Origin of the sequence: Klebsiella sp. HMSC16C06, from assembly GCF_001808325.1 — a bacterium.
Taxonomy (GTDB): Bacteria; Pseudomonadota; Gammaproteobacteria; order Enterobacterales; family Enterobacteriaceae; genus Klebsiella; species Klebsiella variicola.
Map to the genome: position 1 here is coordinate 135,354 of NZ_KV793029.1, position 97,991 is coordinate 233,344.

At 56.0% G+C, this 97,991-nt stretch carries 104 protein-coding genes; 38 read left to right on the top strand and 66 right to left on the bottom strand.

The window, feature by feature from the left end:
• Positions 1-1,363, bottom strand: a 1,363-nt coding sequence (locus tag HMPREF3142_RS30035) for a DNA translocase FtsK 4TM domain-containing protein (RefSeq protein ID WP_228706488.1), incomplete at its 3' end; no start/stop codon positions are given.
• A gap of 135 nt (positions 1,364-1,498) precedes the next feature.
• Positions 1,499-1,993, bottom strand: coding sequence for a leucine-responsive transcriptional regulator Lrp (gene lrp / locus HMPREF3142_RS26590; RefSeq protein ID WP_000228469.1), 495 nt, complete (start codon positions 1,991-1,993; stop codon positions 1,499-1,501).
• A 532-nt stretch (positions 1,994-2,525) separates the two neighbouring features.
• Here lrp and trxB point away from each other — a divergent pair.
• The 5 genes from trxB to infA all read left to right on the top strand — a co-directional run bounded on the left by trxB (position 2,526) and on the right by infA (position 8,411).
• Complete coding sequence (gene trxB, locus HMPREF3142_RS26595) at positions 2,526-3,494, top strand: thioredoxin-disulfide reductase (protein ID WP_012542328.1); 969 nt, start codon at positions 2,526-2,528, stop codon at positions 3,492-3,494.
• 114 nt (positions 3,495-3,608) lie between these two features.
• Positions 3,609-5,375, top strand: a complete 1,767-nt coding sequence (cydD, locus tag HMPREF3142_RS26600) for a heme ABC transporter permease/ATP-binding protein CydD (RefSeq protein WP_023297318.1) — start codon at positions 3,609-3,611, stop codon at positions 5,373-5,375.
• Positions 5,376-7,097 (top strand): heme ABC transporter ATP-binding protein/permease CydC, encoded by a 1,722-nt coding sequence (cydC, locus tag HMPREF3142_RS26605; protein ID WP_023322275.1) that lies wholly within the window; start codon positions 5,376-5,378, stop codon positions 7,095-7,097.
• Positions 7,098-7,136: 39 nt separating this feature from the next.
• Positions 7,137-7,841, top strand: coding sequence for a leucyl/phenylalanyl-tRNA--protein transferase (gene aat / locus HMPREF3142_RS26610; RefSeq protein WP_008805841.1), 705 nt, complete (start codon positions 7,137-7,139; stop codon positions 7,839-7,841).
• A 351-nt stretch (positions 7,842-8,192) separates the two neighbouring features.
• On the top strand, positions 8,193-8,411 hold the full coding sequence (infA, locus tag HMPREF3142_RS26615) for a translation initiation factor IF-1 (RefSeq protein ID WP_001040187.1): 219 nt from the start codon (positions 8,193-8,195) through the stop codon (positions 8,409-8,411).
• 118 nt (positions 8,412-8,529) lie between these two features.
• On the opposite strand, the gene clpA is transcribed toward infA, so the two are convergent.
• The gene (gene clpA / locus HMPREF3142_RS26620) at positions 8,530-10,809 is read right to left on the bottom strand and encodes an ATP-dependent Clp protease ATP-binding subunit ClpA (protein WP_012542332.1); all 2,280 of its coding nucleotides are present in this window, start codon (positions 10,807-10,809) and stop codon (positions 8,530-8,532) included.
• A 30-nt stretch (positions 10,810-10,839) separates the two neighbouring features.
• On the bottom strand, positions 10,840-11,157 hold the full coding sequence (clpS, locus tag HMPREF3142_RS26625; protein WP_002896520.1) for an ATP-dependent Clp protease adapter ClpS: 318 nt from the start codon (positions 11,155-11,157) through the stop codon (positions 10,840-10,842).
• Positions 11,158-11,482: 325 nt separating this feature from the next.
• On the opposite strand from clpS, the gene cspD reads away from it, so the two are divergent.
• Positions 11,483-11,704: a cold shock-like protein CspD gene (cspD, locus tag HMPREF3142_RS26630; RefSeq protein ID WP_002896516.1), complete on the top strand. Its 222-nt coding sequence runs from the start codon at positions 11,483-11,485 to the stop codon at positions 11,702-11,704.
• A 66-nt stretch (positions 11,705-11,770) separates the two neighbouring features.
• On the opposite strand, the gene macB is transcribed toward cspD, so the two are convergent.
• The 3 genes from macB to HMPREF3142_RS26645 form a co-directional block, all read right to left on the bottom strand.
• Positions 11,771-13,711: a macrolide ABC transporter ATP-binding protein/permease MacB gene (macB, locus tag HMPREF3142_RS26635; RefSeq protein WP_008805839.1), complete on the bottom strand. Its 1,941-nt coding sequence runs from the start codon at positions 13,709-13,711 to the stop codon at positions 11,771-11,773.
• A complete protein-coding gene (macA, locus tag HMPREF3142_RS26640) occupies positions 13,708-14,823 on the bottom strand; it encodes a macrolide transporter subunit MacA (protein ID WP_008805838.1) in 1,116 nt (371 codons plus the stop codon). Before macA ends, macB begins: the two co-directional genes overlap by 4 nt.
• A 137-nt stretch (positions 14,824-14,960) precedes the next feature.
• Entirely contained in the window at positions 14,961-16,619 is a 1,659-nt protein-coding gene (locus HMPREF3142_RS26645) for an ATP-dependent endonuclease (protein WP_008805837.1), read from the bottom strand.
• A gap of 419 nt (positions 16,620-17,038) precedes the next feature.
• On the opposite strand from HMPREF3142_RS26645, the gene aqpZ reads away from it, so the two are divergent.
• From aqpZ to hcr, 4 genes are all read left to right on the top strand, one after another.
• On the top strand, positions 17,039-17,734 hold the full coding sequence (aqpZ, locus tag HMPREF3142_RS26650) for an aquaporin Z (protein ID WP_002896434.1): 696 nt from the start codon (positions 17,039-17,041) through the stop codon (positions 17,732-17,734).
• A 115-nt stretch (positions 17,735-17,849) separates the two neighbouring features.
• A complete protein-coding gene (locus tag HMPREF3142_RS26655; protein ID WP_063106244.1) occupies positions 17,850-18,749 on the top strand; it encodes a LysO family transporter in 900 nt (299 codons plus the stop codon).
• A gap of 143 nt (positions 18,750-18,892) precedes the next feature.
• Entirely contained in the window at positions 18,893-20,545 is a 1,653-nt protein-coding gene (gene hcp, locus HMPREF3142_RS26660; protein WP_012542336.1) for a hydroxylamine reductase, read from the top strand.
• 10 nt (positions 20,546-20,555) lie between these two features.
• Entirely contained in the window at positions 20,556-21,524 is a 969-nt protein-coding gene (gene hcr / locus HMPREF3142_RS26665) for an NADH oxidoreductase (protein ID WP_049162167.1), read from the top strand.
• Between the two features lie 207 nt (positions 21,525-21,731).
• On the opposite strand, the gene HMPREF3142_RS26670 is transcribed toward hcr, so the two are convergent.
• Complete coding sequence (locus HMPREF3142_RS26670; protein ID WP_016160554.1) at positions 21,732-22,166, bottom strand: DoxX family protein; 435 nt, start codon at positions 22,164-22,166, stop codon at positions 21,732-21,734.
• 151 nt (positions 22,167-22,317) lie between these two features.
• Here HMPREF3142_RS26670 and poxB point away from each other — a divergent pair, with 151 nt between their 5' ends.
• The 4 genes from poxB (at position 22,318) to HMPREF3142_RS26690 (ending at position 27,630) form a co-directional block, all read left to right on the top strand.
• Positions 22,318-24,036 carry a ubiquinone-dependent pyruvate dehydrogenase gene (gene poxB, locus HMPREF3142_RS26675; RefSeq protein ID WP_008805831.1) on the top strand — a complete coding sequence of 573 codons (1,719 nt, stop codon included), beginning with the start codon at positions 22,318-22,320 and terminating at the stop codon, positions 24,034-24,036.
• A gap of 38 nt (positions 24,037-24,074) precedes the next feature.
• Positions 24,075-25,076 (top strand): low-specificity L-threonine aldolase, encoded by a 1,002-nt coding sequence (gene ltaE, locus HMPREF3142_RS26680; protein ID WP_023297312.1) that lies wholly within the window; start codon positions 24,075-24,077, stop codon positions 25,074-25,076.
• Positions 25,077-25,086: 10 nt separating this feature from the next.
• Complete coding sequence (locus HMPREF3142_RS26685; protein WP_049154873.1) at positions 25,087-26,529, top strand: SDR family oxidoreductase; 1,443 nt, start codon at positions 25,087-25,089, stop codon at positions 26,527-26,529.
• Positions 26,530-26,616: 87 nt separating this feature from the next.
• Positions 26,617-27,630: an NAD-dependent epimerase/dehydratase family protein gene (locus HMPREF3142_RS26690; protein ID WP_008805828.1), complete on the top strand. Its 1,014-nt coding sequence runs from the start codon at positions 26,617-26,619 to the stop codon at positions 27,628-27,630.
• On the opposite strand, the gene HMPREF3142_RS26695 is transcribed toward HMPREF3142_RS26690, so the two are convergent.
• Positions 27,627-28,457: an N-acetylmuramoyl-L-alanine amidase gene (locus HMPREF3142_RS26695; protein ID WP_070612922.1), complete on the bottom strand. Its 831-nt coding sequence runs from the start codon at positions 28,455-28,457 to the stop codon at positions 27,627-27,629. The genes HMPREF3142_RS26690 and HMPREF3142_RS26695 overlap by 4 nt on opposite strands.
• Before the next feature lie 31 nt (positions 28,458-28,488).
• The gene (locus tag HMPREF3142_RS26700; RefSeq protein ID WP_012968628.1) at positions 28,489-29,628 is read right to left on the bottom strand and encodes a GGDEF domain-containing protein; all 1,140 of its coding nucleotides are present in this window, start codon (positions 29,626-29,628) and stop codon (positions 28,489-28,491) included.
• 361 nt (positions 29,629-29,989) lie between these two features.
• Between HMPREF3142_RS26700 and yahO the strand changes: the two genes are divergently transcribed.
• The 7 genes from yahO to artJ all read left to right on the top strand — a co-directional run bounded on the left by yahO (position 29,990) and on the right by artJ (position 35,046).
• Positions 29,990-30,262 (top strand): DUF1471 family periplasmic protein YahO, encoded by a 273-nt coding sequence (gene yahO / locus HMPREF3142_RS26705; protein ID WP_008805825.1) that lies wholly within the window; start codon positions 29,990-29,992, stop codon positions 30,260-30,262.
• 254 nt (positions 30,263-30,516) lie between these two features.
• Complete coding sequence (locus tag HMPREF3142_RS26710; RefSeq protein WP_012968629.1) at positions 30,517-31,032, top strand: lipoprotein; 516 nt, start codon at positions 30,517-30,519, stop codon at positions 31,030-31,032.
• 226 nt (positions 31,033-31,258) lie between these two features.
• The gene (gene artP, locus HMPREF3142_RS26715) at positions 31,259-31,987 is read left to right on the top strand and encodes an arginine ABC transporter ATP-binding protein ArtP (RefSeq protein ID WP_012968630.1); all 729 of its coding nucleotides are present in this window, start codon (positions 31,259-31,261) and stop codon (positions 31,985-31,987) included.
• A 20-nt stretch (positions 31,988-32,007) separates the two neighbouring features.
• A complete protein-coding gene (artI, locus tag HMPREF3142_RS26720; RefSeq protein WP_002896390.1) occupies positions 32,008-32,739 on the top strand; it encodes an arginine ABC transporter substrate-binding protein ArtI in 732 nt (243 codons plus the stop codon).
• Positions 32,740-32,745: 6 nt separating this feature from the next.
• Positions 32,746-33,462, top strand: a complete 717-nt coding sequence (artQ, locus tag HMPREF3142_RS26725; protein WP_002896386.1) for an arginine ABC transporter permease ArtQ — start codon at positions 32,746-32,748, stop codon at positions 33,460-33,462.
• Positions 33,462-34,130, top strand: coding sequence for an arginine ABC transporter permease ArtM (gene artM / locus HMPREF3142_RS26730; protein ID WP_008805822.1), 669 nt, complete (start codon positions 33,462-33,464; stop codon positions 34,128-34,130). The genes artQ and artM overlap by 1 nt, the downstream gene beginning before the upstream one ends.
• Before the next feature lie 184 nt (positions 34,131-34,314).
• Entirely contained in the window at positions 34,315-35,046 is a 732-nt protein-coding gene (gene artJ / locus HMPREF3142_RS26735) for an arginine ABC transporter substrate-binding protein ArtJ (RefSeq protein WP_008805821.1), read from the top strand.
• Positions 35,047-35,129: 83 nt separating this feature from the next.
• Here the strand turns inward: artJ and HMPREF3142_RS26740 are convergent, their stop codons facing one another.
• From HMPREF3142_RS26740 to HMPREF3142_RS26795, 12 genes are all read right to left on the bottom strand, one after another.
• Entirely contained in the window at positions 35,130-36,602 is a 1,473-nt protein-coding gene (locus HMPREF3142_RS26740) for a sensor histidine kinase (protein ID WP_012542344.1), read from the bottom strand.
• On the bottom strand, positions 36,599-37,315 hold the full coding sequence (locus HMPREF3142_RS26745) for a response regulator transcription factor (protein ID WP_012542345.1): 717 nt from the start codon (positions 37,313-37,315) through the stop codon (positions 36,599-36,601). Before HMPREF3142_RS26745 ends, HMPREF3142_RS26740 begins: the two co-directional genes overlap by 4 nt.
• A gap of 78 nt (positions 37,316-37,393) precedes the next feature.
• Positions 37,394-38,521: a 23S rRNA (uracil(747)-C(5))-methyltransferase RlmC gene (gene rlmC / locus HMPREF3142_RS26750; RefSeq protein WP_012968632.1), complete on the bottom strand. Its 1,128-nt coding sequence runs from the start codon at positions 38,519-38,521 to the stop codon at positions 37,394-37,396.
• Between the two features lie 41 nt (positions 38,522-38,562).
• Entirely contained in the window at positions 38,563-39,051 is a 489-nt protein-coding gene (locus tag HMPREF3142_RS26755; protein ID WP_008805817.1) for a YbjO family protein, read from the bottom strand.
• A 57-nt stretch (positions 39,052-39,108) separates the two neighbouring features.
• Entirely contained in the window at positions 39,109-39,954 is an 846-nt protein-coding gene (potI, locus tag HMPREF3142_RS26760) for a putrescine ABC transporter permease PotI (protein ID WP_002896372.1), read from the bottom strand.
• Positions 39,951-40,904, bottom strand: coding sequence for a putrescine ABC transporter permease PotH (potH, locus tag HMPREF3142_RS26765; RefSeq protein WP_008805816.1), 954 nt, complete (start codon positions 40,902-40,904; stop codon positions 39,951-39,953). Before potH ends, potI begins: the two co-directional genes overlap by 4 nt.
• 10 nt (positions 40,905-40,914) lie before the next feature.
• The gene (gene potG, locus HMPREF3142_RS26770) at positions 40,915-42,048 is read right to left on the bottom strand and encodes a putrescine ABC transporter ATP-binding subunit PotG (protein WP_012542348.1); all 1,134 of its coding nucleotides are present in this window, start codon (positions 42,046-42,048) and stop codon (positions 40,915-40,917) included.
• Between the two features lie 163 nt (positions 42,049-42,211).
• Positions 42,212-43,324, bottom strand: a complete 1,113-nt coding sequence (gene potF, locus HMPREF3142_RS26775; RefSeq protein ID WP_002896368.1) for a spermidine/putrescine ABC transporter substrate-binding protein PotF — start codon at positions 43,322-43,324, stop codon at positions 42,212-42,214.
• 348 nt (positions 43,325-43,672) lie between these two features.
• Positions 43,673-44,152 carry a type III secretion system chaperone family protein gene (locus HMPREF3142_RS26780; RefSeq protein WP_002896365.1) on the bottom strand — a complete coding sequence of 160 codons (480 nt, stop codon included), beginning with the start codon at positions 44,150-44,152 and terminating at the stop codon, positions 43,673-43,675.
• Between the two features lie 88 nt (positions 44,153-44,240).
• Complete coding sequence (gene rimK / locus HMPREF3142_RS26785) at positions 44,241-45,143, bottom strand: 30S ribosomal protein S6--L-glutamate ligase (RefSeq protein WP_012542349.1); 903 nt, start codon at positions 45,141-45,143, stop codon at positions 44,241-44,243.
• Between the two features lie 114 nt (positions 45,144-45,257).
• Positions 45,258-45,980, bottom strand: coding sequence for a nitroreductase NfsA (gene nfsA / locus HMPREF3142_RS26790; protein ID WP_012968634.1), 723 nt, complete (start codon positions 45,978-45,980; stop codon positions 45,258-45,260).
• The gene (locus HMPREF3142_RS26795) at positions 45,964-46,251 is read right to left on the bottom strand and encodes a YbjC family protein (protein WP_008805812.1); all 288 of its coding nucleotides are present in this window, start codon (positions 46,249-46,251) and stop codon (positions 45,964-45,966) included. Before HMPREF3142_RS26795 ends, nfsA begins: the two co-directional genes overlap by 17 nt.
• A gap of 202 nt (positions 46,252-46,453) precedes the next feature.
• On the opposite strand from HMPREF3142_RS26795, the gene HMPREF3142_RS26800 reads away from it, so the two are divergent.
• Positions 46,454-46,717 (top strand): GrxA family glutaredoxin, encoded by a 264-nt coding sequence (locus HMPREF3142_RS26800; RefSeq protein WP_002896352.1) that lies wholly within the window; start codon positions 46,454-46,456, stop codon positions 46,715-46,717.
• A 6-nt stretch (positions 46,718-46,723) separates the two neighbouring features.
• Here the strand turns inward: HMPREF3142_RS26800 and ybjM are convergent, their stop codons facing one another.
• A complete protein-coding gene (gene ybjM, locus HMPREF3142_RS26805; RefSeq protein ID WP_008805811.1) occupies positions 46,724-47,107 on the bottom strand; it encodes an inner membrane protein YbjM in 384 nt (127 codons plus the stop codon).
• Positions 47,108-47,374: 267 nt separating this feature from the next.
• On the opposite strand from ybjM, the gene HMPREF3142_RS26810 reads away from it, so the two are divergent.
• Positions 47,375-49,060, top strand: coding sequence for an aspartate:alanine antiporter (locus HMPREF3142_RS26810; RefSeq protein WP_008805810.1), 1,686 nt, complete (start codon positions 47,375-47,377; stop codon positions 49,058-49,060).
• 220 nt (positions 49,061-49,280) lie between these two features.
• Here the strand turns inward: HMPREF3142_RS26810 and HMPREF3142_RS28775 are convergent, their stop codons facing one another.
• From HMPREF3142_RS28775 to HMPREF3142_RS26880, 15 genes are all read right to left on the bottom strand, one after another.
• A complete protein-coding gene (locus HMPREF3142_RS28775; protein ID WP_004223962.1) occupies positions 49,281-49,499 on the bottom strand; it encodes an ogr/Delta-like zinc finger family protein in 219 nt (72 codons plus the stop codon).
• 86 nt (positions 49,500-49,585) lie between these two features.
• On the bottom strand, positions 49,586-50,671 hold the full coding sequence (locus HMPREF3142_RS26815) for a phage late control D family protein (protein WP_263440768.1): 1,086 nt from the start codon (positions 50,669-50,671) through the stop codon (positions 49,586-49,588).
• 5 nt (positions 50,672-50,676) lie between these two features.
• Positions 50,677-51,162: a phage tail protein gene (locus HMPREF3142_RS26820; protein WP_070612925.1), complete on the bottom strand. Its 486-nt coding sequence runs from the start codon at positions 51,160-51,162 to the stop codon at positions 50,677-50,679.
• Positions 51,159-53,789, bottom strand: a complete 2,631-nt coding sequence (locus HMPREF3142_RS26825; protein WP_070612927.1) for a phage tail tape measure protein — start codon at positions 53,787-53,789, stop codon at positions 51,159-51,161. Before HMPREF3142_RS26825 ends, HMPREF3142_RS26820 begins: the two co-directional genes overlap by 4 nt.
• Positions 53,782-53,901, bottom strand: coding sequence for a GpE family phage tail protein (locus tag HMPREF3142_RS26830; protein ID WP_002896220.1), 120 nt, complete (start codon positions 53,899-53,901; stop codon positions 53,782-53,784). Before HMPREF3142_RS26830 ends, HMPREF3142_RS26825 begins: the two co-directional genes overlap by 8 nt.
• 14 nt (positions 53,902-53,915) lie before the next feature.
• Complete coding sequence (locus HMPREF3142_RS26835) at positions 53,916-54,215, bottom strand: phage tail assembly protein (RefSeq protein ID WP_032736256.1); 300 nt, start codon at positions 54,213-54,215, stop codon at positions 53,916-53,918.
• Between the two features lie 52 nt (positions 54,216-54,267).
• Positions 54,268-54,783 carry a phage major tail tube protein gene (locus HMPREF3142_RS26840; RefSeq protein WP_070612929.1) on the bottom strand — a complete coding sequence of 172 codons (516 nt, stop codon included), beginning with the start codon at positions 54,781-54,783 and terminating at the stop codon, positions 54,268-54,270.
• 9 nt (positions 54,784-54,792) lie between these two features.
• Entirely contained in the window at positions 54,793-55,965 is a 1,173-nt protein-coding gene (locus HMPREF3142_RS26845) for a phage tail sheath protein (protein WP_070612932.1), read from the bottom strand.
• Between the two features lie 148 nt (positions 55,966-56,113).
• Positions 56,114-57,193: a phage tail protein gene (locus tag HMPREF3142_RS26850; RefSeq protein WP_070612935.1), complete on the bottom strand. Its 1,080-nt coding sequence runs from the start codon at positions 57,191-57,193 to the stop codon at positions 56,114-56,116.
• Positions 57,194-57,244: 51 nt separating this feature from the next.
• Complete coding sequence (locus HMPREF3142_RS26855) at positions 57,245-58,363, bottom strand: hypothetical protein (RefSeq protein WP_070612938.1); 1,119 nt, start codon at positions 58,361-58,363, stop codon at positions 57,245-57,247.
• A gap of 9 nt (positions 58,364-58,372) precedes the next feature.
• Positions 58,373-60,322, bottom strand: coding sequence for a CotH kinase family protein (locus tag HMPREF3142_RS26860; RefSeq protein ID WP_070612941.1), 1,950 nt, complete (start codon positions 60,320-60,322; stop codon positions 58,373-58,375).
• 1 nt (position 60,323) lies between these two features.
• Positions 60,324-60,998 (bottom strand): phage tail protein I, encoded by a 675-nt coding sequence (locus tag HMPREF3142_RS26865; protein ID WP_224275228.1) that lies wholly within the window; start codon positions 60,996-60,998, stop codon positions 60,324-60,326.
• Entirely contained in the window at positions 60,988-61,896 is a 909-nt protein-coding gene (locus HMPREF3142_RS26870; protein ID WP_070612946.1) for a baseplate assembly protein, read from the bottom strand. Before HMPREF3142_RS26870 ends, HMPREF3142_RS26865 begins: the two co-directional genes overlap by 11 nt.
• Positions 61,883-62,245 (bottom strand): GPW/gp25 family protein, encoded by a 363-nt coding sequence (locus tag HMPREF3142_RS26875; RefSeq protein ID WP_070612949.1) that lies wholly within the window; start codon positions 62,243-62,245, stop codon positions 61,883-61,885. The genes HMPREF3142_RS26870 and HMPREF3142_RS26875 overlap by 14 nt, the downstream gene beginning before the upstream one ends.
• Positions 62,242-62,814, bottom strand: a complete 573-nt coding sequence (locus HMPREF3142_RS26880) for a phage baseplate assembly protein V (protein ID WP_070612952.1) — start codon at positions 62,812-62,814, stop codon at positions 62,242-62,244. The genes HMPREF3142_RS26875 and HMPREF3142_RS26880 overlap by 4 nt, the downstream gene beginning before the upstream one ends.
• 95 nt (positions 62,815-62,909) lie before the next feature.
• On the opposite strand from HMPREF3142_RS26880, the gene HMPREF3142_RS26885 reads away from it, so the two are divergent.
• Positions 62,910-63,608: a hypothetical protein gene (locus HMPREF3142_RS26885; protein ID WP_141751821.1), complete on the top strand. Its 699-nt coding sequence runs from the start codon at positions 62,910-62,912 to the stop codon at positions 63,606-63,608.
• A gap of 2 nt (positions 63,609-63,610) precedes the next feature.
• Here the strand turns inward: HMPREF3142_RS26885 and HMPREF3142_RS26890 are convergent, their stop codons facing one another.
• From HMPREF3142_RS26890 to HMPREF3142_RS26940, 12 genes are all read right to left on the bottom strand, one after another.
• The gene (locus HMPREF3142_RS26890) at positions 63,611-64,054 is read right to left on the bottom strand and encodes a phage virion morphogenesis protein (protein ID WP_070612958.1); all 444 of its coding nucleotides are present in this window, start codon (positions 64,052-64,054) and stop codon (positions 63,611-63,613) included.
• The gene (locus HMPREF3142_RS26895) at positions 64,047-64,478 is read right to left on the bottom strand and encodes a phage tail protein (RefSeq protein ID WP_070612961.1); all 432 of its coding nucleotides are present in this window, start codon (positions 64,476-64,478) and stop codon (positions 64,047-64,049) included. The genes HMPREF3142_RS26890 and HMPREF3142_RS26895 overlap by 8 nt, the downstream gene beginning before the upstream one ends.
• Entirely contained in the window at positions 64,441-64,686 is a 246-nt protein-coding gene (gene lysC / locus HMPREF3142_RS30045) for an Rz1-like lysis system protein LysC (protein ID WP_224275225.1), read from the bottom strand. The genes HMPREF3142_RS26895 and lysC overlap by 38 nt, the downstream gene beginning before the upstream one ends.
• Positions 64,574-65,002, bottom strand: coding sequence for an Rz-like lysis system protein LysB (gene lysB, locus HMPREF3142_RS26900; RefSeq protein ID WP_070612964.1), 429 nt, complete (start codon positions 65,000-65,002; stop codon positions 64,574-64,576). The genes lysC and lysB overlap by 113 nt, the downstream gene beginning before the upstream one ends.
• Positions 64,999-65,382 (bottom strand): DNZ54_00345 family protein, encoded by a 384-nt coding sequence (locus tag HMPREF3142_RS26905; RefSeq protein WP_070612967.1) that lies wholly within the window; start codon positions 65,380-65,382, stop codon positions 64,999-65,001. Before HMPREF3142_RS26905 ends, lysB begins: the two co-directional genes overlap by 4 nt.
• Positions 65,383-65,386: 4 nt before the next feature.
• Positions 65,387-65,896, bottom strand: coding sequence for a lysozyme (locus HMPREF3142_RS26910; RefSeq protein ID WP_070612970.1), 510 nt, complete (start codon positions 65,894-65,896; stop codon positions 65,387-65,389).
• Positions 65,877-66,092 (bottom strand): HP1 family phage holin, encoded by a 216-nt coding sequence (locus HMPREF3142_RS26915; RefSeq protein ID WP_004134639.1) that lies wholly within the window; start codon positions 66,090-66,092, stop codon positions 65,877-65,879. The genes HMPREF3142_RS26910 and HMPREF3142_RS26915 overlap by 20 nt, the downstream gene beginning before the upstream one ends.
• 3 nt (positions 66,093-66,095) lie before the next feature.
• Positions 66,096-66,299 carry a tail protein X gene (locus HMPREF3142_RS26920; RefSeq protein ID WP_064149446.1) on the bottom strand — a complete coding sequence of 68 codons (204 nt, stop codon included), beginning with the start codon at positions 66,297-66,299 and terminating at the stop codon, positions 66,096-66,098.
• Complete coding sequence (locus HMPREF3142_RS26925) at positions 66,299-66,763, bottom strand: head completion/stabilization protein (RefSeq protein WP_070612973.1); 465 nt, start codon at positions 66,761-66,763, stop codon at positions 66,299-66,301. The genes HMPREF3142_RS26920 and HMPREF3142_RS26925 overlap by 1 nt, the downstream gene beginning before the upstream one ends.
• Positions 66,764-66,858: 95 nt before the next feature.
• A complete protein-coding gene (gpM, locus tag HMPREF3142_RS26930) occupies positions 66,859-67,512 on the bottom strand; it encodes a phage terminase small subunit (protein WP_070612976.1) in 654 nt (217 codons plus the stop codon).
• 3 nt (positions 67,513-67,515) lie between these two features.
• The gene (locus HMPREF3142_RS26935) at positions 67,516-68,568 is read right to left on the bottom strand and encodes a phage major capsid protein, P2 family (RefSeq protein ID WP_070612979.1); all 1,053 of its coding nucleotides are present in this window, start codon (positions 68,566-68,568) and stop codon (positions 67,516-67,518) included.
• 16 nt (positions 68,569-68,584) lie between these two features.
• The gene (locus HMPREF3142_RS26940) at positions 68,585-69,418 is read right to left on the bottom strand and encodes a GPO family capsid scaffolding protein (RefSeq protein ID WP_070612982.1); all 834 of its coding nucleotides are present in this window, start codon (positions 69,416-69,418) and stop codon (positions 68,585-68,587) included.
• A gap of 140 nt (positions 69,419-69,558) precedes the next feature.
• On the opposite strand from HMPREF3142_RS26940, the gene HMPREF3142_RS26945 reads away from it, so the two are divergent.
• Both HMPREF3142_RS26945 and HMPREF3142_RS26950 read left to right on the top strand, forming a co-directional pair.
• Positions 69,559-71,322: a terminase ATPase subunit family protein gene (locus HMPREF3142_RS26945; RefSeq protein WP_070612986.1), complete on the top strand. Its 1,764-nt coding sequence runs from the start codon at positions 69,559-69,561 to the stop codon at positions 71,320-71,322.
• Positions 71,322-72,344, top strand: coding sequence for a phage portal protein (locus HMPREF3142_RS26950; protein WP_070612988.1), 1,023 nt, complete (start codon positions 71,322-71,324; stop codon positions 72,342-72,344). The genes HMPREF3142_RS26945 and HMPREF3142_RS26950 overlap by 1 nt, the downstream gene beginning before the upstream one ends.
• 49 nt (positions 72,345-72,393) lie before the next feature.
• Here the strand turns inward: HMPREF3142_RS26950 and HMPREF3142_RS29210 are convergent, their stop codons facing one another.
• From HMPREF3142_RS29210 to HMPREF3142_RS28785, 3 genes are read right to left on the bottom strand one after another with little or no spacing between them, the layout of a single operon-like run.
• Positions 72,394-72,696 carry a nucleotidyltransferase domain-containing protein gene (locus tag HMPREF3142_RS29210; protein WP_141751822.1) on the bottom strand — a complete coding sequence of 101 codons (303 nt, stop codon included), beginning with the start codon at positions 72,694-72,696 and terminating at the stop codon, positions 72,394-72,396.
• Entirely contained in the window at positions 72,693-73,346 is a 654-nt protein-coding gene (locus HMPREF3142_RS26955; RefSeq protein ID WP_070612990.1) for a hypothetical protein, read from the bottom strand. Before HMPREF3142_RS26955 ends, HMPREF3142_RS29210 begins: the two co-directional genes overlap by 4 nt.
• A 4-nt stretch (positions 73,347-73,350) precedes the next feature.
• On the bottom strand, positions 73,351-74,046 hold the full coding sequence (locus tag HMPREF3142_RS28785) for a hypothetical protein (protein WP_077270080.1): 696 nt from the start codon (positions 74,044-74,046) through the stop codon (positions 73,351-73,353).
• Between the two features lie 129 nt (positions 74,047-74,175).
• Between HMPREF3142_RS28785 and HMPREF3142_RS29630 the strand changes: the two genes are divergently transcribed.
• Both HMPREF3142_RS29630 and HMPREF3142_RS26960 read left to right on the top strand, forming a co-directional pair.
• Positions 74,176-74,460 (top strand): hypothetical protein, encoded by a 285-nt coding sequence (locus tag HMPREF3142_RS29630; protein WP_176747631.1) that lies wholly within the window; start codon positions 74,176-74,178, stop codon positions 74,458-74,460.
• Positions 74,447-75,250, top strand: a complete 804-nt coding sequence (locus HMPREF3142_RS26960; RefSeq protein ID WP_040230480.1) for a DUF3800 domain-containing protein — start codon at positions 74,447-74,449, stop codon at positions 75,248-75,250. The genes HMPREF3142_RS29630 and HMPREF3142_RS26960 overlap by 14 nt, the downstream gene beginning before the upstream one ends.
• A 512-nt stretch (positions 75,251-75,762) precedes the next feature.
• Here HMPREF3142_RS26960 and HMPREF3142_RS26965 read toward each other — a convergent pair.
• The 7 genes from HMPREF3142_RS26965 to HMPREF3142_RS26990 form a co-directional block, all read right to left on the bottom strand.
• On the bottom strand, positions 75,763-78,144 hold the full coding sequence (locus HMPREF3142_RS26965) for a replication endonuclease (protein WP_070612992.1): 2,382 nt from the start codon (positions 78,142-78,144) through the stop codon (positions 75,763-75,765).
• Between the two features lie 19 nt (positions 78,145-78,163).
• A complete protein-coding gene (locus HMPREF3142_RS26970; RefSeq protein ID WP_070612995.1) occupies positions 78,164-78,391 on the bottom strand; it encodes a TraR/DksA family transcriptional regulator in 228 nt (75 codons plus the stop codon).
• The gene (locus HMPREF3142_RS26975; protein WP_070612998.1) at positions 78,391-78,627 is read right to left on the bottom strand and encodes a DUF2732 family protein; all 237 of its coding nucleotides are present in this window, start codon (positions 78,625-78,627) and stop codon (positions 78,391-78,393) included. Before HMPREF3142_RS26975 ends, HMPREF3142_RS26970 begins: the two co-directional genes overlap by 1 nt.
• 67 nt (positions 78,628-78,694) lie before the next feature.
• A complete protein-coding gene (locus tag HMPREF3142_RS26980; RefSeq protein ID WP_070613001.1) occupies positions 78,695-79,036 on the bottom strand; it encodes a DUF5347 family protein in 342 nt (113 codons plus the stop codon).
• Positions 78,973-79,200: a phage filamentation protein Fil family protein gene (locus HMPREF3142_RS28800; RefSeq protein WP_077270082.1), complete on the bottom strand. Its 228-nt coding sequence runs from the start codon at positions 79,198-79,200 to the stop codon at positions 78,973-78,975. Before HMPREF3142_RS28800 ends, HMPREF3142_RS26980 begins: the two co-directional genes overlap by 64 nt.
• A 7-nt stretch (positions 79,201-79,207) precedes the next feature.
• On the bottom strand, positions 79,208-79,717 hold the full coding sequence (locus HMPREF3142_RS26985) for a phage regulatory CII family protein (RefSeq protein ID WP_070613004.1): 510 nt from the start codon (positions 79,715-79,717) through the stop codon (positions 79,208-79,210).
• Positions 79,718-79,772: 55 nt separating this feature from the next.
• Positions 79,773-79,976, bottom strand: coding sequence for a regulator (locus tag HMPREF3142_RS26990; RefSeq protein ID WP_070613007.1), 204 nt, complete (start codon positions 79,974-79,976; stop codon positions 79,773-79,775).
• Positions 79,977-80,121: 145 nt separating this feature from the next.
• Between HMPREF3142_RS26990 and HMPREF3142_RS26995 the strand changes: the two genes are divergently transcribed.
• The 3 genes from HMPREF3142_RS26995 (at position 80,122) to HMPREF3142_RS27005 (ending at position 83,398) form a co-directional block, all read left to right on the top strand.
• Positions 80,122-80,679, top strand: a complete 558-nt coding sequence (locus HMPREF3142_RS26995; protein ID WP_070613012.1) for a phage repressor protein CI — start codon at positions 80,122-80,124, stop codon at positions 80,677-80,679.
• A 13-nt stretch (positions 80,680-80,692) separates the two neighbouring features.
• On the top strand, positions 80,693-82,291 hold the full coding sequence (locus tag HMPREF3142_RS27000) for a hypothetical protein (RefSeq protein WP_141751823.1): 1,599 nt from the start codon (positions 80,693-80,695) through the stop codon (positions 82,289-82,291).
• A 78-nt stretch (positions 82,292-82,369) separates the two neighbouring features.
• Positions 82,370-83,398, top strand: a complete 1,029-nt coding sequence (locus tag HMPREF3142_RS27005) for a phage integrase (protein WP_070613021.1) — start codon at positions 82,370-82,372, stop codon at positions 83,396-83,398.
• Positions 83,399-84,210: 812 nt separating this feature from the next.
• On the opposite strand, the gene HMPREF3142_RS27010 is transcribed toward HMPREF3142_RS27005, so the two are convergent.
• A complete protein-coding gene (locus tag HMPREF3142_RS27010) occupies positions 84,211-84,774 on the bottom strand; it encodes a TetR/AcrR family transcriptional regulator (protein WP_032735116.1) in 564 nt (187 codons plus the stop codon).
• An 82-nt stretch (positions 84,775-84,856) separates the two neighbouring features.
• Here HMPREF3142_RS27010 and HMPREF3142_RS27015 point away from each other — a divergent pair, with 82 nt between their 5' ends.
• Entirely contained in the window at positions 84,857-86,059 is a 1,203-nt protein-coding gene (locus tag HMPREF3142_RS27015) for an MFS transporter (RefSeq protein ID WP_008805808.1), read from the top strand.
• Positions 86,059-86,871, top strand: coding sequence for a Cof-type HAD-IIB family hydrolase (locus tag HMPREF3142_RS27020; RefSeq protein WP_070613018.1), 813 nt, complete (start codon positions 86,059-86,061; stop codon positions 86,869-86,871). The genes HMPREF3142_RS27015 and HMPREF3142_RS27020 overlap by 1 nt, the downstream gene beginning before the upstream one ends.
• Positions 86,872-86,912: 41 nt before the next feature.
• Here HMPREF3142_RS27020 and kdeA read toward each other — a convergent pair whose 3' ends face one another.
• Complete coding sequence (gene kdeA / locus HMPREF3142_RS27025; RefSeq protein WP_008805806.1) at positions 86,913-88,145, bottom strand: multidrug efflux MFS transporter KdeA; 1,233 nt, start codon at positions 88,143-88,145, stop codon at positions 86,913-86,915.
• A gap of 326 nt (positions 88,146-88,471) precedes the next feature.
• Between kdeA and ybjG the strand changes: the two genes are divergently transcribed.
• Both ybjG and deoR read left to right on the top strand, forming a co-directional pair.
• Positions 88,472-89,065 carry an undecaprenyl-diphosphate phosphatase gene (gene ybjG / locus HMPREF3142_RS27030; RefSeq protein WP_012542354.1) on the top strand — a complete coding sequence of 198 codons (594 nt, stop codon included), beginning with the start codon at positions 88,472-88,474 and terminating at the stop codon, positions 89,063-89,065.
• 102 nt (positions 89,066-89,167) lie between these two features.
• Positions 89,168-89,926, top strand: coding sequence for a DNA-binding transcriptional repressor DeoR (gene deoR, locus HMPREF3142_RS27035; protein ID WP_004151717.1), 759 nt, complete (start codon positions 89,168-89,170; stop codon positions 89,924-89,926).
• A 39-nt stretch (positions 89,927-89,965) separates the two neighbouring features.
• Here deoR and dacC read toward each other — a convergent pair whose 3' ends face one another.
• Positions 89,966-91,168 carry a serine-type D-Ala-D-Ala carboxypeptidase gene (gene dacC, locus HMPREF3142_RS27040; protein WP_004201290.1) on the bottom strand — a complete coding sequence of 401 codons (1,203 nt, stop codon included), beginning with the start codon at positions 91,166-91,168 and terminating at the stop codon, positions 89,966-89,968.
• A 255-nt stretch (positions 91,169-91,423) separates the two neighbouring features.
• Here dacC and HMPREF3142_RS27045 point away from each other — a divergent pair, with 255 nt between their 5' ends.
• The gene (locus HMPREF3142_RS27045) at positions 91,424-92,050 is read left to right on the top strand and encodes a glutathione S-transferase family protein (RefSeq protein ID WP_008805804.1); all 627 of its coding nucleotides are present in this window, start codon (positions 91,424-91,426) and stop codon (positions 92,048-92,050) included.
• A gap of 2 nt (positions 92,051-92,052) precedes the next feature.
• Here HMPREF3142_RS27045 and HMPREF3142_RS27050 read toward each other — a convergent pair whose 3' ends face one another.
• On the bottom strand, positions 92,053-93,162 hold the full coding sequence (locus HMPREF3142_RS27050) for a PQQ-dependent sugar dehydrogenase (RefSeq protein WP_012968642.1): 1,110 nt from the start codon (positions 93,160-93,162) through the stop codon (positions 92,053-92,055).
• Between the two features lie 115 nt (positions 93,163-93,277).
• A complete protein-coding gene (gene bssR / locus HMPREF3142_RS27055; RefSeq protein WP_012968643.1) occupies positions 93,278-93,661 on the bottom strand; it encodes a biofilm formation regulator BssR in 384 nt (127 codons plus the stop codon).
• 378 nt (positions 93,662-94,039) lie between these two features.
• Between bssR and HMPREF3142_RS27060 the strand changes: the two genes are divergently transcribed.
• Positions 94,040-95,281 carry an oligosaccharide MFS transporter gene (locus HMPREF3142_RS27060; RefSeq protein ID WP_012968644.1) on the top strand — a complete coding sequence of 414 codons (1,242 nt, stop codon included), beginning with the start codon at positions 94,040-94,042 and terminating at the stop codon, positions 95,279-95,281.
• Between the two features lie 27 nt (positions 95,282-95,308).
• Here HMPREF3142_RS27060 and HMPREF3142_RS27065 read toward each other — a convergent pair whose 3' ends face one another.
• Positions 95,309-96,211 carry a Kdo hydroxylase family protein gene (locus tag HMPREF3142_RS27065; RefSeq protein ID WP_008805800.1) on the bottom strand — a complete coding sequence of 301 codons (903 nt, stop codon included), beginning with the start codon at positions 96,209-96,211 and terminating at the stop codon, positions 95,309-95,311.
• Between the two features lie 245 nt (positions 96,212-96,456).
• Here HMPREF3142_RS27065 and rimO point away from each other — a divergent pair, with 245 nt between their 5' ends.
• Complete coding sequence (gene rimO, locus HMPREF3142_RS27070) at positions 96,457-97,782, top strand: 30S ribosomal protein S12 methylthiotransferase RimO (RefSeq protein ID WP_008805799.1); 1,326 nt, start codon at positions 96,457-96,459, stop codon at positions 97,780-97,782.
• Positions 97,783-97,991: the final 209 nt, after the last annotated feature.

Consider the following 97,991-nt stretch of genomic DNA (forward strand, 5'->3'; position numbering starts at 1 on the left):
ACGGCGCCGGCTCTGGCTGATACGCCTGCGGCGCCGGCTGACCGGCATGCGGAGCATAAGCCGGCTGCTGATACGGCGCCGACTCTGGCTGATACGCCTGCGGCGCAGGCTGAGCAGCGTGCGGATCGTAAACCGGCTGCTGATACGGCGCCGGCTCTGGCTGGTACGCCTGCGGTGCCGGCTGACCAGCATGCGGATCGTAAACCGGCTGCTGATACGGTGCCGGCTCTGGCTGGTACGCCTGCGGAGGGTAACCCGCTTCCGGCTGATAAGCAGGCGCAGCGCCCTGATGGCCAGCCGCGGATTCAGCCCACGCCTGTGGCGCGGCAGTGGCCGCCGCCGCTGCGCCCACGGGCTCAGCGATACTATGACCATTCAGCAACGGATCGTAAGGGTCGAAATCTCCAGGGCGCGCGGCGCTGGCGCCGGAGAACAGCACATCATCCTCTGTGGGACGTGCCGCGCTGGCGCCGGAAAACAGGACATCGTCGGCGGCGACAGGCGCACCGCTGGCGCTGTATTGCACCGCCTCTTCACCGTCATCCATCCGTTTGCCGGAGAAAAGCGCCGCGTCGGTTTTACGCCCCATGGGGTTGGTAAACTTCTCGGCCAGACGCTTACGTCGCGCCAGCGCGCTGCGTAAAATACGGGCACGACGCGACTCCTGAGGGGTTGCCGCCTCTTCGTCGTCGTACTCTTCATCGTCGTCTTCGTATTCGCCTTCATCGACCCAGGTATCATCGCGACGGGTACGGTTGCTGGCAAAGGTGAGTACCGACAGGATCCCGCCGCCCAATTTTTCCGCAATGCTGACCCACGACCAACCGGTGAACAGCGTCAGGCCGGCCGCCCAGATGCATAACAGGGCGATGGTGCCGCCGCTGCTGTGCAGCAGCGGTTGCAGCGTGGTGCTCAGCAGGCTGCCGATCACTCCGCCCGAGGCAAAGTACCAGATATCATCGGCGTTAATGGCTGCCAGACCGCAGGAGGTCAGGATCAGGGCTAACGCGCCAATGAGGCGCAGGGAAACGGCGAAATAATCAATGTATTCGTCGTTTTCCTGATGCCGCCAGGCAAACCAGCATCCGCCAATAATGATGACCGGGATGGTGTAGGCCATGACGCCAAAAATGAAAAAGAGGGTATCGGCAAGCCACGCACCGGGGGCGCCGCCTAAATTATGAATAGGCTCATGCCACGCCGTCTGCGACCAGCTTGGATCCGAGGGGTTAAAGCTCAGTAGTGCCGCCATCAGCCAGATGGCGAAGAGGGAGCAAAGGATGAGCATCGCCTCAAGGAGTCGGCGCCCGCTGCTGAGTTTGGTTAGTTTGACTTCTTTGTCTTCGGTGTATTCCTGGCTCAAGAAAGGCTCTCCAGGTATCAGGCTGTTTCCTGCCTGCTGCTAAAACGGACAACAGCGCCGGGTCTCCCCGGCACTGTTGCTGTATGGATTAACAGGAGTGTAATCAAACTACGTCGATTTTGCACCTGTTCCGTGTTAGCGCGTCTTAATAACCAGACGATTACTTTGCTTGACTTCTTCCATCACCACGTAGGTACGGGTGTCGTTTACGCCCGGCAGGCGCAGCAAGGTCTCGCCCAGTAATTTACGATACGCTGACATATCCGGTACGCGGGTTTTCAACAGGTAGTCGAAATCACCGGAAACCAGATGACACTCTTGAATTTCTTCAAGTTTTTGCACTGCGGCGTTAAATTGCTCAAACACATCCGGTGCGCCACGATTCAGAGTAATCTCAACAAATACCAGAAGTGATGCATCCAGATAATGCGGGTTGAGCAGCGCCGTATAGCCCTGAATAAAACCCTGTCTTTCAAGACGACGCACGCGCTCAAGGCAAGGCGTCGGAGAAAGTCCCACCCGTTTAGAAAGCTCGACGTTAGAAATTCGCCCATCTTTTTGCAATTCATTCAGGATGTTACGATCAATGCGGTCGAGATCTTTGCCAGGGCGCTTCTTGCTATCTACCATTATTATTGTCTCTCTGTATTCCTTCCCTACTCCTGTTCCGGCTCTGTGCCTTCACTGCCAGAGCCCATCCTGTTATTACCCGTACGACAATGGGTAACCCAGGGGTACGTGAGAAGCCCGTTGCCTGACGGCAGTCACCGACATCACGCATGGCGTCTGTCCACACCATGCGTAGATTTCGTTAACCCGGATAAAAATGGCATTTGCGTGCATGAAAATTCGCCGCACGCTAAATACTGCTTTTCTTCTTCCATGAATGTTTTCGCAAAAGCACAGGGGATTGTCAAAGCAAAACATCGATTTTTAGTACAAGATGCCAGATATTCATCATCCCCCCTGGTTGATTCTCATTTTTTCGTCTTATAATTGTCCCGCTGACAGTAGAAATAGTTATATTCTTTGCCGGTAAAATCGCCAATTCATCGGTCGCTTCTATTGCACACATCGTTAACAAAATCGCTGTGCTCTTTTTTTACGACAACAAATTCCCTACAATCTCTGCCCAATGTATGCCAATTATTATGGGGATCTCATGGGCACAGCCAAACACAGTAAACTGCTTATCCTTGGTTCTGGACCTGCGGGATACACCGCGGCGGTCTATGCCGCACGCGCCAACCTGCAGCCGGTGCTGATCACCGGGATGGAAAAAGGCGGTCAGCTGACCACCACGACGGAAGTGGAAAACTGGCCGGGCGATCCTAACGATCTCACCGGCCCGCTGCTGATGGAGCGCATGCACGAGCATGCCGCGAAATTTGAAACGGAAATTATTTTCGACCACATCAGCCGCGTCGATCTGCAAAACCGTCCGTTCCGTCTGACAGGCGATAGCGGTGAGTACACCTGTGATGCGCTGATCATTGCCACCGGCGCATCGGCGCGCTACCTCGGTCTGCCATCGGAAGAGGCGTTTAAAGGCCGTGGCGTTTCAGCTTGCGCCACCTGTGACGGATTCTTCTATCGCAATCAGAAAGTGGCGGTGATCGGCGGCGGTAACACCGCGGTTGAAGAGGCTCTGTATCTGTCCAATATTGCCTCTGAGGTGCATCTGATCCACCGCCGCGACGCCTTCCGCGCGGAAAAAATCCTCATCAAACGTCTGATGGATAAAGTGGCGAGCGGCAACATCGTGCTGCATACCGACCGCACCCTCGAAGAGGTGACCGGCGACCAGATGGGCGTCAGCGGCCTGCGCCTGCGCGATACCAAAAACAGCGACAACGTCGAGTCTCTGGAAGTGGCAGGCTTGTTCGTCGCCATTGGCCACAGCCCGAACACCGCCATCTTTGAAGGTCAGCTGGAACTGGAAAACGGCTATATCAAAGTGCAGTCCGGGATCCACGGCAACGCCACGCAAACCAGTATCCCGGGCGTATTTGCCGCTGGCGATGTCATGGACCATATCTATCGTCAGGCGATCACCTCCGCTGGCACCGGCTGCATGGCGGCGCTGGACGCCGAGCGTTACCTGGACGGTTTGGCCGACGCTTGCAAATAATCTTTACAAGTCAGTAACAAAGGTAAAGAAGGCGACGAAAAGTCGCCTTTATTTTTGCCGCGATGTAACATTGCCGTGCCCAATATTCCCATAACGATACCTGCAAAGCGCGCAATGAATAAAACCCGTCAACAAGAGTTAACCCGCTGGTTAAAACAGCAAAGTATTATCTCCCGTCGCTGGTTGATGATTTCCCGCCTGCTTGGCGTGGCAAGCGGTCTGCTGATCGTCGCGCAGGCCTGGTTCCTGGCGCGGATCCTGCACCGGATGGTGATGGAAAATATTCCGGCAACCGCCCTGCTGCTGCCGCTGACGCTGCTGGTACTGGTCTTTGTGCTGCGCGCCTGGGTGGTCTGGCTGCGTGAGCGGGTTGGTTTTCAGGCCGGGCAGCATATCCGCTATGAAATTCGCCGTCAGGTTCTCGACCGCCTCCAGCAGGCGGGCCCCGCCTGGATCCAGGGCAAACCGGCCGGCAGTTGGGCAACGCTTATCCTTGAGCAGATCGATGATATGCACGATTATTATGCGCGCTACCTGCCCCAGATGACGCTGGCGGCCTGCGTGCCGCTGCTGATCGTTATCACTATTTTCCCGATTAACTGGGCCGCCGCATTGATCCTCCTCGGCACCGCCCCGCTGATCCCGCTTTTCATGGCGCTGGTCGGGATGGGCGCCGCCGATGCCAACCGGCGTAACTTCCAGGCGCTGGCCCGCCTGAGCGGCCATTTCCTCGACCGCCTGCGCGGCATGGAAACCCTGCGTATTTTTCACCGCGGTCAGGCAGAAATCGATAATATTCGCGACGCCTCGCAGGATTTTCGCCAACGCACCATGGAAGTCCTGCGTCTGGCCTTCCTCTCCTCCGGGGTGCTGGAGTTTTTCACCTCCCTCTCCATTGCGCTGGTGGCGGTCTATTTTGGCTTCTCTTACCTTGGCGAGCTGAACTTCGGCCACTATGGCGCGGGCGTCACGCTGATGGCAGGCTTCCTGACGCTGATCCTCGCTCCGGAATTTTTCCAGCCGTTACGTGACCTGGGCACCTTCTACCATGCCAAAGCTCAGGCCGTGGGCGCCGCAGACAGCCTGAAAACGTTTATGGAAACCCCATTGACTCAGGTGGAGCGCGGCGAGAAAACCTTAAACGATAACGATCTGATTGGCGTGGAAGCGCGCGATCTGGTGATCACCTCTCCGGAAGGTAAAGTCCTGGCCGGGCCGCTTAACTTTTCACTGCCTGCTGGCGCACGCGTTGTGCTGGTCGGTCAGAGCGGCTCCGGGAAAAGTTCACTGCTGAACACACTGCTTGGCTTCTTGCCCTACGAGGGCTCGCTGAAGGTCAACGGCGCGGAGCTGCGCGAACTGGACGCCGATCGCTGGCGCCGCCTGTTAAGTTGGGTGGGACAGAATCCTCAACTACCTGCCGCCACGCTGCGGGAGAATGTGCTGCTGGCGTGGCCGGAAGCCAGCGATGCCCAGCTTCGGCTGGCGCTGGATAAAGCCTGGGTCAGTGAGTTTATCGCCCTGTTGCCGGACGGGATCCATACCGCCGTGGGCGATCAGGCGGGTCGCCTGTCGGTAGGACAGGCGCAGCGTATCGCGGTTGCTCGCGCGCTGTTGGTGCCCTGCCGCCTGCTGTTGCTGGATGAACCCGCCGCCAGCCTCGACGCCCATAGCGAACAGCGGGTGATGCAGGCCCTGACCCATGCCTCCACCGAGCAAACCACGCTGCTGGTCACCCACCAGCTCGAGGGACTGGCTGACTGGGATGCCGTCTGGGTCATGAAGGACGGACAGATTATCGAACAAGGCGACTACGCCACGCTGGCCCGTGCCGGTGGGGTCTTCTCGGCGCTGCTGGCCCATCGTCAGGAGGAGATTTAAATGCGCGCACTTTTACCCTATCTGGCGCTCTATAAACGCCATAAATGGATGCTGCTGCTCGGCGTCGTGCTGGCCATCGTGACTCTGCTGGCCAGCATCGGCCTGCTGACGCTCTCCGGCTGGTTCCTCTCCGCCTCAGCGGTGGTGGGTGTCGCCGGGATCTACAGTTTTAACTATATGCTGCCTGCCGCGGGCGTCCGCGGCGCGGCGATTATCCGTACCGCCGGGCGCTACTTCGAGCGTCTGGTCAGTCATGACGCGACCTTCCGCGTGCTGCAGCACCTGCGCGTCTTCACCTTCAGCAAACTACTCCCCCTCTCTCCCGCGGGGCTGGCGCGCTTTCGCCAGGGTGAACTGCTCAACCGGGTGGTGGCCGATGTCGATACCCTGGATCATCTCTACCTGCGGGTGATTTCACCGCTGGTCGGCGCGCTGGTGGTGATTGTAGTGGTCACCTGCGGATTAAGCCTGCTCGACGTTACCCTTGCGCTGACGCTCGGCGGCATCATGCTGGTCACCCTGCTGGTTATGCCGCCGCTGTTCTATCGCGCAGGTAAACCAGCCGGCGAAAGTATGACGCAGTTGCGCGGCCAGTATCGCCAACAGCTCACTGCCTGGCTGCAGGGCCAGGCAGAGCTGATGGTGTTTAACGCCAGCGACCGCTACCGCGCGCAAATGGAAAAGACCGAGCTCAGCTGGCAGGACGCACAGCGCCGTCAGGCCGAGCTGACCGCGCTTTCGCAGGCAGTAATGCTATTAATCGGCGGCATCGCCGTGGTGGCCATGCTCTGGCTGGCGTCCGCCGGCATCGGGGGTAACAGCCAGCCAGGGGCGCTGATCGCGCTGTTTGTTTTCTGCGCCCTGGCGGCCTTCGAAGCCCTGGCGCCAGTCACTGGCGCTTTCCAGCATTTAGGTCAGGTGATCGCCTCCGCACGGCGGATCTCGCAGATCACCGACCAGCAGCCGGAGGTCACTTTCGTCGAGGGTGAAGCCAGCGTGCCTGCGCAGGTGGCCTTAACCTTCACCCAGGTTACCTTCCGCTACCCGCACCAACCCTCCCCCGCCCTGGAGAATATCTCCCTGCAGATTGCCGCCGGAGAGCACATCGCCATTCTTGGCCGGACCGGCTGCGGAAAGTCGACGCTGTTGCAACTCCTCACCCGGGCCTGGGATCCAACGCAGGGAGAGATTTTGCTCAACGACCAGCCGCTGTCCCAGCTCAGCGAAGCCACCCTGCGTCAGGCGATGAGCGTGGTGCCGCAGCGCGTGCACCTGTTCAGCGCTACGCTGCGCGACAACCTGCTGCTGGCGGCGCCAGACGCTGACGATACCGCGCTCTGCGCGACCCTCGAGAAAGTGGGGCTGGAAAAACTGCTGGAAGATGGCGGACTGAACAGCTGGCTGGGGGAAGGCGGGCGCCAGCTATCCGGCGGCGAACTGCGCCGGCTGGCGATTGCCCGCGCACTGCTCCACGATGCGCCGCTGATGCTGCTCGATGAGCCGACAGAAGGCCTGGATGCGGCCACCGAAAGCCAGATCCTGCATCTTCTGGCGGAAGTGATGCGCGAGAAAACCGTGCTGATGGTGACTCACCGCCTGCGGGGCCTGGCGCGTTTTAATCAGATAATAGTCATGGACAACGGCCAGATAATTGAGCAAGGTAGTCACGCGGATCTGCTCGCTAAACAGGGCCGGTACTTCCAGTTTAAACAGCGTCTGTAGGCTATTATCTAATTTTTGCTGATGCGTATTGAGGTTAAAATGCGTCTGGTTCAGCTCTCCCGGCATTCTATCGCCTTCCCTTCCCCGGAAGGCGCCCTCCGTGAACCTAACGGCCTGCTGGCGCTCGGCGGCGATCTGAGCCCGGCACGTCTGCTGATGGCCTATCAGCGCGGTATCTTTCCATGGTTTTCTCCGGGCGACCCGATCCTCTGGTGGTCGCCCGATCCCCGGGCGGTGCTCTGGCCGGAACAGTTTCATCTCAGCCGCAGCATGAAGCGTTTTCATCAGCGTTCGCCTTATCGCGTCACGCTGAATCATGCCTTTGGTGAGGTCATTGAAGGCTGCGCCAGCGATCGTGACGAAGGCACCTGGATAACCAGCAGTATCGTTCGCGCCTATCACCAACTCCATGAGCTGGGCCATGCCCATTCCATTGAAGTCTGGCAAGAGAATACGCTGGTAGGTGGAATGTACGGCGTGGCGCAGGGGGCGCTGTTTTGCGGCGAATCGATGTTCAGCCGGGCAGAAAATGCCTCCAAAACCGCGCTGCTGGTATTCTGTCAGGCTTTTACGCAGAGTGGTGGTAAATTAATCGACTGCCAGGTACTGAACAACCATACCGCCTCATTAGGCGCGGTGGATATTCCCCGCCGCGATTATCTTGACTACCTGTCAGTATTACGCGGCTACCGCCTGCCCGAGCTATTTTGGGTGCCGCGGGTGCTATTTCCGGGCGCGCAATAAAAATGTTTTCAGCACATTTTGCGTCAGGATGGTATAATTGCGCGGTAGAGTAGCTTCTGCCTGTTGCCCCGCCGCCGTTTGGGAATAATAAGAGTCAGATAACGCCCATCGTTCTGTCACTCCCCTTTACGTTTGCGCCTGTCACGCGGCATAGCCGTGTGTGTTCCGGGCAATGCGCCAAAACTACTTCGGCGATTCATACCCGTCATATATCCGTTGCCGGTGTGCTGACTGCGCACCTTGCGGCAAGGCGAATGATTCAGGGTAGATACGTAAAACTTTACTTACATGATGAACTTCGGCATTATCTTGCCGGTTCAAAACTACGGTAGTGATACCCCAGAGGACTAGATGGCCAAAGAAGACAATATTGAAATGCAGGGCACCGTACTTGAAACGTTGCCTAACACTATGTTCCGCGTAGAACTGGAAAACGGTCACGTGGTAACTGCGCATATTTCCGGTAAAATGCGTAAAAACTACATCCGCATTCTGACGGGCGACAAAGTGACTGTTGAGCTGACCCCGTACGACCTGAGCAAAGGCCGCATTGTCTTCCGTAGTCGCTGATTGTTTTCGCCCTTAAGGCGTCAGATGCTGAAGGCCGGGATAATTCCCGGTCTTTTCATATCTGCCGCCGGCAAAAAAAAACCGGCCCAGGGCCGGTTTTTACGTTGAAGACATCGCTTTAGTGGGCGGCTTCCGGTTTGTGCTTCTGCGCGCTCTGGAAATCGTAGGTCAGCGCATTCTTCGCGCTGTCCAGAGACACTGTCACCTGGCCACCATCGACCAGCGAGCCGAACAGCAGCTCGTTCGCCAGCGGCTTTTTCAGGTTGTCCTGAATGACGCGTCCCATTGGACGTGCCCCCATCGCCCGGTCGTAACCTTTCTCCGCCAGCCAGTCGCGCGCTTCCTGACTGACTTCCAGGGAGACGCCTTTCTGGTCCAGCTGGACCTGCAGCTCGACGATAAACTTGTCGACAACCTGATGGATCACCGTGGTAGAGAGATGATCGAACCAGATAATGTTGTCGAGGCGGTTACGGAACTCCGGCGTAAAGATCTTCTTAATCTCATCCATTGCATCCGGACTGTTGTCCTGCTGAATAAGGCCAATCGATTTACGCTCAGTTTCCCGCACCCCGGCGTTAGTGGTCATCACCAGCACCACGTTGCGGAAGTCCGCTTTACGCCCGTTGTTATCGGTCAGCGTACCGTTATCCATCACCTGCAGCAGCAGGTTAAACACATCTGGATGCGCTTTTTCGATCTCATCAAGCAGCAGCACTGCGTGCGGATGTTTAATCACCGCATCGGTCAGCAGCCCGCCCTGATCGAAGCCAACGTAGCCCGGAGGCGCCCCGATTAAACGGCTGACGGTATGACGTTCCATATATTCGGACATGTCAAAACGCAGCAGCTCAATACCCAGCGCCTTCGCCAGTTGCACGGTCACTTCGGTTTTCCCGACCCCGGTAGGCCCGGCGAACAGGAATGACCCAACCGGCTTGTGCTCATGGCCCAGCCCGGCGCGCGCCATTTTGATGGCTTCGGTCAGCGCCTCAATGGCTTTATCCTGACCGAAGACCAGCATTTTCAGACGGTCGCCAAGGTTTTTCAGCGTATCGCGATCGCTCTGGGAGACGCTCTTCTCAGGGATCCGCGCAATGCGCGCCACCACTGACTCGATATCCGCCACATTGACCGTTTTCTTACGCTTGCTGACCGGCATTAAGCGCGCCCGCGCGCCCGCTTCGTCAATGACGTCAATTGCCTTATCCGGCAGATGACGATCGTTAATGTATTTTACCGCCAGCTCAACCGCCGCACGCACCGCCTTAGCGGTATAACGCACGTCATGGTGCGCTTCGTACTTCGGCTTCAGGCCGTTGATAATCTGCACCGTCTCTTCCACCGACGGTTCGGTGATATCGATCTTCTGGAAACGACGGGCCAGCGCACGATCTTTCTCAAAGATGTTGCTGAACTCCTGGTAGGTGGTGGAGCCGATCACCCGGATCTTGCCGCTGGAAAGCAGCGGTTTAATCAGGTTAGCCGCATCGACCTGGCCGCCAGAAGCCGCCCCCGCACCGATAATGGTGTGGATTTCATCAATAAACAGGATGCTGTTGGTATCCTGCTCCAGCTGTTTAAGCAACGCTTTGAAGCGTTTTTCAAAATCGCCACGATATTTGGTCCCTGCCAGCAAAGAGCCAATGTCGAGCGAGTAGATGGTGCAGTCGGCCATCACTTCCGGCACATCGCCCTGCACAATGCGCCAGGCAAGGCCTTCGGCGATCGCAGTTTTACCGACGCCGGATTCACCCACCAGCAGTGGGTTATTTTTACGGCGACGGCACAGGACCTGAATCGCACGCTCCAGCTCTTTTTCACGGCCGATCAGGGGATCAATGCCGCCGACGCGAGCAAGCTGATTGAGGTTGGTGGTGAAGTTTTCCATACGTTCCTCCCCGCCGGCTTGCTCTTCATTGCCAGGCTGGCTTCCGCTGTTATCGGAAGACTGGCTCGGCTCGTCTTTGCGTGTACCATGAGAAATGAAGTTCACCACATCGAGTCGGCTGACTTCATGTTTACGCAGCAGGTAAGCGGCCTGCGACTCCTGCTCGCTGAAAATGGCCACCAGTACGTTGGCGCCGGTCACTTCGCTGCGGCCAGAAGATTGCACGTGGAAGACGGCGCGCTGCAGCACACGCTGGAAGCTCAGCGTCGGCTGGGTGTCGCGCTCTTCTTCCGTGGCTGGCAGGACGGGTGTGGTTTGTTCGATGAAGGCTTCAAGTTCCTGACGCAATGCCACCAGGTCCACTGAACACGCTTCCAGGGCCTCACGGGCCGAGGGGTTGCTTAGCAGAGCCAGCAGCAAGTGCTCGACGGTCATAAACTCATGACGGTGCTCGCGCGCTCTGGCGAAAGCCATATTTAAACTGAGTTCCAGTTCTTGATTGAGCATAGGCACCTCCCCCAATTTTCATGCCTGTATTCAGGCTTTTTCCAGCGTACACAGCAATGGATGCTCGTTCTCCCTCGCGTACTGATTCACCATAGCGACTTTGGTCTCCGCCACTTCCGCGGTAAACACGCCACAAATCGCCTTACCTTCATAGTGAACCGTGAGCATCAGTTGCGTTGCACGTTCAACATCATAAGAAAAGAATTTTTGTAACACGTCAATAACAAACTCCATTGGAGTGTAGTCATCATTGACCAATATCACTTTATACATAGATGGCGGTTTAATCGCATCACGAACTTCGTCGTCAACCAGGTGCTCGAAGTCCAGCCAATCTCTCTTACTCATCGTCAGTGTTCATCATCGGTTGCTGTTGCCAACAGGCGGAGGCCTGTCGATGACCAGAGGTTATGCTCATCACAAATCTACAACAGATCATAGATAACTATCATCTATCGCTTCTATCCGCGACGGCTGTCACATTCCCCGGCAATAGCGTTAACTGCTTCAAATTTTGACGCATTTTTCGCCGTTCCCCCTCCTCAATCGCTTGACGCGTTTTCGTATTTCTCTAAATTGTAGTGGCGAGAGTTGGCGAGCAATTGAACAACTCGTAACTCCACCACCGGTTCATTCCATCTTACTTATAAAGATTTACGAAGGATGTCGAAGTATGGAAATGGGTACTGTTAAGTGGTTCAACAATGCCAAAGGGTTCGGTTTTATCTGCCCTGAGGGCGGCGGCGAAGACATTTTCGCCCATTACTCCACCATCCAGATGGATGGTTACAGAACGCTAAAAGCCGGACAAGCCGTTCGGTTTGATGTTCACCAGGGGCCAAAAGGCAACCACGCCAGCGTGATCGTCCCTGTGGAAGCGGAAACGGCTGCATAACTCTTTTGCTTCATTGTGTACATCCTGCTAATAAAATGCCAGTCCTTCTGACTGGCATTTTTATTTCTATTCGCGTGCCAGCGCATCCACCGGATCGAGCCGTGCCGCGTTGCGCGCTGGCAGCCAACCAAACAGCACCCCGGTCAACGTCGAACAGAGAAAAGCCGTTAGCAGAGCCAGCGGGGAAAAACCGATCTCCCAGCCGGGCAGAAACAGCTGCAGAATAAATGCGATCATCAGCGATAACGTGACCCCCAGCGCGCCACCGACCAGGCAAACCAGCACCGCTTCGATGAGAAACTGCTGCAGTACATCGCTGGCCCGCGCGCCAACCGCCATGCGGATGCCGATTTCGCGCGTCCGTTCGGTCACCGACACCAGCATAATATTCATTACACCAATACCGCCAACCACCAGGGCAATCACCGCCACCAATGTCAGGAACAGCTGTAAGGTATGTGTGGTCCTTTCTGCGGTTTTCAAGATGCTGTCCATATTCCAGGTGAATACATCTTTTTTACCATGCCGCAGCTCCAGTAGACGCAGCAGCTGTTTCTCCGCGGTTTCACTGTCATAACCTTCATGAACGCGTACCGTAATGGAGTTCAGCCACGACTGGCCCATCACTCTTCCCGCCATGGTGGTGTAAGGCAACCAGACGCGGAGAATTTTACTGCTGCCAAACATTGACTGTTTTTCATCCGCGACGCCGATCACCGTGGCCGGCATATTGCCCACCAGAATCACCTCGCCCACCACTTTCGCTTTATTGGGAAACAGCTGGCGACGGGTATTGCTGTCGAGCACTACCACCTGCGCCCGACTGTTGAGCTGCAGTTCATTAAAGGTATTGCCTTCGCTGAAGGTCATGCCGTAAACATTAAAGTACTGCGGCCCGACCCCCTCCGCGCTGGCGGCAACGTCAATATTGTTGGCGCGCAGGCGCAGGCTTTTCGATACCGCCGGCGTGGCGGAACGCACCCATGGCTGTTTCTGGATCGCCAGCAAATCGTCATACTTCAGCGCCTGCTGATAACGCGGGTCGTCATCGCCAAAATCCTTTCCGGGATAGACATCGATGGTATTGGTGCCGATGGCGCGAATATCCGCCAGCACCATCTGTTTGGCGGCATCACCGACCACCACGATCGATACCACCGACGCAATGCCGATAATAATGCCGAGCATAGTCAGCAGGGTACGCATTTTATTCGCCGCCATCGCCCGCCACGCCATAACCAGCGCTTCGCGAAAGCCACTGGTAAACTGACGCCACGCCGAGGGTTCCGGCTGCTGACGGGCGCGCAGCCCACCGCCCTGGCGGCTGCCGGGCGGATTGCGGACGATCTCGCCATCGCGGATCTCAATGATCCGTTCCGCCTGGGCCGCGACCTGCGGATCGTGGGTGACAATGATGACCGTATGGCCCTGAGCTTTGAGCTGATGCAGGATCGCCATCACCTCTTCGCCGGAATGGCTGTCCAGCGCGCCGGTCGGTTCATCCGCCAGAATCACTTCCCCGCCGTTCATCAGCGCACGGGCGATACTCACCCGCTGCTGCTGGCCGCCGGACAGTTGCGACGGCTGATAGTCAGCCCGATCGCCAAGCCCCAGACGCACCAGCAGATCATGGGCGCGCGCCAGGCGTGCCCGTCGCTCGCTGCCGGCATACACCGCAGGCACTTCAACGTTCTGCGCGGCGGTAAGATGTGACAGCAAGTGGTAGCGTTGAAAGATAAAACCAAAGTGTTCCCGCCGCAGCCGAGCCAGCGCATCGCCATTCAACTGCGCGATATCGGTTCCCGCCACCCGGTAGGTGCCGCTGGTCGGTTTGTCGAGACAGCCGAGAATATTCATCAGCGTCGATTTGCCCGAGCCGGAGGCACCCACGATCGCCACCATCTCCCCCGCATTGATGCTGAGGGTGATCCCCTTCAGTACCTCAACGCTGCCGTCGCCGGAAGGGTAGCTGCGACGAATATCACGCAGCTCAAGCAGCGCCGTCATTTTGCCGCCCCGCTCGCGCTCTCGCCGACGATCACTTCATCTCCCTCATCCAGCCCCTGCACCACCGCGACGTCGGTATCGTTGCGGGCGCCAATGGCAACCTCACGCTCTTTTACCTCGCCGGTGCGCAACAACCGGACGTGATAGCGGTTATCACCCACCGCGTCACCCAGGGCGCTCAGCGGGATGGTAATCACGTTTTTCACCTCGGCCAGCTGGATATGCACCTGCGCGGTCATGTCGAGACGCAGGATGCCCTGCGGATTCGGCACCTCGAAGCGGGCATAGTAGAAGATGGCGTCATTGACTTTTTCCGGCGTCGGCAAAATGTCTTTCAGCGTGCCTTCATAGCGAGTCAGCGGATCCCCCAGCACGGTAAACCACGCCTTTTGCCCCGGTCTGAGGTGGATGACATCCGCTTCAGAGACCTGCGCTTTGACCAGCATGGTGCTGAGATCCGCCAGCGTCAGAATGTTCGGCGCCTGCTGGGCGGCGATCACCGTCTGTCCCTGCAGGGTGGTAATTTGCGTCACTTCGCCAGCCATCGGCGCCAGGATCCGCGTGTAGTCGAGGTTGGTCTTCGCGGTGTCGAGCGTTGCCTGGTTACGCTTGATTTGCGCTTCAATAGTGCCGATCTGCGCTTGTTTCACCGCCAGATCGGTGGCCGCGGTATCAAGGTCCTGTCGCGAGACCAGCTGGCGCTGCGCCAGCTGCTGCTGACGGGCCAGAGTCACCTGCGCCAGTTTGCTCTCCGCGCGCGCCTGATTGAGCTGGGCACGCAGTTCCATCAGCGTCGCTTCAACCTCTTTAATTTGGTTTTGCGCCTGCTCCGGATCGATAACCCCCAGCAACTGGTCCTTTTTGACCTTATCGCCGATATTGACGTGCAGCGTTTTCAGCTGTCCGCTGACCTGGGCGCCGACGTCAACTTTCCGCAGGGCATCCAGCTTACCGGTGGCCAGCACGCTCTGCTGGAGGTCACCTTTGCGCACCACCAGCGTCTGGTAGTTCGGCAGCGGCGCATTCAGGATCCGCCATCCCCAGACGGCCAGACCCAGCACAACGATCGCTAACAACCACCAGATTGTCCTGCGTTTTCCCTTCACTTTCATTATCCGATTCCTGCTGTTTCCCTGCCGCTCCAGACGGTGATTCTATCCAAACCCGTCGACAACAGAACACCCATTTTTAACGTTGCTTACGTTTTGTTTAGCTACCGGAGAGCTTTGCGCCAACCCTACGGCGCAGGTTAATCTGCACGACCACGAGCCAGCCACAGTACCCGCGAGAACATTTTCTTTAACAGCGTCGGCACCGCGTCCACCCCGCGTCGGCCGGCCTCCATCGCCACCTCAATCGCCAGGTCGGGCTTGGATGAACGATGGATGGCCTTGGTGATCACCCGCCGCATATTCATAGGGACATTATCCGGGATCTGCGCCACCCGGTGATAAACGTCATCAAATCCCTGGCGATACATAAAGTGCTCCATATCCATCGCTGGCAGGCTCGTCAAATGGTCACGCTCCAGCTCGCGATCGTTATTCAGCAGGCCGAGCACGGTGGCGGCATATTTTTTCCCCGCCTCATCGCCATCCACCAGCACGTGCCACTGGATCCCCATCCGGCGGGCAAATTTGATCAGTGGTTTAAGGCCTGACTGGGCGAACTCGATCACCTTCACGCCCTCGGCATCAAAATGATGGCCACACTGGCGGGCCAGTTCGTTGATAACCCAGGTCTCCGTCTCCCCTTCCACCAGCAGCCAACAGCGGGCGAAGAGCGATGAGGCGCGATTGAAGCGAATATGGAAGGCGATACGCCGGCTGTCTTCGGCATTCATTCCGCCGGGTCCCAGCCGCCATGCCGACACCCTCGACGACTCACGAACCAGTCGACAGACCTGCTCCACCGGCGTCAGGGACAACAGCTCCCCGGAGTTGGTGGTGGTCACGCGCTGCAGCGGCAATAAATTCAGCAGGTGCCAGGCGACAGAGAGCATAATCGGATGCAAACGCGTCTCCGGATCTTCAATCAGCAACAGCGGCCGCGCGTCGCGATCGAGGCGCACCGTCCCTTTTGCCTGCAGGAGGGTGGAAAACAGCCCCAGCAGAATCACCCGATGGCTGCGCCCGCCGGGTTTATCGATCATCCGGTTGATAATATCCAGATAGCGCCAGCTGCGCTGCTCATCATGGGAGCGCCGCCGCATCAGACGATGCCGCGTCTGGGCGCTGCTTTGCTCGGCAAAGTAATGCTCCAGCAGCTGCACCATGGCCGACAACCCCTCGCGGATCTGACCGTCCGATAAATTTTGCGGATGGCTGACCAGCTCCCGGGAGAGAAAATCGAGCTGGCGGGCGGTGATCTCTATCTGCGGCGAATGCGGTACCGTCCCGTTATGGATACGCCGCATAAAGCGCGCGTCGCGCAGGCGCAGCACCGGCATCAGACGCACCAGGTGTCTGGCCAGATCATCAATATCCTCAACCGCCAGCGCTTCGCCTTCGCCATCGATAAAGCTCCGCAGGGTCATCACGCTGTCGTCATCGGCGAGCTCGCCTTCCAGACGATAGAACACCCGATGATAACCATCGTCACAAGGTACCCAGCAGCGCTGAAGCGGACGAAAACGCCGGACCCGATGGCGCCCCGGTTCGGTTTCACGGAAGGTCAGGATAATATGCAAATGGTGCTCGCGCCCCTGGATGTCGCCCGGGGGAAACCAGAAGTCATCGCGTACAAAGTGATAAAGATCGAACTCAGGGGACAAAAGCAGGGTCAGCGCATCAAGCAGACTGGACTTCCCCCACGCGTTCTCCCCGATCAGGACGTTATTTTGCTCCAGCATCAACGACAAACGATTGATACCGCGAAAACCGACGATTTCTACGCGCTCAAGAAGCATATCCCCTCCGCTAAACCACCACTCTCCTTCAGTAATCAACAGTATAGCGAGGGCGACGGCAAGATGACACTCTGCTTAATCGCATCCGTGGCTCATATTCAGCGGATTAAATATATTCATAAAATTACTCACTTATCGCCTATTACCGGCTGTTGATTATTCATCAAACAAAATAGTTTTATTTCAGGCGTTATGATCTACACTATTGATAATCTTCCACGGATAAAGGAAAGACTACACTGGCAAACGGAATCCCTTCACCTTGCCCTAAATCAAATAATATCAATATATTTAACTGGCTCTGGGATGGCGATTATCTCTAGAATAACGCCGCTTTATTTTTATCGTCATCCCTTATCACGATAAATAAAGACCGGCACGGTCCGCTCGTGCGCGTATACAATTTAATTGAGGTGGTTATGTTCAGAAAATTAGCAGCAGAATGCTTCGGCACTTTCTGGCTTGTATTTGGTGGCTGCGGTAGCGCCGTGCTTGCCGCAGCCTTCCCTGAGCTCGGTATTGGTTTTGCCGGCGTCGCGCTGGCATTTGGCTTAACGGTATTAACCATGGCATTTGCGGTCGGCCATATTTCCGGGGGGCATTTCAACCCGGCGGTGACCCTGGGCCTGTGGGCCGGCGGCCGTTTCCCGGCGAAAGAAGTCATTGGCTATATTATCGCTCAGGTGGTCGGCGGCATTATTGCCGCGGCGGTGCTGTACGTGGTGGCCAGCGGTAAAGCCGGCTTTGATGCCGCCGCCAGCGGATTTGCCTCCAATGGCTATGGCGAACACTCCCCGGGCGGCTTCTCCATGCTGTCGGCTATCGTCATTGAAATTGTCCTGACCTGCGGCTTCCTGCTGGTTATTCATGGCGCGACCGATAAACATGCCCCGGCGGGCTTTGCCCCCATCGCTATCGGCCTGGCGCTGACCCTCATCCATTTGATCAGCATTCCGGTCACCAACACCTCGGTCAACCCGGCGCGCAGCACCGCGGTAGCCATTTTCCAGGGCGGCTGGGCGCTGCAGCAGCTGTGGCTGTTCTGGGTCATGCCGATCGTCGGCGGGATCCTCGGCGGCGTGCTGTATCGCACCCTGCTGGAAAAACGCGATTAATCCTTTGTAAAGCCCGGGTTTCCGGGCTTTTTCTTTCTGGTGACAGCTTTACTCGGCCCGGTGATTTGGGTAGTGTCATGGGCGCTATTCTCATTATGCAAGGGCTGCATCGTTCATGTTCTCGGGACTCTTCATCATTCTGTTGCCGCTGGTTGTCGGCTATCTGGTGCCACTTCGTCAATCCTCCGCGCTAAAACTGATTAACCGGATGCTCAGCTGGATTGTCTATGTCATCCTTTTCTTTATGGGGATCGGCCTGGCATTCCTCGACAATATGGCCAGCAACCTGCTGGCCATATTGCATTACGCTGCAGTGAGCGTGGTCATCATTTTACTGTGTAATATTGCCGCCCTGCTGTGGCTGGAAAGTAAAATGCCATGGCGCAGTCAGCATCGGCAGGAGAAATTACCTTCGCGCCTGGCCATGGCCCTGGAATCGCTGCAGCTGTGCGGCGTGGTGGTGCTCGGTTTTCTGCTCGGCCTGACCGGCCTGTCTTTTTTACAGCACGCGACCGAAGCCAGCGAATATACGCTGATCTTTCTCCTGTTCCTCGTCGGTATTCAATTACGCAATAATGGAATGAGTCTGCGACAAATAGTCCTTAACCGTCGGGGAATGATCGTCGCCGTGGTGGTTATGGCCAGTTCATTACTTGGCGGGATACTTAACGCCTTTATTCTCGGTCTGCCGTTAAAGACCGGTCTGGCGATGGCGAGCGGTTTCGGCTGGTATTCGCTCTCCGGTATTTTACTCACTGAATCCTTTGGCCCGGTGATCGGCAGCGCGGCGTTCTTTAACGATCTGTGTCGCGAGCTGCTGGCTATCATGTTAATTCCGGGCCTTGTTCGCCGCAGCCGCTCCACAGCGCTGGGGCTGTGCGGCGCCACTTCGATGGACTTCACCTTACCGGTACTCCAGCGTTCCGGCGGCGTCGAGATTGTTCCTGCCGCCATCGTGCACGGTTTTCTGCTTAGCCTGCTGGTCCCGATCCTGATCGCCTTTTTTACCGCCTGAATACCCGCTGGCGGCAGACTCCCTGCCGCCAAATTTGCGCTAAATCAATCTCCCTTTAAGTTGTATCAGAAATGCCTTTTCACCTTGTGCCATGCGGCATAACCTTAAACATGTATATTAAATATAACTTTAAAGGTGTGACCATGTTTTGTGTGCAATGTGAACAAACCATTCGTACCCCAGCCGGCAACGGCTGCTCTTACGCGCAGGGGATGTGCGGTAAAACAGCGGAAACCTCCGATCTGCAGGATCTGCTGATTGCGTCACTGCAAGGCCTGTCCGCCTGGGCGCTCAAGGCCCGCGAATATGGCATTATCGATCATGAGGTCGACAGTTTCGCCCCCCGCGCCTTCTTCTCCACCCTGACCAACGTCAACTTCGATTCTCCGCGTATCGTCGGCTACGCCCGCCAGGCGATTGCCCTGCGTGAGGCGCTGAAAGCGCAGTGCCAGAACCTCGACGCCAGCGCCGCGGTTGATAACCCGGTAGCCGATTTACACCTGGTCAGCGACGATCTGGGTGACCTGCAGCGTCAGGCGGCAGACTATGCCCCAAATAAAGATAAAGCCGCCATCGGCGAGAATATTCTCGGTCTGCGTCTGCTGTGCCTGTACGGCCTGAAAGGCGCGGCGGCCTATATGGAGCACGCCCACGTACTCGGCCAGTACGACAACGCGATTTATGCCCAGTACCATAAAATCATGGCATGGCTGGGAACCTGGCCGGCGGATATGAACGCGCTGCTGGAATGTTCGATGGAAATCGGCCAGATGAACTTCCAGGTGATGAGCATCCTTGACGCTGGTGAAACCACTAAATATGGCCACCCGACGCCGACTCAGGTGAACGTTAAAGCCACCGAAGGGAAGTGCATCCTGATCTCCGGCCATGATCTGAAAGATCTGTATAACCTGCTTGAGCAGACGGAAGGCACCGGCGTTAACGTCTATACCCACGGCGAAATGCTGCCGGCGCACGGCTATCCGGAGCTGCGTAAATTCAAACATCTGATCGGCAACTACGGCAGCGGCTGGCAAAACCAGCAAGTGGAATTCGCCCGCTTCCCGGGCCCTATCGTGATGACCTCGAACTGCATCATCGACCCCACCGTCGGCGCCTACGACGACCGCATCTGGACCCGCAGCATCGTCGGCTGGCCGGGCGTGAACCATCTGGAAGGTGAAGACTTCGCCCCGGTTATCACCCAGGCGCAGCAGATGGCGGGCTTCCCGTACAGCGAAATCCCGCATCTGATCACCGTCGGCTTTGGCCGTCAGACCCTGCTTGGCGCGGCGGATACGCTGATCGATCTGGTCAGCCGTGAAAAACTGCGCCATATCTTCCTCGTCGGCGGCTGCGACGGCGCCCGCGGGGAGCGTAACTACTTCACCGATTTCGCCACCAGCGTGCCGGATGACTGTCTGATCCTGACCCTGGCCTGCGGTAAATACCGCTTCAACAAGCTGGACTTCGGCGATATCGAAGGTCTGCCGCGTCTGGTCGACGCCGGGCAGTGCAACGATGCCTACTCGGCAATTATTCTCGCGGTTACGCTGGCGGAAAAACTGGGCTGCGGTGTTAACGACCTACCGCTGTCGCTGGTGCTCTCCTGGTTCGAACAGAAAGCGATCGTCATTCTGCTGACGCTGCTGTCGCTGGGGGTGAAAAACATCGTCACCGGCCCGACGGCGCCTGGCTTCTTCACCCCGGATCTGCTGGCGGTCCTCAATGAGAAGTTTGGTCTGCGTTCCGTGACCACCGTGGAACAAGATATGCAGCAGCTGCTGAGCGCTTAAGGAGTCCCTGATGACCATGCCAACCTCCCAGTGCCCGTGGCGGATGCAGGTTCACCACATTCACCAGGAAACCCCGGACGTGTGGACCCTTTCGCTGCTGTGCCACGATTACTATCCGTACCGCGCCGGCCAGTATGCCCTGGTCAGCGTGCGTCACTCGGCGGAAACGCTGCGCGCCTATACCCTTTCCTCCACGCCGGGGGTCAGCGAGTACATTACGCTGACCGTTCGCCGTATTGACGAGGGCGCGGGTTCGCAGTGGTTGACCCGCGAGGTCAAACGCGGCGATTACCTTTGGCTGTCCGATGCGATGGGCGAGTTTACCTGCGACGATAAAGCGGAAGATAAATTCCTGCTGCTGGCCGCCGGCTGCGGCGTAACGCCGATAATGTCGATGCGTCGCTGGCTGGCGAAGTATCGACCGCAGGCCGACGTGCAGGTGATCTATTGCGTGCGTTCGCCGGAGGATGTGATCTTTGCCGAGGAGTGGCGCCAGTATCCGGTCACCCTGGTGGCAGAGCACCATGCCACTCATGGCTTTGTCGCCGGCCGTCTGACCCGGGAGCTGCTGCAGAGCGTGCCGGATTTAGCCAGCCGCACCGTGATGACCTGCGGCCCGGCGCCTTATATGGAGAAGGTCGAGCAGGATGTTGCCGCCCTGGGCGTCACCCGCTTCTTTAAGGAGAAGTTCTTCACCCCGGTGGCGGAAGCCGCGACCAGTGGACTGAAATTTACCAAACTGCAGCCGGCGCGCGAGTTTTACGCGCCGGTGGGCACCACACTGCTTGATGCGCTAGAGAGCAATAAAGTGCCGGTGACCGTCGCCTGCCGCGCCGGCGTCTGCGGCTGCTGTAAAACCAAAGTGGTTTCCGGGAAGTACAGCGTCACCAGCACCATGACGTTAACCGACGCCGAAATCGCCGACGGCTATGTGCTGGCCTGCTCCTGCCATCCGCAGAGCGATCTGGTTCTCGCCTGAGGTCAAAATCCCCGGTGGCGCTACCGCTTACCGGGGCTACAGCGCTGTGCGATTGGGTAGCCCGGAGAAGGCGCAATGCGCCGCCTACGGGAAAATCCCGGGCGACAATAAACGCTCAGGCGACATGAGATAAACATTTTCTCAGACTGAAAAAGTTGCAAACCGGCAACAGTATCGACTTTACGCCCCAGGACGAATGAGGCATTTTTACCGCCAGGCCGACTGGCCGGCCAGCGAATAACGCCCTGCGCCGAGTAGCGCAATCGCCAGCGCGCCAACAAAGAAATAGACCAGGTTCTCGATCGCCCACGCCCCCACCGCATCAAGCGCAAACGTCTTGCCGAGACCGACCATCAGCCACGCCACCACCATGGTGAACGCCAGCACCAGCGCCGCCGGACGGGTCAGGACGCCGAGAATTAACAAGCAGGGAGCGACCACTTCCCCCACCAGCACACCGTAGGCGATAAACCCCGGCAACCCCTTCGCCACCAGCATGCCGCTGATCCCGCCCACGCCGTCCAGCAGCTTGTGCAGACCGTGAAACAGCATTAACCCGCCGACGGCGAGTCGTAACAAGAGTTTACCGGCGTCGTCATGCGACAGCGTTTTATTTACTGCGTTTAACATTCCCTTAACCATCTGATGTGCTTCCTGTTTTACACCCTGTGAGATCCCTGAGTATGCACAATTTTTCAGCAATAAAACCAGCAAAAAATAAGGGACAATCAGCAACGTAACCTGCAGTTTCATCTAAGCTTGAAGGCGTTATCACAAAAAGGAGATGGAGATCATGAAACAAACCGTGGCCGCATACATTGCCAAAACGCTGGAACAGGCCGGCGTGAAACGTATCTGGGGCGTCACCGGAGATTCCCTCAATGGATTGAGCGATAGTCTGAACCGCATGGGCACCATCGACTGGATGCCCACCCGGCACGAAGAGGTGGCTGCTTTCGCCGCTGGCGCCGAGGCGCAGCTGACCGGCGAACTGGCGGTCTGCGCCGGCTCCTGCGGGCCGGGCAACCTGCATCTGATTAACGGTCTGTTTGACTGTCATCGTAACCATGTGCCGGTGCTGGCCATTGCCGCCCACATCCCCTCCAGCGAAATCGGCAGCGGCTATTTTCAGGAGACCCATCCCCAGGAGCTGTTCCGCGAATGCAGCCACTACTGCGAGTTGGTCTCCACCCCGGAACAGATTCCGCAGGTGCTGGCCATCGCCATGCGTAAAGCGGTGATTAACCGCGGCGTCTCGGTAGTGGTGCTGCCCGGCGACGTGGCGCTGAAGGCTGCCCCGGAGAGCGCCAGCAGCCACTGGTATCATGCGCCGTTGCCGACGGTCACTCCGGCGGAAGAAGAACTGCGCAAGCTGGCGCAGCTTATTCGCTACTCCAGCAATATCGCGCTCATGTGCGGCAGCGGCTGCGCCGGCGCTCATCAGGAGCTGGTGGAGTTCGCGGCCAAAATTAAAGCCCCCATCGTCCACGCCCTGCGCGGCAAAGAGCACGTGGAGTACGACAATCCGTACGATGTCGGCATGACCGGGCTGATTGGCTTCTCCTCTGGCTTCCACACCATGATGAACGCCGATACCCTGATCCTGCTGGGCACCCAGTTCCCCTATCGCGCCTTCTATCCAACCGACGCCAAAATTATTCAGATCGACATTAACCCCGGCAGCATCGGCGCCCACAGTAAGGTCGATATGGCGCTGGTGGGCGATATTAAATCGACGCTAAAAGCGCTGCTGCCGCTCCTGGAAGAGAAAACCGATCGCCACTTCCTCGATAAGGCGCTGGAGCACTATCGCGACGCGCGAAAAGGGCTCGACGATCTGGCAAAACCCAGCGATAAGGCAATCCACCCGCAATATCTGGCGCAGCAGATCAGCCATTTTGCCGATGAAGACGCCATTTTCACCTGCGATGTCGGTACCCCAACCGTCTGGGCGGCACGCTACCTCAAAATGAACGGCAAACGCCGTCTGCTGGGCTCGTTCAACCACGGCTCAATGGCCAACGCCATGCCGCAGGCCATTGGCGCCCAGGCTACTGCCCCGGAGCGGCAGGTAGTGGCCATGTGCGGCGACGGCGGGTTCAGCATGCTGATGGGCGATTTTCTGTCGCTGGCGCAGATGAAGCTGCCGGTGAAAATTGTCATCTTTAACAACAGCGTGCTGGGCTTCGTGGCGATGGAGATGAAGGCCGGGGGCTATCTCACCGACGGTACGGAGCTCCACGATACCAACTTCGCCCGCATCGCCGAGGCCTGCGGTATCAAAGGTATACGCGTTGAAAAAGCCTCCGAGGTGGATGAAGCGCTGCAGACCGCCTTCCGCACCGACGGTCCGGTGCTGGTCGACGTCGTCGTCGCCAAAGAGGAGCTGGCTATCCCGCCGCAGATCAAGCTGGAGCAGGCGAAAGGCTTTAGCCTGTATATGCTGCGGGCGATCATCAGCGGGCGCGGCGATGAGGTCATCGAACTGGCGAAAACCAACTGGCTCAGGTAAAACAGAAGCAATACGTTGAACCAGACCAAGGAAAAGCCGTGATCGATTTACGCAGTGATACCGTTACCCGTCCCGGGCGCGCCATGCTGGAGGCCATGATGGCCGCCCCGGTCGGGGACGATGTGTATGGCGACGACCCTACCGTCAATGAACTGCAGCGCTATGCCGCCGACCTCGCGGGCAAAGAGGCGGCGCTGTTTCTGCCCACTGGCACCCAGGCCAACCTCGTTGGCCTGCTCAGCCACTGTCAGCGCGGCGAAGAGTATATCGTCGGCCAGGGGGCGCACAACTATCTGTACGAAGCCGGCGGCGCGGCAGTACTCGGCAGTATTCAGCCACAGCCGATTGACGCCGCAGCCGATGGTTCGCTGCCGCTGGATAAAGTGGCGGCGAAAATCAAACCCGACGATATCCATTTTGCCCCCACCCGCCTGCTGAGCCTGGAAAACACCCACAACGGTAAGGTGCTGCCGCGCGACTATCTGCAGGAAGCCTGGGCGTTTACCCGCCAGCGCGACCTGGCGCTGCACGTCGACGGCGCGCGCATCTTTAACGCCGTGGTGGCCTACGGCTGCGAACTGCGTGATATCGCTCAGTACTGCGACTCCTTCACCATCTGCCTGTCAAAGGGGCTTGGCACCCCGGTAGGCTCGCTATTGCTGGGCAGCGAGGCATACATTCGCCGTGCTATCCGCTGGCGGAAAATGGTTGGCGGCGGCATGCGCCAGGCGGGCATACTGGCCGCTGCCGGGCTGTACGCGCTGAAAAATAACGTACAGCGCCTGCAGGAGGATCATGACAACGCCGCGTGGATGGCGGAGCAGCTTCGCGCCATCGGCGCCGACGTCACCCGCCATGATACCAACATGCTGTTTGTGCGCGTTGGCGAAGCGCAGGCCCCGGCGCTCGGCGAGTTTATGCAGGCGCGCGGCGTGTTGATTAACGCCTCGCCTGTTGTCCGTCTGGTCACTCACCTGGATGTCAACCGTCAGCAGCTGAGCGAGGTGGTCGCTCACTGGCAGGCTTTTTTACAGCGCTAAGGAGTCAGGCGTGTCGCAATCGGTTCTGGTGCTCGGCGCCAGCGGCTATATTGGCCAGCATTTGGTGCGCGAGTTAAGCGCGCGGGGTTATCCAGTGCTGGCGGCGGCACGCCATATCGACCGACTGCAAAAGCTCGATTTGCCCGGCGTCACCTGTCGGTCAGTCGATCTTAATCAGCCGCAGGCTCTGCCTGCACTGCTCGCCGGCATCGATACCCTTTATTATCTGGTACACGGTATGGGCGAAGGCGGCGATTTTATCGCCCATGAACGCCGGGTGGCCACGCATGTGCGCGATGCCCTGCGTCAGTCGTCAGTGCGCCAGGTGATATTTCTCAGTTCGCTGCAGGCCCCGGCGCAGGAACAATCTGACCATCTGCGCGCCCGCCAGGTGACCGGTGAGGTCCTGCGTGAGTCGGGCGTGCCGGTGACCGAACTGCGGGCCGGGATTATCGTCGGCGCCGGCTCTGCCGCCTTCGAGGTGATGCGCGATATGGTTTATAACCTGCCCGTGCTGACCCCTCCGCGCTGGGTACGCTCGCGTACTACCCCTGTCGCGCTGGAAAACCTGCTCGTTGACCTGGTTGAGCTGCTGAATCATCCGTCCAACGCGCATCGCGTCTTCGAAGCCGCCGGTCCGGAGGTGTTAAGCTATCAGCAGCAGTTTATCCACTTTATGGCCGTCAGCGGTAAACATCGCCCGCTCATTCCCATTCCCCTGCCGACGCGCTGGATCTCAGTGTGGTTTCTTAACGTTATCACCTCGGTGCCGCCTACCATCGCCAGGGCGCTGATTCAGGGGCTGAAGCACGATCTGATCGCCGACGACCGGGCGCTGCGAGCGCTGATCCCGCAAACGCTGATCCCCTTCGATCAGGCGGTTCGCCGCACGCTGAAAGAAGAAGAGCAGCTGGTAAACTCCAGCGACTGGGGCTACGACGCCCAGGCTTTCGCCCGCTGGCGACCGGAGTACGGCTACTTTCCGAAACAGGCTGGCTGCACCGTCACCACCCAGGCGAGCCGCCAGGCCTTGTGGCAGGTCGTTAACCAAATCGGTGGTAAAGAGGGGTATTTTTTCGGCAATCTGCTGTGGAAAACCCGTGGTGCGATGGACCTGCTGGTCGGCCATCGGTTAGCCAAAGGACGGCCGCAGCGCGACTATCTGCAAACCGGCGATACGGTCGACAGCTGGAAGGTAATTATCGTGGAGGAAGAAAAACAGCTCACCCTGCTGTTCGGTATGAAAGCGCCGGGGCTGGGCCGGTTAAGCTTTACGATAAACGATAAAGGCGACCATCGCGAACTGGACGTGCGCGCCTGGTGGCACCCGCACGGTATGCCCGGACTGATCTACTGGCTGCTGATGATCCCGGCGCACCTGTTTATTTTCCGCGGTATGGCGCAACGCATCGCCCGGCTGGCCGAACAAATCTCAGGCAGAGACCAAGGATAAGCATTATTCTTTCATGATTCTCATTGCATAGTCGGGAGAATCACGGAAAAATGCGCACGAAATTCTTTTCTGGGACAGTAGAGTGATATGAAGGTACTGGTTACCGGTGCGACCAGCGGATTAGGCCGCAACGCAGTGGAATATCTGCGCAATAAGGGCATCAGCGTGAGAGCCACCGGGCGCAACGAAGCGATGGGTAAGCTTCTGAGCAAAATGGGGGCAGAATTCATCCCGGCCGATTTAACCGAGCTGGTCTCTTCGCAGGCTAAAGTGATGCTCGCCGGTATCGATACCCTGTGGCACTGCTCCAGCTTTACCTCGCCCTGGGGCACCCAGCAGGCTTTCGATCTCGCTAACGTCCGCGCCACCCGCCGTCTGGGCGAATGGTCTGTGGCATGGGGGGTGCGCAATTTCGTCCATATCTCTTCGCCATCGCTCTATTTCGATTATCACCACCATCGCGATATCCAGGAAGATTTCCGCCCGCATCGCTTCGCCAACGAGTTTGCCCGCAGCAAGGCGGCCAGCGAGGAGGTGATCAACCTGCTGGCGCAGGCCAACCCGCACACCCGTTTTACCATTCTGCGTCCGCAGAGCTTGTTCGGGCCGCACGATAAAGTCTTTATTCCCCGGCTGGCGCAAATGATGCAGCATTATGGCAGCGTCCTGTTGCCGCGGGGCGGCAGCGCGCTGGTCGACATGACCTATTATGAAAACGCCGTGCATGCGATGTGGCTGGCGAGCCAGTCGGCCTGCGATCATCTTCCTTCCGCCCGCGCGTGGAATATCAGCAACGGCGAACCGCGCACCTTGCGAAGCATCGTGCAGAAACTGATCGACGAGCTGGGCATCAAGTGCCGGATCCGCTCAGTTCCCTACCCGATGCTGGATATTATTGCCCGCAGCATGGAACGTTTTGGCGATAAAACAGCCAAAGAGCCCGCCTTTACCCACTACGGCGTTTCCAAACTTAACTTTGATTTTACGCTCGACATCACCCGCGCGCAGGATGAACTGGGCTATCAGCCGGTGGTGACGCTTGACGACGGCATTGTGCGTACCGCCGCCTGGCTACGCGACCACGGTAAACTTCACCGCTAACCCTGGCCATATTTTTCTAACAGCGCCTCGGCTATCGCTTCAGTTTGCGCATCCGCTACGCCATCCCAGCGCTGCGGACGGAAGTGCATCTGGAAGGCGATAATCACCCGCTTCTTCTGCGCGGGGGTCATCTCCGGCGTCACCTGATAGCCGTAGCGCGCCAGCAAATCCAGCACCACCTCTGGGTCAACGAGATCGCTGGCCGGCCGTCCGTTCAGATAAAAGGCCACTCGCTGCTCGTCAGGCCAGGCGCCGATCCCCTGCTGCGCCAGCTGTTGCCAGGGAAACAGCGGCCCCGGATCGTCTTTACGCTGCGGCGCGATATCGGCATGGGCCACCACGTTCTGCGGCGCGATGTGGTAGCGGGTGATAATATCGCGCGCCAGCGGGATCAGGGCCGCTATCTGTTCCGGATGGAAGGGGGTAAAGCTTTTGACGCCCGCCGTCTTCTGCCAGCCGCGGTTCTCCAGCTCAATGCCGATGGACGTATCATTGATACGCGTACTGCCGCGCCAGTAGCTCACCCCGGCGTGCCAGGCTAAATCCTCTTCCGGCACCAGCTGCCAGATCCGCGGTTTATGCTGATAACGCGGCGGCTGCTCGGGGATTAAATAGTGGGAGCTGACCTCTTTATCGGTCAACGTCGCCAGAGAAACATCAAAATTGTCTGCCGTATAGTGGATCACCAGCACTTTTATTCGCGGATAGGCCGCCTGCGCCGGATGGCGAGTGTCCAGCTGGTATCCATCGCGATCGATAATTCCCTTTTCCCCGGCACAGCCGGTTAACAGCAGCGCCAGCAGGGCGACCTGCGCAATCCGTTTCATCCCCTTTCCCTCGCCCGGCAGTGGAGCCGGGTTAATAAGACCATTGATTACGTCCTTTATTTTTAGCCTGGTACAACGCACTGTCCGCCCGGGCGATCAGCGTCTCCATCGGGACCGTGCCGTCGGAAGCCACCACGCCCATGCTGACGGTCACTACCGCCGCCACTGCAGAGGCTTCATGCGGCAAGGCCGCGTCGTGGATTTTCTGCTGAATGCGCTCGGCAATGACGGTGGCGTGCGCTAAGGAAACCCCCGGCAGCGACACGACAAACTCCTCGCCGCCGTAGCGGGCCACCAAATCGTCCTCAGCCCGCACCGCCATTTTAAGCACCTGCGCGACAGACGATAAGCAGTCATCGCCGGCCTGATGGCCGTAATGGTCGTTATAACGCTTAAAGTAATCGACATCGATCATGATCAGCGCTAACGGCGCTTTTTGCTCCCAGAGCTGCGCCAGAAAAGCATTCAGTGCCCGGCGATTGGCCGTTCCGGTTAAGGCATCCCGGTTAGCGATACTTTCCAGCCGCTGGATAAGCTGCATATTTTCCTGATGCGTATCCCAGGCTTCATCATACCAGCGCTGCAGAATACGCCGTCCATAAAGCAAAATCGCGGTGAAAATAGCCCATAAGGTCAAAAAACGAAATTCACCGTCATAGTGAATCTGCACCCCTGCCAGCAAGGCGGTCACCCACATTGGGAGCATAAAGGCGATAATACCGGGCCAGTGGTGATAGAGCGCGGTGAGGCCGGTGGTCATTAAAATCACCAGCAGCGGCCAGGCGAAGGGCAAGGTCCAGAAAAAGATAAAACAGTAATTACTCAGGGACCAGCACAGGCTGAGCGCCAGCAGCAGCCCGGTGATGATATTCAGCGTATATCGCCCCTGCGCCAGCCGCGGCGTGACGGCAATAATCACTAAAATGGCCGAAATAATAATAACCGCGATCAGCGCCACTTCGATATAAGGAATAACCGCCCGGTGCGTCAGTAACTTCTTATCAAAATAGGTAAAGATAAAATTGCGGAAGAAAATCATTAACGCAAAAGCGATATTGACAAAGGCCAGCCAGGGCATACTCATGGACAGCGCATGGCGCTGAACATTATCTTTAGTGGCCCACAACGCGGCTCGCTGCTGCCGGGCCCGCTCTCGCTTATTTGTTAACATCTTATCTCCCTGGTGACCTGCATGACCATGGGTGCAGCCCCTGCTGTTCTATATGATAAACCATGTTACCGGGAATGTCTGTCAGCGTCCCGGCCCCTTCTCCTGCGTGCGCCTCAGCTAATTTTCAGCTAACCACAGTAAAAAAAGGTCTTGCGTCGCCTCAATGTTCATTCCGCAAAAAAAAGCAAGCATTATCAATGAGAACCTCGTCATCTTTTCTTTAAAAAAGCGTTAACTAATCGTCATAAAATTGCAGTATTTTGCTTGAAAAAAAAGCGGCGTTAGTACAATCTGAAATCGCTCATTGGTGAGTTAAAACAAGAGCATGATGATAGCAAAATAAACAATGGAGTCTAAAAATATGAAATATGCAGCTTTAGTGGCAGGTGCAGCATTGTTTTTAACGGCGAACGCCTTCTCCGCTGAGATTTTAACGAAAGAAGCCTTTAATAAGGTCCATACGCAATATACCAAAATCGGCACCATTTCCTCTACCGGCCAGACTGCGCCGAGCGATGCCCGTGAAGAGCTGATTAAAAAGGCCGATGAAAAAGGCGCGGACGTTATCGTGCTCTCTTCCGGTAATACCGATAAAAAACTGCACGTCTCCGCTAACATCTATAAGAAGAAGTAATTAATCTTATATCTCAAGAAACATTATCCTATTGTCCGGGTAATGTTTCTTGTTTGCCCAAAAAGTCTGTTTATTTTTAAACGGCGCCTGGTTTTTCCTGCCTGAATATCATTCGGTGATGCGCATTGTCGACTTCCTGCCTTAAGGCCGTTGTCACATCAAGGTCTTAGCTCTTTGCGTCAAGTACAATCCGCACGCTATACGCTATGCTTTAACGGAAACTGAAAACGTAGTTCGCTTATAAGGAAATCATCATGCGCTACAAACTTCTTGCTGTACTTCTCCCTTGCGCGCTGGCGCTCAGCGCCTGTACGACCGTCACCCCGGCCTATAAAGATAATGGTACCCGCAGCGGCCCCTGTGTCGAAGGCGGCCCTGACGACGTAGCGCAAAAATTCTATGACACTCAGATCCAGAACCGCACTCAGGATCCGGCGGCGCTGCGCCCCTATCTGAGCGACGGACTGGCGCAGTTACTCAATGACGCCCGCCAGGATCCGGCCAACAGCAAACTGCTGCAGGCTAACCCGTTCTCCAGCAGCAGCACCCCAGCAGACAGCGCCGTGGTCGCCAGCGCCTCCACCATCCCGAACCGTGATGCGCGCAATATTCCGCTGCGCGTCGAACTGAAACAGGGCACCCAGAGCTGGAAAGATGAAGTGCTGATGATCCAGGAAGGTCAGTGCTGGGCTGTCGATGACGTCCGCTATCTCGGCAACAACAGCCATGCGCCAGCCGGGACGCTGCGACAGAGTCTGGAGAAACGCTGATTCCGGAGTTGAAGCCACCCCGCTGAAACGATAACCCCGGTAAAATGTCGGTATTCGCCCCAGGAATGCCGACATTTGCGCCCCCCTCACCCACCAGGCCATATTTTGTGCTAACTTTAAAGCTAAACGTGGTTTAGATTTAACTTTTAACGCATAAATATTGCATAACTATTCTGCCAAAGGTAGTATTTGCGGCCTCAATAGCTATTCGTATCAGACTGCCCAGATGAGTATTAAACTAAACGGCATTAATTGCTTCTACGGCGCACACCAGGCGCTGTTCGACATCACGCTGGATTGCCCGCAGGGGGAAACGCTGGTGCTGCTCGGCCCCAGCGGTGCCGGGAAGAGCTCGCTGCTGCGCGTACTCAACCTGCTGGAGATGCCGCGGTCCGGTTCGTTATCCATCGCCGGCAACCAATTCGACTTCACCAAAGCGCCGTCCGATAAAGCGATTCGCGAGCTGCGTCAGAACGTCGGCATGGTCTTCCAGCAATACAACCTGTGGCCGCACCTGACGGTACAGCAGAACCTGATCGAAGCCCCCTGCCGCGTACTGGGGTTAAGCAAGGATCAGGCGCTGGCTCGCGCAGAGAAACTGCTGGAGCGTCTGCGTCTGAAGCCTTACAGCGATCGCTACCCGCTGCATTTATCCGGCGGCCAGCAGCAGCGTGTGGCTATCGCCCGCGCGCTGATGATGGAGCCGCAGGTCCTGCTGTTCGATGAGCCTACCGCGGCGCTTGACCCGGAAATCACGGCTCAGATCGTCAGCATCATTCGCGAGCTGGCTGAAACCGGCATCACCCAGGTTATCGTCACCCACGAAGTTGAAGTGGCGCGCAAGACGGCCAGCCGGGTGGTGTATATGGAAAATGGCCATATCGTCGAGCAAGGGGATGCCTCCTGCTTCACGCATCCGCAAACTGACGCGTTTAAAAACTATCTTTCACATTGATGTTTTTCGGGGAAATGACGATGAAAAAAGTACTGATTGCCGCCCTGCTCGCAGGCATGAGCCTCTCCGCTTCCGCCGCGCAGACCATTCGTTTCGCCACCGAGGCCTCCTACCCTCCGTTTGAGCTGGTGGACGCCAACAACCAGATCGTCGGTTTCGATGTCGATCTGGCGAACGCGCTGTGTAAAGAGATCGATGCCACTTGTACCTTTACCAACCAGGCCTTTGACAGCCTGATCCCGGGACTGAAATTCCGCCGTTTCGACGCGGTCATGGCCGGGATGGACATCACGCCGGAGCGTGAAAAGCAGGTGCTGTTCTCTACCCCGTATTATGACAACTCGGCGCTGTTCGTCGGTCAGCAGGGTAAGTTCACCAGCATTGACCAGCTGAAGGGCAAAAAAGTGGGCGTGCAGAATGGCACCACCCACCAGAAATTCATCACCGATAAACATCCGGAAATTACTACCGTTCCTTACGACAGCTACCAGAATGCGAAGCTGGACCTGCAGAACGGTCGTATTGACGCGGTCTTTGGCGATACCGCCGTGGTCACCGAATGGCTGAAGAGCAATCCGAAGCTGGCGGCCGTGGGCGACAAAGTGACCGACAAAGCCTATTTCGGCACCGGGCTGGGCATTGCCGTGCGTCAGGGCAACACCGATCTGCAGCAGAAATTTAACGCTGCGCTGGAAAAAGTGAAGAAAGACGGCACTTACCAGACCATCTATAACAAATGGTTCCAGAAGTAAGACTGAATGAACGAAATTTTTCCATTAGCAAGCGCCGCCGGGATGACCGTCGGCCTTGCCGTTTGCGCGCTCGTCATCGGCCTGGTCCTGGCGATGCTCTTTGCGGTACTGGAGTCAGTGAAATGGCGCCCGGTAGCCTGGCTTGCAACCGGCATTGTGACCATCCTGCGCGGACTACCGGAAATTCTGGTGGTGCTGTTTATCTATTTCGGCTCTTCCCAGCTGCTGCTGACGCTCTCTGACGGTTTCACCATCCCGCTCGGGTTCACGCAGATCCCGGTGCAGATGCAGATTGAGAACTTTGACGTCAGTCCGTTCCTCTGCGGGGCGATCGCCCTGTCGCTGCTGTATGCCGCCTACGCCTCGCAAACGCTGCGCGGCGCGCTGAAAGCCGTTCCGCAGGGCCAGTGGGAGTCCGGCCAGGCGCTGGGGCTGTCGAAAGCGGCCATATTCTTCCGTCTGGTGATGCCGCAGATGTGGCGCCATGCTCTGCCTGGCCTCGGTAACCAGTGGCTGGTGCTGCTGAAGGACACCGCGCTGGTGAGCCTGATCAGCGTCAACGATCTGATGCTGCAGACCAAAAGCATCGCCACCCGCACTCAGGAACCCTTTAACTGGTATATCATTGCGGCGGCAATCTATCTCGTCATCACCCTGTTGAGTCAATACATCCTTAAGCGGATTGACCAGCGTGCGACGCGCTTCGAACGGAGACCAGGCTGATGCTCGACTACTTACCCGAACTGCTGAAAGGGCTTCATACCAGCCTGACGCTGACCGTGGCGTCGATTATCGTGGCGCTGATCCTGTCGCTGATTTTTACCATTATCCTGACGCTGAAGACGCCGGGGCTGGTGTGGATAGTCCGCGGCTATATCACCCTGTTTACCGGTACGCCGCTGCTGGTGCAGATCTTCCTGATTTACTACGGCCCCGGACAGTTTCCTTCGCTGCAGGATTATCCGTGGCTGTGGCATCTTATCTCTGAACCGTGGCTGTGCGCTCTGATCGCCCTGTCGCTCAACAGCGCCGCCTACACCACTCAGTTGTTTTATGGCGCCATCCGGGCGATCCCCGACGGGCAATGGCAGTCGTGCAGCGCGCTGGGGATGAGTAAAAAGGATACCCTGGCGATCCTGCTGCCGTATGCCTTTAAGCGTGCGCTGTCGTCCTATTCCAACGAAGTGGTGCTGGTTTTCAAGAGTACCTCTCTGGCCTACACCATCACCCTGATGGAAGTAATGGGCCACGGCCAGCTGCTGTACGGACGCACCTACGACGTGATGGTGTTCGGCGCCGCCGGGATTATCTATCTCATCGTCAACGGACTGCTGACGCTGCTGATGCGCCTGGTGGAACGTAAAGCGCTGGCCTTCGAGCGACGTAACTAGCGCCTGAGCCTTATTGCATAAAAAGCAGACAACAAGACGGACAAGTCTAACACCTGTCCGTCTTTTTTTATGCCATTAAAAATATTTAATCATATTTATTGCATATAAATTCATTTAATGGCATTGTCACTCTATGCCGCAGACACGGCGAATAATCATAAGATTGACAGACGGGAGTTCCACGATGAAAAAGTTAGTTCTGGCTGCACTGCTCACCACGTTCACCTTCGGCGCTGCCGCCGCAGAGAAAATCAGCTTCGGCGTGTCCGCAACCTATCCGCCGTTTGAATCGATGGATGCCAATAATCAGATTGTTGGTTTCGATCTCGACCTGGCCAAAGCGCTGTGCAAACAAATGCAGGCAGAATGTACCTTTACCAACCACGCTTTTGACAGCCTGATCCCGGCACTGAAGTTCAAGAAATATGATGCGGTGATTTCCGGAATGGATATTACGCCGGAACGCAGCAAGCAGGTGGCCTTCACCGACCCGTACTACGCCAACTCGGCGCTGGTGATCGCCAAAAAAGACGCGTTCCATTCCTTCGATGACCTGAAAGGCAAACGGATCGGCATGGAAAACGGCACCACCCACCAGAAATATCTGCAGGATAAACATCCTGAGGTGAAGACCGTCGCCTATGACAGCTACCAGAATGCGATTATCGATCTGAAAAATGGCCGTATCGACGGCGTGTTCGGCGATACCGCAGTGGTCAACGAGTGGCTGAAAACCAACCCGCAGTTGGGCGCAGCCACGCCGAAAGTGACGGATCCGCAATACTTCGGCACCGGACTCGGCATTGCCGTGCGCCCGGATAACAAGGCGCTGCTGGAGAAACTGAACGCCGCGCTGAAAGCGATTAAGGCCGACGGTACCTACCAGAAAATCAGCAACCAATGGTTCCCGGAGTAAATTTTTTGCCGGGTGGCACTGCGCTTACCCGGCCTACTCTTTCCCCGTAGCCGGGTAAGGCGTATCCGCCATCCGGCAATGTCTTAAAGTGGCACGAAGAACCTGAACCGCGCCCCGCTTACCGACTCCACCAGTCTGATACCGCCCCCGTGCAACTCCAGCATTCGTTTCACAATCAGTAGCCCTAACCCGCCGCGATCCTCCCGCGATGCCTGGGTAGACAACGCCGACGGCCGCTGGAACAGATCGTCGCGCAGCGCGGCATCGACGCCCGTTCCGTTGTCGGCCACTTCCACCTGGAGCTGTTGATCCTCCTGCCAGACCGCCAGACGGATCTCCCCGCCGACGGGTGTATGCCGCATCGCGTTATCGAGCAGGTTGGTCACCACCCTCTCAATCATCGACACATCGGCGTTAATCAGCGGCAGCGGTCCCGGCACATCAATACGCAGGTTCACCTCGCGCGTGCGGGCAGTTAATTCAAACTTCTGCGCGACATCGGAGATCAGCTCCCCCATCGCAAAACGCTCGCGCTGCGGCTTAATGCTCCCGTGCTCCAGTCGCGCCAGCTCAAACAGCTGCTGCGAGAGATGGCGCACTTTGTTGCCCTGACGCAGGGCGATGGTGAGATATTGCCTGCGCTCCTCGGCGGTCAGCCGTTCATCCTTCAGCGTCAGCGTTTCCAGATACCCCAGCAGCGAGGTGAGCGGCGTACGCAAATCATGGGAGATATTGGCCACAAATTCGCGGCGCTGGCGGTCGCTGTCGGCCAGCCGATCCCACTGGCCGGCTATCTGCTGCGCAAGGTCAATAAAGCGATTCTCGAGCACCGCCACCTCGTTACCAGGCAGGGGCTCCGGCGTGCGGGCCGCCAGAGTTTTGATGGCGCTGATGCTGTCCTGGCCGCTCGCCGCGACCTGGGCGGTGAGCTGGCGGACCGGCCGGGTGACCCAGAACCATGCCAGCCCCCCTGTCAGAAGGCCAAACAGGGCCACCAGCAGCAGCGTCCACAGAACAATGCTCCACAGCGTTTTTTGCCAGGCGTCGGCCGCCAGCTGATTAAAGGTCTCTCCCTGCAAAATGATATACAGGTAGCCGCGCAGCTGCCCGTCGACGCGCAGCGGAGCGGCGCTGAAGACTTTTCGTCCGTCGAGACTACGTGGATCGTCGCCATACACCGGCGACGCACTGCCGGTGAGAAAAGCCTGCACTGGCGCCATATCGATACGCTGGCGCTGGATATGTCCCGGCGGCGCCGCATCGGCCAGCAGGTCGCCATCCGGCGACAGCAGATAGAGCTCCACGCTGGGGTTAAAGGTCATCAGGCGGTCGAACAACGACTTCAGGGTTTGCCGGTTGACCCCGCCGTGGGCGTCCAGCAGCGGCTCGCGGGCGACAATCTGCTGAGCCAGCCCGGCGGAGAGGCGCTGCACCATGGCGTTGCCATACTGCGCGCTGCTGTGTAACTGAACGGCGCATACCGCCGCCGCGCACAGCATCAGCAGGGAGACCACCACCAGCGCCAGCCGCTGGCTGAGGCTCAGGCGGCGGATCACGGGGCGACCTCTTGCGACATCGGGGCGAATTTATAGCCTTTACCCCAGACGGTAAGAATAATGTCCGGCTCCGCCGGGTCACGTTCGATTTTGCTGCGCAGGCGGTTGATATGGGTATTAACCGTGTGCTCATAGCCCTCGTGCTGATATCCCCAGACCTGCTCCAGCAGCGCCAGCCGCGAAAACACCTCACCGGGATGGCGGGCGAAGTAATAGAGCAGATCGAATTCGCGCGGCGTCAGGTCCACCACCTCGCCGCGCAGCTTCACTTCGCGCGACAGCGGATCGATGCTCAGGCCATGGCAGGACAGGCGCCCGGCGTCCATCAGCAGGTTCTGCCCCATCGCCTCCTGGCGACGAAACAGCGCTTTGACGCGGGCGATAAGCTCCAGCAGTGAAAAGGGCTTCGCCAGATAATCATCGGCGCCCATCTCCAGGCCCAGCACGCGGTGCATTTCGCTGGTGCGAGCGCTGATGATAATTACTGGCAGGTAGCGGGTCATCTGACGGATACGCCGGCAGATCTCCAGGCCATCGACGCCAGGCAGCATCAAATCAAGGATCACCGCATCCCAGACCTGCTTTTCCAGCTGGACAAGGGCCTGGTCGCCGTCGGCTTCATGCACAATCTGATAGCCCTCATCCTGAAGATTGAGCCGCAGCAGCGTGGCAATATCCTCGTCATCTTCCACCAGCAGAATGGTTTTGGCCATTAGATTCCCCCCACCAATAACAAAACATGCAGCGCCAAGCTTACCTGATTTCAGCGACGCAAAGCCTTCACATTTTGTTTAAACTTCGCGGACCAGCAGGGTCAGCACTTCGTAGTGCGCGGTGTGAGGGAACATATCAAACAGCTGGACCCGCTCGACGCGATAGCCGCGAAGACGGGCAATATCGGTCGCCATGGTGCGAGCGTTACAGCTGGAATAGATGATATAGGGCGGCGCCATGCGGCTTAAATAGTCGCACAGTTCGGCGCCAATGCCGCGACGCGGCGGGTTGACCAACACCAGCTGCGGGATATCGTCTTCATGAGTGGCGAACTGCGTCGAGTCCAGCGCCTGAAAATGCAGATTGCTGAGCCCCAGCTGCGCGGCTGACTGTCTGGCGCAGGCGATCGCTTCCGGGGCAATCTCGATACCGGTCAGGCGCATCGCCGGCGTCGCGCAGTGCAGGCCAAATCCCCCGACGCCGCAAAACAGATCCCACATATGCTGGACCGGCAGCGCGCGCACCCAGTCGCGGGCGGTGGCATACAGCCGACTGGCTACCGCCGGGTTGGTCTGAAAGAAACTTTGCGGGCGGATCCACAGCGGCACCTCATTAAAGACCTCCCCCAGCGCCTGCTGTTCGGTGAAGAAGATCTCCTGCTCGCCTTCCATGATTGCCATATGCACCGGCTGGATATTCGCCGTGATCACCTTGAGCTGCGGGAGCTGCGCCTGCAGCCACGGCAGCGCAGCGCGCAGCTGGGCCAGCTTGGCCTCTGAGCGCAGCACGAAGCGCAGCATCATCTCCCCCTGCTGGCTGGCGGTTAGCAGCAGATATTTCAGCTCCCCGCGCTTGCGCGCGACGTTATAGGGGGTTAACCCGGCGCGGGCGATAAAGGGCTTCAGGACGGCAAACACCGGCGCAAACTCGGCGGGATAGAGCGGGCAGTCGGTGAGATCCACCGGGGTGCCATCGCGATGCAGCATCCCCAGCAGCGGACGCTCAACGCTGCCGCTGACCACCATCTTGGCCTTGTTACGAAAGGCCGTCTCTGGCCCGCTGACCGGCTCGCCCCAGGCAGCGACCGGGATCGCCGCCAGCAGTGTGCGCAGATCGGCCATTTTATCGGCGAGCTGTTGCGGGACCGGCCGCTCCAGCCATTGACAGGAGCGGCAGCGGCCGGCGTCGTAGAGTGCGCAATGCATAATTGACCTTCAAAAATCCAGGGGCGGGGATTGTATCACCGTTATTGCAGGCGGAAAAACCGACGGCAGTTCGCCGGCACAAACAGCAGCGTCAGAACCAGCAGATCCGGCAGTTTTTGCATCACCAGCGAGTGGAAGATCTCCCGTTTGGATTCGCCGGGAATGCTGAACAGTTCCGGATACCCATAGCCCAGCGACGCCGCCCACAGGTAGCCGGCGGCGATAATCTGCGTCAGCAGATAGACCCAGCGCGCCCAGTTGCGCCCTTTCACCAGCGAGAAGGCACACCAGATTTCGACAAATACCAGCGCCAGGCTGCCGAGGAAGACCAGCGTCAGGTTCCAGGTCTGGACGCTGCGGTGTATGAATTCGTTCAGCCCCTGCAGACCCAACAGATTGAGGATCATCAGCAGGTCCAGAGCGCGGATCAAAATAATAGCAAAGGCCGCCACCTGCACCAGCGCAGGGACGTTAAGGCGGGCATGCGATGAGCGAGTTTTCGTAAACAATCCCAACGTAATGTCTTCCATGAAAACGGCGCCACAGGGTGGCGCCGACCGGAGGCTGCTGTACCGATTTTAGGTGGTTCAGCCTTGTCTTGCACGCTGGATATCGCGCACTCGCTGCTTTTCTGCGCGGGCCATCAAATACCAGGCGATAAAACCAACAATACCGACCACGCCAAGGATGAGCGTCGCCAGGGCGTTAATCTCCGGGTTGACCCCCATGCGCACGCTGGAGAAGACCAGCATCGGTAACGTCGTGGCCCCGGGACCGGAGACAAAGCTGGCGATCACCAGGTCATCCAGCGACAGCGTGAACGCCAGCAGCCAGCCGGAGATCACCGCTGGCATAATCATCGGCAGCGTGATGACGAAAAAGACCTTCAGCGGCGCGGCGCCCAGATCCATCGCCGCCTCTTCAATCGAGTGGTCCAGCTCACGCAGCCGCGAGGAGATCACCACCGCCACGTAGGCGGTACAGAAGGTGACGTGCGCCAGCCAGATGGTCAACATCCCGCGATCCGACGGCCAGCCAATGGCATGTCCCAGCGCCACGAACAGCAGCAGCAGCGAGAGACCGGTGATCACGTCCGGCATAACCAGCGGCGCGGTGATCATAAATGCGAAGCCATTAGACCCGCGAAAGCGTCCAAAGCGCACCATCACCACCGCGGCGATGGTACCGAGGATCGCCGCCGCCGTCGCCGCGCAGGCGGCGATGGTCAGGCTCAACCCTACCGCGCTCATCATCGCATCATCGTGGAACAGTTCGCTATACCAGCGCGTCGACCACCCGGCCCAGACCGTTACCAGCTTCGAGCTGTTGAACGAGTAGATCACCAGCATCAGCATCGGGGCATAGAGGAAGGTGAACCCGAGCACGAGGATCAGAATGCGCCACGGCGAGCGTACTACCGGCAAGTCGTTCATCCCTGCTCTCCCATCTGTTTTTGCTGGTGCTTGTGGAACCACATGATCGGCACGATCAGCAGCAGCAGCATGACAATCGCCACCGCCGAGGCGACCGGCCAGTCGCGGTTGTTAAAGAACTCCTGCCACAGCACGCGGCCAATCATGATGCTGTCCGGCCCGCCCAGCAGTTCCGGGATCACGAACTCCCCCACCGCCGGGATAAACACCAGCATCGAACCGGCAATAATGCCGCCTTTGGTGAGCGGGACGATCACCTGGAAGAAGGTCTTCAGCGGCCGGGCGCCGAGATCCAGCGAGGCCTCCACCAGCGAATAGTCGATGCGGGTCAGCGCGGTGTAGATCGGCAGCACCATAAACGGCAGATAGGCATACACAATACCGATATACACCGCCAGGTTGGTGTGCAGGATCTCCAGCGGTTGATCGATAACCCCTAACCACAGCAGGAAGTTATTCAACACGCCGTTGCTTTTCAGCAGCCCCATCCAGGCATAAACGCGGATTAAGAATGACGTCCACGACGGCAGGATCACCAGCAGCAGCAGAATATTGCGCGTCGACGGCTTGCTGTGCGCCACCGCCCAGGCCAGCGGATAGCCCAGCAGCAGGCAGCAGATCGTCGATATGCCCGCCACCTGCAGCGACTGGAGATAAGCTTCGAAATAGAGCGGATCGTCAGTCAACTGCAGGAAGTTGGCAAAGTTGAGGGTCAGCGTCAGCTGGCCATCCGCCCACTCCATCAGCTCGGTGTAGGGAGGGATCGCCCGCGCCATCTCGGCAAGACTTATCTTGAACACGATCAGGAACGGCAGCATGAACAACAGGATCAGCCACAGATAGGGCAGCGCAATCACCAGCTTGCGGCCATGCGCCATCTGCAGGCGCGCCGCCCACAGCCCGAAGCCGCCCGGTTTTTTCGCCCCTGACGGGGATTCAACGGTACTCATCGCCCTCTCCTTACACCGTCAGCACTACGCAGCTATCCGCATCCCAGCATAAACGCACCTCGTCACCCCAGGTGGGCGTTCCTTTCCGATGGCGGTGTTCATTCTGCAACTGGGCGCTGATCATCTGCCCGCTTTGCAGGCGCACATGATAGATAGAGAGATCCCCGAGATAGGCGATATGAATCACCTCGCCGACGGCAAAATTGTAGCCGTCCGCCGGTGGTTCATCGCACAGCATGATCTTCTCCGGGCGCAGCGCCACCCAGACCGGCACGTTGTCCACCACCGACGCGTCGGGGTCGACCTTCAGCGGGTGCACCAGTCCTGGCGAACTCAACACCAGGCCATCCTCCAGACGCTCCTTCACCAGCCCTTCAAAGACGTTCACCGAGCCGATGAACTCGGCGCTATAGCGGGTGGTCGGGTGCTCGTAAATCTCTTCCGGTTCGCCAATCTGCACAAACTTGCCGCGGTTCATGATGGCGATACGGCCCGCCATGGTCATCGCCTCTTCCTGGTCGTGAGTCACCATCACGCAGGTCACGCCAACGCGTTCGAGAATATCCACTACCTCCAGCTGCATGCGATCGCGCAGCTTTTTGTCCAGCGCGCCCATCGGCTCATCGAGTAGCAGCAGCTTCGGCCGTTTCGCCAGGCTACGCGCCAGCGCGACGCGCTGGCGCTGGCCGCCAGAGAGCTGGTGCGGCTTGCGTTTGGCATATTCCTGCATATGCACCAGAGCCAGCATCTCCTGCACCCGGGCGGTGATTTCCGCCTTAGGCAGACGATCCTGCTTCAGACCGAAGGCGATATTCTGCTCAACGGTCATATGGGGAAACAGGGCGTAGGACTGGAACATCATATTGATAGGCCGCTGATAGGGCGGCACCCGCGCCAGATCCACGCCGTCGAGCATAATCTGCCCGGCGGTCGGTTGTTCAAAGCCCGCCAGCATACGCAGCAGGGTCGATTTCCCGCAGCCTGATGCGCCCAGCAGAGCAAAAATTTCGCCTTTATAGATAGTGAGACTGACGTCGTCGACCGCGTGCTGGCCATCGAACGACTTGGTTAAGTTACGGATTTCCAGTAGCGGGGTCAGCGCTTTGGGGGCTTTCGCCTGTGGGCGGGGCATTACGTCGTTCAATCGGGTGCTCTCCGGCAAAAAAACGATCACCATATGGTCCGGTGCCATACTTCGTGCTTAACAGTGCAATTGCACCATCCTGGTGCTTCTGCTCGCCGGGCGCGCTGCCATTTCCCGGCGAGTGCAGATCTGATTCGGCCCGTGTTCGACGGGCCGTCAGAGATTATTTGCCGCTCTTCACTTTGGTCCACGCGCGAGTGCGCACGCGGTCAATCTTCGGATCCTGCACCTTCAGCGTGAACAGTTTGGCGAACACATCCGCTGGCGGATAAATCGCCGGGTTGTTACGGATCGTCTCGCTGACCAGCGGTGTGGAGGCCTTGTTGCCGTTGGCGTAGAACACCTGGTCGCTGATTTTAGCGATCACATCCGGGCGCATCAGATAGTTAAGGAACTGATAGGCTTCATCTTTATTCTTGGCGTCGGCCGGCATGGCAAAGACATCAAAGAACGCCAGCGCGCCTTCTTTCGGAATAAAGTAGGAGACGTTAACGCCGTTCTTCGCCTCTTTCGCGCGGTTGGCCGCCTGCCAGACATCCCCTGCCCAGCCGATCGCCACGCAGATGTCGCCGTTGGCAAGGTCATTAATATATTGCGAAGAGTGGAAGTAGCGAATGTTCGGCCGCAGCTTCAGCAGCAGATCGGTCGCCGGGCCGGTGTAATCATCCGCTTTGCTGCTGTTCGGATCCTTGCCGAGGTAGTTCAGCACGGTGGCGAAAATCTCTTCCGGCGCGTCGAGGAAGGAGACGCCGCAGCTTTTCAGTTTTTCAAGGTTCTCCGGCTTCAGCACCAGATCCCAGCTGTCCACCGGCGCATCTTTACCGAGGACGGCTTTCACCTTATCCACGTTGTAGCCAATGCCCGTCGTCGCCCACAGGTAAGGCATGGCGTATTTATTCTCAGGGTCATGCTTGGCGACCAGCTTCAACACTTCGGGATCAAGGTTCTTCCAGTTGGGCAGCTTGCTCTTGTCCAGCGGCTGGAACACGCCCGCCGCCAGCTGGCGCTCAAGGAAGCTTGCCGACGGTACCACCAGGTCGAAACCGGTGCTGCCGGCCATTAATTTGCCTTCCAGTACTTCGTTGGAATCAAAAACGTCATACACGACTTTAATCCCGGTCTCTTTTTCAAAATTCGCTACCGTGTCCGGCGCAATATAATCAGACCAGTTATAAACATGCAGGGTTTTTTGTTCGGCGGCGAGCGAACCGGCAGAGACGGCCATCAGCGCACCCGTAACCAGACCTGTTAACCATTTTTTACCAAAGGCGGTCATATCTCTTATCCTTCTCAACGCCCGTTAATTTACGGGCTCAAATATACGCATTTCAACGCATGCAAGAATCATGCATATTTTTTCATTGCCTGAGAAAAGGAGAGCGGATCTCTCCCGGAGTGGTTGCTCGCAACTGGAAGCATCGCCAGAATAACTGTAGCCAGAATAAGAGGCTATAGCCCAGGTAAAAAAACGCCTTTTATCAAATTTTTATGCAATAACGGTCTACGTGATAAGCCAAAACGGCCTGAATGGCGGTGAATAATGCTTTAAGAGAAGGATAAACGCAGAATAAAAGCGGGTAATACGCAGCCGCTGCGGTAGTGGCTGCGCTAATTTTAGGCAGGTTTAGTGAAGAAAATGGTATTGCACGTTTTCCGCCGCGGGCTCTTCTTCTTCGCCTTTGTACAGCAGCTGGTTGGCGCCGGCTTCGAGGATCACCATTGAGATCTGCTCTTCGCTTTGGCGGAAGAACCAGGCGAACTGCTCCATGGTCACCCCCGGGCCGATAGACAACGACTGACAGACCACCAGCTTGGGCAAGTTATCGTCCTGAATATCGATAAACGCCTTCACAGTTAACGAACTGGCGTTGATAGCCGAGAGATCCGCCGACAGCGCCAGCAGAGCGGACGGCTTCACCTCCGCGAGGGCGGAAAAGAGCACCACGTTGTCTACCAGGTCAATTTTGGCATCAAAAATACCGTCGAAATTCTGCATATGCGGCAGATGCAATGCCTGGCAGGAATCGCACTCAAAAAAGCTGATGCCGATCTCATCCAGCCAGCGGCGTAGCGTATCCAGACCTGGAACGACCAGTGAATCCATAGTGCCTGTGACCCCTTACAATGAAAAAACGACGCCATAGCTTACGCAAAAAAAGCGCCGCATACCATGACAGACTTGCATCCAGCGGCTAGCCGCCTATTTTCAAACAGAATTCCGGCGTCGCCTGGCGCTCGATCCAGGCGATCATCCGGCTGGCGATGTCCACGCCGGTGGTGGTTTCCACCCCTTCCAGCCCCGGCGAGGCATTCACCTCCATCACCAGCGGCCCGCGGGTGGCGCGTAAAATATCGACACCGGCGACATCGAGCCCAAGGGTTTGCGTCGCCTTGATGGCAATCGCCCGCTCCTCGTCGCTAATCTGCGCCACCGTGGCCATGCCGCCGCGGTGCAGGTTAGAACGAAAGTCGCCCTCTTTAGCCCGCCGTTCGATCGCCGCCACCACCTCATTGCCGACCACCAGGCAGCGAATATCGCAGCCTTTCGCCTCGGCAATATATTCCTGCACCAGAATATGCGCATTCAGCCCGCGAAAGGCGTCGATCACGCTCTCCGCCGCCTGACGGGTCTCCGCCAGCACCACGCCGATCCCCTGGGTGCCTTCCACCAGCTTCACCACCAGCGGTGCCCCGCCCACCATGGCGATCAGGTCGCTGGTGTCATCGGGGGAGTGAGCGATGCCGGTCAGCGGCAAATCGATACCCTGGCGCGCCAGCAGCTGCAGCGAGCGCAGCTTATCGCGAGCGCGGGTGATGGCGACCGACTCATTCAGCGGATAGCTTCCCAATAGTTCAAACTGACGCAAAGCCGCGGTGCCATAGTAGGTGATCGCCGAGCCAATCCGCGGGATCACCGCATCAAAATGCGGTAGCTGACGCCCTTTGTAGTGGATGGACGACGCCACCGGACTGACATTCATATAGCAGGAAAGCGGATCGAGGATCTCGACCTGATGCCCGCGCTGTTGCGCCGCTTCGCGCAGGCGTCGACATGAATAAAGCGTTCCATCCCGGGATAATATGGCAATTTTCATCCTGCACCTCTGCAAAAAGACCCGCTCTGGCGGGCCTCAGCTATCGAACACACTTTCACCTTTCCTGCGGCCGGCGGCGGAGATCACCTGGCCGGAGCAGCAGTGTACACGTAATCAGCGTGTTGCCCACCCCTGCTTATGCAGATAGTCGAGAATAAACGGACGACTCTCTTTCACGATAGTGCGACGGATATGATCGCTCCAGGTATCGCGGCGGGCGTTGCTGCCGCGCGACAGATAATAGTGCGCCAGCTGGTCGTCATAGTCCGCCAGCAGCGCGTTATCCAGCGGCTGATAGCGGTTCTCATACACCAGCATGGCGGCCGGCATCCGCGGCTTGATGTCCGGGTTATCCGCCGGCCAGCCAAGGCAAAGACCGAACAGCGGCAGGACGTGCTGCGGCAGCGCCAGCAGCTCGGTCACCGCCTCGATGCTATTACGCAACCCGCCGATATAGACGCCGCCCAGCCCGAGGGACTCGGCGGCAATCAGCGCGTTTTGCGCCAGCAGCGCCGTATCGACGACGCCGATCAGCAGCTGTTCAGCCAGCCCCAGCTGCGCCTGTGGGCAAATCTGCAGGTGGCGGTTAAAGTCGGCGCAGAAAACCCAAAACTCCGCCGCCTGGGCGACGTGCTGCTGGCCGCCGGTCAGCGGGACCAGTTGCTCACGCAGCGCGGGGTCGGTAATACGGATGATGGAGGTGCACTGTAAAAAACTCGAGGTAGATGCCGCTTGCGCGCTGGCGATAATCTCTGCGCGCTGTTCGTCGCTCACGGGGGCATCGGTGAAGTGGCGGATGGAACGATGGCTGCGCAGCAGCTCAATGGTCGGCGTCATTACGTTTTTCTCTGTCAGACAAGGATTCAGGCTTTGGAGAGTGCGTTAACTGCGGGGCCACGATCTGCGCCATCCGCCACATAACGACGATGGCGGCGGGGATCATCAGCACGATCCCGGCAAAGAGCATCACCAGCGCCGCGGTCGGGCTGGCAATGGGCGCAGGCAGCTGGACATACTGGTTAAGCGAGAGCCAGGCGAGGGTTAACAGCCCCATCCCGAGGATCTCAACCAGCAGAATGCTTTTCGGCAACGGGGCAAATTTTCGCATCACGCCTCTCCGGTTGATAAGCGCGGCGCATCAGACAATCTCACTACGCCGCCGGGTCAGTATACGGGTTTTGATAGTACGACATTTATCAAACATAGCCGTAAACCATCGAAGCAAAAGGCAGAACCTTCTTTCCCTCACCGGTCAATGCAGGCATCATAAGCGCCATTCGCCATCCGGCTGAGGTTTAAGGAGAGAAGCAATGTTTACCGTTATTTTTGGTCGTCCAGGCTGCCCTTACTGCGTTCGCGCCAAAGAGCTGGCAGAAAAACTGACCAACGAGCGTGATGATTTTAACTACCGTTACGTGGATATTCACGCCGAAGGCATCAGCAAAGCTGACCTGGAAAAGACCGTCGGCAAACCGGTTGAAACCGTGCCGCAGATCTTCGTCGACCAGAAACACATCGGCGGTTGCACCGATTTCGAAGCCTGGGCGAAAGAGAACCTTGGCCTGTTTGCCTGAGTCAATTTATTTGCTCGATGAGTGACTGCGCCAGGTATCAAGCCAGGCGCAGATAAACAAAAAGCACAACGCCCCGAGTGCGCACCAGAACACCGCGCTCAGTACCCACGCCATCTCCTGCCAGAACGTTCTGTGCGTCACGAAGAACAGCCGCATCGTCACCATACAGACCGGCGCCGCCAGCATCGCACCCAGCAAAGGACGCAGTACCCGCTGTCCGGGAGAGAGGCAGCTCGCCGCCGCCCCTGGCAGCAAAAAGAAGAGCAGGCCCAGCTCCGGGTTGCCGCTGGCGCGAAAGGCCCCTTTCATATGTAATAGCAGCGATAAGCACACCACAATGAACAGAACGAAGCCGCAGATAATACCGGCCCAACTACGCTCAGACTTCACCGTATCCTCCTGATGTTGCCTCTAACTCACGTCCACGTCGCCCAGTCAGATAAAGCATTTCGGCAATCCATGCCAATAACTCCCCTACCAGCCTAAAAACGATTGTCACTAGCCGCCGCATCCAGGAAGGATTAAACTAGCGGGTATATTTTTGCTGGTTATAACAGGGTGCCAGAATAGGTTCGCCACAACGCGAACGCCTGAGCAACCTTAGACCAAATAACCATTTCCTTCAACAACTTACTAGTAAATGAGAAGTTGGCTTTCGTGAATATAAACGTCGCAGATTTGTTAAACGGGAATTACATCCTGTTATTATTCGTTGTACTTGCATTAGGACTATGCCTGGGAAAACTGCGTCTCGGCTCAGTACAACTTGGTAATTCCATTGGCGTTTTAGTCGTTTCTCTCTTATTAGGTCAGCAGCATTTCGCGATTAACACTGATGCCCTTAATCTCGGCTTTATGCTGTTTATTTTTTGCGTCGGCGTGGAAGCCGGGCCCAACTTTTTTTCCATTTTTTTCCGCGACGGCAAAAACTACCTGATGCTGGCGCTGGTGATGGTCGGCAGCGCGATGCTGATCGCCACCGTGCTGGGCAAAGTGTTCGGCTGGGATATTGGTCTTACCGCCGGTATGCTGGCGGGCGCCATGACCTCCACCCCGGTGCTGGTGGGCGCGGGCGACACCCTGCGCCATTTCGGCCTGCCCAGCGATCAGCTGGCGCAGTCGCTTGACCATCTGAGCCTCGGCTATGCCCTGACCTACCTGGTCGGCCTGGTGAGTCTGATCGTCGGCGCCCGCTATATGCCCAAGCTGCAGCATCAGGATCTGCAGACCAGCGCCCAACAAATCGCCCGTGAGCGCGGCCTCGATACCGATTCAAAACGTAAAGTGTACCTGCCGGTGATCCGCGCCTACCGCGTTGGCCCGGAGCTGGTGGCCTGGGCGGATGGCAAAAATCTGCGCGAGCTGGGTATTTATCGCCAGACCGGCTGCTATATCGAACGCATCCGCCGCAACGGCATTCTGGCCAACCCGGACGGCGACGCGGTGCTGCAGATGGGCGACGATATTGCGCTGGTGGGTTATCCGGACGCGCACGCTCGCCTCGACCCGAGCTTCCGTAACGGCAAAGAGGTATTCGACCGCGATCTGCTCGACATGCGCATCGTCACCGAAGAGATTGTGGTCAAAAACCACAACGCCGTCGGCCGCCGCCTGGCGCAGCTGAAGCTCACCGACCACGGCTGCTTCTTAAACCGGGTGATCCGCAGCCAGATTGAAATGCCTATCGACGATAACGTGGTGCTGAACAAAGGCGACGTGCTGCAGGTCAGCGGCGATGCCCGCCGCGTAAAAACCGTGGCCGACCGCATCGGCTTTATCTCCATTCACAGCCAGGTGACCGACCTGCTGGCCTTCTGCGCCTTCTTTATCGTCGGCCTGATGATCGGCATGATCACCTTCCAGTTCAGCTCTTTTAGCTTCGGCATCGGCAACGCCGCCGGCCTGTTGTTCGCCGGCATTATGCTTGGCTTCCTGCGCGCCAACCACCCAACCTTCGGCTATATCCCGCAGGGGGCGCTGAACATGGTGAAAGAGTTTGGCCTGATGGTGTTTATGGCCGGGGTCGGACTTAGCGCCGGGGCCGGGATCAATAATGGTCTGGGCGCCGTCGGCGGTCAGATGCTGGCGGCAGGGCTTATTGTCAGCCTGTTGCCGGTGGTGATCTGCTTCCTGTTCGGCGCCTATGTGCTGCGCATGAACCGGGCGATGCTGTTTGGCGCCATGATGGGCGCCCGCACCTGCGCCCCGGCAATGGAGATCATCAGCGATACCGCGCGCAGCAACATTCCGGCGCTCGGCTACGCAGGCACCTACGCCATCGCCAACGTGCTGCTTACCCTTGCCGGGACGCTCATCGTGATCATCTGGCCAGGGCTACAATAAATTTTTGAGAAAAAAGCCGTCACAGGCAGAACTTTTTCTCAGGGCATCAGTCATAAGTAATGCCACTGCTTTTCTTTGATGTCCCCATTTTGTGGAGCCCATCAACCCCGCCACTTCGGTTCAAGGTTGATGGGTTTTTTGTTGCCTGAATTTTACGGCCTTTAAAATCATTGAGTTACAAACCTTCTTTTTAAGTCATGGCGACAAAGTGGCGACAGCCTCAAAGAGCCAGCGCAGCCTGGCCTGAATTTGTGGGGTGAGGCTGCACAGGATGGGCCTCTTTAGGTGTAGAAATTGAGCGAACAAAAGTCTCATGCGTTACGAACGTATGGCTGCAGTTGATATTCTGGCACTGGTTGTAACGTTCTTTGGTCATTGAAGAGACCTGGAAACTGCTGCGAGTATGGGCTGCACTTCCACATAATGGGCAAATCATCATTTTACGTCCCCGCCATTTTTGCTGAAATCGCAATAATGATACAACATTATTTCATTTTGTGAACTTTAAGTTCTCTTTTGAAAACCTCAGTCCATTACTAAATCATCAATTTTCACTTCCAGCTCGATGCTGGTCGTAAATCCACTATCCGGGTTTACCGCGTGCGTTAACGTCGTGATGGTCCATTCCGCATCATCAATGGGTTGTTTAAAGCCGGTGACCTTCACGGGCATTTCCGTATAGAGATCCGCGCGGCCCTCTGCCAGCTGCAGGGAAAATGACGCCACGCCGCGCTGTAGCCGCTCCCAGTTCATTTTTGCTGCGCGTTCCGCATTACTGCGGTTCGCATAGGTCCTGTTCAGTACCAGCACGTTCTCATCCGTCCCGATCAGGTAATCCCCCTGCTTTGCTTCTGGCTCTTTTGGCTTTGTCGTCTTCCGGCGGCGCTTCACTTTGGTGGTTTCTTTTTTCTCCGGTTCGCGCGTATGCAACCAGTGAGCAATCACCCCAGTGTACGCTCCCCTGTCCGCCAGGCTGAATCGATGACTGTCACCGTCCCGGCGGGTAATAGTGATGACCGGCAGTGCTTTACCGCTGGCCGTTTTCCCCTGCCCCTGCCGGATAAACAGCAGGTTACTGTCCTTAACCGAAGCAATCGCGCCATACTGCCGCGCCAGCTTCATCAAAAAGCTGGCATCGCTTTCGTTGGTCTGGTCCAGGTGATCCAGCATCTGCTCCGCTACATCTTTGCCGATAGCAACCTTCAGGTTGTGTCGCGTAGCAATCTCCTTCACAACCTCGCCCACCGTCGTTTTGTGCCAGGACTTTTCACGCCGTACATTCAGCGTCTCCCTGAAATCAGCGCTGCGGGCACGGATTGTCAGTCGGTCCGGGCTGCCGCTATGTTCGATCTCATCAACGGTAAACTTCCCTTTTGAAAACAGCGGCGCGCCTTTCCATCCCAGCGCCAGAGAAATCACCGCGCCACGACGCGGCATAATTACCAGACCGTCCGCATCGTCCAGCTCCAGATCAAGCTGGTCAGCTTCGAATCCGCGGTTGTCGGTCAGCGTCATACCCAGCAGGCGCTTTTCCAGCGTCTGCGTGGCATCCTTACCCTCAATCACGATGCGAAAGGCCGGGGTCTTGCTGAGGTTGAGTAAATCAGTCATCTCGCTCACTGTAATAACCCTCCTACCGTGGTTCTGATATTCCCTACCGCTGCCGCTGCGGAGTCCTGCAGGCTGCTAAGCTGGTCACTCAGGCTGCCGAACATTTCGGACAGCGACTCATCAACACGTTTCAGCCCCAGCGAAAATTCTATTTTTCTCGCTTCACCGCTAGCGAAAAACTCTGTTTTCGTCTGGCTCAGGTTTTCAATCACGTACATACCGTAGATAGTCCCGCCGCCCTCGATTAGCGGCCAGGCCTTTCCCTGCTCCGCCATCAGCTCCAGCGCCAGCAACGACAACCTGCCGCCGGTCACTTCCGGAATGAGGACGCCGGAGAGCGTCAACTGATCGTTATCTGGCCCCAAAAACTGCGTTGTCGGACGGCGATTAACGCGGTTGTTGGTCACATGCCGCCAGTTCCGTTGATACTGCAGTTGCTGATAGGGAACCGTGCGCAGCTGAAACACAAACAAGCCCAGGACCATCATCATGAATCGTACCCCCCTTGATCGCTGAAGTTGCTTCGGGCCTTAGCCCTCATGCGGCGCTCACGCTCATCAAGCTGTCGCGCAACCTCCCGCGCAATATCCTGCGGACTCTGCCCTGGTTGCACTTGGATAATAATTTGTGCCTGGGTTTCAAACTGGAATACCGGCCGCGAGCCTGCCGGTTTTTCTGCTGCCGGGCGATAGGAGGCTGCCGACAGGCTCATTGGATGAAGCGGCGCGGCCTCTGCGGGCATAGCTCCCCCCATCATTCCGGCGACAACTGACGCCAGCGCTGCCGTCCTCCGGCGACTGGTCACATAGGCCGGACCGTTAATCAGCTCCGGGCCATTCTCGCCAGCAATGCCCACCTGCCCGCGTGGAATATAGCCGCCGCTGTCATACATCCCCGCGAAAAATCCGCCTGCGCCTTTTTGCTGGGGTGCGCCTGGCGTTTTGTCTCCGCCGGTCATCCAGTCCGGCAGGTAGCTTTTCACCGATGCCAGCTTGCTCTTGAGCGTTTCCCACTTCTCATTGATACCGCTCAGGATGCCGTCAATTATCGCGCCGCCCACCGCTTTAAACTTCGCAGGCAGCGCGGCAACATCACTCAGAATTTCATCCCATTTGCTGCTGATGGTCTGCTTAATCACAGCCCATACCCTGGATACCCCGGATGAGATGGCATCCCACATTGCTTTGAATTTTGGCCCCAGCGTTTCCCAGTTCTGCCAGATATAAATGGCCCCCATCGCAATCAGGCCAATTATCGCCAGAATGGGGTTAGCCATCATCAACCTGCCCAGCCACAGGACCGCCTGTCCTGCACCGCCGATGACTTGCTTAATCAGACCAAAAGCGGAGGCAAACTTAATCCCCAGCCCCCCAGCACTCACCCGCACTACCGCCATCGGCCCCAGAATAGATGCCAGCGCCAGCGACAACACGCCCGCAGCGGTAGCGACAACAGCAAACACCGCCGCAATTTTAAATAGCGCAGCCGTCAGTTGCGGGTGCCGCTTAACAAACCCATCCAGAGCGGACGCCAGATTACCCAGCCAGTCCGCAATGTTTTTCAGTACCGGCGCGACAGTTTCGCCGATGCTCGCCATGGCGTTGGTAAAGGAGCCGCCAGCGGCTTCCCATTTGTTGCCCAGGGTATTAAGAGACGCATCGACGCGCTCGCGCAGGGTTGCCTGGTTTTCCAGTTTTGCGACGGTTTCACGATAGCCCGCTATCCCTTTTGTGATCATGATGTTCAGTGCCTGCAGGGTTTCCGCGTCATCACCAAAAAGAGCTGCTTTGACAGCCTGTTTTTTTCCATCGTCAGTGATTTGATTCAGCTTATCCAGTTGCTTATACAGGTTTTCCAGCCCCGCAAACTGGCCTTTACTATTCTGAAAACTTAGCTTTATCCCCGTTCCAGCCAGCTCATCATTCGCCTTACTGATTTTTTTATTGTTCAGCGTGGCCTGGAAAATCTTGCGATAGGCGTTACCTGCAGACTCTCCCGTCATTGACGCCTGATCAGCCATAACCAGCAGCGGCGCGAATGTTTTTGCGGCATCCAGGCCTTGCTGCTTGATAATGTCCATCGCGGCGCTGATTTTTGAAAAACCCTGCAACATATTCCCCGGGTCAACGCCCGCGTAATAACCCCGCTGGATCACGTCCATCAGGCTCATCATGTCCTTTTCGGTGGTCTGCGTGGCGTCCTGCAGTTTCGCGGCAAATTCTGCCGCATCCGTCGGGGCCATTTGCAGTTGCACGCCGAGGTACGCCGCCGACTCACCCAGCCCGCCCAGGATGACCTGCGCAGACATGCCCTGGCGGCGTAACATGGTCATCATGTTTTGAAAGTCTGCCGTGGTGCCGGGCAGCCGGTCACCCAAGGCGATCGCCAGCTTGTTTAGCTTCGCAAACTCCGGCGCCACCTTTCCGCCCGGCCCCATCATAGAGCCTGCCAGCTGGTTAGCCGCGTTCTCTGATTCCGAGTAGGCGCGAATGGGCGCCAGCAACGTCGCGCCCGTTGTCACCCCGGCGGCCATCATCCCGGCCCCGTTCCCCGCCAGGCTGTTACGCACGTCGCGCATCTTGTCAGCTTTGGCCCTGACTGCATTCAGCTTACGCTGGCGCTCGCCCACGTCCCGCAGCCGTCGTTCCTGCTCTGCCAGCTGCTTGTTATAGCGGTCCGTTTCGCGGGTAATACGGGCTGTTTCACGGGCACCGCCGCCCGCAGATATGCCGAGGCGGTACAGCTCCGCCCTGGCCGCCGCCATCTGCCGCGTTTCCTGCCCCTGCTTTTGCTCCAGACGTGACACGGCCCGCCATTGCGTTTCAAGCGCCGCCGTCTGCTTTTTCGTGGGGGATTCCAGGGCTGACATTTCACGGGTCATCATCTGCGCACGCAGCCGCGCCTGGTCCAGTTCGTTACTGGTCCGGCTCAGGCTCTGTGACAGCTGATCGAAGGATTTTAACTGGCCCCCTGCATCGTTCAGCCGTTTAAGCTGTTCGCGGGTCTGCCGGACGGCGGAGGCCAGCTCCTTAGAGCCAGCCTGCGCAACTTTTAAAGGGCGGGTGAGTTTATCAACCGCATTCAGAACCACCTGCAGACGCAGGTTTTTATCACTCATCGCTGGCCCCGCTTCGCATTATCGCTCTGTGCCGCCACTCCAGCACTTCTGTAAGCGGCATAACGTCAGTGACGGACGGCGGCCAGTGAAAGATCGTGGCGATATCCGCCACCAGGTCATCTACCATCAGGCTGTCGGCAAATCGGCAAACGCCGACTTCGGCAACAAAAAAAGGACAACCTCGATCGACATCGCGGCCAGGTCTGCCGGGTCAAGGTCCGCCATTTCCTGCGGGGTCAGCGTCGGTGTGGAGATGCGGGGGATCACGGTCATCATAGAGGCCACGTCCATCTCCATCACCGCCTGCAGTCGCGTACCGCGCAGCGCGCCGGATTGCGGCTTACGCAGCACAATTTCCGTAATCGTGGTATCACCGCGCGTGATCGGGCTATCCAGCTTCACCGTTGCTTCTGTTTTCTCACTCATGTTCTTTTCCTGTTATGGGGTGGCTGGCGTGGCATCCCGCGCCAGTGCTGCATTAAAGGCCGATGGCGTTTCGGTGCTCTTCCATCAGGTCAACGCCGTCAACAATTTCAATCATGTTGATCACATCGACCTCATAGAGCACTTCGCCGTTAATGGTCAGCTTCGCGTAACTGTTAACGCTGCTGACTTTGGTGGTATTGCTCTCGCCGGTTTTCCACTCGCCGGAATCCACCTCTTTGTGGCGTCCGCGCACAACCAACTCAACGGCCTGCACCTCGCCGGTGTCATCGCGCTGGATAGAGCCGGTGAAGCGCATCTGCACCCCGTCAACCGTGGCCTTGCCCATCTGTTTAAAAAGCAGCGCCTCAGTGCCGCCGATGGTCATTTCCGTATCCAGTGCCCCATCATCCAGCCCCAGATCGATACCCGCGGAACCGGGCATGCCGCCGCCGCGATAGTTCTCCAACTTGCGGGAAAATTTCGGCAGGGTGACGGATTCGGCAATGCCCATCCAGCTGTTACCGGCGTTGAAGATGTTCAGGTGTTTTAGTTTGCGTGGTAAGGCCATGGGTCCCCCTTATGCGCTTACGCGGGTGGTGAAATCCACCAGGTAACGGTCAGTGATGCGCTGGCGCAGCATCAGATTTTCCAGCGGCGGCACTGGCGTATAGTCGTAGTCGATCCAGAGCTTCCCGGCTTTCAGACTGTCTTTGTCGTTAACGCTGTCATCAATCCAGCAATCACCGCCGATGAGGTAGCCCTGATTCACCAGGCTGCGCATTTTGGCGCGGATACCTTCGATAATGTCGCGGGCCAGCGACGGGTTAAGCGGCATATCCACCGCCCACATATGGCCCTCCGCCATGGTGTCAGCCAGTACCTGCGCGGTGCGGGTGTAGTTTTCAAACTGGAACAACGGATCATCACTGAGGCAGCGGGAACCCCAAAAGCGGAAACCATCCTTGCGGATCAACGTGGTGACGTCGTTTTGGTTCAGCAGCCCGGCATCGGTTGCCGGGTCCTGCAGGTCCCAGAACACATCCGCAGATAAGCCGGTTACGCCGTTGACGCCCACGTTAGACAGGGTTTTGTGCCAGCCGGTCTGCTCGTCGATTTTGGCGCGCAGGCCAAGGGCGCGGGCGGTGGCGTAGGCGGTCGCATCCGCCTGCAGCACCGTGTCAAAGTTGATGAAGTCAGGCCAGATAAGCATCCCTTCACGCTGGCTGAAGTTGTCGCGGTAGGCGATCGCATCCTCCACCGTCTTACAGCCGTATGCCGACATATAGGCAAAGGCCCGCAGACTCTGCGCCACGCTCAGCAGCTCAGTGGATACGGCCTGCGTATCATGTCCCGGCACGCCGAGAATGCGCGGCTTCACGCCCAGCTGCGACTGCGCCGAAAGTAACGCCTTCATGCCGGTTTTCTTGCCGTCCGCGGTCACGCCGCCGATGATGTTTGCGGATGTTTCCGCTTCGGTTTCGCCCTGGGCAACGCGCACCACTACGGTGACGGGTTTTGCCTGGTCTGCGATAGCGTCCAGTGAGCGGGCCAGCGTGCCGGACTCGCCCGCTTTACCGCTGGCAGTCAGTACATCGGTAAGCAATACCGGCTTATTGAGCGGGAACATGGAGGCATCGGCATCATCGCCGGTGCACACCATGCCCACGATCGCCGTGCTCACCGTCGTGATAGAGCGGGTGCCGTCGTTAACTTCTACAACGCGCACGCCGTGATGATAGTCTTGCGCCATGGAATGAATCTCCTGTTTAGGGGTTCACCCATGGTATGGAAATCATTCACCGCAAGCCGTTGATGCCAGTTGTACCGTGGTTGATACAACCGCAGGCAGAAAAAAAGCCCCGTTACGGGGCTGATTTGTTCGGGGTTTTACCTGTCCATCAGGAAACGCGGCTCCAGCACATCAGCAGAGTGTGAGCCTCCACCACGCTGAGCGATTTACTCTCGCCGAGGTTATCGGTTTTGCCGCTGACTGAGTGACCGTGACCCGGTACCGTGTATTCGTGGTCGTGCTCGCCCTCGTCAGAGGTATAGTTTCGCGTCCTGCGGCTGTCATTATCGGAGCCCACAATATAATTACTGTCCCAGGCCTCACCTGGCCCCGCCATCCCGCCTTTGTGCTTATGTCCGCCGCCTCTGCCGGTTCTCAGATTCTGCGCCTCCACCTCAGAGGCTGAGCCGGTTACATCAATCTGCACGGCGGGGAGATTAGCCCGCTGCAGGGTTACGGTATCGCTGCCGCCGTTGGCGCCGACGTTCGAACCGTCTGCTTTTGCCACGCGGATGGTTCTGTTCTCACCGGTATACGTCCACGTTGACCACGGGTAGCGTTCATTCGGGTCCACATGCTGGCTGTAAAACCGGACCGTGCCGACAGGGTTTTCCGCTTCCCAGAAATCACGAATGGCGGTGCTGACCGCTGATGCAATGGCCTCCCTTGTCTCATTCTCCAGGGTGGAAACAATGTCATCAGCATAATCTTTGGCGTTGTTCCCCGCCCGGCGGACTTCTTCCACCGTCGCCAGGATGACTGACGGGTCCGCAATCATCTGCACATCGGCAGTCTGGCTCACCATCAGCCAGATATTAATTACCTGAAAACGTCCCGACCCTTCCGCCAGAAGCGGCTTGTAGGATTCGGGCAGGTTCGCCACCGCCAGGCAGATGCCGGTCTCGTCAAAGAGTGCGGCTTCGCGTATCCAGAAGCCCCCGGCCTGCGGCGGCATTATCATTTCGGCGCGGATAACATTTGCCGCCTGGTCGGCGATAACCAGCCGGTTTAACGGTGCGCGGTACTGCTCGTTAATCAGGGCGGTCTGGTCCGGGGACGGCACCGGCAGGACGCCGCCCCCGTCACCGACGGCCATGTGAGTGATACCCAGGGGGATACCCTTCACCGCCGCAGCGGCCAGGCGTTCAGCCCCCTGCGCGGTCAGTATGGCGCTGAATTTTTTACTCATAAGGCAGTCCGTAATAGCGGGCTTCCCCGCCGGAGCGGGGAAGCCTCGTGATTAACTCAGGGGCGCGTAATACACCGGGCGCAGCCCCATCTCGGAATTCAGCACTTCGATATTGTTGGCAAAGCCAAACTGGAAAATATCGTTCTTACCGCGCACCGGATGCATGCAGCTTGTCGCGCCCGCGTTGTAGTTGACGGTCGACCCCGCCGGGACAATCGCCTTACCGGTCAGGGACGGCCACACGCCATACAGCTCCAGAAGATTTTTTACCGCTTCCGGCAGCGTGTTCTGCGGCTGCACGAAGGTCCCGCCCCAGGCAGGGTGATAAAACTCGTTGTCAGCCAGCCCGGTGGTCTTTGTCACCGCCCGCACGCTGTTGGGGGTGGTGGCCACATAGTCCGCCGTGGTGGTGTTCCCGGTATGTGTCGGGGTGATAAAGGCCCCGGTCACCGCATGGATGGCGTACCAGCCCGGCACATCAGCGCCGTGCGCACTGAACACTGCGGAGGAGGCGAGCGCGGCCTCATTGCCGGTCCCGTAGAGCTGGATTTCGCCGCCCACCACGCGCGCGCCGTAGGTGCGCTCCCAGACGTTTCCGGCAAGGTCGCTGATACCGTTGTATTTTTTGTCCTGGCGATAAGAGACCGGACCGGAGCCGGTATAAATGCGCGGAGACTGCGAGGACAAATCGCCCGCCTCTTTGCCGTCGATACGGCGCCCGGTCTGGGTCGCGTCCAGCGCGGACTTGCCGTACACATCAGCCCCCAGCGGACTGTAGCGGCTTTTCACCGCCATCGCCTGCATCAGCGCCCACTCGACCGACGTCATGCCGTGCCAGGTGCTGCCCATCGCTTTCAGTAACGGGAAAAGGGTGGCGCTGGTTGCGTTACAGGCATTCGCATCCACACTGGGCAGACTCAGGACCTCACCGTTCAGCACGCATCCCTGATAGGTTCCGACATACAGGTACGGGATTTCCCTGTCGCCCTGCTTAAAGGCCGGGTGTACGCCGGAAATCCCCAGCGCCGGGTTCAGGCTTTCGATACTGACCTTCGGGATAATATTCACAAAGGTCGGCTGTCCCTTCGGGGTATACAGCACCGTCTGTTTTCCGCCCGAAGCCGCCTCAACGGAGGCCCGCAGCGCATCTTTGACTAAAATCGTGGTCATGGTGGGTCCTTACTGTTGGTAGCTGAAAAAAGTGTCCAGGTATGCAATACGCTGTCGGGTCCAGTCCATCATCTGGTCCAGACTGGTGATGCTCAGGGAGGGCACATTCGGCCATTTTTCATATTCAGCCTGCATCAGTTCCGGGGTGTAACGCCCCAGCAGGTCGCGGGCCAGCTCCAGCACGCCGCGCTGTGAAAACAGACCGTTATCCCGCAGCTCCGCATAGCGGGCATTCATTTCCGCCTGGAAGGTGGTACGGACCTTCTTCCAGAAGGTGCGGTTGACCTGCATGGCGAGACCGTTATCAAACAGATTCAGGTCTGGCGGATAGGCAATCGACGTCCCGGCGTAATGCAGACCAAAGGTGGTATCCAGGTCATAGGGCATGAAAAACCATTTCATGCCGTCCCAGGTGATAAACGTGGTGTTCTTCTGTACGCAGTCCGGGGCGCAGATAAAGCTGAGGAAGACGTAGAAATCCACCACGTTGTTTTTATCCAGATGTGTACCGGCGGCGGCGGTAAACGCGTCCTGTGCGGACTGCGCGAAGTCCCGCCAGCGGTCGAGGCAGGCAGCCGTTTCCGCCGTGGGTTTCGAGGGTGAGTCCATCACCCAGGTGCCGTTATCCGTGAGCGCCGGGATGTTAATCGCCCCGTCCCAGATAATCATGATTTGCTCCGGGCTGTTTTTGGCGATGTTGTAATCCTTGCGCGACGAGTTGTAGAGAAAATCCCCTATCCCGTAAAACTCACCGTTGATATACAGCACGCAGGCGTACCCCTTCGGGCAGCCGATGGCACCGGTATCAATGGCGCTGGCCCCCAGTTTCCCCACGTAGCTGTTATCAATATCCCGGCGCGGCCAGCCGCTGCGGGTCGCCATCACCTTCTGCCACAGGTTGTAGCAGAGCACATTGCGCAGGTGGGTCGAGTCAATCCAGTTCGCCTTGAAAATCCATTTGTCCTTCGGCACCACATCGCCGATTTTCAGGCTGACGTTTTCGGTATGTGCCGCGTCGGCAAACAGCTCGAATTTCATGTTCTTTTTCGGATACCCCGCCGACGACGCCCCCTGAACCTTGAAGGACACGTATGCCGTAAACATCTCCCCGTCGACGTCCACCTTTAAGTTGCCGTTAACCGGGTTGTCCTTGCTGGTCGGCGCGCCGCTGTCGGAGGTCACGTCCAGGCGAATCAGACCGCGCGGCTCACCGAAGGCAAACACGCCCGGATATTTCGCCTGCGCCTCCCGGTTTCCCGTGCCGGTGCCTGCCGCTGAGGGGTCGAAACCGTCGAGCGGGAGCAGCTGACGGGCCAGCACCTGGAACGCATAGAGGTTACTCAGCTGATGACTTTCCACCTCTTCGGGGGTGGCCTCCACCAGAGCCAGCGCCCCCATACCGGACTGAAACGCCAGCATCAGCGCCTGAATCTGGTCTGACTGACTTTTTTGTGAGGCGGCCATGCTGGTCACCTGCGCGGCCATCTCATCGAGACCGAGCTGCATCAGGGCGGCCGTCAGCGACTGAAGACCGGACTGCAACGCGGTCAGGCCATCCAGCGCTGAGCCGGTGTCCTGCTCCAGCTGCTGGCGCAGGGACGTAATCGCCTGCTGGCTTGCCAGCGCATTCAGCCGGTTCGCCTGGCCGTTGTGCTTCTGGTAATAGATAAAGGCCAGCAGTTGCCCCTCGCTGTCAGGCACCACCACGCGAAAGAGTTTCCCTTCCGGCGTACCGGCAAGCCCCGCAAGGGTGCCGTCCGGGTCATTCGGGGTCATGAAGAAGGTGTAATCCCGGTAGTCCTGCAGCGACTCAACGGCGGTTTTTAAATAGCGGGTACGGTTCGCCAGTTGCCGGGCCTGTTTGTTTGACGGGCCATAAATCCCACCCTCCACCCGGTCTTCGCGCGCCAGCAGGTAAACCTCATCTTCCCATTTTGTCTGTTCGTTAATTGCACTCATGTTATTCTCCTGCGTAAACACCACGGCCATCGTGAAAGGTGCGACCGTCATAGCGATATGAGTCTTCCCCGCGCGGGTTTTCGGTATAGGTGACTGACCCGGAATGGAACCCGCCGCCGTCATAACGGGCAGCCTCATCCGGCGTATATTCCGGCGGATACACGCTGATAACCTCCCCGCCGCACGAGGCCGCGCCGGTATACACCGGTCCGGTGGTCCCCGCTGACAGTGACAGGCGGGCAATGTGGCGGCTGACCGGCCTCGCATCGCCAATAATCCGCTCCAGCTCCTTAATCATCGTTTCGGTAATACCGATATCATTCAGGTCAATCTCAAGGCGGAACGTCCCGGCGGGGTCGGCGACCTCCCACCACTCCTCAATGGTCATTGAGTAGCCCAACCCCTCGATCACTCGCTTAACCGCTGCCACGGTCCCCTTGCGCTGATGTATCCAGAACGCATCACTTACAGCCTGCCGCTTTGCGGTTTCCGTCCAGGTTTCCTCCCAGCGGTCCACAGAAAACGCCCAGGCCAGATACGGCAGGAATTTCACCGGACACTTCCATGGGTTCCAGAGATCACGCAACGGCACGCTTAAATCACTGATACCTGAACAGGCCTGCGCCAGCCTGCGCTCCAGCGACGACGATCCCGGCGGTAACAGGCTATTCATCAGAGCCACCAATTTCTGCTTTAAAATCGGTGCAATAGGACGCCTGCGTTTTATCTATCACCATGTCAGCCAGGGGCTGCATCAGCTCAACCCGCTGCACGCCCTGAACATGCAGAGCGGCATAAATCGCAGACAGCCGCACATCACGCCCCAGGCGACGCTGCTCATTGATGTATGCTGTGCCCTGCTCTTTCGCGGCAGCGAGGATGGGTTCCTTTGCCGGGCCGGGATAGACATACAGAACCGCGTCGATTTCATAGCGGACAATCTCAGCAGAGCGGACGCTCACCCGGTCCGCTACAGGCCGCACGGCCTCATCATTCAGTGCAACACCAACTACCTGCAACAAGTCATCCGGCGCAGTGCCATCACCGTCGCGGGCCAGAATCGTCACCACGACTTCCGCCGGTGCCGGGCTGAATGCTGATGCATCTGCCACACGGCCATCGGCGCTCAGCGCGTGAAATTCATACGCGCCAACCGGCCCGGCAACGCTCATCCCTTCAAATGCGGCAGGAATGCGCTGGCGATAATCCGCGTCCGATTCCATTTCCGCCTCAGTGGGTGGCGTGGTGGTATTGTCTGCTGAGGTGATCACCCGGCGCTGCACGTTATTGTTAGCGCCTAAATTATCCAGGTCATCATTGCCGGAATAGGCCACCATGACGGCCCGTGCCGCCTCGTTAATCCGCTGGCGCAGCAGCAGCTCCCGGTACACGTTTTCCTGCAGCGTTTTAACGATCGGCTCTGACTCAAGCGTTAGCGTTCGTGCCACGGCTTCCCGCTCTTCTGCCGGATAGAGTGCGACAAACTCCGCCTTACGCTCTGTCAGCAGGGTTTCAAAATCCGGCTCATCCACGATCTGCGGCGGCGGCAGCTGGGAAAGGTCAATAACGGCCATTAGTTGCTCCTGTCGATACGGACAGCGATACCGGCACACCGTCATTGCGCTGGCCTGCCAGCTCAATCACCATTGCGCCATCCATGCTGCTGCTGTTAATCGTGATGGTGTCGAGTTGCAGCCGCGGCTCCCAGCGCTGCAACGCGACGTATACCGCCGCCATGATCTGCAGGCGCAACGCCGAGTTTTGTGGCTGGTCAATCAGCACGGACAGCAGGGAACCATATTCCCGACGGGCAAGACGGCTACCCTGCGGCGTCAGTAAAATATCCCGCACGGACTGGCGCAGGTGGTCCGTTTCCGTAATGGCCTGGCCGGTATCGCGATTCATCCCGATATAGAGCGTCAAATTGGATCTCCCGTTGTTCCGCCGCTGTCGCCAGGGTGTTTATGCTTATCGGCCACAATGCCGTTTGACGTCATCGCTCCGCCGCCGTGGGTGACGTCGCCATTCAGGATCACGTTGCTGTTAATACGGGTCGTGTCAGCCTCGAGCACAAACTCCTCTGTTTTGCAGGAAACTAGCTGCGAGGATTCGATAAGCACGGCTTTAACGCCCCGGATAATCCAACGCCCGGTGGCCGGGTCGTATTCGAACCAGCCACCATCCTCGTACGCGGTCACGTCCGCGCTTTCAGAGTCTGACGGCGGAGGGCACGCGTCGGAGTAGATGGCCGGAAGCGCAAACGCTGTTTCCAGATTGCCGCCCAGGCTGAACAGCACCACCTGCTCCCCCGGTGACGGACACCACCAGGTGCGGGATTTACCTGCGCGGTAGGTCAGCCAGTTAATCCAGTTGGTTTCGAGGTCGCCTGTTTTCACCCGGCATAGCCAGTTGTCCCGGTCCACATTCGTGACAGTTCCTGTGCGGATCAGATTGGTGATAAGGCGCATGATTTCGGTTAATTGTGCATTCATAGGGAAATAATGCCATTTAAACGATTGAAATCTTCCTTGGATGGTTTGTATAGTTACTGACACAATTGATGGATAAAAATTTTGGGGAAGCTTTTATGTCAGTTCAACAAGAGACACCAGATACTCAAAAAAATCGTACACCTGAATATCAAGAAATATTAAAAGTATTAGAGAAAAGAGCAAGCAAATCCAGAATGACAGTTATCATTTTGATATATTCCATGATGATTGCAGCGTCGATTGTAGCGGGAGCCGCCTATTACATTAAAACAAACCAATCGCCGATTAGTGATCTTACAAACTACCTATATACTATTTCCGAAAAAGCAAAAACTGAAGCAGCACTAAAAGAATTTAAAGAATCCTTTCAAGCGCTATCTAAAATCAGCAATCTAACTTCTAATGAAATAAATCAACACAGTAATATTGCTGAATCACAGCTCAAAGCTTCAGTTCTCAATAGTCTTATCGCCAATAACAGCCCTTCAGAAAAAATCTCCGCATCAATTGCATCAGTTTTACTAAGTTTCTCGTTGATATTATTTATTGGTTTCGTAATGAAATCCATTTTAGTCTTTATAAGATATCACATGCAATTAGGTACTGACTTCGACAACCAAAAAATAGCTTTCATCCTTAGCAAAGGTGACCAAGCTCAATTCCAACAATATTTATCATCTTTGAGAGACCATAATGTCAGTTTCGAAAAAACCCCAACTTTGCCTCAAGAAAAAATAATCGCAAGTCTTATTGAAGCTTTAGGGAATGCCAAAAATAAATCAAAAGATGTTTAATATTAGGTAATCCAACGCGATAAAGTTTCGCGGGTGATAGATTCCACCTCATCATTCCCCCCCAAAAGACGACGGGCCGCGTATCGAACCTTCGGACCATTGTCACTGATACGGTCACGCAGACCGTAATGATGAACGCGGGCAATACGTTGCACTCTGCCCTCAAACTCGACACTGGCAGAGTCCGGGCTGGCGACGGCTTTCAGGTATTTTGCGGTGCGGAGTTTTGCAAACATCTGCCGCCGGATGCGGCCCTGCTTCGTTCGGGCTGTTACCCGCCGTGGTTCGTATGCTGTCCCGTCCGGGTTACGCTGCATCCGGATATTTTTCTGCTGGCTGCGGCGCAGCTGCTGCGCCAGCTCCCGCATCATGCGCTTACGTGCTGCTGGCTCCAGCCCCGCCAGCAGCGCATCTAACCAAGCGTCAACTTCCTGCAGCTCAGCCACGGCGCACCGCCCACATTTCGTCCGGTTCGTCCGGTTCCGGCACCGCTTCGACACTGGACACGTCACTATCAGCACTGACGATCACGCGCTCTGTCAGCTGCAGGTTCAGGCTGATATCGCAGATATCATTGCGCAAGATATCAACCTCAAACGTAAACAGTTTTTCGCGCAGCTCCGGGTTATGGATAGCATCGGGCTGATTCTCCATCAGCCAGGCCAGCACAGGAGCCATCAGTAATCCCTGATCATCGCTGAAATCCACGACCACCACGTTAAGGGTATAGCGATACTCCCAGGACAACGACGCTGCGCCGGTCGCCACCACCGATCCGTTATCCACGAATAAATGCAGCTTGTCCGGGTTGTCCCGGACATACGCCACGGCTTTATTCAGGGCGAGGCGTAAGGACTGAGGTTTGTTCACTGTTTCGCTCCTGGCAGGAAATTATCATGTCCACCTTGTCAGCACAGATCGACCAGGCCGCCTCCGCCTCATCCAGCGCAGCCAGCAAATCGCCGTTAGTGCTGGCCGCTGACTTTTCCAGGCGGCACTGCGTCACCCCGGGACAACCATTCACGGTAAGCTGCACCTCCGGCGAGGGCCGGACGTTCGCGCATCCTGATAATGTCAGGAGGCAAAGGAGTACCAGCCCAGCGGCGCAAATCCTCGTTTTCACGTTTTAGCTCCTCAATCCGGCGCTGACGGCTTCGCAGCAGCGCGTTTGTACTTTCTGCCGCCGCGTAAAGCCGCGTCTGCTCCCGGTTGTTGGTTTCGGACAGGATGGACAGGGCGATCAGCTGGCTGTTCGATTTTGCCAGTTTGTCGCCCGCCGTTTTCAGGTCCCCGCCTTGCTGATCGATGGTGTGGCTGGCCTCATTCAGTCGCCATGACTGCCAGCCCAGCGCTGCCAGTACGAGCGCCAGAATAACCGCCAGCGCGCGCGTCATACCGTCACCGGCTGCGCATCAACAACCTGCGCACGCGGGACCTTAATCGCGACCAGCGTCAGCAGATAAAATGCCAGGGTGACAACGTGCCCCGTAAAGGCGAGAAAAATCACAAGCAGTGAACGCCTGGCCCATCTGATCACCGGGTTTCCTGGCGTACTGAAAAAGCGGGTCAGCGCCTGCGTTGCCTCTTCCCGATGAATGCCACCCGCATACCACCCAGCCAGGCAAAGCAGCACCGCCACCCAGACCAACAAACAGGCGCCCCAGGTCAATGCGGTGACCAGCGCCGAGGCCATGCCGTTTGGGACAAAGAGACTTAAAATCATCAACGCCGCGTACAGCACCGAAAGCAACCCACTGATAAACGTCTTCTTCATTTCGTTATGCTCCTTTCAAGCACCAGGCCAGCTCCCGCCCGCGGCGGTTATCCAGACCCTGATTAAATATGCCTTTGACATATACCCAGCGCGGCAGCTGATAGCAGGCATCGCGCCAGCGCTTCTGATTGATAAACTTCACCATGGTTGAGCTGCAGGCATTGCCCGTGCCGACGTTGAACGCCAGCGACACCAGGGCGTCATAAACGTACTGCGGCACGCTCACCAGGACACACCGCGCCAGCGCGGTTTCTACCCGTAATACGTTAGTGATGAAGTTCCCCGCCGCCTGCCGCTCTGTGATGGTCTTTCCCGGCACCACGCCGGACGTGTTACCGATGCCGTCGGTCCACACGCCTGCGTCGCACTGGTACGGCTGCAGTCGGCACCCTTCGTAATCAGCAATCAGCTGCAGCCCCTCCACTGAGGTGTGGAGCTGCTGGAAATTGGGCAGCGTGGCAGCGATGGCCAGCACTGTACCCACCAGGCAGCGCTTAACGATTGAAGGATTCATATTCCCCCTGGGTTATCTTCCCGCCGCGTAGCAGCTGATAGGTTTTGTGTTTGTAGTACCAGTTGATCGCCAGCATCAGCAGACCAATCAGCACGCCGCCCACCGTAGAGGCGTCTTTCAGCGATAAATCGCCCATCCACGCCAGCAGTACAGCGATGCAGTACGTAATAAAGGCGCTGATCCGTTCAAGGGTCATAATTCAGTCCCATAACTGGACGGTCTGCACCGTGGTAGTGGTCGCAATATCCGGCAGCTCCACCTGCAGCCCGTGAGGTAAAAAAGGGCCATGCTCAGCCAGCCCCGGATTTGCCTGCAGTACCTGCTCCGTGACGCCTCGCGTGCGCCCGTAATGACGCCAGCAAAGCGCATCCACCGTGTCACCCTGGTACGCACGCACTTTCATCAGATCAGCTCCACCTTACAGTGGGGCGCATCCTGCACCCGGCTGATCGCCCAGCGGGCATCGCGCCACAGATCGCCGCTGGCCTCCGCCAGCTCATCGCCTCGTTTGACGCCGGATGCCGTGGCGTCGTAGTCCTGATAACGCTCATTCACCTGCGCACGCGCCCAGCAATACACGGCGTTGTGGTAGTGGTGGATGCGCTCGCTTTTGCCGTCCAGCTCTTCCGCCGGTACGTCTGCCAGGGTCTGAAACCCCAGCGCCTGCTGGCGCTTGCGGAATTCGTACAGCTCTGCGTTAACCTCCGACATCGCAGACCGGATAAGCTGCCCGAGACGCGGCGACGTCACCGTGCCATCCGTTCGCATCACACTGCGAAAATCCGACAAATCCACATCGGGCCAGAATGGGGTGTTTTTGATGACCTCCGCCTGTTCTGGCGCCTGTTCTGGCGCAACAAACTTCATGCGGGTTTTCTCCTGAAAAGGTGGGCGGTGAACGGGATTTTGATAAGGCGCTGCCTGTCGCCATCCCGTGCCGCCCGTGCGCGGGGCACGTTCCGTTAGTGGCTGTTACGCAAATGGCGCTCAAGCCGCTCTTTGTCTTTTTTCACGCCGCAGCGGGGATCGAGCTGCAGCGCAAACGTGTAGTGGTTCAGTGCTGCGGCAGGGCGGGACTCGCAGATCACAGCGGCAATGGCTTTATGCAGTCGGGCGCGGGACTGGTCCGGCATGTCCAGAGCATCCGTCAGCGAAAGCGCCTGCAGCAGCACGTCAGCAGGGAATTCAGCTTTCATGCGCTGCGCGGCCTCCGCCTGATCTGCCAGCTCTTCAGCAACAACGGTCTGCACATTTCGGCGGCCCAGCGCCTGCGGCAGCACCCAGCCATGCTTGATCGCGTGCGCCGCAATCTGCAGGCCACCGGCAAAATCACCGGCATCGATACGCCAGAGCATCAGAAACATCAGCACGTCATCCTGCTGCGCTCCACCGGCTGCCAGCACGCCATCCGCCCAGGCGGTATATTTGGGTAACAGCTCCACCTTGATTTGTGCCTTTTTCACGGTGGACTGCACACCCTTGAGGCGGCGGCGGTCTTCTGCCAGCTGCAGCAGCATCAGGTCATACCCCGACGCATGGCGAACACTGCCGCCCTGACGGGCGGCCTGTTCAGCCTGAACGCGCAGGCGGTGCTGCCGTGCGGGACTCAGGCTCATGCGTTACTCCCCTGCTCCGGCGCTGAAGTCGCCGATGGTGATGTTTTCCACCAGTGCCACGCAGCGGTAATCCTCCACCACATACGCCTCGTTGACGGATTCGAAGTTTTCGATGCGATCGCGTTTCGGGTTATCAATGACCGAACGGCGGCGGGTATCTTCCTGCCAGTAGATGGACAGGTTATCCAGACGGGTGATCAGCACGGCATTAGCCGGGAATGACGGGGCGCGGACAGCCTGCAGGCCACCCATGCGTTTCTGGCTGATAATCAGATCAGCAGCCAGCGCCTCCGTGTTTGCCTGGTCCTTATTGACCAGCGGGAAATACTTGTCGGACAGCAGCTCACGACCACAGATCACGACCAGTTCGGCGTCATCCTGGAAAATAGGGTCAATCAGCTCATTGACAGCATCCATCACCAGCGCATCCAGGTTGGCATATTTACCGCCCTTGCCTACCTTCACCGGGTCTGCGGTGGTAGTGCCATCTTCTGCCGTGGTGCTGCCCATCACGCAATCCGGGGCATCTTCGCGGACCTTCTGCAGCCAGCCTTTGCTAACGTCCTGCAGCAACGGATTGGCGGCACGGTCTGAGGTTTTGGCACGATTCACGCCATTAAATCCAATCATGATGCGGTCCAGCGCCTGACGTTTCACGATGGCGTTACGGATGCGTACCTGAAAATCCTGGAATTTCGCCCACATATCCAGTTTTGCGTAGGTCAGCACCGTATCAAAGTTGGTCTGTTCGCATTTGTACTCAACATCCACCATCTCAGTGGGATCGGTTGGCTCGCGCTCCTTCGTGGTCGTGTCAGTGGTCCCGGCAATGGTGCTGCCGACGCCCAGGCCCAGAAGCTGGCCTGACTGCTCCGCCACACCAATCACGTTAACCATGGTCAGAAATGCCGCGGACTGCTGGATCTGGTCTTCCAGCGTCTGCTGCACCGACGGCTCAACGGTGAATTTGCTGGAAAGTTCTTCCACTTCCACATTGTTCAGGCGTGCCAGTTGCTGCAGGTAGGCGTTAAAGGCAAAACGGGTTTTATTTTTCATTAGTTCTTATGCTCCATCAGCAATTGGTCAGGGTGCCTGCCGGTGCGTTACCGCCCGGCGCGCGCTGGCGATAATCTTTGCGGCTGTCTTCCTGTTGCAGTTGCTGCTCCAGTTCCGCAAAAGCGGTCTGCTGCTCCTGCAGGGAGGTTTCCAGCGCAGCAAGGCGCTTATCCTGCGCGGACAGGGATTGATCGGTGCGTTCGCTCAGGTTCTGCTGCTCGGTGGCGACCAGCTCAACGGCACGATGCACATCAGAAAAACGCGCATCATCGGTTTGCTCTTTTTTGGTAAACATCGCGGTGACGCGGGCAAAGAGGGAGGTTTTTTCGCCCTGGACCTCTTCCCACTCGATCAGCGTCTCTTCTGCGGCAGTAAAGAGGTTTTCCGGGCTCTGTTTGCGTCCTGCCAGCGGGTTGCTTTTGGCGCTGGCGCTAAACTGCAGCATTTCTGTACCCAGGCTTGCCGGGTCGTCAGTCGCTGCCAGGCCAACCAGGTACGCTTTGCCGGTATCAGCAAAACTGGTATTGACCTCCATGGAGGTGAACAGCTTTTGCAGCTTGCGGGTATACGCCACCAGATCAGCTGACGGGGTGATCCACGCATACAGGGCCATTTTCCCCTTCAGCGGGCCATCCGCAATTTCTTCAGCCTCCAGCTTATCCACGGTCCCGAAACGGCGGAATGGACTGTCCGGGGTGTAGCCCTTGATGTGTTCCAGATTAATCAGCGCGGTATAGACCTGCGGGTTATAGCTCGCCGCCATCTGCTCCAGCCAGGCACGCTCGATGGTGCGCCCGTCCGTTGTTGCCCCTTCCACACCAATGCGGAAGCGTTTTGCTTTAACTGCCATTTGAGCGACTCCATCAAATAACTCAGTGAGGCCTTATGGTTACTGTGATGGAGGGGGTGAAACAACGCGCAGACCTTGTGCGGTAAACCACACAAAAGCCAGCCGGGGAAAGGCTCAGGGTAAGCCCGTATGTTTGTCCCATGGAAACGATGACCCCCGCAGAGCTCGATCCCCGTCGGCAGGCACTACTGCTGTATTTTCAGGGATACCGCATAGCCCGCATTGCAGAAATGCTGGGCGAGAAAGCCGCAACCGTTCACAGCTGGAAAAAACGCGATAAGTGGGGCAGCTATGGTCCGCTTGACCAGATGCAGCTCACCACGGCCGCGCGGTACTGCCAGCTGATCATGAAGGAGCAAAAAGAAGGGAAGGATTTTAAGGAAATTGACCTGCTGGCGCGCCAGTCCGAGCGCCACGCTCGCATCGGAAAATTTAACAACGGCGGCAACGAGGCCGATTTAAACCCGAACGTGGAAAACCGCAACCGCGGCCCCCGCAAACCACCTGAAAAAAACCTGTTCAGCAACGAACAGATCGAAAAGCTGGAAGAGATTTTCCGCGCTGGCATGTTCGAATATCAGCGCCACTGGTGGGAAGCAGGGATAAAGCATCGTATCCGCAACGTGCTGAAGTCCCGCCAAATCGGGGCAACGTATTACTTTGCGCGTGAGGCACTGATCGATGCGCTGGTGACTGGCCGCAACCAAATTTTCCTGTCAGCAAGTAAAGCTCAGGCGCACGTGTTTAAGCAGTACATCATTGAGTTTGCCAAAGAGGTCGATGTAGAGCTTAAAGGCGATCCGATGGTCCTGCCGAACGGTGCCACACTCTATTTTCTGGGGACCAATGCCCGCACCGCGCAGAGCTACCACGGCAACCTGTACCTTGATGAATATTTCTGGATACCGAAATTCCAGGAGCTGCGAAAAGTCGCCTCGGGTATGGCGCTGCACAAAAAGTGGCGGCAAACCTATTTTTCCACCCCGTCCAGCCTGACGCACAGCGCCTATCCCTTCTGGTCTGGCGCGCTGTATAACCGTGGTCGCTCAAAAACGGACCGTGTGGATATCGACCTGACCCACTCGGCGCTGGCGGCTGGCCTGCTTTGTGCTGATGGTCAGTTCCGGCAGATTGTGACGGTGGAAGATGCCGTGCGCGGGGGCTGTAACCTGTTCGACCTCGACCAGCTGCGACTGGAATACAGCCCGGACGAATACCAGAACCTGCTGATGTGTGAATTTATTGACGATCTCGCGTCTGTGTTCCCGCTTTCAGACCTGCAGGCCTGCATGGTGGACAGCTGGGAGGTCTGGGAAGATTTTCATGCACTGGCGCTGCGTCCGTTTGGCTGGGGCGAGGTGTGGATCGGATATGACCCTGCGAAAGGCACCCAGAACGGTGACAGCGCCGGGTGCGTCGTTATCGCCCCACCATCCGTTCCCGGCGGCAAGTTCCGCATACTGGAGCGCCACCAGTGGCGGGGAATGGACTTCCGCGCCCAGGCAGAAGCCATCCGCCAGCTCACACTGCAATACAACGTGACCTATATCGGCATTGACTCCACCGGCGTCGGTCACGGCGTTTATGAGAACGTCAAAGGCTTTTTCCCTGCCGTCCGGGAGTTTGTCTATAACCCCAACGTCAAAAACGCCCTGGTGCTCAAAGCATACGACATCATCAGCCACCGCCGCATTGAGTTTGACGCCGGTCATACCGACATCGCGCAGTCATTCATGGCTATCCGCCGGGCCACCACCGCCAGCGGCAACCGTCCGACCTATGAAGCCAGCCGCAGCGAAGAAGCCAGCCACGCCGATCTGGCCTGGGCAACGATGCACGCTTTGTTTAACGAACCGCTGCAGGGCGAGGCAGCAAACACCATTAACATCGTGGAGATTTTTTAATGACTGAGAACACCGTACAGGACTTCATGCCGCCTGACGTACAAAACAATGATTCAGCATCTACCCAAGCGTTCAGCTTTGGCGATCCCATTCCTGTACTGGACCGCCGCGAACTACTGGATTATGTGGAATGCGTACAGATGGATCGCTGGTACGAACCGCCGATAAGCTTTGACGGACTGGCACGCACCTACCGCGCCGCGGTACATCACAGCTCACCGATTGCCGTTAAGCGCAACATCCTGACCAGCACGTTTATCCCTCACCGGCTTTTAAGTCAGCAGGCATTCAGCCGTTTTGTGCAGGATTATCTGGTATTTGGTAACGCTTATCTGGAAAAGCGCACCAACCGGCTTGGCGGCATTCTCTCGCTGGAGCCATCGCTGGCGAAATATACCCGGCGCGGAATTGACCTTGATACTTACTGGTTTGTGCAGTATGGCATGAGCACACAACCGTATGAGTTCACCAAAGGCAGCATCTTTCACCTGATGGAGCCGGACCTGAACCAGGAGATTTACGGCCTGCCGGAATACCTGTCCGCCATCCCCTCGGCCCTACTTAATGAGTCCGCCACACTGTTTCGCCGTAAGTATTACATCAATGGCAGTCACGCCGGGTTCATCATGTACATGACTGATGCGGCACAAAACCAAGAAGACGTGAACAACATCCGCCATGCGATGAAAAGTGCCAAAGGGCCGGGGAACTTCCGCAACCTGTTTATGTACTCCCCCAACGGAAAAAAAGACGGCATCCAGATCATCCCACTGTCAGAGGTCGCGGCAAAGGATGAATTTCTGAACATTAAGAACGTGAGCCGTGATGACATGATGGCAGCGCACCGCGTACCGCCGCAGATGATGGGGATTATGCCGAGTAATGTTGGGGGTTTTGGGGATGTGGAGAAAGCTAGCAGCGTTTTTGTTCGGAACGAGTTAGTCCCCTTGCAGAGAAGGTTGCAGGAAGTGAATAAATGGTTAAACGAAGAACCAATTCAATTTGAAACGTATACATTGTAAAAACGATTATCTTTTATTAAATATAAAAAAGAAGATGATTTTTAACATATCAATTACATAAATATTCAATAATGAATTGCAATGGTAATGCTCCAACACCTTTTATAAATTGCAATTCATTTTCTTCATCATGTGATAACACAACCAAGTGAATAGGAATAAACAAATCTAGTGTTTTAAACTCTCGTCTAAGCAATGTGCCATTAATATCCTTTCCAACAACGAGAACATCAATATCGTTAGCCTTACTGAAGTTAATTAAAGAAGAGCCAAAAATATAAACACTTACAATAGATGGATAATGTAAATGGACTATGTTATAGATCGAAGTTACGGCTCTTTGGAGGTTCATTTTTTAGCAATCCTAATTAACAAGTCCTTTAATTTATAAATTTCAAGCCCCATACTTTTCGCAGCTTCTTTAGATTGTGATGTCAGCCTTCCATTAGGATTGGATGAGAAGACGATATCGCAAGCCCCATGTATATCAATCGCATTTCTTACAGCTTCCGCTGTCATATCATAATCATTTACTACAACAATTAGCAGATCATCCAACCCATACCTTTCAAGTCGATATTTTTTATTTGTTTCTCGTCGCACTGCACTAACTTCTTGATGCTGCCTGAACACTCTATTTATGAACATGTGCTCTTTATCAAGTTGTTCATGCGGTCTATCATATTCCAATGATGCAGCAATACGACCAAAGGAATCAAAACCAATACTTTTACTATCAAGTAAATCCAAAGCATCACCGGTTATGAAATCAACACCACCTTGAATTGACAAAAGATCAACATCTTTATCTTCTAAATATTCGTATAAATCATGGTAATTTATACTTCCAGTGTTTACTCCACCAATACAGTACATGTTTCCTTTTGTGGTAATGACTTGCAATGTTCTATTTTCTTTAACTGTAACACTTGCAACATTATCATTTTCACTCAGAGCTTTCGCCATCCAAGAAATATAACCTGAACTCATGCTTATACTCATTCCATCATCCTTTAAAAAGTTCCTGCGCTTCTTCAGGGAAGACACTACCATTAACATCAGTCACACCCAAGTGTTTTGATTCAAAATCATCAATATGCAGGCATAATCTTGAAAAAACAACCTTTTCAGGCTCATTTAGTAAATGATAATTTTTTTCCACAAGACGTTGTATTTTTCTATTATTTGGCAATATATGAGATTGTATTTTTTTCAACCAAATCACTGCACTTGGCTCTTCTGGATTGATACTATTTTCTGGAGTTGGTCCATATGTTAAAAATATCATATAATTATCACTATAATATTTTTCTAACTCACTTCTAACAGCTTCTCGACTCTCGTATGTTTTAACATCAAAAGTTGCATTGATTTTATCTATATGCTCACTCTTCCAAGACCTAATCATTTCATCTGTAAAATGTTCTTCCGCCTTATCGATTGTTGTATGGCAATTAGCACATAAGAGAATGATATTATCGAAATGACCTCGTTCCTCGTCAGTAAGATCAACATTAGTTCTTGGACCATTATCAATAGCACTGAAAATATGAGCTAGCTCACCGATTGTTATATTTTTATCTCCAGCATCAACAAACAGTGGTTGTAGACATTGCGGATTTTGACAAAAACCCCCTGAACTAGCAAAAAGCCGCCTAACTGTGTTTGCATTTGGAGAAGCCTTTCCCCTCTTACAGGCCATAAAAACACCTTACATGTGCAGAAATCGTGATCCTAATTTATTACCGCGCGAAATATTATTCAAGTATCTCATAGGGCGAGCGCGCGCTCGTATCCCCGCCACGCCTGCCCGCTTTGTGTAGTGGTTCTCATGCAGATGCATGACGGGCCGAAAAGCGCGCCAGTTCTGATGGCTCCAACCCGTTACGAGCCTTTTTGGATCATGCGAATCCATGCGCATTTCGGCGATTTTGATGCACATAACATCCTTGAAGCCCGCCAGCCATCACGCAAAACCAAAGTGTCTAAACTTAGCGTTAAGCTGCCTTCTCGCATTCAAATTAAAACTGATCCTTATCAACCACTTAGCTATGTGGTTAAATCATACACACACATCTCAACTTCACTCATTAAGGAAAAACATGGAAGCGAATGATCCTGGCAAGCTGATATGGCATGTTGCCTGTGATGAATCAGGTATAGATGGCCAGCGGTTTTATGGATTTGGCAGCTTATGGATGAAGTATCAAAGGCGTGGCGATTTCGTGCGCATCATTCGAGAGCTTAGGGAAAAACATAGTTGTAGTGATGAGATCAAATGGCAAAAAGCGAGCTCAAAACGAAACGCAGCTTTTTACCATGAACTACTCGAAACGTTCTTCAAACATCAATGGTTGGCGTTCCATTGCATCGTTGTCGAGAAGTCGAAAGTAGAGAAATCGTTCCATGGTGGAGATTACGACCTTGCCATGCGAAAGCATTTTGGTAAGTTGATTGAAACAAAGATTGGAAACGTTATAAAGGCACATCCAAACAGAGAATGTGAGTTCCGTGTAGAGGTTGATCCACTACCCTCCCGGTACAAAAAAGCCGATGAGGCATTTGAAGTAATTACTAACCACACTCTGGCAAGGAAGTTCGGGCGTAAAAACATCATCAAAAGCGTCGTCACCAAGGATTCAAAATCCTCAGAACATATTCAAATTGCTGATTTCTTATTGGGTGCAGTCATGTGTGCCTATCAAGGTAAAGCTACCTCTGAGGCTAAACTTGCGGTCGCAAACAAAGTTGCATCGTATCTTGGATGGGATTCACTTATGCATGATACATGGCCATCAGAACGAAAATTTAATATTTGGTTTTTCTTTGATAGGTCGAAAGGCCCAAGAGACATTCTCACTCGCGATGTAAATCTGACGTATGAATTGCCTAAAGCTAAAAAGTAGAGCCGACCTCACAGCCGGCACGGTTGGAGTTCCAGTCAAGGGACGAAGTTACCAACTAGGCGGTATCAACTTTCGGGGGGCCGCCTCTAACTCCCCAAAACCTTAAATTCAATTTATAAAGCATAACGCTAAATTGTGTTAACTTCAACAAAATGTATAAAAATCATGCTATAACGCATGCTTTACAGGTTGATTTATTGAGGGAATTAGCTAATGCATGCTCTCATCTTTACTTACTCCACACTCATTCAGCCTGGTAACCAGATCGCTTGTTAGCTCCGAAAGCCATGAGATCGCAACCTCCTTATCGTCATCGCTACAATCTGAGCTGGCAACCAGCCGGGCCATAAGTTCTATCCGCTGCAGTGCAAGTGATTCCATGAACAAATCGTTCACAACCCCCTCCCAATATTACTGTTTATATATACAGTACATCATGTGTATTTAAAGCTGAAACATTTTTTTAGTCAGCTAACCCACTGATTAACAAATAGCCTTGATTCCTTACCATCTCAGTACCACTGCCGCCATTTATCATCTTCCTGCAGACGCTGGTTTCGGTAGAAAAGACGTTGACCTGCCCCCGATGGGATACTTCCGCCACGTAGCAGTAAATCAATCTCCTGCTCGTTACCGTCAAACCCTCTGGACTTCAACTCATGTTCAAGCTGCAGGCGCAGCTGATCGTTAATTTCCTGTTTGTAACCCTTCCGCCGCTTCGGTCTTACCTGTCGCAGCCTCGCATTTAGCTCCCGTAGCTCTTTTCGGCTCATGCTATTGAAGTCTGGCAGCGGTTCCGGCTTCTCTTCACTTGCTAAATCCGACTCAAAATAGTTCATTTTTTTCACAGGGGGACAGTTATTGCCACGAGTCCAAGGGGCACCAGCGCCCTGGTCGGCTGTCGCCTCCTGAACGTCAACGGCCTTACGGACCATTTTCCACTTCATCGCGTGCGTGCAAATCCGGCCCTCAACAATCGGGGACCAGATGCCATAAATACGGATGCCGTGATCGCCATAGGTAGATGGCTCGTCGTTAAGCTCATAGGCCGTGCGGACCAGGTGATGTTTACGCGGGACCAGCACGCCGCCCTGTTTCATGATGTAGGTGGCAAAACATCCAGCATCGGCGGCAGCCAGTACCGCATCCAGTCGCGGGTTATCCAGTACCGGCGCACCGGCTTTTTTATCTGCCTGCTGCCGCGCGGCCTGGCCTGCCAGCAGGCGCAGCTCGCGATAAGCCTGACGCCCTGGAATACCGAAGAAACGGAACTGCTGGACGCGGTGCAGGGATGCCCAGGCGCTGACGTGCTCGGCGCTGTCCCGTAGTGATTTGCCTGTTTCTTTGCTGATCTCTTTCGCCAGTCCGCGCCCGTCGATGTTCTTACTGATGTATTTGGCGATGTAGCTGGTCGGCGTGCCTTTGCGCGGGTTGATAAGTTCAGATTTGAATCGCGGGCCGGTATTGTTGCCCAGCTCGGCGCGGTCTTCACGAATGGCAAATTTACGCAGCAGTGTAGTGAGGGTGCGGCGGTCTTTCTTGCGCATGAAGCACAGCAGATGCCAGTGCACGGTGCCATCGTGATGCGGCTCGGCAACGCGCACGCCATACCAGCGCAGACCGGCTTTGTGCATGGCTTTGCGGAAAGCGGCGAAGGTATCGACCAGATAATCACTGCTCTGCCGGACCGTTTCGCTGGTCCACTTCGGATTAGGTCTGCCGTTGTTCAGGGTTGCGTGGAAGCGTGATGGGCAGGTGATGGTATAGAACACCGCGCAGTCGCCGCGCATTTCTGCGATCAGCTCCAGACCTTTTACGCAGGCCATCATTTCATTGCGGCGGTGCGCCGGATTACTGCTGCTGGCGTTAACCACGTCTTCCATATCCAGCGTGTCACCGTCGGCGTTCACCAGCTCATGCGACTGGAAAAACTCCAGTGATTTGCGGCGCTGCTCGCGTTTGTGGATCACGGCTTCATAGCTGACGTATGGGGACGCTTTCCTGTTAACCAGGCAAACAGCGCGCAGCTGTTCCTCACGCCATTCGCAGCGCATCTGCCACAGCTTGCGATACCACCAGTCTGCACACAGCATACGCGCCAGCGAACCCGGAATCAGGTCATAAGGCACCGGCTTACGACGGCGTTTCTTGCGGCGCAGCTGCTCAAAGGCGGGTGGAATCACATCAAGGCGCATAGCCTCAGCGGCCACCTTTTCCCATGACTGGCGGATTTGTTCCGGCTTGACGTCATCAGTCACAAACAGATCGCTGCAGGCGGCATCGAGACAGAGGCTCATGTGAGCCGCAACCAGTGTGGATAAACGCTTGACCTGCTCCTGATTCATTTCCGGTAGAACCAGCAGCCCTTCCAGCCCTTCATGACTCGCCATAAACCGGAACGAAGCAGACACCTGACTTTCACGCACACGCTCCACTCGCTCAAGACACGGCCTGATGGTTTCGCGCAGATAGCGGGAATATGCCTTCGGCCTTCCCAGTCCCTGGAAGAATTTAATCCTTTCCAGCAGAGGTTTGCTGACGTGGACGGGTTCGGCGTTGACGTTAGCCAGAATGACTAAATCGGGATTAAAGCGCTGCTGCTCACGAGCCATTCTGGCGCGGCTAATGAGCTGGTCCTGTTCCATTTCACACTGAACAGGATCACGGGATTCATTGAAGAAATAGCGATCCCAGACCTCATCACTCAGCGCCTCACGGCGCAGTTCTTCCTGCTCGTTGTCCGCAGCGTAGAGAGTGATCAGGTTTGAAAGCGTGGAAACCGGCGCAACATCCGGCGGGTCCAGATAGGGATTAACTGCTTTTTTCGGGGCATTCCATGAGAAAACCCCGGCGGCCTCAGTCGGGCCACCGTTGTCTTTTGTTAACTCAGGCATCACTGACAGACTCCAAAGCTCACAGCGCGCCTCGGGTGTAGTGCTTCCCTTTCAGTTCTGCGATTTCCTGGCACGTCACGCAGCACTGCACGCCCGGAATGGCTTGTCGGCGTGCTATTGGAATTGGCGCGTCGCAGTCGATGCAAAGAACGCGGGCAATGCCCGGCTTTCGTGTACGAGCGTTCTGGATATGGCGCTGCAGATTTTCTTCGACGCGCTGCTGTACGAGATCCATGGAATCTGCCATCAGTGCCACTCTCCGCGTGATTCGGCTTCATAACGGGCTACTTCACGGCGCAGCAGTTCTGCCGCCTCCACCCCGTTCATTCCCTCTTTCAGGATGTGGATAGCCAGTGCCTCCATACGCATGGAAACGGCAAAGGCGCAACTTTTACGCTCATCCAGGCGAGTCTCGTTAAACAGTTGGAACAAACCGGCATCATCTGGACCGGTTTTAGTGGTACTGGTTTCACTATTTCGCATAATCAATTCTCCTGAATTTGGGCAAAAGAATGCCCGGCGGGTTTACGCCATTAATTTCTGTTTTGGGTTAATTCGGCATGGTTAGCCGTTTGGGAAATAAGCTCACCACTGCACGAAAATGATTCATTGCTTTAATCAGCTCCCGCTTTTCGTCAGTCGTCAGCTCACTAATTTTGACGCCGTGACGCTCTGCCGGAATGTTAGCCATAAAAAATATGGCGGCTAATGCGCGCTTGTTCTGTTTATTATTTGCGTCCCGTGGGTCGCTCATTTCGTAAATAAACCTCTCAAGTTCTGACTCAATGTTAATTCCAAATACCTTTGCCCTTAATTCCGCTATGTGGTTCAACCCTTCATAGCGCTCACCTGGGCTGATCGTGCGAGTCGTTGCAGCACCTTCAATAGCCATGGTTTCCCCTGTTTGACGGTTGACAGGTCAGCCAGCAATTCAGTCTGCGAGTGACACGGATGCCAGCGCTTGCCATCTTTGCCTGCAATCCAGCCATGACCGAAGTGCATTCCTGGGTTTTTCTTAACGAGAAGCGACGCAAATGAGGGTTCATTGTTCAGCATAAACACCTCAGCTCAGACCAAACGAAGAGCCAAGACCTGTCATGGTATCGACGACACTTGCCATTGCAGGGTTAGCCTGTAAACGCGCCTGCAGTGAAATCGCGGTAAGTGCCATCAGCCGAGTAACGGAGTTGACGCTTTCGACCACCTGCCGGCGGGTGGTCGCATTCAGTTGAACACCAGAAACCGCACTGGCTGCGACACGGCCGATCTCAGCGGTGGCTTTCAGGACGTACTGCGGCATTTTCTCCCGTGCGACTTCATTGGTAGGTATGCATGGCAGGCAATGAATCTGCGCCAGAAACCCATCAACCAGTGTTGAGTCTTCGGTGAGGTCGGTCAGCAGCCATATGTCCGGAGCTGTGAGCTGGTGCGGTTGCTCTGGGTTGAGCTTATTGCGCAAGGTTTGAACGTTCATGCCTGCACGTTCTGCCAGCTTCGCCATATTGTGACGTAAAGCGAAAGTGCGACAAGCTTCATCAAAATGTTTTTGTTTGGAAACCCTATAATCAAACATAGTTCTCTCCATCGAACTTATCGCAAAATAGAACCATAAGACAGGTACAGGCTTTTCACGCCGAGAGTGCATCCACTGTCAATGCAGCCATGTTAATCATGACTTTTTCGCGCTTCTTATCTTTGCGGAGACGATGCCGCGGAAGACGCCCATCAGCTAACATGTCATTGATCGTATCAACCGGAAGGCCCGTAAGTTCGCTATAACGTTCAATTGTGACGTGCGGTGTATTCAGAGTGATTGAAATGTTTGGGATCATGGTGCAACATTCCTTTTTCAGTGCGGCTTGTGGCGAGCCGTTGTTTCTCGTGAGTAGTAGTGAAGGCTCCAAAAGAACACTTCGAGTTCAACTTTAAGATCGCTTTTGGAATCTGTCAACGTATTTAGATTGCTTTGGAGGTCTTGTGGATTTCAGTAGCGGCGGTAAGAAAGTCATCGAACGCTTGGTTGAGGCGTACGGGTTTACTACACGACAGGCACTTTGCGACCACCTGGGCGTATCAAAGAGCACCATGGCTACACGATATATGCGTGATATTTTTCCCTCAGACTGGGTCATCGCATGTGCGTTGGAGACTGAGGTATCGCTAAAATGGCTAGTTGATGGAAGCGGTGAAAAATATGAAGCAGGTAAAAGTGATATCGTCCCTTTACCAAGGCTTAAAATAAGCAATGAACAGCTATATAAAAATGGTACTGTGTATTTTGATAAAGAAATATTACCTCAAGATATGTCAGCACCTACAATAATTGAAGAACCCTCCGTAACATATATAGCTGAACTTGAGTTCAAGAACATTACTGATGGAAAATGGCTCGTAAGCATTGACAACACTTATAGTGTTAGAGACGTATCTAGAATCCCTAACAATCAGATTAGAGTAACTAAGGATAACATGTCCTTCGAATGTGCAGTCAATGATATCGAATTCGTGGCCAATATTGTAAAATCAATTGTATAATATAGAGGTTATTATGGATAAGGAAATATCATCAATAATCAATACGGCTATTACATCAATCAAAGAGGGATTATGGCCAATTTTTTGTATTACAGCGCTAGTGATCTTTAGACAACAATTGAGGTCCTTGTTTGATAAATTAGTTTTTTCTCAGAATTTAAAAGTAAATGCAGGGCCATTCGCTATTGAAGCCAGCGATATTAAGAGCCCGACTCAACCAATTATAGAAGCAACTGAGAACGATAAATCAGATGCTCCATCATCTCCTGAATCAAATGATTCACCTAGCATCTATTGGTATGAACCGGTAGTATCATTGCTTAACGATTCAAAGGTCGATGAAGCAGAGGCCTTATTCGAAAAATTTTTACGAGACAATAAATCATTAATAAACTATGAGCATGAACATGCTTTTTTTATGTATCTTCATTTCACAAATACACGCAATACTGATGTACTTGATAAGCTTATTATATTGATAGGACAATCCAAAAATTCCAACATAAAAAGTGAATATATCAATGCATATATATATTGTCTAGAGACAGTTAACGAATTTAATAAGGCTATCATTTTTTTAGAGCATGAATTAGCAGAAACACAAGAAATAAAAATAAAAACGAAGTATACAATATTATTGTCTAAAATGCATATTGCAAATCTTAATTTAGATGAAGCAAAAATTATTATGGTTAGATTAATTAATCTATTATCAAAAGATAAATCAGATGATTTCAGCAATGAACTACATAATGCTTACCTTCAATTAGGTGAGGTAGAGAACAAAAAAGAAAATCAAACAGATTACGCATTATGCCTGGACAAAGCATTGCAGTACCAGCCAGCCAATACAAAAACTCTCTTTTCCGCTGCATATGAAGCAAGTCAGACAAGCTTTTTGGAAACCCTATCATTATCAGACTACTCTCTGCTAATTGAATTAAATCCAGAAGATGCAGCCACCTTAAACAATCTTGGAGTGGTAGCGGGCAAGCTCAACTTAAAAATAACCTCATGTGATTATTATAGAGCAGCAAATAAATTAAATAATACTCTTGCCATGGCCAATATGGGATTTCAATTATTATCTGCCGGCTGCGCAAATGAAGCAGAGGAGTTAGCAACGTTTGCTATTTCACAAAAAGATCCAAACAAAAACAACCATGAACTTCTGGCTAAAATATATAAGGAAAGGGAAACTGAAGAAACAAAATGGACCAAAGCCAAAAAAACGTCTCTAGAAAAACAAAAGTTCCTTAGAGTATCTACCGAAATGAGATATAACCTTGACGTATCAATACCAAACCATAATGACTGGATAGATAATCAAAATAGGCCTGTAGCTATCACTATTGAGAGAGACTACATTAACATGACGTGGACAGATAGCACGAGGAAAATAAACTTCTATGGCAGCTATGAAAATGCAGCTTTGAGAGGAGTTTATATCTCCGCGCCCGATAAAGAGAAGCAATCTCTGACTCTACTAGCATCTTCAGATAAAACAGAGACCTATCAATGCACTGGCTATTTTGATCCCATTAAAGATTGTATTCAATTAATATCTTCAGATATTGAAAAAGATATCAAAATTACTCTTTCTAAGGCGTAATGTTTGGTAGTGCAAAATGCAAACATTGACACTATTTTTATATACAGTATAAATGTTCTCTATATGGAGGGCATTTTTATGGCAGTACGAAAACTCAACACCGGAAAATGGATTTGTGAATGTTACCCCGCCGGACGCAGCGGACGGCGTGTGCGTAAGCAGTTCGCCACCAAAGGCGAAGCATTGGCTTTTGAACGTCACACGATGGATGAAACAGAGGCGAAACCCTGGCTAGGTGAATCGGTAGACCGACGGACTCTGAAAGACGTGGTTGAACTCTGGTTCAAACTGCATGGCAAATCCCTGACCGCTGGCGAGCATGTTTACGACAAGCTGGTCCTGATGGTCCATGCACTCGGAAACCCTCTCGCTACAGATCTCAGTTCCAAATTGTTCGCACATTACCGTGATAAGCGTCTGACAGGTGAAATCTACTTTAGCGACAAATGGAAAAAAGGAGCCAGCCCAGTAACTATCAATCTTGAGCAAAGCTATCTTAGTGGAGTTTTTAGTGAACTGGCCCGACTAGGCGAATGGACTGCGCCGAACCCACTGGAGAACATGCGCAAGTTCACCATCGCAGAAAAGGAAATGGCCTGGCTTACACATGAGCAAATCACAGAGCTTCTATACGACTGCCAACGCCAAAGCGCCCTGCTCGCTCTGGTCGTTAAAATCTGCCTGAGCACCGGAGCTCGCTGGCGAGAAGCTGTGAACCTAACCCGTTCTCAGGTCACCAAATACCGGATCACCTTCGTCAGAACCAAAGGCAAAAAGAACCGCAGCATCCCGATCAGTAAAGAGCTGTACGAGGAAATAATTGTTCTTGACGGTTTCAGGTTCTTTACTGACTGCTACTTCCAGTTTATGTCGGTGATGGACAAAACCTCAATAGTGCTTCCTCGTGGGCAGCTTACCCACGTTCTGCGCCACACGTTTGCAGCACACTTTATGATGTCTGGCGGAAACATCCTTGCCCTCCAGAAAATCCTCGGCCATCACGACATAAAAATGACCATGCGCTATGCTCACCTGGCTCCTGACCATCTTGATACCGCTTTACGCTTCAATCCGTTGGCAACTCTGTCCACAAAACATCCTTATTAAATATTTGTGCATTATGAAAGTCTTTATGCGGACATATTGATATGTAACACACTTATGCGTATTGTAGATATATATTCCAATTCAATCTTAATGTAAAAATGATAAGTTATTATGCATTAGAATGACATTTAAAACCACTTACATACTAGTTTTAATTTAACCTGACCTTGAAAGGGCATCATTGAATGAAATCAAAATTCGGTTCATCCAAAAAAAATATTAGACGATTTCAATTCATTCTATTTATCATAGGTGTTTTTGCATCTTATTTCACGGGAGATGCATTTGCTCTTCTAATATTTATTACTTTTACCTTGGTTTTTTATTCGCTAATTTACATGTCAGTGAGGATAATAAAATCAGGAAATGTAAAACTTATCAAAGATTTTTCAAATGCAATATGGAATATCTCAACTGCAGTTAGCTTCACATATGCGGTTTATTTATTACTAAGATATAAAATAAAAAATATCACTATCGATGATGCATCAATAAATTATATAAACTTGCATCCTTACCTCTCATTTTCAATACTGACATTTTTAATCTTTACAGCCATACTACGCGCATCAGTAAGTATTGCTGAACTTGTAACGACGGACTATACCTAGCGGTGAGGCAGAGCAGTTAGTTGATTTACTTGCCAAGTGGCGACAAAGTGGCGACAGCGGTTGGCAATACCCCGTAATCGTCACTTCTCACCACCAAACTAACTTATTGATTACCCTACAAGTCTTTGTTTTTACTACCCCATTTACATAAATGGGTTTTTTGTTGCCTGAATTTATCCCTCACGCATGTCTCGCACCGCCTCAGCGCCCCTCTTCCTGCGCCCTCTCCCCCGCCAGCTGCCCAACCAGCAGCCGGATTGCCGCCTTCGACAGCGGCGCGCGGTCGGTGACAAAGTGCAAGGTCATTCCTTCAATAAAGGCGTCGAGGCCGCGGGCGGTATCAGCGGCGAACCATTGCTCCAGCGTCTGCTGGCTGCGCCGCATCCAGTTCTGCATCACCCCCTTTAGCGCCGGCTGACTGCTGCAGAACGCGTACAGCTGGTACATCAGCTCCATATTGCGCGCCGTGGTCACCTGGGCGCTGAAGATCAGCTCCGCGATGGCATCGCAGGCTTGTTCCCGGTTCGTTACCCCGGCAAAGCATTGCTGATACTGCGCCGACATCTCGGCGGTAAACAGGCTGAACGCCTCCTCAACCAGCGCCTCGATGCCGCTGAAATAATAGGTCAACGACCCCAGCGGCACATTCGCGCAGAGGGCGATTTTGCGGTGCGTCACCGCCTGGACGCCGTGCGCCGCGATGGTGTCCAGCGTCGCCTGCAGGATGCGCTCGCGGCGCTGCGGATCGTTCGGTCTACGGGCCATGATTTTCCTCTTCCGGTTTATGTACAAATGTACACATGCTTGCTACTGTTGTCTTCACTCTTCTCCTTTAAGGCGTTTACGGATGACGACGCAAACCTCACGCAGAGCGCTCCAGCTTCGGCTGTGGGCGCTGTTTATGTTCTTTTTCATCCCCGGCTTATTAATGGCCTCCTGGGCTACCCGCACGCCGGCGATCCGCGATCAGTTGATGCTTTCTACGGCAGAAATGGGCGTGGTGCTGTTTGGTCTGTCGGTGGGGTCGATGAGCGGTATTCTCTGCTCGGCGTGGCTGGTGAAGCGCTTTGGTACCCGCAAGGTCATCCGCACCACCATGTCCTTCGCCGTACTCGGCATGCTGGTGCTCAGCCTGGCCCTGTGGGTCTCTTCCGCCCCGCTGTTCGCCTTCGGCCTGGCCATCTTTGGCGCCAGCTTTGGCTCCGCCGAAGTCGCTATTAACGTCGAAGGCGCGGCCATCGAGCGAGAGATGAATAAAACGGTGCTGCCGATGATGCATGGCTTCTACAGCTTTGGCACCCTGTTCGGCGCCGGGGTGGGCATGGCAGTGACCGGATTCGGCCTGCCTGCCGCCCCGCATATCCTGGCGGCCGCGCTGGTGGCTATTCTGCCCATCGCCATTGCCATCCGCGCCATTCCCGATGGCACCGGTAAAAATGCCGCCGAAGCCGCCCACGGAGAGGCGAAAGGTCTGCCGGTATGGCGCGACGCGCAGCTACTGCTGATCGGGGTCATCGTCCTGGCGATGGCCTTTGCCGAAGGCTCGGCCAACGACTGGCTGCCGCTGCTGATGGTGGACGGCCACGGCTTTAGCCCCACCTCCGGCTCGCTGATCTATGCCGGCTTCACCCTCGGCATGACGCTGGGCCGCTTTACCGGCGGCTGGTTTATCGATCGCTACAGCCGGGTGACGGTGGTCCGCGGCAGCGCGGTGATGGGCGCCCTGGGTATTGGCCTGATCATCTTCGTCGATAACCCCTGGGTGGCGGGCATCTCGGTACTGCTGTGGGGCATCGGCGCCTCGCTCGGCTTCCCGCTGACCATCTCCGCCGCCAGCGATACCGGGCCGGACGCGCCCAAGCGCGTCAGCGTGGTGGCGATCACCGGTTATCTTGCTTTCCTCGTCGGGCCGCCGCTGCTGGGCTTCCTCGGCGAACACTTCGGCCTGCGCAGCGCCATGATGGTGGTGCTGGGTCTGGTCATGGTGGCGGCACTGGTCGCCCGCGCGGTGGCTAAGCCACAATCTGAACCCGTTATGGAGAACAGCTAATGAGCATCAAACTGATTGCGGTGGATATGGACGGCACCTTTTTAAGCGATGCCAAAACTTACAACCGGCCGCGCTTCCTCGCCCAGTACCAGCGAATGCGTGAACAGAATATTCGCTTCGTGGTCGCCAGCGGCAACCAGTATTATCAGCTGATCTCCTTTTTCCCGGAGATCGCCCATCAGATCGACTTTGTGGCGGAAAACGGCGGCTGGGTGGTGAGCGGCAATGAAGACGTCTTCAACTGCCAGCTGCCGCTCCACCATTTCAACGCCGTGGTCGATCATCTGCAGACCCTGCCGAATATCGAAATCATCGCCTGCGGGAAGCGCAGCGCCTACACTCTCAACCGCTATAACGACGCGCTGAAGACGGTGGCGGCGAAGTATTATCACCGCCTCGAACTGGTGGATGATTTTAACCACCTTGATGATGCGATCCTCAAATTTGGTCTCAACGTACCGGACAGCCTGATCCCGGAAATTCAGCCGAAGCTGCACGCGGCGCTGGGGGATATGGTCACCGCGGTGGCCACCGGCTACGGCAGTATTGACTTAATTATGCCTGGGGTGCACAAAGCCAACGGCTTGCGCATTTTGCAGCAGCGCTGGGGCATTGAGGATCATGAGGTGGTGGCGTTCGGCGATAGCGGCAATGATATCGAGATGCTGCAGCACGCCGGATTTGGCTTTGCCATGGCCAACGCCCGGGAAGACGTCAAAGCCGTCGCCAGCCATCACGCGCCGCACAACAATGAAGAAGGCGTGCTGCAGATTATTGATAAGGTGTTAAATCGCGAAGCGCCGTTCGCCTGATAAGACCCCGGATGCCTTTGTGCATCCGGGTTTGCCACCGGTTACGCCTGCTGCGAATTGCCGACGCTTTTATCTTTCAGGAAGTAGATCATCAGCCCCAGCCACAGTACTCCGCCCAGCAGGTTAAACAGGCTGAACAAGCCGTTGCCCCCCAGCTCATAAGCATGTTTGCTGAGCTCAATGCCGACGGTGAAGATCAGCATCTGCAGCATTCCCATCGCCGCCGAGACCGTGCCTTTGCTCATCTCGCTGGCGAACAGCGTTAAGCGCACGAGCCCGGCATTCGCGAGGCCAATTCCGAAGGCGTAAAAGCTCAGGCCGGCGGTCATCCACAGATAAGCGTGGGAAGAGACCACGGTCGCCGCCGCGGAGAGGATCAGACCAAACATGATCGGCCAGCCGCCCATGATAATCAGCGAGCGCACGGTACGGCGCGAAGTCAGGCGCGCCAGCACCAGGTTACCGGCAATCAGCGCGCCGAAAATCGGCACCTGCAGCATGCCATACTCATAGCTGGTGGCCTGTTCGCCGCTGATAATAATCACCGGCGACTGGGCAATCCACGCCAGCAACGGCAGGCTGACGAAGCCTGTCGCCAGCGCACCGGCGACGAAGCGCAGGTTTTTCAGCACCAGGCGATAATCGCGGCCCAGCTCTTTAACCGACAGCTTTTCGCCCAACCGCGTCGCGGTTTCCGGCATCGCCCGCTGCAGCCCGACGAATGAGATGGCCGCCAGCACGGCGAACAGGACGAACATCATCTCCCATGGCAGCACGTGCACCCAGGCGGCGCCCACCAGCGGCCCCAGCAGCGGGGCAATCAGCGCCACGTTGGCCATCAGGGCGGTGATTTTGATACACACCGCCTCCTCAAAGGACTCCTGGATCGCCGCATAGCCTACCGCGCCGATAAAGCACAGGCTGATCCCCTGCAGGAAGCGCAGCAGGGTAAACTGCTCAATGGTCTGCGCCAGCAGCGTCGCCAGGCAGGTGACGATAAACCATACCACCCCGGTCAACATCACCGGGCGGCGGCCAATACGGTCCGACAGCGGCCCCAGCAGCCACTGTAAAAACATGCCGCCGGCCAGATAGGCGGTCATCGAGGTAGGTACCCATTCGTTGCCCACCTGAAACTCCTGAACCACGGCCAGCATACCCGGCTGGATCATATCGTTGCCGATATAGGTGGAAAACTCGTACAGCACCAGACATAACGGGAACAGCAACGCCTGCCTTCCGAGGCGGCGGCCTGAAAGCGAATAATTTTGCATGAAATCTCTTATCTATCAAAAATCGCGCAAAGTGTAATGAAACTCCCGGCGCGGAGATAGTGAATTGTGGGTGACACCGCACAATATTGCGAATTGCGCGCCGCCGTCCGCACTCTCCCCCTGCTATTCAGCCTGCGTATATATTCCGTTTATGTTTCAGCAATGTGACAAACGATATACTGGCGCTTTTCAGGCGGTTAGCATTGAAATCCATTTGCAAGATTTCTTAACAACCTGATCTTTAAGACAATGCTGCTTTATCTCCACACCGCTTTTTTTTAGGGTAGGCGGCTTATTTGCTATCGGACCAACGAGCCTGGAAGTCTATGCTGGAAAATATTAACTACGCGCTGTTCGCCCTGATCAACGCGACGCCGGCCTCGCCGCAGTGGGCCATTGAGGTGGCGATCCTGATCGCCAAAGATCTGATTCTGATCGTGCCCTTGCTGGTAGTGACATTATGGCTGTGGGGGCCTGCCCAGCGGCAGATGGTGTTTAAGCTGATGCTGGCGCTGATGATTAGCCTGACCGTGTCGTGGGCGATCGGCCACCTCTATCCGCACGATCGGCCGTTTGTCGCCGGCGTAGGCTATAACTTCCTGCATCACGCGGCGGACGACTCCTTCCCCAGCGATCATGGCACCGTCAGCTTTACCTTTGCCCTGGCTTTTCTGTTCTGGCACCGCCTGTGGTCCGGCGCGCTGCTGATGGCCATCGCCGCCGCCATCGCCTGGTCCCGCGTCTATCTCGGCGTGCACTGGCCTCTGGATATGGTCGGCGGTCTGCTGGCCGGAATGTGCGGCTGCCTCGGCGCGGCGCTGATCTGGCATACGTTCGGACCGGCGCTGTATCGCCAGCTGCAGCGACTGTATCGTCTCTGCTTCTCCCTGCCGATCCGCAAAGGCTGGGTACGCGGCTAAACGCCAGCCGTCGCTGCGGCCACCGCGTGACTAACCCGTAAGCGACAGGTAAAATCCCGCTAACGCCCTGCCCCCGCAGGGCGATTTTAGCGCAGAGGGAATATGGAAACTCGCCGTGACGAACGTATCAGTCAGCTCATTCAGGCACTCAAACGCAGCGATAAGCTACATCTGAAAGAAGCCGCCTCCCTGCTTGGAGTGTCGGAAATGACCATTCGTCGCGACCTCAATGGCCACAGCGGCCCGGTTGTGCTGCTCGGCGGATACATTGTGCTGGAGCCGCGCAGCGCCACCCATTACCTGCTAAGCGATCAAAAAACCCGGCTGGTCGAGGAAAAGCGCCGCGCCGCTCGCCATGCGGCCGCGCTGCTGGAGGCCCATCAGATGGCTTTCTTCGACTGCGGGACCACCACGCCGTGGATCATTGACGCCATCGATGATGCCCTGCCCTTCACCGGCGTCTGTTACTCCCTGAATACCTTCCTGGCCCTGCAGGAGAAACCGCAGTGTCGCGCGGTCCTGTGCGGTGGGGAATTTCACGCCAGCAACGCGATTTTTATGCCGCTGAGCCTTGAGGACACCCTCAGCCATCTGAGCCCTGACATCGCCTTTTACTCGGCGGCAGGCATTGACTGCGAGCAGGGGGCGACCTGCTATAACCTGGAGGAGCTGCCGGTCAAGCACTGGGCGATGCGTCACGCGCGCTACCACGTGCTGGTGGTCGACCACAGCAAGTTTGGCAAAGTGCGTCCGGCGCGCATGGGGGCGTTAGCGAAATTTGACGTGATCGCCAGCGATATCTGCCCGGATGATGAGCTGGTCGCGCTGGCGAAGGCGCAGCAGATCTCCCTGCTGTATTGAGGCGTCACTGACCGCGCCCCGCCGGGCGCGGTCATGGCATCAGGAGAACCAGCTGCCGAACCAGCCGTGGAGTTTCATCAGTACGAAGTCGATCATCCGGCTGAAGAAACCGCCCTCTTTCACCGGCTCCATGACGATCAGCGGGCGCTGCTCGATGGTTTTATCATTCAGCTTAAAGTCGATAGTCCCGACCACCTGCCCCTTCTCCAGCGGCGCGGTAAGCTGCGGCTGATTTAAGGTGTAGCTGGCTTTCAGGTTTTTCAGCTGGCCCTTCGGCAGGGTGATAGAGCCCGCCTCGCCGGCTCCCAGTTTCGCTTCGCTGCTGTCGCCAAACCATACGCGCTGGGTAACGAAGGTGGCATCCGGTTTAATCGGCGTCACGGTTTCATAGAAGCGGAAGCCCCAGGTCAGCAGTTTTTCTGACTCGTTAAAGCGAATGCGGTCAGTTTTGGTCCCCAGTACCACGGCGATCAGACGCATATCACCCTGGGTGGCTGAGGAGACCAGGTTATAGCCGGCCCCGGCGGTGGTCCCGGTTTTCACACCATCGGCGTTGAGGTTGGTGCTCCACAGCAGACGGTTGCGGTTCGGCTGGCGAATTTTATTGAAGGTGAACTCTTTCTCTTTATGTACCGCGTACTCTTCCGGCACATCGTGGATCATCGCTTTGGTCAGCAGCGCCATATCGCGGGCGGTACTGAACTGACCCGGCGCATCAAGGCCGTGGACGGTCATAAAGGTGGTGTTGGTCAGCCCCATTTTTTTGGCATAGCCGTTCATCAGGCTGACGAATGCGTCCTGGCTGCCCGCCACGTAGTCGGCAATGGCAATGCTGGCGTCGTTACCGGACTGAATAATGACCCCTTTGTTCAGATCTTCCACCGAGACCTGCATGCCGGGCTTGAGGAACATCACCGATGAGCCGCGCAGCGCCGGGTTGCCGGTCGCCCAGGCATCACGTCCGACGGTCACCATATCGGTGAGCTTGATTTTTCCCGCTTTTATCGCCTGCCCCACCACGTAGCTGGTCATGATCTTCGTCAGACTGGCCGGGTCGAGTTTTTCATCGGCATTGCCTTCGCTGAGCACCTTCCCGCTGGCGTAGTCCATCAGGATCCAGGCGCGAGCGTCAATCGAAGGGGCGTCGGGGAGTTGTTCTGCAGCCTGCACCGCAGGTGCGACAAGAAATAACAGCGCGCAACCTGCAGCGAGGCCGCGAAGGGAAAAAGCGTCATGCATCATAAGAGCCACCCAAGTATCCTTTCCAAACAAAATATGCCGCACCACTCTGACCGCGCCGCAGCAACCGGTGAGTAAAGCGTACAAATGACCTTAAAGAAACAGCGAGTTGGTAAAGTTTTTAAAGTTTACGCAATAACGTGCCGCTGTGCTTTAATCAGAACAACTTTTTTGATCGTGATTGCCTAAATATTAACTTTATCCCAACATGATCGCCGATCGCGCTGCAACGGCAGTGAAACAAACTCAGGAGCGAAAATGATTACACTGTGGGGACGTAATAACTCGACCAACGTGAAGAAAGTACGCTGGGTGCTGGAGGAGTTGGATCTTCCTTATGAGCAGATCCTCGCCGGGCTGGAGTTTGGTCTCAATCATGACCCGGAATATCTGGCGATGAACCCGAACGGGCTGGTGCCGCTGTTAAAAGACGATGCTACCGGGGTGGTGTTGTGGGAATCAAATACCATTATTCGCTACCTTGCCGCCCAGTACGGCGTCGATCGCCTGTGGCTGGCCGCACCGGCGCAGCGCGCGCAAGGGGAAAAGTGGATGGACTGGTCCAACGGCACGCTCTCTCCCGCCCATCGCCCGGTGTTAATGGGCCTGGTCAGGACGCCGCCGGAGCAGCGCGATCCGGCGGTCATCGCCGCGGGGATCGGCGCCTGTGAATCGCTGTTTGCCATGCTTGATGACGAACTGGCGAAAACGCCATGGCTCTCTGGCGAGCACTTCGGCCTTGGCGATATTGCCGTTGCCCCCTTCGTCTACAATCTGCTGACGATCCTCGATACCTGGCAACCGCGACCCCATCTGCAGCGCTGGTATCAGCAGATTAGCCAGCGCCCCGCCTGGCACGCGGTCGTGAAGATCCCGGTCACCTGAGGTTAACCCTCCGGACTCAAGCGCAACAGTTCGCCGTTAGACTCGTCGGTTAATACGTACAGATAGCCGTCGGGTCCCACGCGGACGTCGCGGATACGCTTCCCGCGCGCCTCCAGTAACCTCCCCTCCTCGCGGACCTGATTACCGTCCACCGATAAGACGATAAGCGACGTCTCCTTCAGCGCGCCGATAAACAGCTTATGCTGCCACTGGGGAAAAGTCTGCGCCGCGTAAAAGGCCATCCCGCTCACCCCTGGGGAGACCGGCCAGACATACAGGGGAGGCTCGGTACCCGGGGCCGTCTTGCCCTTGGCCTCCGGGATCGGCAGGCCGCTGTAGTTAATGCCATGCGTCGCCAGCGGCCAGCCGTAGTTTTTCCCCGCCTGCGGGATGTTAATTTCATCCCCGCCGCGCGGGCCGTGCTCATTGAGCCACAGCGCGTCGCTCCATGGGTTCATCGCCATGCCCTGCGGATTGCGAATACCGTAGGCCCAGATCTCTGGCCTGGCGTCAGCCCGGCCGACAAAGGGATTATCCGGTGGAACGTCCCCGCTCTCCGTCAGGCGGACCACTTTCCCCTGCAGCTTGCTGAGCTCCTGGGCGGTGGCGCGCTGATTGTTCTCTCCCAGACCGATAAACAGATACCCTTTGCCGTCGAACACCAGCCGGCCACCGAAATGATTGCCCACGGAGAGCTTCGGCTGCTGGCGAAACACCACGGTAAAGTTCGACAGCTGCGTGGCATCCTCACTTAACCGCCCGTAGCCTACCGCAGTGCCCGCTTTGCCGCTGGTGTCGCTTTCCGCATAGCTCAGCCATACCCGTCGCGACTGCGCAAAATCCGGCGCCAGCGCTACATCCAGTAAGCCGCCCTGACCGTTGGCCCACACCTGCGGCACGCCGGATATCGGCGCCGACAGGCCTTTACCTGGCTGCCAGCGCTTGAGCTCGCCGCCGCGCAGGGTAATCAACATGCCCTGATCGTCGGGGAGAAACGCCAGACCCCACGGATGAGCCAGCCGGTTTTGCAATACCTCCACCCGCACCGCGGCCTGGCTCAGGGCTGGCAGCGCTAAGGCGCTCAATATCAACAGCAGCGGGATTGGACGCATGGCATTCTCCTTTAGTCAGCTCTGCGCTAAAGGGTAGCCAGCGGGGAAATTTGCGCGGGGATTTTTACATAACCTTTAACAGGGGAAGCGTCCACTTCCCCTGAGTTTCAGCCGATCAGGCATGAGTGATTGGCGACAATTTATTCAATTTATGAATATTTGAAGTCAATCCTGTCAGACAGCGTTCTAGCTTCTCTACGTTAACAGCGATGTACAGCGGACAATCATGATGCCCGCTCATCAGGCATACTGCAGCGGCGGCGAGGGACTCGCCCGCCAGGCGAAGGGCCTCCTTCTCCTCCGGTGAAACGACATTCTGCAGGCGCGGGGCCTGCGCACGCATTTCACGGCAAAGCTCAAACAAGTTATCACGCAGATGGTCATTTTCGCTGACTGACATGTAGCCTTTAGCCTTTCGCAACTGCAGATAGGCATCAATATCGATATTGGCATTGATGAGCTTCTGCAAAAGGTGGCGATATTGTCTGTCAACGGTCATCACAGTTCCTCCTCTGTCGTCCTTTACCCTTCTCATGATACGGTTATTTTTTGTGCAAAATGATGCGCCAGGTCAATTATTCCCAAGCCTGTAACACCCTTTACAATGTGACAACCTTACCGCTTTGTAGGATATATACCAAAGATAATGGTATACGATCACAATTAATTTCAAAAAGAAATCAACTCGCGATAATTACCATTAAAAGGCGGAAATAGTGCTGCTAAGATCACACTATACCACAAATGCTATTGCGCGATCGCCAGCCAGAATGCCATAACAAATCATTAATGTAATACGTATAACATTTCATAAAAACAGCGAACGCGGCCCGCGGATCGCTGATAATCTCTCTGCCCGTTTGCAAGGAACTGAAACATGACGCCCGGTAAAAGAAACTACCTCCTGTTGAGTCTTTTCGATTTCCTCTACCTGTTCGCCTGGTCGTCGACCATGGCTTTCTTCGTCATCTGGACCACCCAGCATCTTGGCATCAGCGCCACGAAGACTGGCCTGCTGTACTCGGTCAACGCTTTTATCGCCCTGCTGATGCAACCTTTCTTCGGCTTTATCTCCGACAAGTTCGGCCTGAAAAAACGGCTTATCTGGCTGCTGGTCGCCCTGCTCCTGCCGGTGGGCCCCTTCTTTATCTATGTTTACGCGCCGCTGCTGGTGCACAATTTCTGGTTCGGCGCGCTGCTGGGGGGGATCTATCTGGGGATCATCTTTAACTCCGGCTGCGGGGTGATCGACTCTTACATCGATAAGATTTCCCGTCGCTACCAGTTCGAATACGGTCGGGTGCGGATGTGGGGCTCGTTAGGCTGGGCAGCGGCGGCCTGGATTGTGGGTAAATATATCGACAGCAATCCTAATCTGGCCTTCTGGCTCGCCAGCCTCGCCATCGTCATCGCCGCCATCTGCTTTATGCTGACCAAAATTGAATTAACCGACGCTGATGTGGCGCGAAGCGAATCGCTGAAGGTCTCCCATGCCCTCGAGCTGGCGAAGAATGGTCAGTTCTGGATGCTGCTGCTCTTTACCCTGTTCGTCACGCAAATTTATGACACCTACGATCAGCAGTTTGCCCAGTATTTCTCGCTGCAGTTCCCGACGCCGGAGGAAGGCAACCGCTGGTATGGGATCCTCGCCTCCATTCAGGTGTGCGGCGAAACGCTGTTCTTATGCCTGATGCCGTGGTTTGTTAACCGGACCGGCGCCAAATGGGCGCTGATCATCGCCGGGTTGATCATGTCGGTACGTATTGTCGGGTCAGCCGTGCCCCTCGGTCCGGTGTGGATTGGCGCGGTGAAAATGATGCATGCCCTGGAGAAACCGTTAATTCTGGTATCGGTCTTTAAATTCATCGCTGCCAACTTCGACCACAAGCTCTCTTCGACGGTCTATTTGCTGGTGCTGTTTGTCGCCTCGATCGCCACCGCCATCTACTCTCCGCTGGCAGGCTATCTGTACGATACCATTGGCTTCGCCGATACCTATCTGATCCTCGGCGGTATCGCCGGGCTCTTTACGCTGATCTCCATTTTCACCCTGAAGGATAAGCGCGAGCCGAAAAAGCCCAGCGCCAGGCCTTCCGGGGCCGTTACGCCGGCGCAATAATCCTCTGCCTGGTAGCCACGCCGGGCGCTACACGTTGCGCGCGACTAACGGCTTTTGCAGGAGCGTTTCCAGCACCCGCAGCGGCGAGAGCTGCGGGTGACTCATCGCTTTCACCGGCAACAGAAAGGTCTGCTCAAGCAGATACTGGCCGCGCATCGCGGCGTGCGGGGTCTGATCGGAAAAGCAGATCCAGGTACTGCCGGCGGCAAAGTCGATCTCCTGCTGCACCCCCTGTCGCTGGTACTCAGGGGTGCTTTTCATCGCATCGTGCAGGGCCAGCATCAGATGATCGTAATGGCTACGCCGACTTTTGGTGATCCCCAGTGCTGCCAGCAGCCAGGCGCCTGACGGCGACCAGGGTTTCAGCCGCGGCAGAAAGCGTGCCGCGAGGGTATCGAAATGCTCCCCTGTCCGCCAGGTTCGCGGTTCGCCGCGGGGATGAATATTGCAAAAGATGCGCAGAATACGATCACCCTTGACCGGGCGCGACGGGAATGCGTCCACATGCAAGCGCGAATCGTCTTTGCGCCAGGAGGTCGTTTCACGCCAGGCGGTAATGGGATGCAGACGCAGACTGGTTTGCGGATGGTGCAGCGCCTCGCCATAGCCTGGCAATAACGCGTCGATCAGCTGCAGCGTCATCTGGTGGTAACGCGCCATCAGCCGGGCGATGGCAGCCGTTTTCTGCTTATCCGCCACGCCTCTGAGCGTGCGGGTGTCGGGTTGATAGCTGATATTCTTGCGCCGCGGCGCGACCAGCTCAGGGGTCAGCAATGCCTGCTCCGGGGCGGTTAATGAAAACGCCAGCTGCGGCAGATAGAGCACATTCCCCTGCTCAAGGGAGTGTTGGATCTGCGGCGGTTGCGGGGGGATCTCCAGATTACTGAATGGCAGGGTGGCTATCGCCACCGGGGAGCCTGTTGGTGTCATTTCCTTGCCTCTTCTCCTCGCGGTCATCGAGGTATTTAGTAAAGAAATTGTTATCATTTTGTAGATTACAACGTAAATGACGGGCGTTTTTATCAGGAATGGCGGTTTTGACCCGGTGCTGAAGCCCACGCGCTCCTCACCCGAGCGCTTTTTCACCATTAACCGTGACGGAGCTATACTCTTTTTCGCAAAGATCTGTAGAATTCCTGCCCTGACCATTCCAATAATTGAACACTTTTTAAGCTATGAGCAATGTCACGCACCAGCCGAAAATCGGCTTCGTCTCCCTGGGCTGCCCGAAAAATCTCGTGGACTCAGAGCGTATCCTGACCGAACTGCGCACCGAAGGTTATGACGTCGTCCCTACCTACGACAACGCCGATATGGTCATCGTTAACACCTGCGGCTTTATCGATAGCGCTGTGCAGGAATCGCTGGAAGCGATCGGCGAAGCGTTAAAAGAGAACGGCAAGGTGATCGTCACCGGCTGCCTCGGCGCGAAAGAGGATCAGATCCGCGAAGTTCACCCGAAGGTGCTGGAGATCACCGGTCCGCACAGCTATGAGCAGGTGCTGGAGCACGTCCACCACTACTCGCCGAAGCCGAAGCACAACCCGTTCCTCAGCCTGGTGCCGGAACAGGGCGTTAAGCTGACGCCGCGTCACTACGCCTACTTAAAAATTTCTGAAGGCTGCAACCATCGCTGCACCTTCTGCATCATCCCGTCCATGCGTGGCGATCTGGTGAGCCGTCCGATTGGCGAAGTGCTGGCGGAAGCCAAACGCCTCGCTGACGCCGGCGTGAAAGAGCTGCTGGTGATTTCTCAGGACACCTCCGCCTACGGCGTCGATGTCAAGCACCGTACCGGTTTCCACAACGGCATGCCGGTGAAGACCAGCATGGTCAGTCTGTGCGAAGAGCTGGCGAAGCTCGGCATCTGGGTGCGCCTGCATTATGTTTACCCGTATCCGCACGTCGACGATGTGATCCCGCTGATGGCGGAAGGCAAAATTCTGCCGTACCTCGATATTCCGCTGCAGCACGCCAGCCCGCGTATTCTGAAGCTGATGAAGCGTCCGGGCTCTGCAGACCGCCAGCTGGCGCGCATTAAGCAGTGGCGTGAAATTTGCCCGGACCTGACCCTGCGCTCTACCTTTATCGTGGGCTTCCCGGGCGAAACGGAAGAAGATTTCCAGATGCTGCTCGACTTCCTGAAAGAGGCGCGTCTCGACCGCGTCGGCTGCTTCAAATACAGCCCGGTAGAAGGCGCCACCGCCAACGAACTGGCGGATCAGGTACCGGAAGAGGTGAAAGAGGAGCGCTGGAACCGCTTTATGCAGCTGCAGCAGCAGATCTCTGCCGAGCGTCTGCAGGAGAAAGTGGGCCGCGAAATCCTGGTGCTGGTGGATGAAGTTGACGAAGAAGGCGCCATTGGCCGCAGCATGGCCGACGCCCCGGAAATCGACGGCGCGGTCTACCTGAACGGCGAAACCCGCGTTAAGCCGGGCGACGTGGTGCGGGTGAAAGTCGAGCATGCCGACGAATACGACCTGTGGGGTACCCGGGTCTAGTCCAGCTTCCCGGATAGCGGCTTATCGCATTCCCCAGCCTACGGGGTCCTCCCGTAGGCCCCCCCCAGGTCCGCGCAAGCGCAGCGCCGCCGGGTAATTTATCAGTCATCAAGCCTTTATATTGCCGGGTGGCGGCTAACGCCTTACCCGGCCTACAGTTCGTGCGACCTGTCGCTAATTTATTCACCAGTCTTGCTGAAACTGCCGGT

Bases quoted from the DNA above. Each gene is read 5' to 3' on its own strand.
- rimK (WP_012542349.1), bottom strand. From the start codon at position 45,143: ATGAAAATTGCCATATTATCCCGGGATGGAACGCTTTATTCATGTCGA.
- clpS (WP_002896520.1), bottom strand. From the start codon at position 11,157: ATGAGTAAGAGAGATTGGCTGGACTTCGAGCACCTGGTTGACGACGAA.
- HMPREF3142_RS26975 (WP_070612998.1), bottom strand. From the start codon at position 78,627: ATGCGAAATAGTGAAACCAGTACCACTAAAACCGGTCCAGATGATGCC.
- HMPREF3142_RS26710 (WP_012968629.1), top strand. From the start codon at position 30,517: ATGCGCTACAAACTTCTTGCTGTACTTCTCCCTTGCGCGCTGGCGCTC.
- HMPREF3142_RS28800 (WP_077270082.1), bottom strand. From the start codon at position 79,200: ATGCTGAACAATGAACCCTCATTTGCGTCGCTTCTCGTTAAGAAAAAC.
- HMPREF3142_RS26745 (WP_012542345.1), bottom strand. From the start codon at position 37,315: ATGGCCAAAACCATTCTGCTGGTGGAAGATGACGAGGATATTGCCACG.
- HMPREF3142_RS26990 (WP_070613007.1), bottom strand. From the start codon at position 79,976: ATGATCCCAAACATTTCAATCACTCTGAATACACCGCACGTCACAATT.
- HMPREF3142_RS26940 (WP_070612982.1), bottom strand. From the start codon at position 69,418: ATGGCAGTTAAAGCAAAACGCTTCCGCATTGGTGTGGAAGGGGCAACA.
- bssR (WP_012968643.1), bottom strand. From the start codon at position 93,661: ATGACCGTTGACAGACAATATCGCCACCTTTTGCAGAAGCTCATCAAT.
- HMPREF3142_RS26970 (WP_070612995.1), bottom strand. From the start codon at position 78,391: ATGGCAGATTCCATGGATCTCGTACAGCAGCGCGTCGAAGAAAATCTG.
- HMPREF3142_RS26820 (WP_070612925.1), bottom strand. From the start codon at position 51,162: ATGATGATGGTCCTGGGCTTGTTTGTGTTTCAGCTGCGCACGGTTCCC.
- artI (WP_002896390.1), top strand. From the start codon at position 32,008: ATGAAAAAAGTACTGATTGCCGCCCTGCTCGCAGGCATGAGCCTCTCC.
- HMPREF3142_RS26915 (WP_004134639.1), bottom strand. From the start codon at position 66,092: ATGACCCTTGAACGGATCAGCGCCTTTATTACGTACTGCATCGCTGTA.
- trxB (WP_012542328.1), top strand. From the start codon at position 2,526: ATGGGCACAGCCAAACACAGTAAACTGCTTATCCTTGGTTCTGGACCT.
- kdeA (WP_008805806.1), bottom strand. From the start codon at position 88,145: ATGCAAAATTATTCGCTTTCAGGCCGCCGCCTCGGAAGGCAGGCGTTG.
- HMPREF3142_RS26910 (WP_070612970.1), bottom strand. From the start codon at position 65,896: ATGAATCCTTCAATCGTTAAGCGCTGCCTGGTGGGTACAGTGCTGGCC.
- HMPREF3142_RS26700 (WP_012968628.1), bottom strand. From the start codon at position 29,628: ATGTTAACAAATAAGCGAGAGCGGGCCCGGCAGCAGCGAGCCGCGTTG.
- potI (WP_002896372.1), bottom strand. From the start codon at position 39,954: ATGAACGACTTGCCGGTAGTACGCTCGCCGTGGCGCATTCTGATCCTC.
- HMPREF3142_RS28775 (WP_004223962.1), bottom strand. From the start codon at position 49,499: ATGATGATTTGCCCATTATGTGGAAGTGCAGCCCATACTCGCAGCAGT.
- artQ (WP_002896386.1), top strand. From the start codon at position 32,746: ATGAACGAAATTTTTCCATTAGCAAGCGCCGCCGGGATGACCGTCGGC.
- HMPREF3142_RS26815 (WP_263440768.1), bottom strand. From the start codon at position 50,671: ATGACTGATTTACTCAACCTCAGCAAGACCCCGGCCTTTCGCATCGTG.
- HMPREF3142_RS27020 (WP_070613018.1), top strand. From the start codon at position 86,059: ATGAGCATCAAACTGATTGCGGTGGATATGGACGGCACCTTTTTAAGC.
- hcp (WP_012542336.1), top strand. From the start codon at position 18,893: ATGTTTTGTGTGCAATGTGAACAAACCATTCGTACCCCAGCCGGCAAC.
- infA (WP_001040187.1), top strand. From the start codon at position 8,193: ATGGCCAAAGAAGACAATATTGAAATGCAGGGCACCGTACTTGAAACG.
- HMPREF3142_RS27005 (WP_070613021.1), top strand. From the start codon at position 82,370: ATGGCAGTACGAAAACTCAACACCGGAAAATGGATTTGTGAATGTTAC.
- HMPREF3142_RS26850 (WP_070612935.1), bottom strand. From the start codon at position 57,193: ATGAGTAAAAAATTCAGCGCCATACTGACCGCGCAGGGGGCTGAACGC.
- aqpZ (WP_002896434.1), top strand. From the start codon at position 17,039: ATGTTCAGAAAATTAGCAGCAGAATGCTTCGGCACTTTCTGGCTTGTA.
- aat (WP_008805841.1), top strand. From the start codon at position 7,137: ATGCGTCTGGTTCAGCTCTCCCGGCATTCTATCGCCTTCCCTTCCCCG.
- HMPREF3142_RS26885 (WP_141751821.1), top strand. From the start codon at position 62,910: ATGTCAGTTCAACAAGAGACACCAGATACTCAAAAAAATCGTACACCT.
- HMPREF3142_RS27015 (WP_008805808.1), top strand. From the start codon at position 84,857: ATGACGACGCAAACCTCACGCAGAGCGCTCCAGCTTCGGCTGTGGGCG.
- HMPREF3142_RS26960 (WP_040230480.1), top strand. From the start codon at position 74,447: ATGGAAGCGAATGATCCTGGCAAGCTGATATGGCATGTTGCCTGTGAT.
- HMPREF3142_RS26945 (WP_070612986.1), top strand. From the start codon at position 69,559: ATGGAAACGATGACCCCCGCAGAGCTCGATCCCCGTCGGCAGGCACTA.
- HMPREF3142_RS26670 (WP_016160554.1), bottom strand. From the start codon at position 22,166: ATGGTTAAGGGAATGTTAAACGCAGTAAATAAAACGCTGTCGCATGAC.
- ybjG (WP_012542354.1), top strand. From the start codon at position 88,472: ATGCTGGAAAATATTAACTACGCGCTGTTCGCCCTGATCAACGCGACG.
- HMPREF3142_RS26935 (WP_070612979.1), bottom strand. From the start codon at position 68,568: ATGAAAAATAAAACCCGTTTTGCCTTTAACGCCTACCTGCAGCAACTG.
- potF (WP_002896368.1), bottom strand. From the start codon at position 43,324: ATGACCGCCTTTGGTAAAAAATGGTTAACAGGTCTGGTTACGGGTGCG.
- yahO (WP_008805825.1), top strand. From the start codon at position 29,990: ATGAAATATGCAGCTTTAGTGGCAGGTGCAGCATTGTTTTTAACGGCG.
- HMPREF3142_RS26925 (WP_070612973.1), bottom strand. From the start codon at position 66,763: ATGAAGTTTGTTGCGCCAGAACAGGCGCCAGAACAGGCGGAGGTCATC.
- macA (WP_008805838.1), bottom strand. From the start codon at position 14,823: ATGAAAGTGAAGGGAAAACGCAGGACAATCTGGTGGTTGTTAGCGATC.
- hcr (WP_049162167.1), top strand. From the start codon at position 20,556: ATGACCATGCCAACCTCCCAGTGCCCGTGGCGGATGCAGGTTCACCAC.
- HMPREF3142_RS28785 (WP_077270080.1), bottom strand. From the start codon at position 74,046: ATGGCCTGTAAGAGGGGAAAGGCTTCTCCAAATGCAAACACAGTTAGG.
- HMPREF3142_RS26920 (WP_064149446.1), bottom strand. From the start codon at position 66,299: ATGAAAGTGCGTGCGTACCAGGGTGACACGGTGGATGCGCTTTGCTGG.
- potH (WP_008805816.1), bottom strand. From the start codon at position 40,904: ATGAGTACCGTTGAATCCCCGTCAGGGGCGAAAAAACCGGGCGGCTTC.
- HMPREF3142_RS26985 (WP_070613004.1), bottom strand. From the start codon at position 79,717: ATGTTTGATTATAGGGTTTCCAAACAAAAACATTTTGATGAAGCTTGT.
- nfsA (WP_012968634.1), bottom strand. From the start codon at position 45,980: ATGACGCCGACCATTGAGCTGCTGCGCAGCCATCGTTCCATCCGCCAC.
- HMPREF3142_RS26695 (WP_070612922.1), bottom strand. From the start codon at position 28,457: ATGAAACGGATTGCGCAGGTCGCCCTGCTGGCGCTGCTGTTAACCGGC.
- clpA (WP_012542332.1), bottom strand. From the start codon at position 10,809: ATGCTCAATCAAGAACTGGAACTCAGTTTAAATATGGCTTTCGCCAGA.
- HMPREF3142_RS26980 (WP_070613001.1), bottom strand. From the start codon at position 79,036: ATGGCTATTGAAGGTGCTGCAACGACTCGCACGATCAGCCCAGGTGAG.
- cspD (WP_002896516.1), top strand. From the start codon at position 11,483: ATGGAAATGGGTACTGTTAAGTGGTTCAACAATGCCAAAGGGTTCGGT.
- HMPREF3142_RS26755 (WP_008805817.1), bottom strand. From the start codon at position 39,051: ATGGAAGACATTACGTTGGGATTGTTTACGAAAACTCGCTCATCGCAT.
- HMPREF3142_RS26845 (WP_070612932.1), bottom strand. From the start codon at position 55,965: ATGGCGCAAGACTATCATCACGGCGTGCGCGTTGTAGAAGTTAACGAC.
- HMPREF3142_RS26965 (WP_070612992.1), bottom strand. From the start codon at position 78,144: ATGCCTGAGTTAACAAAAGACAACGGTGGCCCGACTGAGGCCGCCGGG.
- cydC (WP_023322275.1), top strand. From the start codon at position 5,376: ATGCGCGCACTTTTACCCTATCTGGCGCTCTATAAACGCCATAAATGG.
- HMPREF3142_RS27000 (WP_141751823.1), top strand. From the start codon at position 80,693: ATGGATAAGGAAATATCATCAATAATCAATACGGCTATTACATCAATC.
- HMPREF3142_RS26655 (WP_063106244.1), top strand. From the start codon at position 17,850: ATGTTCTCGGGACTCTTCATCATTCTGTTGCCGCTGGTTGTCGGCTAT.
- HMPREF3142_RS26870 (WP_070612946.1), bottom strand. From the start codon at position 61,896: ATGGCCGTTATTGACCTTTCCCAGCTGCCGCCGCCGCAGATCGTGGAT.
- HMPREF3142_RS26905 (WP_070612967.1), bottom strand. From the start codon at position 65,382: ATGAAGAAGACGTTTATCAGTGGGTTGCTTTCGGTGCTGTACGCGGCG.
- gpM (WP_070612976.1), bottom strand. From the start codon at position 67,512: ATGAGCCTGAGTCCCGCACGGCAGCACCGCCTGCGCGTTCAGGCTGAA.
- artJ (WP_008805821.1), top strand. From the start codon at position 34,315: ATGAAAAAGTTAGTTCTGGCTGCACTGCTCACCACGTTCACCTTCGGC.
- rimO (WP_008805799.1), top strand. From the start codon at position 96,457: ATGAGCAATGTCACGCACCAGCCGAAAATCGGCTTCGTCTCCCTGGGC.
- HMPREF3142_RS26950 (WP_070612988.1), top strand. From the start codon at position 71,322: ATGACTGAGAACACCGTACAGGACTTCATGCCGCCTGACGTACAAAAC.
- HMPREF3142_RS27060 (WP_012968644.1), top strand. From the start codon at position 94,040: ATGACGCCCGGTAAAAGAAACTACCTCCTGTTGAGTCTTTTCGATTTC.
- HMPREF3142_RS26800 (WP_002896352.1), top strand. From the start codon at position 46,454: ATGTTTACCGTTATTTTTGGTCGTCCAGGCTGCCCTTACTGCGTTCGC.
- HMPREF3142_RS26645 (WP_008805837.1), bottom strand. From the start codon at position 16,619: ATGCTTCTTGAGCGCGTAGAAATCGTCGGTTTTCGCGGTATCAATCGT.
- lrp (WP_000228469.1), bottom strand. From the start codon at position 1,993: ATGGTAGATAGCAAGAAGCGCCCTGGCAAAGATCTCGACCGCATTGAT.
- HMPREF3142_RS26855 (WP_070612938.1), bottom strand. From the start codon at position 58,363: ATGACCACGATTTTAGTCAAAGATGCGCTGCGGGCCTCCGTTGAGGCG.
- poxB (WP_008805831.1), top strand. From the start codon at position 22,318: ATGAAACAAACCGTGGCCGCATACATTGCCAAAACGCTGGAACAGGCC.
- HMPREF3142_RS26835 (WP_032736256.1), bottom strand. From the start codon at position 54,215: ATGAGTGAGAAAACAGAAGCAACGGTGAAGCTGGATAGCCCGATCACG.
- HMPREF3142_RS29630 (WP_176747631.1), top strand. From the start codon at position 74,176: ATGCAGATGCATGACGGGCCGAAAAGCGCGCCAGTTCTGATGGCTCCA.
- artM (WP_008805822.1), top strand. From the start codon at position 33,462: ATGCTCGACTACTTACCCGAACTGCTGAAAGGGCTTCATACCAGCCTG.
- HMPREF3142_RS29210 (WP_141751822.1), bottom strand. From the start codon at position 72,696: ATGAACCTCCAAAGAGCCGTAACTTCGATCTATAACATAGTCCATTTA.
- HMPREF3142_RS26780 (WP_002896365.1), bottom strand. From the start codon at position 44,152: ATGGATTCACTGGTCGTTCCAGGTCTGGATACGCTACGCCGCTGGCTG.
- rlmC (WP_012968632.1), bottom strand. From the start codon at position 38,521: ATGCATTGCGCACTCTACGACGCCGGCCGCTGCCGCTCCTGTCAATGG.
- macB (WP_008805839.1), bottom strand. From the start codon at position 13,711: ATGACGGCGCTGCTTGAGCTGCGTGATATTCGTCGCAGCTACCCTTCC.
- cydD (WP_023297318.1), top strand. From the start codon at position 3,609: ATGAATAAAACCCGTCAACAAGAGTTAACCCGCTGGTTAAAACAGCAA.
- HMPREF3142_RS26795 (WP_008805812.1), bottom strand. From the start codon at position 46,251: ATGCGAAAATTTGCCCCGTTGCCGAAAAGCATTCTGCTGGTTGAGATC.
- dacC (WP_004201290.1), bottom strand. From the start codon at position 91,168: ATGATGCATGACGCTTTTTCCCTTCGCGGCCTCGCTGCAGGTTGCGCG.
- artP (WP_012968630.1), top strand. From the start codon at position 31,259: ATGAGTATTAAACTAAACGGCATTAATTGCTTCTACGGCGCACACCAG.
- lysB (WP_070612964.1), bottom strand. From the start codon at position 65,002: ATGACGCGCGCGCTGGCGGTTATTCTGGCGCTCGTACTGGCAGCGCTG.
- HMPREF3142_RS26690 (WP_008805828.1), top strand. From the start codon at position 26,617: ATGAAGGTACTGGTTACCGGTGCGACCAGCGGATTAGGCCGCAACGCA.
- HMPREF3142_RS26955 (WP_070612990.1), bottom strand. From the start codon at position 73,346: ATGAGTATAAGCATGAGTTCAGGTTATATTTCTTGGATGGCGAAAGCT.
- HMPREF3142_RS26840 (WP_070612929.1), bottom strand. From the start codon at position 54,783: ATGGCCTTACCACGCAAACTAAAACACCTGAACATCTTCAACGCCGGT.
- HMPREF3142_RS26860 (WP_070612941.1), bottom strand. From the start codon at position 60,322: ATGAGTGCAATTAACGAACAGACAAAATGGGAAGATGAGGTTTACCTG.
- HMPREF3142_RS27050 (WP_012968642.1), bottom strand. From the start codon at position 93,162: ATGCGTCCAATCCCGCTGCTGTTGATATTGAGCGCCTTAGCGCTGCCA.
- deoR (WP_004151717.1), top strand. From the start codon at position 89,168: ATGGAAACTCGCCGTGACGAACGTATCAGTCAGCTCATTCAGGCACTC.
- HMPREF3142_RS27045 (WP_008805804.1), top strand. From the start codon at position 91,424: ATGATTACACTGTGGGGACGTAATAACTCGACCAACGTGAAGAAAGTA.
- HMPREF3142_RS26880 (WP_070612952.1), bottom strand. From the start codon at position 62,814: ATGAATGCACAATTAACCGAAATCATGCGCCTTATCACCAATCTGATC.
- HMPREF3142_RS26825 (WP_070612927.1), bottom strand. From the start codon at position 53,789: ATGAGTGATAAAAACCTGCGTCTGCAGGTGGTTCTGAATGCGGTTGAT.
- HMPREF3142_RS27010 (WP_032735116.1), bottom strand. From the start codon at position 84,774: ATGGCCCGTAGACCGAACGATCCGCAGCGCCGCGAGCGCATCCTGCAG.
- HMPREF3142_RS27065 (WP_008805800.1), bottom strand. From the start codon at position 96,211: ATGACACCAACAGGCTCCCCGGTGGCGATAGCCACCCTGCCATTCAGT.